The sequence below is a fragment of the Streptococcus sp. sy018 genome (assembly GCF_007859185.1).
Taxonomy (GTDB): domain Bacteria; phylum Bacillota; class Bacilli; order Lactobacillales; family Streptococcaceae; genus Streptococcus.
This window is the reverse complement of the sequence record NZ_VOHN01000001.1, coordinates 288,358-403,700: the sequence shown is the minus strand read 5'-3', so window position 1 is coordinate 403,700 and position 115,343 is coordinate 288,358. Positions and strand designations below refer to the sequence as shown.

At 36.9% G+C, this 115,343-nt stretch carries 106 protein-coding genes, 1 CRISPR repeat array and 1 other annotated feature (2 of these 108 only partly in view); of the genes, 18 read left to right on the top strand and 88 right to left on the bottom strand.

Annotation, left to right across the window (positions count from 1 at the left end; translation table 11 throughout):
• Together FRX52_RS01945 and FRX52_RS01940 are read left to right on the top strand one after the other, a co-directional pair.
• Positions 1–768, top strand: the 3' portion of a protein-coding gene (locus FRX52_RS01945) for a nucleoid-associated protein (protein WP_146538373.1). The gene continues 207 nt to the left of window position 1, outside the view; 768 of the gene's 975 nt are visible here — the last part of the coding sequence; its start codon lies off the left edge, out of view; it ends in the stop codon at positions 766–768.
• On the top strand, positions 765–1,379 hold the full coding sequence (locus tag FRX52_RS01940) for a lysozyme family protein (RefSeq protein WP_146495387.1): 615 nt from the start codon (positions 765–767) through the stop codon (positions 1,377–1,379). The genes FRX52_RS01945 and FRX52_RS01940 overlap by 4 nt, the downstream gene beginning before the upstream one ends.
• Positions 1,380–1,405: 26 nt before the next feature.
• Here the strand turns inward: FRX52_RS01940 and FRX52_RS01935 are convergent, their stop codons facing one another.
• From FRX52_RS01935 to FRX52_RS01920, 4 genes are all read right to left on the bottom strand, one after another.
• Positions 1,406–3,124 carry a phospho-sugar mutase gene (locus tag FRX52_RS01935; RefSeq protein ID WP_146538310.1) on the bottom strand — a complete coding sequence of 573 codons (1,719 nt, stop codon included), beginning with the start codon at positions 3,122–3,124 and terminating at the stop codon, positions 1,406–1,408.
• An 88-nt stretch (positions 3,125–3,212) separates the two neighbouring features.
• The gene (locus FRX52_RS01930) at positions 3,213–3,779 is read right to left on the bottom strand and encodes an ECF transporter S component (RefSeq protein WP_146538309.1); all 567 of its coding nucleotides are present in this window, start codon (positions 3,777–3,779) and stop codon (positions 3,213–3,215) included.
• Positions 3,772–4,317 (bottom strand): phosphopantothenoylcysteine decarboxylase, encoded by a 546-nt coding sequence (gene coaC / locus FRX52_RS01925; protein WP_146538308.1) that lies wholly within the window; start codon positions 4,315–4,317, stop codon positions 3,772–3,774. The genes FRX52_RS01930 and coaC overlap by 8 nt, the downstream gene beginning before the upstream one ends.
• Positions 4,310–4,999 (bottom strand): phosphopantothenate--cysteine ligase, encoded by a 690-nt coding sequence (locus tag FRX52_RS01920; protein ID WP_146538307.1) that lies wholly within the window; start codon positions 4,997–4,999, stop codon positions 4,310–4,312. Before FRX52_RS01920 ends, coaC begins: the two co-directional genes overlap by 8 nt.
• 129 nt (positions 5,000–5,128) lie before the next feature.
• On the opposite strand from FRX52_RS01920, the gene FRX52_RS01915 reads away from it, so the two are divergent.
• From FRX52_RS01915 to FRX52_RS01900, 4 genes are all read left to right on the top strand, one after another.
• Entirely contained in the window at positions 5,129–6,799 is a 1,671-nt protein-coding gene (locus FRX52_RS01915) for a formate--tetrahydrofolate ligase (RefSeq protein WP_146538306.1), read from the top strand.
• A gap of 444 nt (positions 6,800–7,243) precedes the next feature.
• Positions 7,244–8,842: a cardiolipin synthase gene (gene cls, locus FRX52_RS01910; RefSeq protein WP_146538372.1), complete on the top strand. Its 1,599-nt coding sequence runs from the start codon at positions 7,244–7,246 to the stop codon at positions 8,840–8,842.
• Between the two features lie 378 nt (positions 8,843–9,220).
• Positions 9,221–10,291, top strand: coding sequence for a tyrosine recombinase XerS (xerS, locus tag FRX52_RS01905; RefSeq protein ID WP_146538305.1), 1,071 nt, complete (start codon positions 9,221–9,223; stop codon positions 10,289–10,291).
• A gap of 125 nt (positions 10,292–10,416) precedes the next feature.
• On the top strand, positions 10,417–11,136 hold the full coding sequence (locus FRX52_RS01900) for a PASTA domain-containing protein (RefSeq protein ID WP_146538304.1): 720 nt from the start codon (positions 10,417–10,419) through the stop codon (positions 11,134–11,136).
• 55 nt (positions 11,137–11,191) lie between these two features.
• Here FRX52_RS01900 and trmFO read toward each other — a convergent pair whose 3' ends face one another.
• Positions 11,192–12,526: a methylenetetrahydrofolate--tRNA-(uracil(54)-C(5))-methyltransferase (FADH(2)-oxidizing) TrmFO gene (gene trmFO, locus FRX52_RS01895; RefSeq protein ID WP_146538303.1), complete on the bottom strand. Its 1,335-nt coding sequence runs from the start codon at positions 12,524–12,526 to the stop codon at positions 11,192–11,194.
• A gap of 156 nt (positions 12,527–12,682) precedes the next feature.
• Here trmFO and FRX52_RS01890 point away from each other — a divergent pair, with 156 nt between their 5' ends.
• Positions 12,683–13,582 carry a transporter substrate-binding domain-containing protein gene (locus tag FRX52_RS01890; RefSeq protein ID WP_146538302.1) on the top strand — a complete coding sequence of 300 codons (900 nt, stop codon included), beginning with the start codon at positions 12,683–12,685 and terminating at the stop codon, positions 13,580–13,582.
• Positions 13,583–13,661: 79 nt separating this feature from the next.
• On the opposite strand, the gene topA is transcribed toward FRX52_RS01890, so the two are convergent.
• The 5 genes from topA to FRX52_RS01865 all read right to left on the bottom strand — a co-directional run bounded on the left by topA (position 13,662) and on the right by FRX52_RS01865 (position 19,355).
• Entirely contained in the window at positions 13,662–15,779 is a 2,118-nt protein-coding gene (gene topA, locus FRX52_RS01885; protein WP_146538301.1) for a type I DNA topoisomerase, read from the bottom strand.
• 180 nt (positions 15,780–15,959) lie between these two features.
• On the bottom strand, positions 15,960–16,814 hold the full coding sequence (dprA, locus tag FRX52_RS01880; RefSeq protein ID WP_146538300.1) for a DNA-processing protein DprA: 855 nt from the start codon (positions 16,812–16,814) through the stop codon (positions 15,960–15,962).
• 82 nt (positions 16,815–16,896) lie between these two features.
• Positions 16,897–17,655, bottom strand: a complete 759-nt coding sequence (locus tag FRX52_RS01875; RefSeq protein ID WP_146538299.1) for a ribonuclease HII — start codon at positions 17,653–17,655, stop codon at positions 16,897–16,899.
• Positions 17,645–18,499, bottom strand: coding sequence for a ribosome biogenesis GTPase YlqF (gene ylqF, locus FRX52_RS01870; RefSeq protein ID WP_146538298.1), 855 nt, complete (start codon positions 18,497–18,499; stop codon positions 17,645–17,647). The genes FRX52_RS01875 and ylqF overlap by 11 nt, the downstream gene beginning before the upstream one ends.
• A 145-nt stretch (positions 18,500–18,644) precedes the next feature.
• Positions 18,645–19,355 carry a CPBP family intramembrane glutamic endopeptidase gene (locus tag FRX52_RS01865; protein WP_146538297.1) on the bottom strand — a complete coding sequence of 237 codons (711 nt, stop codon included), beginning with the start codon at positions 19,353–19,355 and terminating at the stop codon, positions 18,645–18,647.
• Between the two features lie 130 nt (positions 19,356–19,485).
• On the opposite strand from FRX52_RS01865, the gene pepF reads away from it, so the two are divergent.
• Positions 19,486–21,279 carry an oligoendopeptidase F gene (gene pepF / locus FRX52_RS01860; protein WP_146538296.1) on the top strand — a complete coding sequence of 598 codons (1,794 nt, stop codon included), beginning with the start codon at positions 19,486–19,488 and terminating at the stop codon, positions 21,277–21,279.
• Between the two features lie 42 nt (positions 21,280–21,321).
• Here the strand turns inward: pepF and FRX52_RS01855 are convergent, their stop codons facing one another.
• From FRX52_RS01855 to FRX52_RS01840, 4 genes are all read right to left on the bottom strand, one after another.
• Positions 21,322–21,660 carry an ATP cone domain-containing protein gene (locus FRX52_RS01855; protein WP_146460474.1) on the bottom strand — a complete coding sequence of 113 codons (339 nt, stop codon included), beginning with the start codon at positions 21,658–21,660 and terminating at the stop codon, positions 21,322–21,324.
• 172 nt (positions 21,661–21,832) lie between these two features.
• Positions 21,833–23,395 (bottom strand): signal recognition particle protein, encoded by a 1,563-nt coding sequence (gene ffh / locus FRX52_RS01850; protein WP_146538295.1) that lies wholly within the window; start codon positions 23,393–23,395, stop codon positions 21,833–21,835.
• 9 nt (positions 23,396–23,404) lie between these two features.
• Positions 23,405–23,737, bottom strand: a complete 333-nt coding sequence (locus FRX52_RS01845; protein WP_146460478.1) for a putative DNA-binding protein — start codon at positions 23,735–23,737, stop codon at positions 23,405–23,407.
• A 54-nt stretch (positions 23,738–23,791) separates the two neighbouring features.
• The gene (locus FRX52_RS01840; RefSeq protein ID WP_146538294.1) at positions 23,792–24,490 is read right to left on the bottom strand and encodes a GntR family transcriptional regulator; all 699 of its coding nucleotides are present in this window, start codon (positions 24,488–24,490) and stop codon (positions 23,792–23,794) included.
• A 163-nt stretch (positions 24,491–24,653) separates the two neighbouring features.
• Here FRX52_RS01840 and guaA point away from each other — a divergent pair, with 163 nt between their 5' ends.
• Complete coding sequence (gene guaA, locus FRX52_RS01835; protein ID WP_146538293.1) at positions 24,654–26,216, top strand: glutamine-hydrolyzing GMP synthase; 1,563 nt, start codon at positions 24,654–24,656, stop codon at positions 26,214–26,216.
• A gap of 125 nt (positions 26,217–26,341) precedes the next feature.
• On the opposite strand, the gene FRX52_RS01830 is transcribed toward guaA, so the two are convergent.
• From FRX52_RS01830 to FRX52_RS01740, 19 genes are all read right to left on the bottom strand, one after another.
• A complete protein-coding gene (locus FRX52_RS01830; RefSeq protein WP_146538292.1) occupies positions 26,342–27,742 on the bottom strand; it encodes a hypothetical protein in 1,401 nt (466 codons plus the stop codon).
• Positions 27,743–27,758: 16 nt separating this feature from the next.
• Positions 27,759–28,019, bottom strand: coding sequence for a CRISPR-associated endonuclease Cas2 (gene cas2 / locus FRX52_RS01825; RefSeq protein ID WP_146538291.1), 261 nt, complete (start codon positions 28,017–28,019; stop codon positions 27,759–27,761).
• Between the two features lie 48 nt (positions 28,020–28,067).
• A CRISPR array of direct repeats spans positions 28,068–29,049; the repeat unit is 29 nt; unit sequence GTCTCAATTCCTTATAGGTAAGGTAATAC.
• Between the two features lie 326 nt (positions 29,050–29,375).
• The gene (cas1, locus tag FRX52_RS01820) at positions 29,376–31,298 is read right to left on the bottom strand and encodes a CRISPR-associated endonuclease Cas1 (RefSeq protein WP_146538290.1); all 1,923 of its coding nucleotides are present in this window, start codon (positions 31,296–31,298) and stop codon (positions 29,376–29,378) included.
• Positions 31,299–31,307: 9 nt separating this feature from the next.
• A complete protein-coding gene (locus FRX52_RS01815; protein ID WP_146538289.1) occupies positions 31,308–31,814 on the bottom strand; it encodes a hypothetical protein in 507 nt (168 codons plus the stop codon).
• A gap of 1 nt (position 31,815) precedes the next feature.
• Positions 31,816–33,981: a hypothetical protein gene (locus tag FRX52_RS01810; protein WP_146538288.1), complete on the bottom strand. Its 2,166-nt coding sequence runs from the start codon at positions 33,979–33,981 to the stop codon at positions 31,816–31,818.
• Positions 33,978–34,778 carry a type III-B CRISPR module RAMP protein Cmr6 gene (gene cmr6 / locus FRX52_RS01805; RefSeq protein ID WP_146538287.1) on the bottom strand — a complete coding sequence of 267 codons (801 nt, stop codon included), beginning with the start codon at positions 34,776–34,778 and terminating at the stop codon, positions 33,978–33,980. Before cmr6 ends, FRX52_RS01810 begins: the two co-directional genes overlap by 4 nt.
• Positions 34,768–35,154 carry a type III-B CRISPR module-associated protein Cmr5 gene (locus FRX52_RS01800; RefSeq protein WP_146538286.1) on the bottom strand — a complete coding sequence of 129 codons (387 nt, stop codon included), beginning with the start codon at positions 35,152–35,154 and terminating at the stop codon, positions 34,768–34,770. The genes cmr6 and FRX52_RS01800 overlap by 11 nt, the downstream gene beginning before the upstream one ends.
• 9 nt (positions 35,155–35,163) lie before the next feature.
• Positions 35,164–35,835, bottom strand: a complete 672-nt coding sequence (locus tag FRX52_RS01795) for an RAMP superfamily CRISPR-associated protein (protein WP_146538285.1) — start codon at positions 35,833–35,835, stop codon at positions 35,164–35,166.
• 1 nt (position 35,836) lies between these two features.
• Complete coding sequence (locus FRX52_RS01790) at positions 35,837–36,871, bottom strand: hypothetical protein (protein WP_146538284.1); 1,035 nt, start codon at positions 36,869–36,871, stop codon at positions 35,837–35,839.
• A 5-nt stretch (positions 36,872–36,876) separates the two neighbouring features.
• On the bottom strand, positions 36,877–38,385 hold the full coding sequence (gene cas10, locus FRX52_RS01785; RefSeq protein WP_146538283.1) for a type III-B CRISPR-associated protein Cas10/Cmr2: 1,509 nt from the start codon (positions 38,383–38,385) through the stop codon (positions 36,877–36,879).
• Complete coding sequence (locus FRX52_RS01780) at positions 38,382–39,467, bottom strand: hypothetical protein (protein WP_146538282.1); 1,086 nt, start codon at positions 39,465–39,467, stop codon at positions 38,382–38,384. The genes cas10 and FRX52_RS01780 overlap by 4 nt, the downstream gene beginning before the upstream one ends.
• Position 39,468: 1 nt before the next feature.
• Positions 39,469–40,203: a CRISPR-associated endoribonuclease Cas6 gene (gene cas6 / locus FRX52_RS01775; RefSeq protein WP_146538281.1), complete on the bottom strand. Its 735-nt coding sequence runs from the start codon at positions 40,201–40,203 to the stop codon at positions 39,469–39,471.
• A 456-nt stretch (positions 40,204–40,659) separates the two neighbouring features.
• A complete protein-coding gene (gene rplL, locus FRX52_RS01770; RefSeq protein WP_146460436.1) occupies positions 40,660–41,028 on the bottom strand; it encodes a 50S ribosomal protein L7/L12 in 369 nt (122 codons plus the stop codon).
• Between the two features lie 71 nt (positions 41,029–41,099).
• A complete protein-coding gene (rplJ, locus tag FRX52_RS01765; protein WP_146460434.1) occupies positions 41,100–41,600 on the bottom strand; it encodes a 50S ribosomal protein L10 in 501 nt (166 codons plus the stop codon).
• Positions 41,601–41,626: 26 nt separating this feature from the next.
• Positions 41,627–41,755, bottom strand: a sequence feature (ribosomal protein L10 leader region).
• An 85-nt stretch (positions 41,756–41,840) separates the two neighbouring features.
• Positions 41,841–42,437 (bottom strand): ribosome biogenesis GTP-binding protein YihA/YsxC, encoded by a 597-nt coding sequence (gene yihA / locus FRX52_RS01760; RefSeq protein ID WP_146495335.1) that lies wholly within the window; start codon positions 42,435–42,437, stop codon positions 41,841–41,843.
• Positions 42,438–42,446: 9 nt separating this feature from the next.
• Entirely contained in the window at positions 42,447–43,658 is a 1,212-nt protein-coding gene (clpX, locus tag FRX52_RS01755) for an ATP-dependent Clp protease ATP-binding subunit ClpX (protein ID WP_398586610.1), read from the bottom strand.
• A gap of 26 nt (positions 43,659–43,684) precedes the next feature.
• Positions 43,685–43,858, bottom strand: a complete 174-nt coding sequence (locus tag FRX52_RS01750; protein ID WP_146460428.1) for a hypothetical protein — start codon at positions 43,856–43,858, stop codon at positions 43,685–43,687.
• Positions 43,859–43,866: 8 nt separating this feature from the next.
• The gene (locus FRX52_RS01745) at positions 43,867–44,370 is read right to left on the bottom strand and encodes a dihydrofolate reductase (RefSeq protein ID WP_146538280.1); all 504 of its coding nucleotides are present in this window, start codon (positions 44,368–44,370) and stop codon (positions 43,867–43,869) included.
• Between the two features lie 13 nt (positions 44,371–44,383).
• Entirely contained in the window at positions 44,384–45,223 is an 840-nt protein-coding gene (locus FRX52_RS01740) for a thymidylate synthase (protein ID WP_146538279.1), read from the bottom strand.
• 186 nt (positions 45,224–45,409) lie between these two features.
• Between FRX52_RS01740 and FRX52_RS01735 the strand changes: the two genes are divergently transcribed.
• Complete coding sequence (locus FRX52_RS01735) at positions 45,410–46,579, top strand: hydroxymethylglutaryl-CoA synthase (protein ID WP_146538278.1); 1,170 nt, start codon at positions 45,410–45,412, stop codon at positions 46,577–46,579.
• A 1-nt stretch (position 46,580) separates the two neighbouring features.
• Positions 46,581–47,858 carry a hydroxymethylglutaryl-CoA reductase, degradative gene (locus FRX52_RS01730; protein ID WP_146538277.1) on the top strand — a complete coding sequence of 426 codons (1,278 nt, stop codon included), beginning with the start codon at positions 46,581–46,583 and terminating at the stop codon, positions 47,856–47,858.
• Between the two features lie 82 nt (positions 47,859–47,940).
• On the opposite strand, the gene FRX52_RS01725 is transcribed toward FRX52_RS01730, so the two are convergent.
• The 31 genes from FRX52_RS01725 to udk all read right to left on the bottom strand — a co-directional run bounded on the left by FRX52_RS01725 (position 47,941) and on the right by udk (position 78,266).
• Positions 47,941–48,399 carry a hypothetical protein gene (locus FRX52_RS01725; protein WP_146538276.1) on the bottom strand — a complete coding sequence of 153 codons (459 nt, stop codon included), beginning with the start codon at positions 48,397–48,399 and terminating at the stop codon, positions 47,941–47,943.
• An 86-nt stretch (positions 48,400–48,485) separates the two neighbouring features.
• Positions 48,486–48,944 carry a hypothetical protein gene (locus FRX52_RS01720; protein ID WP_146538275.1) on the bottom strand — a complete coding sequence of 153 codons (459 nt, stop codon included), beginning with the start codon at positions 48,942–48,944 and terminating at the stop codon, positions 48,486–48,488.
• Positions 48,945–49,037: 93 nt separating this feature from the next.
• A complete protein-coding gene (locus FRX52_RS01715; RefSeq protein WP_146538274.1) occupies positions 49,038–49,496 on the bottom strand; it encodes a hypothetical protein in 459 nt (152 codons plus the stop codon).
• Positions 49,497–49,513: 17 nt separating this feature from the next.
• On the bottom strand, positions 49,514–50,524 hold the full coding sequence (gene fni / locus FRX52_RS01710) for a type 2 isopentenyl-diphosphate Delta-isomerase (RefSeq protein WP_146538273.1): 1,011 nt from the start codon (positions 50,522–50,524) through the stop codon (positions 49,514–49,516).
• Positions 50,521–51,522 carry a phosphomevalonate kinase gene (locus FRX52_RS01705; protein ID WP_146538272.1) on the bottom strand — a complete coding sequence of 334 codons (1,002 nt, stop codon included), beginning with the start codon at positions 51,520–51,522 and terminating at the stop codon, positions 50,521–50,523. Before FRX52_RS01705 ends, fni begins: the two co-directional genes overlap by 4 nt.
• Positions 51,515–52,459 (bottom strand): diphosphomevalonate decarboxylase, encoded by a 945-nt coding sequence (mvaD, locus tag FRX52_RS01700; protein WP_146538271.1) that lies wholly within the window; start codon positions 52,457–52,459, stop codon positions 51,515–51,517. Before mvaD ends, FRX52_RS01705 begins: the two co-directional genes overlap by 8 nt.
• Positions 52,441–53,316 carry a mevalonate kinase gene (gene mvk, locus FRX52_RS01695; RefSeq protein ID WP_146538270.1) on the bottom strand — a complete coding sequence of 292 codons (876 nt, stop codon included), beginning with the start codon at positions 53,314–53,316 and terminating at the stop codon, positions 52,441–52,443. Before mvk ends, mvaD begins: the two co-directional genes overlap by 19 nt.
• A 149-nt stretch (positions 53,317–53,465) precedes the next feature.
• On the bottom strand, positions 53,466–55,874 hold the full coding sequence (gene pheT, locus FRX52_RS01690; RefSeq protein WP_146538269.1) for a phenylalanine--tRNA ligase subunit beta: 2,409 nt from the start codon (positions 55,872–55,874) through the stop codon (positions 53,466–53,468).
• Positions 55,875–55,897: 23 nt separating this feature from the next.
• Complete coding sequence (locus FRX52_RS01685) at positions 55,898–56,407, bottom strand: N-acetyltransferase (protein ID WP_146538268.1); 510 nt, start codon at positions 56,405–56,407, stop codon at positions 55,898–55,900.
• Positions 56,408–56,415: 8 nt separating this feature from the next.
• On the bottom strand, positions 56,416–57,456 hold the full coding sequence (pheS, locus tag FRX52_RS01680) for a phenylalanine--tRNA ligase subunit alpha (protein ID WP_146538267.1): 1,041 nt from the start codon (positions 57,454–57,456) through the stop codon (positions 56,416–56,418).
• A gap of 304 nt (positions 57,457–57,760) precedes the next feature.
• Complete coding sequence (locus tag FRX52_RS01675) at positions 57,761–58,636, bottom strand: DNA/RNA non-specific endonuclease (RefSeq protein WP_146538266.1); 876 nt, start codon at positions 58,634–58,636, stop codon at positions 57,761–57,763.
• Between the two features lie 5 nt (positions 58,637–58,641).
• Positions 58,642–58,827 carry a DNA-directed RNA polymerase subunit beta gene (locus tag FRX52_RS01670; RefSeq protein WP_146460396.1) on the bottom strand — a complete coding sequence of 62 codons (186 nt, stop codon included), beginning with the start codon at positions 58,825–58,827 and terminating at the stop codon, positions 58,642–58,644.
• Positions 58,820–60,100, bottom strand: a complete 1,281-nt coding sequence (murA, locus tag FRX52_RS01665) for a UDP-N-acetylglucosamine 1-carboxyvinyltransferase (RefSeq protein WP_146538265.1) — start codon at positions 60,098–60,100, stop codon at positions 58,820–58,822. The genes FRX52_RS01670 and murA overlap by 8 nt, the downstream gene beginning before the upstream one ends.
• A 26-nt stretch (positions 60,101–60,126) precedes the next feature.
• Positions 60,127–60,360 (bottom strand): DUF1146 family protein, encoded by a 234-nt coding sequence (locus FRX52_RS01660; RefSeq protein ID WP_146538264.1) that lies wholly within the window; start codon positions 60,358–60,360, stop codon positions 60,127–60,129.
• 84 nt (positions 60,361–60,444) lie between these two features.
• Positions 60,445–60,864, bottom strand: a complete 420-nt coding sequence (locus tag FRX52_RS01655; protein ID WP_146538263.1) for a F0F1 ATP synthase subunit epsilon — start codon at positions 60,862–60,864, stop codon at positions 60,445–60,447.
• Positions 60,865–60,876: 12 nt separating this feature from the next.
• The gene (gene atpD / locus FRX52_RS01650; RefSeq protein WP_146538262.1) at positions 60,877–62,283 is read right to left on the bottom strand and encodes a F0F1 ATP synthase subunit beta; all 1,407 of its coding nucleotides are present in this window, start codon (positions 62,281–62,283) and stop codon (positions 60,877–60,879) included.
• 25 nt (positions 62,284–62,308) lie between these two features.
• Positions 62,309–63,190, bottom strand: a complete 882-nt coding sequence (locus tag FRX52_RS01645) for a F0F1 ATP synthase subunit gamma (protein ID WP_146538261.1) — start codon at positions 63,188–63,190, stop codon at positions 62,309–62,311.
• Positions 63,191–63,201: 11 nt separating this feature from the next.
• Positions 63,202–64,707: a F0F1 ATP synthase subunit alpha gene (gene atpA / locus FRX52_RS01640; RefSeq protein WP_146538260.1), complete on the bottom strand. Its 1,506-nt coding sequence runs from the start codon at positions 64,705–64,707 to the stop codon at positions 63,202–63,204.
• Between the two features lie 15 nt (positions 64,708–64,722).
• On the bottom strand, positions 64,723–65,247 hold the full coding sequence (locus tag FRX52_RS01635) for a F0F1 ATP synthase subunit delta (RefSeq protein ID WP_146495291.1): 525 nt from the start codon (positions 65,245–65,247) through the stop codon (positions 64,723–64,725).
• 3 nt (positions 65,248–65,250) lie between these two features.
• Entirely contained in the window at positions 65,251–65,745 is a 495-nt protein-coding gene (gene atpF, locus FRX52_RS01630) for a F0F1 ATP synthase subunit B (protein WP_146495289.1), read from the bottom strand.
• 14 nt (positions 65,746–65,759) lie between these two features.
• Positions 65,760–66,473 (bottom strand): F0F1 ATP synthase subunit A, encoded by a 714-nt coding sequence (atpB, locus tag FRX52_RS01625; RefSeq protein WP_146495287.1) that lies wholly within the window; start codon positions 66,471–66,473, stop codon positions 65,760–65,762.
• Between the two features lie 33 nt (positions 66,474–66,506).
• Positions 66,507–66,707: a F0F1 ATP synthase subunit C gene (locus FRX52_RS01620; protein WP_146495285.1), complete on the bottom strand. Its 201-nt coding sequence runs from the start codon at positions 66,705–66,707 to the stop codon at positions 66,507–66,509.
• Positions 66,708–66,898: 191 nt separating this feature from the next.
• Positions 66,899–67,915: a diacylglycerol kinase family lipid kinase gene (locus tag FRX52_RS01615; protein WP_146495537.1), complete on the bottom strand. Its 1,017-nt coding sequence runs from the start codon at positions 67,913–67,915 to the stop codon at positions 66,899–66,901.
• 4 nt (positions 67,916–67,919) lie between these two features.
• The gene (ligA, locus tag FRX52_RS01610) at positions 67,920–69,878 is read right to left on the bottom strand and encodes an NAD-dependent DNA ligase LigA (RefSeq protein WP_146538259.1); all 1,959 of its coding nucleotides are present in this window, start codon (positions 69,876–69,878) and stop codon (positions 67,920–67,922) included.
• A gap of 106 nt (positions 69,879–69,984) precedes the next feature.
• Positions 69,985–71,130 (bottom strand): mannitol-1-phosphate 5-dehydrogenase, encoded by a 1,146-nt coding sequence (locus tag FRX52_RS01605; protein ID WP_146538258.1) that lies wholly within the window; start codon positions 71,128–71,130, stop codon positions 69,985–69,987.
• A gap of 27 nt (positions 71,131–71,157) precedes the next feature.
• Entirely contained in the window at positions 71,158–71,595 is a 438-nt protein-coding gene (locus FRX52_RS01600; protein ID WP_146538257.1) for a PTS sugar transporter subunit IIA, read from the bottom strand.
• 1 nt (position 71,596) lies between these two features.
• Positions 71,597–73,558, bottom strand: a complete 1,962-nt coding sequence (locus FRX52_RS01595) for a BglG family transcription antiterminator (protein ID WP_261378948.1) — start codon at positions 73,556–73,558, stop codon at positions 71,597–71,599.
• A gap of 18 nt (positions 73,559–73,576) precedes the next feature.
• Entirely contained in the window at positions 73,577–75,319 is a 1,743-nt protein-coding gene (locus FRX52_RS01590) for a PTS mannitol-specific transporter subunit IIBC (protein WP_146538255.1), read from the bottom strand.
• A 148-nt stretch (positions 75,320–75,467) separates the two neighbouring features.
• The gene (gene dnaX / locus FRX52_RS01585; protein ID WP_146538254.1) at positions 75,468–77,132 is read right to left on the bottom strand and encodes a DNA polymerase III subunit gamma/tau; all 1,665 of its coding nucleotides are present in this window, start codon (positions 77,130–77,132) and stop codon (positions 75,468–75,470) included.
• Positions 77,132–77,629, bottom strand: coding sequence for a GAF domain-containing protein (locus FRX52_RS01580; RefSeq protein WP_146538253.1), 498 nt, complete (start codon positions 77,627–77,629; stop codon positions 77,132–77,134). The genes dnaX and FRX52_RS01580 overlap by 1 nt, the downstream gene beginning before the upstream one ends.
• A gap of 13 nt (positions 77,630–77,642) precedes the next feature.
• On the bottom strand, positions 77,643–78,266 hold the full coding sequence (gene udk / locus FRX52_RS01575; RefSeq protein ID WP_146495269.1) for a uridine kinase: 624 nt from the start codon (positions 78,264–78,266) through the stop codon (positions 77,643–77,645).
• A gap of 94 nt (positions 78,267–78,360) precedes the next feature.
• Between udk and FRX52_RS01570 the strand changes: the two genes are divergently transcribed.
• Positions 78,361–79,443: a DEAD/DEAH box helicase gene (locus FRX52_RS01570; protein ID WP_146538252.1), complete on the top strand. Its 1,083-nt coding sequence runs from the start codon at positions 78,361–78,363 to the stop codon at positions 79,441–79,443.
• Positions 79,444–79,478: 35 nt separating this feature from the next.
• On the opposite strand, the gene FRX52_RS01565 is transcribed toward FRX52_RS01570, so the two are convergent.
• The 4 genes from FRX52_RS01565 to FRX52_RS01550 form a co-directional block, all read right to left on the bottom strand.
• Positions 79,479–80,732 carry a polysaccharide deacetylase family protein gene (locus FRX52_RS01565; RefSeq protein WP_146538251.1) on the bottom strand — a complete coding sequence of 418 codons (1,254 nt, stop codon included), beginning with the start codon at positions 80,730–80,732 and terminating at the stop codon, positions 79,479–79,481.
• A gap of 70 nt (positions 80,733–80,802) precedes the next feature.
• Positions 80,803–82,230, bottom strand: coding sequence for an NADP-dependent glyceraldehyde-3-phosphate dehydrogenase (locus FRX52_RS01560; protein ID WP_146538250.1), 1,428 nt, complete (start codon positions 82,228–82,230; stop codon positions 80,803–80,805).
• Between the two features lie 135 nt (positions 82,231–82,365).
• The gene (gene ptsP, locus FRX52_RS01555; protein WP_146460339.1) at positions 82,366–84,099 is read right to left on the bottom strand and encodes a phosphoenolpyruvate--protein phosphotransferase; all 1,734 of its coding nucleotides are present in this window, start codon (positions 84,097–84,099) and stop codon (positions 82,366–82,368) included.
• Positions 84,100–84,104: 5 nt separating this feature from the next.
• Positions 84,105–84,368: a phosphocarrier protein HPr gene (locus tag FRX52_RS01550; protein WP_146460337.1), complete on the bottom strand. Its 264-nt coding sequence runs from the start codon at positions 84,366–84,368 to the stop codon at positions 84,105–84,107.
• Between the two features lie 332 nt (positions 84,369–84,700).
• Between FRX52_RS01550 and nrdH the strand changes: the two genes are divergently transcribed.
• The 4 genes from nrdH to nrdF are packed head-to-tail and all read left to right on the top strand — an operon-like array spanning position 84,701 to position 88,412.
• Entirely contained in the window at positions 84,701–84,925 is a 225-nt protein-coding gene (gene nrdH, locus FRX52_RS01545; protein WP_146495259.1) for a glutaredoxin-like protein NrdH, read from the top strand.
• On the top strand, positions 84,922–85,290 hold the full coding sequence (gene nrdI, locus FRX52_RS01540; RefSeq protein ID WP_261378943.1) for a class Ib ribonucleoside-diphosphate reductase assembly flavoprotein NrdI: 369 nt from the start codon (positions 84,922–84,924) through the stop codon (positions 85,288–85,290). The genes nrdH and nrdI overlap by 4 nt, the downstream gene beginning before the upstream one ends.
• Complete coding sequence (gene nrdE, locus FRX52_RS01535; RefSeq protein ID WP_146538249.1) at positions 85,280–87,439, top strand: class 1b ribonucleoside-diphosphate reductase subunit alpha; 2,160 nt, start codon at positions 85,280–85,282, stop codon at positions 87,437–87,439. The genes nrdI and nrdE overlap by 11 nt, the downstream gene beginning before the upstream one ends.
• Before the next feature lie 13 nt (positions 87,440–87,452).
• Positions 87,453–88,412 carry a class 1b ribonucleoside-diphosphate reductase subunit beta gene (gene nrdF, locus FRX52_RS01530; protein WP_146495252.1) on the top strand — a complete coding sequence of 320 codons (960 nt, stop codon included), beginning with the start codon at positions 87,453–87,455 and terminating at the stop codon, positions 88,410–88,412.
• A gap of 74 nt (positions 88,413–88,486) precedes the next feature.
• Here nrdF and ftsY read toward each other — a convergent pair whose 3' ends face one another.
• The 19 genes from ftsY to cdaA form a co-directional block, all read right to left on the bottom strand.
• On the bottom strand, positions 88,487–89,776 hold the full coding sequence (ftsY, locus tag FRX52_RS01525) for a signal recognition particle-docking protein FtsY (protein WP_146538248.1): 1,290 nt from the start codon (positions 89,774–89,776) through the stop codon (positions 88,487–88,489).
• A complete protein-coding gene (locus tag FRX52_RS01520; RefSeq protein WP_146538247.1) occupies positions 89,776–90,600 on the bottom strand; it encodes a Cof-type HAD-IIB family hydrolase in 825 nt (274 codons plus the stop codon). The genes ftsY and FRX52_RS01520 overlap by 1 nt, the downstream gene beginning before the upstream one ends.
• A 13-nt stretch (positions 90,601–90,613) precedes the next feature.
• Positions 90,614–94,156, bottom strand: coding sequence for a chromosome segregation protein SMC (gene smc / locus FRX52_RS01515; RefSeq protein WP_146538246.1), 3,543 nt, complete (start codon positions 94,154–94,156; stop codon positions 90,614–90,616).
• A 2-nt stretch (positions 94,157–94,158) separates the two neighbouring features.
• A complete protein-coding gene (gene rnc, locus FRX52_RS01510) occupies positions 94,159–94,851 on the bottom strand; it encodes a ribonuclease III (RefSeq protein ID WP_146495244.1) in 693 nt (230 codons plus the stop codon).
• A 122-nt stretch (positions 94,852–94,973) separates the two neighbouring features.
• Positions 94,974–95,783: an MBL fold metallo-hydrolase gene (locus FRX52_RS01505; RefSeq protein ID WP_146538245.1), complete on the bottom strand. Its 810-nt coding sequence runs from the start codon at positions 95,781–95,783 to the stop codon at positions 94,974–94,976.
• Positions 95,783–97,147: a cell wall metabolism sensor histidine kinase VicK gene (gene vicK, locus FRX52_RS01500; protein WP_146460317.1), complete on the bottom strand. Its 1,365-nt coding sequence runs from the start codon at positions 97,145–97,147 to the stop codon at positions 95,783–95,785. The genes FRX52_RS01505 and vicK overlap by 1 nt, the downstream gene beginning before the upstream one ends.
• Complete coding sequence (gene yycF, locus FRX52_RS01495; RefSeq protein ID WP_146460315.1) at positions 97,140–97,850, bottom strand: response regulator YycF; 711 nt, start codon at positions 97,848–97,850, stop codon at positions 97,140–97,142. Before yycF ends, vicK begins: the two co-directional genes overlap by 8 nt.
• A gap of 81 nt (positions 97,851–97,931) precedes the next feature.
• Positions 97,932–98,948, bottom strand: a complete 1,017-nt coding sequence (locus tag FRX52_RS01490; protein ID WP_146538244.1) for a DUF3114 domain-containing protein — start codon at positions 98,946–98,948, stop codon at positions 97,932–97,934.
• Between the two features lie 68 nt (positions 98,949–99,016).
• On the bottom strand, positions 99,017–100,960 hold the full coding sequence (gene thrS, locus FRX52_RS01485) for a threonine--tRNA ligase (protein WP_146538243.1): 1,944 nt from the start codon (positions 100,958–100,960) through the stop codon (positions 99,017–99,019).
• Between the two features lie 14 nt (positions 100,961–100,974).
• Positions 100,975–101,295, bottom strand: coding sequence for a MazG-like protein (locus FRX52_RS01480; protein ID WP_146460312.1), 321 nt, complete (start codon positions 101,293–101,295; stop codon positions 100,975–100,977).
• Between the two features lie 267 nt (positions 101,296–101,562).
• Positions 101,563–102,894: a glycosyltransferase family 4 protein gene (locus tag FRX52_RS01475; protein WP_146538242.1), complete on the bottom strand. Its 1,332-nt coding sequence runs from the start codon at positions 102,892–102,894 to the stop codon at positions 101,563–101,565.
• A 127-nt stretch (positions 102,895–103,021) separates the two neighbouring features.
• On the bottom strand, positions 103,022–104,851 hold the full coding sequence (gene lepA, locus FRX52_RS01470) for a translation elongation factor 4 (protein ID WP_146538241.1): 1,830 nt from the start codon (positions 104,849–104,851) through the stop codon (positions 103,022–103,024).
• 82 nt (positions 104,852–104,933) lie between these two features.
• Positions 104,934–105,554, bottom strand: a complete 621-nt coding sequence (locus FRX52_RS01465; RefSeq protein WP_261378942.1) for a TIGR01906 family membrane protein — start codon at positions 105,552–105,554, stop codon at positions 104,934–104,936.
• Positions 105,541–106,317 carry a TIGR01457 family HAD-type hydrolase gene (locus FRX52_RS01460; RefSeq protein ID WP_146538240.1) on the bottom strand — a complete coding sequence of 259 codons (777 nt, stop codon included), beginning with the start codon at positions 106,315–106,317 and terminating at the stop codon, positions 105,541–105,543. Before FRX52_RS01460 ends, FRX52_RS01465 begins: the two co-directional genes overlap by 14 nt.
• A complete protein-coding gene (locus FRX52_RS01455) occupies positions 106,307–107,041 on the bottom strand; it encodes an acyl-ACP thioesterase domain-containing protein (RefSeq protein WP_146538239.1) in 735 nt (244 codons plus the stop codon). Before FRX52_RS01455 ends, FRX52_RS01460 begins: the two co-directional genes overlap by 11 nt.
• A 6-nt stretch (positions 107,042–107,047) precedes the next feature.
• On the bottom strand, positions 107,048–108,181 hold the full coding sequence (hemW, locus tag FRX52_RS01450) for a radical SAM family heme chaperone HemW (RefSeq protein ID WP_146495225.1): 1,134 nt from the start codon (positions 108,179–108,181) through the stop codon (positions 107,048–107,050).
• A gap of 527 nt (positions 108,182–108,708) precedes the next feature.
• Complete coding sequence (gene glmM / locus FRX52_RS01445) at positions 108,709–110,058, bottom strand: phosphoglucosamine mutase (protein WP_146538238.1); 1,350 nt, start codon at positions 110,056–110,058, stop codon at positions 108,709–108,711.
• 50 nt (positions 110,059–110,108) lie between these two features.
• The gene (locus FRX52_RS01440) at positions 110,109–111,071 is read right to left on the bottom strand and encodes a YbbR-like domain-containing protein (protein ID WP_146538237.1); all 963 of its coding nucleotides are present in this window, start codon (positions 111,069–111,071) and stop codon (positions 110,109–110,111) included.
• Positions 111,064–111,915 (bottom strand): diadenylate cyclase CdaA, encoded by an 852-nt coding sequence (gene cdaA / locus FRX52_RS01435; RefSeq protein ID WP_146538236.1) that lies wholly within the window; start codon positions 111,913–111,915, stop codon positions 111,064–111,066. Before cdaA ends, FRX52_RS01440 begins: the two co-directional genes overlap by 8 nt.
• 105 nt (positions 111,916–112,020) lie before the next feature.
• Here cdaA and murT point away from each other — a divergent pair, with 105 nt between their 5' ends.
• Both murT and gatD read left to right on the top strand, forming a co-directional pair.
• On the top strand, positions 112,021–113,364 hold the full coding sequence (gene murT / locus FRX52_RS01430; protein WP_146538235.1) for a lipid II isoglutaminyl synthase subunit MurT: 1,344 nt from the start codon (positions 112,021–112,023) through the stop codon (positions 113,362–113,364).
• Entirely contained in the window at positions 113,365–114,153 is a 789-nt protein-coding gene (gene gatD / locus FRX52_RS01425; protein WP_146538234.1) for a lipid II isoglutaminyl synthase subunit GatD, read from the top strand.
• A 44-nt stretch (positions 114,154–114,197) separates the two neighbouring features.
• On the opposite strand, the gene FRX52_RS01420 is transcribed toward gatD, so the two are convergent.
• On the bottom strand, positions 114,198–115,343 hold the 3' portion of the coding sequence (locus tag FRX52_RS01420; protein WP_186603310.1) for a DUF2142 domain-containing protein. It continues 240 nt past the right edge of the window; only the last 1,146 of its 1,386 coding nucleotides appear in the window; its start codon lies beyond the right edge, outside the window; the stop codon is at positions 114,198–114,200.

Sequence of the window (115,343 nt, the reverse complement as noted above, 5' to 3'; positions counted from 1 at the left end):
CTGTTGACTTCCATTAAGATTAGTCAGATATGGAAAGAAGAATTTGTCATTAGTGAAGATCAAAAGGTCAACGACTTAATCTTTATTCAATTTGATCGTGAAGGCCAAGCTTATTTTGCCTTTTTACGTCTGGCACTTCGTGAACAATTAGCACATATTGGTCAAGAAGATCGACCAATAAAACTTAGTCAAAATAATCTACCTAGTCCTAGTCAAACGCCAGATGAAGCTCTAGTTATTAACTTGGATAATTTAACTTATTATCTGATTGAAAAACGTGTCAAGCATAATGGTTCATTTGCCAATTATTTTTCTGAAAACCTGTTACAAACAACTCCACAAGAGTCCGTTAAAAAATCAATCAAGGTGCTAGAACAAGCAGCACAAAAGGTAGCCAACCAATTTCACCAAGATGATTTTACTTTTCAATCTAAGATGAAATCAAGCATTTATGACCAATTAGAAGAAAAAGCAGAATTATCACCAGAAGACTTGGCTAATCAATTGTTTGATGATAATTTGACAGCTCGCTTAACTTTTGTTGATCAAGTTAAGGAAAAAATTCCAGAGCCAATTAAACTAGCGGATATTGATCATTCACGTCAGATTAAGAAATTGGAAAATCAAAAATTATCCTTATCTAATGGCATTGAGTTAATTGTGCCCAATAAGGTTTACCAAGATGCAGAAGTAGTGGAATTTATCCAAAATGATAATGGAACCTACTCAATTCTAATTAAAAATATTGAGGATATTAGTAATAAATGAAAAAATGGCTTGGCCGATTTATCTCCTTTTTTATATTGCTTGCGATTTCGATAGCTTTTTGGTTAATTTATCAAGATAGTCAGCGAGTATTGTCTTATAGACCTTTGGTTAAACAAGTGTTGAACACGCGTCAGAGTAACCTAAGTGAAGAACTAATTTTAGCTATGATTTACACGGAAAGTAAGGGAAAAGGACAAGACATCTTACAAGCTAGTGAGAGTTTGACTGGTCAAGTCGGTCAGATTAGTAGCTCTAAATCTAGTTTGGAAGTTGGTATTGACTTATTTGAGCAAAATGTAAGTTTAGCGACTAAGAAAAAGACAGATAGTTGGACAGCTGTTCAGGCTTATAATATGGGTACAACTTATATTGATTATGTAGCTGAAAATGGTGGAAAAAGTAACATAAATTTAGCAAGAAGATTTTCACGAGATGTTGTTGCTCCTAGTTTAGGCAATACTAATGGCGCAACCTATACTTACTATCATCCTTTGGCTATCATGTATGGTCAGCCTAGTCTGTATCAAGATGGTGGCAATAGTTATTATGCTGAACAGGTTAAACTTAATCGTTTTATTTTGAAAATCATGTCGTGGCTAATCAAAAACTAGAAGAGTTGAAAACTCTTCTAGTTTTTTTATTTGATAAAATCATTGATTTCTTGTTCAATATTAGCGATTTTTTCTTCAGCTTGAGCAAGACTCTCACCCACCGTAGCAATATAGAATTTAATCTTTGGTTCTGTTCCAGATGGACGAACTGCAAACCAAGAATCGTCAGCTAGAGTGTATTTGAGAACATCACTTGGTGGCGTTGTAAGTTTTGTTACTGAGCCATCTTCATAAATGGCTGTTTGTTGATCAAAATCTTCAAATAAACGAATAGCCGTTTGATTGAACTGACTTGGTGCTTGTTCACGGAATTTAGTCATAATGGATTTGATTTGAGCCGAACCGTCAACACCAGATAATTCAATTGAAATTGTTTTTTCAGCAAAGTAACCATATTCTTGATAAATTTGTTCAATACCATCAGCTAAGGTCAAGCCTTTTGAACGATAGTAGGCAGCAATCTCAGCAACGAGTAGAACAGCTTGGATCGCATCTTTATCACGAACGAAAGGTTTAATGAGATAGCCAAAACTCTCTTCAAAACCAAACATGTAGGTATGATTATGTTTCTCCTCAAATTCTTGAATTTTTTCAGCAATAAATTTGAAACCAGTCAAAACATTGAACATGGTTGCCCCATAGCTTTGAGCAATCTTAGTTACCAAATCTGTTGACACAATTGATTTTGCCAAGGCAGCATTTTCAGGTAGAGTACCTGCTTGCTTATGGGCTTCTAAGATATATTTGGCAATGATGGCTCCAATTTGGTTTCCAGAAAGGTTTTTATAAGAGCCATCAGCTTGACGAATTTCAACGCCTAGACGATCTGCATCAGGATCAGTTGCTACTAATACATCAGCATTGACTTGACGACCTAATTCTTCAGCTAGGGTAAAGGCTGCTTGACTTTCTGGATTTGGTGATTTAACTGTTGAAAAATCTGGATCTGGCATGGCTTGTTCAGATACGATTTCAATGGATTCAAAGCCAGCTTGTGCCAATGCACGACGAGTCAACATCTCCCCTGTTCCATGCAGTGGGGTATAGACAATTTTCATGTCTTTACCATATTGTTCAATGAGATTTTTGTTAATGTTAACCGATTTGACTTCCTTGAGGTATTCAGCGTCAATGGCTTCACCAAGTATGTCAATCAGTCCTTGAGCTTTGGATGTTTCAAAATCAGCGATTTCAATGGTAAATGGATCGTCAATAGAACGGATAAAATCAGTTAAGGCCGCTGCATCTGTTGGTGGCATTTGTCCCCCATCTTCACCATAAACCTTGTAACCATTAAAAGCCGCAGGGTTATGACTAGCTGTAATCATGATACCCGCAAAGGTTTTTAGGTGACGAACTGCAAAAGATAATTCGGGTGTTGGACGTAGGCTTTCAAAAACATAAGATTTGATACCATGTTGAGCCAAAACACGTGCTGAATCTTGAGCAAATTCTGGTGAGAAGTGGCGTGAATCATAAGCAATGGCAACACCACGTTCTTTAGCTTCTTGCCCCTTGCTCTCAATCAATTTTGCCAATCCCTCAGTCGCTTGACGAACAACATAAGTATTGATACGATTAGTTCCAGCTCCGATATAGCCACGCATACCAGCCGTTCCAAATTCTAGGTTGGTATAAAAGGCATCTTCTTTGGTTTTTTCATCCATAGCTAAGAGTTCTTCTCTAAGATAGCTTGGTAGGTTGGTCACAGTTAACCATTTGTCGTATTGTTCTTGATAAGACATGGATTTCTCCTCTATTTTATATTGTAAATCGCTTTCATTATATCACATTTAAGCAAAAAAATCATGAATTTAGTCATGATTTTTTGATTTATTTGAATTTTATTAGGCGAGGAACGATAGTAGCTGTGAAAAAACTAGCGAGTAACATTTCAGCCAAAGAATTGGTTGTTAAGATACTTGCCAAGAGAAGTTTGACATCACCATTATAACGTTCTGCAAAAAAGAGAAATATCCCAGATAGAACAAAAACGGTATTGGTCAATGAGCCAAGAGCACCAGCTAAGATTAGTCCAACTTTATTTTTCATTAGACAATAGACTAAATAAGGACTAAGGCCGATAAGGAATCTAGGAATAATGGCAATGAGTACAGAATAAAGATTGCCACCTTCGACAAAAGGAGAAAAGAGATAGCTAGCAGGAGAAATAGCGAGACTATTTGTGATTAAGCTAAGTAAGCCCATGAGACCGCCAAGTAAGACTCCTGTACGCCAACCATAAGCAATAGAGGCAATGATGACTGGAATATGAACCAAAGTTGGCTTAATAGGTAGTGGCAAAATACTAAAAACAGTCGTGGTTAAATACTGGATAACAAGCATCAATCCAAAGAAAATAGCAATTCTAGCAATTTGAGATGATTTTTTTTTATTCACTAAGTGTATCTTCAACTTTCTGTAAAATAATGTCAAGGTCAGCTAAAGCTCCCTGACCAATCTCTCCACAGGCTAATAAACTATGGCGTGGAGTGATTTCCTTATAACCAATTTCTTGTAGGATTTTAAGATTTTTTTGGGTAAGGGGATGGCAATACATCTTGGTATTCATGGCTGGAGCAATTAGTTTAGGAGTATCTGCTGGTAAGGCCAAGGCAGTCGCTGTCAACATATTACCAGACAGACCTTGAGCCAGTTGTGCAATCGTGTTGGCGGTTGCTGGAGCGATTAAGAAAAGATCTGCCTCCTTACCAAGATCAATATGATTGATTCGATTAGCCAATTTTTCTTCCATGATATCCAAATGAACAGGTTGTTTGGATAGGACTTGTAGAGTTAAGGGAGTGATAAACTGAGTGGCTGCTTTGGTCATGATGACATGAACCTCATAACCTTTCTTGGTTAGTTGACTGACTAAATCAGCCCCCTTATAAGCTGAAATACTGCCACTTAAAGCGAGAACAATGGTTTTAGCCATTTTGTTTCACCACTCTTTCGTAAATTGCTTGAGCAATCTCTTGTTTAGAATGAACTTCTTGATAACCAGTTTTATCTAGCAAGTAGGCCTTGTGCTGATCACCTGTAATCTGACTAAGATCATTAGCCACAATCAATTCTGCTTGATTGATTTTCAGACTTTTTTGGGCTATTTGGAGTAACTCTTCTTGAGAAACATTGACCAAGAGCTTAAAACCAATCAGACGAATGGTAGGATTCCACTCTTTGACTTTCTTGATGAGCTTTGGTGTTTTTTTCAAAAAAAGAACTTGGTAGTCAGCAGCAGAAGAAATCTTATCTTGAGTATTTTTCTTGCTTAGTAATCGAGCGACATCCGTATTTTGTTTTAGCTCGTCAAGGTCAGTCATATAAATAGGGCTATAATCAGACACTGCCATACTATGAATTAAGACCTCATGTTTAGCAACCTGTTCTTGTAAACAAACTTGCAAATCAGCGACTGTTTTCACTTCAATTAGTTGTAAGTTAGAATGAGGTTGGGGGCGATGACTATTTGGGCTAGTGATTAAGGTTACCTCATGATCATGGTCTAGAAAGGTTTGGGCAATGAGTTGTCCTAAACGACCAGTTGCATGATTAGTGAGGCTGCGCACTTGATCAATAGGTTCGCTAGTGCCACCAGATGTTATCAAAATTTTCATATTCCATATTATACAAGAAAAAGCGAGTTTCGTAAATGTAAAACATAGAAAGCAAGATATTATCTAGGCATTTAACTGAGGATATGATAAAATGACAATATTAAATTGAAGGAAAAGGATGGGTTAGACATGAAAACAGATATTGAGATTGCACAAGAAAGTCGTCTAAAGCCTATTAGCCAAATTGCTCATCAAATAGGCTTAACGGAAGCGGATTTAGAACTTTATGGATCTTATAAGGCCAAATTATCTTTTGATAAAATCAAGACTTTGGAACATCAAGCCTTGGGTAAATTGATTTTGGTGACTGCTATCAATCCAACACCAGCAGGGGAAGGCAAATCAACGGTGACCATTGGCTTGGCAGATGCCTTAAACCATCAAGGTCATCAAGCTATGATTGCCCTTCGTGAGCCGTCTTTGGGGCCTGTTATGGGCGTAAAAGGTGGTGCAGCAGGTGGAGGCTATGCACAGGTCTTGCCTATGGAGGACATCAATCTTCATTTTACTGGAGATATGCACGCTATTACAACTGCTAATAATGCCTTGTCTGCCTTGATTGACAATCATCTTCATCAAGGCAATTCCTTGAATATTGATCCTAGACGGATTATTTGGAAACGTGTTCTGGATTTGAATGATCGAGCTTTGCGTCAAGTGACTGTTGGCTTGGGTGGGCATTTGAATGGTATTCCTAGAGAAGATGGTTTTGACATTACGGTTGCTAGTGAAATGATGGCGATTCTTTGTTTAGCGACGGATTTGGCGGATTTGAAAAAGCGTTTGGGTCAGATTCTTATTGCTTATCGTTATGATCAGACCCCTGTATATGTTAAGGATTTAGCTGTTGAAGGTGCCTTGACTCTAATTTTGAAAGATGCGCTTAAACCCAATTTGGTTCAGACAATTTATGGCACACCAGCTCTTGTTCACGGAGGCCCTTTTGCCAATATTGCTCATGGTTGTAATTCCGTTTTAGCAACTAAAACAGCCTTACAACTGGCAGACTACACGGTTACTGAAGCTGGTTTTGGGGCGGATTTAGGAGCTGAAAAATTTCTTGATATTAAAGTCCCCAATCTTCCCAAGGCACCAGATGTTATTGTCATTGTAGCAACGATTAGAGCCTTAAAAATGCATGGTGGTTTGAATAAATCTGACTTGACTAAGGAAGACCTAATTGCTCTTGAAAAAGGATGTGCCAATTTGGAACGTCATATTAAAAACATGCAGTCTTACGGTATTCCAGTAGTGGTCGCCATCAATCAATTTGTTTCAGATACTCAAGCTGAACTAGTTTGTTTGAAAACATTTTGTCAAAAACAAGGTGTCGCAGTTGCCTTAACTAAAGTTTGGGAACAAGGTGCTAAGGGTGGTGTTGAACTAGCTGATCTGGTTGTTCAAACGATAGAACAAGAAAGTAGTTCTTACCAAGCAATTTATCAAGCAGAAGATAGTTTGACTGAAAAAGCTAGAAAAATTGTAACCAAAATTTATGGTGGTCGTTCGGTACAGTTTTCAGCTAAGGCTCAAAAACAACTGGTTCAGTTTGAAACAGATGGTTTAAGTCATCTCCCACTTTGCATGGCAAAAACCCAGTATAGTTTTTCAGACAATCCCCAACTTCTAGGAGCACCAGTTGATTTTGACATCACTATTCGTGAGTTTGTTCCTAAAACAGGTGCAGGATTTATTGTTGCCTTGACTGGTGACGTTTTAACCATGCCAGGTTTACCCAAAGAACCAGCCGCCTTAAACATGGATGTCACAGTTGATGGTAAAGCACTTGGATTATTTTAAGTGACAGTTTAGACAAAACAATATATAATAAAGAAGAATAGAAGTAGAAAAATATCGGGAACTACGCACCCTCAGGGTATCTGAAAAGTGGGGAAATCCCGTCCCACCTATTCCTAAGCACTTAGAATACTAAGTGCTTTTTTATCTATCCAAATTGTGCTGAAGATATTGTATCATTGATTGAAATGTAATGTCGTTTGGAGCAAGGATGATAAGTAAGGTACAACTTATTGGTTAATGGAAAGATGTCCTGGATATTCTGGTAGAAAAATTGAAAAGAGAATGCTATTGAGTTGTACATGCGTTATTGTGATTGTTTTAATAGGCATGATATTATTAGTTACTCTATTTTTGGATTATTTTAATTTTTGCCAGCCTCTTCTTTCAAAAAATTACTCAATTATGATAAAATATGATGAAGCATAAAAGATGGAAAGGATTAGAATGAGCACCAAGAAAAATCAAAAAAACAAGAACAAACTAAAGACTAGGTATTTATTAGATAAGGGACGACGTAGTTTATTAAGAGGAATTTTTAGTCGAACAACGGTGATTGCCATTCTCTTAATTATTCAAGTTCTTTTTCTTATGGCAACATTTTCTTGGTTTAATCAATATCAAGCTTATTTCCGAGCCTTAGAAATTGTCTTAGGTTTGGCAGCTATTTTATACTTAATCAATAGTGAGATGGATGCCCTTTCTCGTCTGACTTGGTCGTTATTGATTATGTTGACGCCACTTTTAGGCGTTTTATTCCTGATTTATACCAAAGTTGATTGGGGTTATCGTGGTTTAAAAACTCGATTGGCTGAATTAACGACCATGAGTCAGCCTTATTTATCTGATAATATTAAAGTAACCAATCAATTAAAAAAAGAAAAATCGACTACCTATAATCTTGTCAAGTATTTTCAACGAACTCGAGATGGTTTTCCAGTCTATCAAGGGACTAAAGTGACTTATTTCCCTAGTGGTGAAGCTAAATTTGCTGAACTCAAACGTCAGCTCTTGCAGGCTAAAAAGTATATCTTTTTAGAATACTTTATTATTGATGAAGGTCTGATGTGGGGGGAAATCTTAGCGATTTTGGAAAAAAAAGCTAGCGAAGGAGTAGAGGTCAGAGTGATGTATGATGGCATGATTGAGTTTTCAACGCTATCATTTGATTATACAAAACGTTTGGAGACCTTGGGAATCAAGGCTAAGGCCTTTCTAGGTATCTCTCCTTTTATTTCGACCTATTATAATTATCGTGATCATCGAAAAATTGTTGTGATTGATGGTAAGGTTGCGTTCACAGGCGGTGTCAATCTAGCCGATGAATACATTAACCATATTGAACGTTTTGGTCATTGGAAAGACAGTGCCATCATGTTAGAAGGTAAAGCTGTTGATACTTTTACAGTTTTATTCTTGCAAATGTGGTCAATCACAGATAGTAATCCTGATTTTTCTGCTTATCTGCCTAGGCATCAAGAAGCAAGTAAAAAAGAAGATGGCTATGTGATTCCGTATGGTGATTCCCCTCTTGACTCTGATAAGATAGGGGAAAATGTCTATATTGACCTGCTTAATCATGCTCGTGACTATGTTTATATCATGACCCCTTATTTAATCTTAAATAGTGAGCTTGAGCATGCCATTAAGTTTGCCGCTGAACGTGGTGTAGATGTTCGTTTGATTTTACCTGGTATTCCTGATAAGCAAGTACCTTATGCCTTGGCTAAGACTTATTATAAAACCTTGTTAAAATCTGGTGTTAAAATCTATGAATACACCCCTGGTTTTGTTCATGCTAAAGTGTTTGTTAGTGATCATATTAAAGCTGTTGTTGGAACTATTAACCTAGATTATCGTAGTTTGTACCACCATTTTGAGTGTGCAACCTATCTTTATAAAGTCCCAGCAATCAAGCAAATTGAACAAGACGTTCAGCAAACCTTAAGTCACTGTCGTCAAGTCAGCTTAGAAAACTTAAAAGAAGAACCGTTAGCAACAAAACTAACTGGTTATGTCGTTAAAACTATTGCACCTTTACTTTAAATATGATATGATAAATAACATGCGATGAGTCGATACATGATTTAGTTAATAAATCATTATTGAGCATGGGACGTCATAAGGCAGGAGCCGACGTTGATAGGTTGTGTGAACCTTCCTATCACATCATGATTTGATGCCCTATCCCCTCTATATCAGAGGGGATTTTTTTATTTTTCTTCATGGGGGACTTGTTACTTGCAAATGAGTTAATAGACAACGAGACTTATTTCAAAAGTATCTAGTAATATTTATAAGGAGAAGTTGGCTAGTATTGTTCAGAGTGAGTTTTTTCCATAACGTCTTTCCGAAAAACTATAATTTTCTTGAAAGATGATAAAGTATATGTTATACTAGCTATATAAATATGGAGGATATCTTATGCGTCGTGAACTACTACTCGAAAAAATTGATGACTTGAAACAGATGATGCCTTGGTATGTTTTGGAGTACTATCAGTCAAAATTGGCAATTCCTTATAGCTTGACAACCCTCTATGAATATTTGAAAGAATACCGACGTTTTTTTGCTTGGATTTTAGATTCTGGTTTAAGTCAGGTAGCGACCATTTCTGATATTCCTTTAGAGATTTTGGAGCATTTGACTAAAAAAGATATGGAGGCTTTCATCCTTTATTTGCGTGAACGTCCTTTATTAAATGCCAATACCCACAAAAATGGTCTATCTCAAACGACAATCAACCGTAGCTTATCAGCCTTATCTAGCTTGTACAAGTATTTGACCGAAGAGGTTGAAAATCAAAATGGTGAACCTTATTTTTATCGCAATGTCATGAAGAAAGTTTCAACAAAGAAAAAAAAAGAAACCTTAGCAGCTAGGGCTGAACAAATTAAACAAAAATTATTTTTAGGGGATGAAACCACGGCGTTTTTGGACTATGTTGACCACACTTACGCTACCAAGTTATCCCCACGAGCCCTCTCCTCCTTTCAAAAAAACAAGGAACGTGACCTAGCAATTTTAGCACTACTGCTTGCTTCAGGTGTTCGTCTGTCTGAAGCTGTTAATCTTGATTTGCGGGACCTTAACATGAATCTAATGATTATTGATGTGATTAGAAAAGGTGGGAAACGTGATTCTGTTAATATTGCTGCTTTTGCTAAGCCTTACTTGGAAAATTACCTAGCGATTCGCCAAGTACGTTATAAGGCTGATAAAACTGACTTAGCTCTCTTTTTATCAGAATATGCAGGCAAGGTGAACCGCATGGATGCTTCAAGCATTGAAAAAATGGTGGCTAAATACTCTGCTGACTTTAAGGTTCGTGTTACCCCACATAAATTGCGTCACACGCTAGCTACCCGACTGTATGATGCGACAAAATCTCAAGTTTTGGTTAGTCATCAATTAGGTCATGCCAATACTCAAGTCACAGATCTTTATACTCATATTGTTGATGATGAGCAAAAAAATGCCTTGGACAACTTGTAAACATAATAAAATTTATGTAAAATAACTATCTACTGCTTAGGACGGATTTTCTTAAAAGTGGGGCACAAGAAAAGACAAAAAGACTGATATTTTGTATAATCAAGGCATAGAAAGAGGAGAATGAGATGAAAAAAACAGGAAATTTAACAAAAACCTCAGGTAAATTATTGGGAAATGTTAGTAAGGTTTTTGGGCTCTTAGATACGGTTGATATTGTGAGCAAGGTGACTGATAGTACCATTCCCTTAATTGATAAAGCCTTAGATCGTCATCATGAACATCGTCGTAGCCTAGTTCGTTTGGATAATCTAGTTCACATGGATCTCTTTGAAGCCAAGGCGCACTTAGAACAACAAGGTTTTATTGTAAGTACTATTTTAGCCAAACCTAGTAAAAAATATCAACAAGCAAAAATCAATGAAGTGGTTGAGATGTCGCCCAAATCTGGTAAATTACCAATTGGGTCTTTAGTTAAACTATACTATTTGGATCACAGTCTTATGAATCAAATCAAGGAAATGATTAGTTTACCAGATTTAGTTGGTTTACCCATTAGTCAAGCTCAGGACATTCTTGACGAACTAGGTTTAAAGCCTGTTCCACTTCTATTGCCAGCCAGTAAGGAATATGCTAAATATCAGCCTAATCAAGTCATTAACATGTCACCCAAACCAAACTTGGTTAAAAATCAAATCAAAAAAGGAAGCTTGGTTAAACTGAATTATTTAAATGAAGAGAATTTACTAGCCAGTCAAGCATTGGCACAAGCTTGGGCAGAAAAACAGGCAAACCGTCAGGAAAAAGTATTAAAGACTCTTAAACAAACAGGGAAAATCTTTAAGTAGTCTAATTTTGAAGATAATAAAAAGGAGTTGTTCATACAACTCCTTTTAAATTTGTTTAATAAGTTAAATAAGCGTCTAGGTCAGTCAAGGCACGTTTGGCAATGGCTTCATAACGTTCTTTTTTATCGCGGATGCGTGGGCCATCTAATTCTTTGATGATGCCAAAGTTAACATTCATGGGTTGGAAATGTTTGCTTTCTGTATGAGTGATGTAATAAGGCAAGCTACCGATAGCCGTTGTTCGTGGAAAGACAACTTCTGCTTCTGATTTGAATAGACGAGCCGCGTTGATTCCTGCAACTAAGCCACTTGCAGCAGATTCGACATAACCTTCAACCCCTGTCATTTGTCCAGCAAAAAAGAGATTATCTTGACGTTTTGAACGGAATGTCTGAGTTAAGAGATTTGGTGAATCCATGTAAGAATTGCGATGCATCACACCATAACGAACAAAATCTGCATTTTCTAATCCAGGAATCATTGAAAAGACTCGTTTTTGCTCTCCCCATTTCAGATGGGTTTGGAATCCAACAATATTATAAAGGCTACCTGCAGCATTATCTTGACGTAGTTGGACAACAGCATAAGGCGTTTTATAGTCTCCGTCACGTTTGCCAGTATAGTCTTCTGGGTATTCCAAACCAACAGGTTTCATTGGGCCATAAAGCATGGTTTTAATGCCACGCTTTGCCATAACCTCAATTGGCATACAACCTTCAAAATATTTCTCTTTTTCAAAGGAATTAAGTGGTGCCTCTTCAGCATTAACCAAGGCCTCATGGAAAGCCATAAATTCTTCCTTAGTCATCGGACAATTTAGATAGGCTGCTTCTCCTTTATCATAGCGAGATTTCAAATAAACCTTGTTCATATCAATGCTTGATTTATCAATGATTGGAGCTGCTGCGTCATAAAAATAAAAACCAGTGCCACCATTTAAGGCATGAATTTTTTCAGCTAAACGATCACTAGTTAAAGGCCCTGTGGCAATAACGGTAATGGCATCGGTTGGTAAATCTGTAATTTCCTCACGCATTACCTCAATTAAAGGATGTTGATGAAGCTCTTCAGTAACCATTTGTGAAAACTGATCACGATCAACTGCTAAAGCTCCACCAGCCGGGACACGATGAGTTTCTGCTGCTTTCAAAATAAGAGAATCTAACCGTCTCATCTCTTCTTTTAAAAGACCAACAGCATTGGTTAAGGCATCTCCTCGTAAAGAATTTGAGCAGACTAATTCGGCAAACTGATCAGTCTTATGCTGAGGTGTTGCTTTAACCCCACGCATTTCATAGAGTTTGACTGGAATACCACGTTTAGCAATTTGATAAGCTGCTTCACTACCAGCAAGACCAGCTCCAATAACATTAATATAAGTTGCAGTCACAATTTTTCCTCCTAGTTTTTACTTGGCTTATTATAGCAAAATTGAGGATAAAAGACCATTACTTTGTAGTTTTTTGCTAAGAGTTTACCTAAAAAACTTGTAAGCGATTAAATTTTTAGATATAATGACATTATCTTACTTTTGAAAGGACTTATTATGAAAAAACGACATTTTTTGGCAATTTTGGGAGCAACTGCATTACTAGCAGCATGCTCTAGCCAAAGCTCAAGCAACCAGTCAACAACTTCGACTGCTTCAGAGAGTAAAACGACTTGGCAACTTATCCAAGAAAAAGGAGAGTTGACAGTAGCAACGCCTATGACTTACCAGCCAACTTCTTATTATAATGATAAAAAAGAATTAGTTGGTTATGAAGTTGATCTGATGAAAGAGATTGCTCAACGTCTAAAAGTCAAGGTTAAATTTGTTGAAACTGGCTTTGATCAAGCATTCTCAGCTGTTGACAGTGGGCGTGTTGATGTATCACTTAACAACCTTGATATCACACCAGATCGTCTAGAAAAATATAATATCAGCGAAGCCTATAAATACAGTGTTAGTGGCATGATTGTTCGTGCGGATGACTCTTCTGGTATTTCAGCTAAAGATTTAAGCGACTGGAAAGGTAAGAAAGCAGCGGGTGCTGCTGGAACAAACTTCATGAAGATTGCTAAAAAACAAGGGGCAGAGCTAGTGACTTATGACAACGTTGCTGGTGATGTTTATCTCAACGATGTGGCTAATGGTCGTACGGATTTTATTCCAAACGATTACATTTCTCAAAAGTTATTTGTTGAAGCTATGAAAAAAGAGAACCCGGATCTAAATGTTAAGGTTAGTGATGTTCTCTATAATCCAAGTCAACAAGGGATTGTGATGAGTAATAAAGATGACAGCCTAGTTGATGAAATTGATCGTGTCTTGCATGATATGAAAGCAGATGGTAGCCTTAAAAAACTAGCTGAACAGTATTATGGCGAAGATGTTAGCAAGCCTTACGAATCAGATCAAGAAATTCCAACCATTGACATCAGTGATGTTGATAGTGCAGAGTAAAAAATAGAGCCTAGAATGGCTCTATTTTTTATTTATTAACATAAATAAAATTATGTAACATTAAAATAGGGGATAAGACCTATTTTATTTTTGCTTCTTGATAGTCGCAGTTTTCCGTATTACTACAAATAATTTGCTTACCACCACGGATTTTCTTTTCGATTAGATAAGATTGGCATTTAGGACAAGAACGGTCAATCGGACTATCCCAAGATGTAAACTTACACTCTGGAAAATGATCGCAACCATAGAAAATACGATTTTTCTTACTCTTTCGCTCGATAACCTGTCCTTTTTGACAAGTTGGACAAGTTACACCAATCTCCTTGGTAATAGCTTTGGTATTTCGACAGTCAGGGAAATTACTACAAGCATAGAATTTACCGTAGCGACCGAGTTTGATGACCATGTCATGTCCACAATTATCACAACTAAAGCCAGCAGGTTCATCCTTAATTTGAATTTTTTCGATTTCTTCTTCTGCCTTAGAAAGCTCCTTAGCAAAAGGATGATAGAATTGATCAATGACTTTTTGCCACTGAGCTTCTCCTAGCTCTACCTTGTCTAATTTTCCTTCCATATCGGCAGTGAATGCCACATTAACAATATCTGGGAAAAACTCGACAATCAGGTTATTAACAATCTCACCTAATTCAGTCGGTTCAAAACGCTTGGCTACTAACTTAACGTAATAACGTCTTTGAATGGTTTCCAGAGTCGGTGCATAGGTCGAAGGACGACCAACCCCATTTTCTTCCAAGGTTTTAATCAAGGTTGCTTCTGAGTAGCGAGCTGGGGGTTGAGTAAAGTGTTGTTCAGGATTAAGTGATAATTTATGAACAACTTCTCCTTCTTCCATCTCAGGTAACATCTTATTTTTATCTGAATCATTGTAAACGGCTAAATAGCCGTCAAATTTAATTTGACTACCATTAGCAGTAAAGATAACTTGATTTTGAGTTAAAGTGACTTTAACCGTATCAAAGATAGCCGCTGTCATTTGACTAGCTACAAAACGATTCCAAATTAATGTATAAAGTTTTAATTGATCTTTATCAAGGTATTTTGCGATTGATTCTGGCGTTTGATAAACATTTGATGGACGAATGGCTTCGTGGGCATCTTGAGCACCAGAAGTGTTTTTAGTTGGGTTAGTATTTTTACTATAATGTTTACCAAATTTTTCAGTAATAAATTTAGCAGCGTCAGCTTTAGCCAATGGACTGATACGAGTAGAGTCTGTACGCATATAGGTAATCAGACCTTGTTGGCCACTACTTCCAAGGTTAATTCCTTCATAAAGTTGTTGAGCAACCATCATGGTTTTACGTGTTCGGAAGTTGATTTTGTTAGCGGCATCTTGTTGCAATGAAGAGGTTGTATAAGGAAGAGGAGCATGACGTCGTCTTTCTTTCTTTTCAACCTTTTCGACTAAAAATTCATCAGAAGTCAGACGTGCTAAAACTAGCTTAACATCTTCATTTGTTGCTAATTTGAACTTTTTCCCATCTAGACCATAAAAATTAGCCTTGAATTTCTTAGTTCCTTTTTTGAAAATCCCATCAATAGACCAGTATTCTTCAGGTTTGAATTGTCGGATTTCTGCTTCGCGATCGATAATGAGTTTCAGAGCAACGGATTGAACTCGGCCGGCTGAAAGTCCTTTTTTAACTTTCTTCCATAATAAAGGCGAAATCGAATAACCAACAATACGGTCAAGCACGCGGCGAGCCTGTTGAGCATCGACTAGATCCATATCAATCTCTCTGGGAGCAACAAAGGCATTTTTGACGGCATCTTTGGTAATTTCATTGAAAACCACTCGGTTTTTATCGGATTTATCTAGCTCTAAAATATGGGCCAAATGCCAAGAAATCGCTTCTCCTTCACGATCCGGGTCACTTGCCAAATAGACTTGTTTGGCATTTTTAGCTTCTTTTTTTAGAGAATTGATGAGTGGTCCTTTACCACGGATATTGATATATTCTGGTTCATAATTATTATCAAAATCAATCGACATGGTTGATTTTTTCAAATCACGAATATGGCCAACACTAGCTACAACTTTATATTGACGGCCAAGATATTTTTCAATGGTTTTTGCCTTGGCTGGTGATTCGACAATAACTAAATTTTTTTTAGGTGTGGTCTTTTTACGACCGGTGCTTTTCTTTTTTGTTGCAAGGGTACTTGCCATAGAGTATGATTACACTTTCTTTGAAAATTAAAACTTATAGTATAATATACCACTTTTATTAAACTGTCAAGACTTACCCTAATATAGAAGAAGTCTGTTAAAAAGTGTGGACTACTATTGAATATAAAAGTGCAATCAATCGGTTTTCTTTATTGAAATCAATTACCTTTTCGCTACCAGCTATAGTGATGTTCCTACTTGTAGTTCTGCTAAAATATCGCTAGCTGAGGTGGTACACTTGGCCCCTTCTTGTATGAGATGATGGCAACCGTCTGAATAGCCACTTAAAACATCACCTGGAACAGCAAAGACTTCTCGCCCTTCTTCCAAGGCACGTTCGCAAGTGATTAGACTACCAGAACGTTTCTTGGCTTCTACCACTACTAAACCTCTTGCTAGTCCTGCAATAATGCGATTTCTTTCAGGGAAATGATGGCGTAAAGGTTGGGTATTAACGGGATATTCAGATAAAATCAAATGATTTTTGCCAATATAATCCTGTAGGCTGCGATTTTCCTTTGGATAATAGACATCAAGTCCTGTTCCGATGACTGCAATGGTTGCCCCGCCATTTTTCAAACAAGCTAGATGAGCTGCAGTATCAATACCACGCGCTAAACCACTCACAATAACAAACTGATTGGCAAGTTCACTGACCAGCTTTTTGACAATTTGAGTGCCTGATTTTGAACAGTTTCTAGCACCGACCATAGCTAATTTAGGTTTCTGTAACAGCTCTAAGTTGCCTTGATAAAAGAGTAAGACAGGTGGATTGTAGATTTCTTGCAATTCATCTGGATACTCCTTGTCTAAAATAGAGATACAAGGAAATTGATTAAATTCCTGGCGAAGTGTCTTACTATCTAATTTTTTATAAGTTTCGATGAATTGAATGGGATGTTTGCATTTAGACACAACTGCTATGTCACGCAAGGCTAGAGATGATTTAACATTTTTTTGATAAGTTAAGATGTTGAGAAGATTTAGATTGGTTAGTCCAGCTTTTTTAAATTTATACAGTTCAAAATTATTCATGTCTGACCTCCTTATTTTTCTATTCGTAAGAAGCTAATATAAAAAAGACTTTCTAAAACAATTCTTAGAAAGTCTTTTTTGTTTATTTTAGCCTACTTTTAATTGGTTCAAAGCTATAACGATGAATAGGACTGATACCATGTTGGGAGAGGGCTTTTAGATGGTCAGGTGTTCCATATCCGGCATTTGTTTCAAAATGGTAATTTGGATAAAGCTCCGCATAGCTTGCCATAATTTGATCACGAGTGACCTTAGCCACAATAGATGCTGCGGCAATTGACAAGGAGTTAGCATCTCCTTTAATAATAGCTTTTTGTGGTAAATCAACAGGCAATTCCATGGCATCAATCAAAAGGGCATCAGGTTGAGAAACCGAATTAAGTGCATCGAGCATCGCTAGTTTAGTCGCTTCATAAATATTGATTTGATCAATGACCTGATGATCTCGAATACCAAGACCTACTGAGATAGCCTTGTCCATAATTTCTTGATAGAGAGCTTGATGTTTCTTTTTAGCAATCTTTTTGCTATCATTTAAGCCTGTAATATTGCAGTCCTTGGGTAAAATAACACAGGCAGCAACTACAGGACCAGCTAGTGGGCCACGTCCCACTTCGTCAATCCCAGCAACTAGCTCATAGCCTTTAACCCAATAAGATTTTTCATAGCTAAGCATGGCCTCTAAACGTTCTAGTTCTTTGATTTCTTTGATAATAGCTTTTTTACGTTGACTGATAGCAGCTTGGACTCCCTTACGTTCATCTGCTTCAAATTTTTTCCAACGTTTATCAGTCAATGATGTGATTTTTTTAAGTTCTTCTTTAATTTCTTTAATTGTCATCCTTATTAAAATCTCCAATTCTATCTAGGGTATAATAGCCTAGTTTTCCATCTCGAACATCTTTGATAAATAATTGGTAAAAGCGATCGTAATCATCTCGAAAGCCTAACTTTCGCGTTAAATCCATAATAATTTCAGGAGCTTCTGTTTCTAAATTGACTTGCTTAAAGCGTTGAATCAGTCGTTCTGGATAATGCTCTTTAAAATAATTAAGACCAAAAATGGTGACCTCATCTAGAGGTAGCAAATTATCTTTTATTGCTCCTGTTAACGCTAATTTTAAACCAACCAGTTGATCCTCAAACTTCGGCCACAAAATACCAGGTGTGTCTAAAATTTCTAATTCCTTGTTTGATTTTAACCATTGTTGCCCCTTGGTTACACCAGGTTTATTGCCCACAACAGCAATCTTTTTACCGGCTAAGCGATTCATCAAGGTTGATTTTCCTGCATTGGGAATACCAATAATCATGGTTCTAAGCGTTTCTTTTTTGATGCCACGTTCTTGCAACTTATGCAATTTATCAGCCATTAAACTTTTGGCAGCTTCTGTAACTTTTTTAACTGTGGCTTGTTCTTTGGAGTTAATGGCTAAAGTGGTAATTCCTTGTTTTTCAAAATAGTGTCGCCATTCTTTTGTCTGTGCTTTATCTGCCAAATCAGCCTTATTTAAAATTAAGAGTTTAGGCTTATCTCCAACAATCTTAGTCAACATAGGATTTTGACTAGACAAGGGTAGGCGAGCATCTACTAGAATCGTCACAAAATCTACAAATTTTAGATTTTCTTGAACCTGTCGTCTAGCCTTGGACATGTGACCAGGAAACCACTGAATTGTTGCCATAACATTTTTCCTTTCATAACAATAAATAATAATTGAGATAAGTAGGATAAAAATACTTTAATTGTTATACTATTATATCATAAATATCAGATTTTTTAATATTAAGACATAAAAAACTCCCAGTTTTTATGGGAGTTTTAGTATATTATTGCCCTAGTAAGAATAAAATGTAATTGATTACTGATCCGATTACAAAAAGACCGTTATTCAATCCATGGACGACCATAGCATCCTTGATATTTCTTCGACGAGCATAGGCGAGGTAGAAAATAACTCCCAAAGCAAAATAAATAATGAATTCAATGAGGTTAAATGCCCAAAGATGTGGTAATGAAAATAGCGTTGAGCTAACGATTAAAGGGAGTATTATTTGGTTGTCACGGAAGAAATACCGACTGAGGAATCCACGATAAGCTAATTCTTCTAAAATTGGAGCAAAAAGTCCAATAGCTAGATGAAACCCAATAAAATAAAGTGGGAATGTTTCCTTCAATTGTTGGGCTGTGGCCATAATAGCAGCATCATTTGCTGTTATATCATTGCCATTGAGATAGGCATTAAGAAGGCTGCCCAAAATAGCAATTATTCGAGTGGCTAGAAAAAATAGCAAAGCAATTCCAAAATCTTTCCATCCAAAACGTAATTGTTTGACGTGTTCAGATTCCTTAGTGGAATAGTTTTTCCAGACGAATTTAATGATAAAAGTTGCAACGAATAAATACGCCAAGCCAGTTACCCATTGAAGTGGAATTGATAGCTCATTTTGTGCTGCAATTAAAATAAAAGGTGTGCTATTTAAGACCAAAATAAGCAAGAATAATCCAAATTGCTTGGCTAGTTTTTTCATAAAATTCATTGTTTGAGTGACCTTTCTATTTGTGATGAACGGTATGGCGTCTAGTCTTTGACACCTTTGTTATGCTATTATACCACATTATAATTGGGAAAAATATGATATAATGAGAGCAAAATGAGAAAAGGAGACTATTATGAAAGCTATGCTTAAACGTCAAGAAGTTGATACTCAATTAACTTGGGATACCAGTCTTATCTTTGAAACAGATGCAGATTATCAACAAGCACTAAAAGATTATGCTCAAGTAGTTGGTGAGTTTGAAAACAACTATAAAGGAAAGCTAAATCAAGCAGATGCTATTGTTGCGGCTTTGACAGACTTTGAAAACTTATCAATATTGCGTGACCAACTGAGCCATTATGCTTTTCTTCCCTTAGAAGTGGATCGGATGAATACTGAATCAGCAAGTCTGTCTAATGAATTTGATTTGTTAATGGAAGACACCCTGCCTCGTTTAGCCTTTTTAGATATTGAGCTAGGGGCTTTGGAAACAACTTTTTTAGAAGAGTTAATCTCCAAACAACCACAATGGAAGGCTTACTTTCAACAGTTGATTGATTTTAAACCACATCAACTTCCCTCGCTTCAAGAAGAACTATTAGCAAGTCTATCTACTGTTTGGCAACAGCCCTATAATGCTTACAATACGACCAAGTTTGAAGATTTGACTTTTGAGTCATTTGAAGTTAATGGGCAAACCTATGAAAACAGCTATGTTTATTTTGAAAATGACTATGAACTCAGTCATGATCAAGAAATTCGTCGTCAGTCAGCTAAAAGCTTCTATCGCACCTTAAAGAACTATCAGAATACCGCTGCCACAAGTTTACTTGCTCAGATGAAAAATGAACAAATTCAAGCCAAGTTGCGTGGTTTTGACTCTACGATTGATTATTTGTTATTCCAACAACAGGTATCACGAGAGTTGTTTGACCGTCAGATAGATGTTATCATGAAAGAGCTAGCCCCTCACATGCGACGCTATGTTAAGCTAGTTGCTAAGGCCCATGGTTTGAAAGAAATTACCCATGCCGATTTGAAAATCAGTATGCCGTCAAGTTTCAATCAACGCATTACTCCAGAAGAATCTAAAGCATTCTTGTTAGATTGTCTAAGTATTTTGGGTTCAGATTATCAAAAAATGATTGAGCAAGCATTTGATGAACGCTGGATTGACTTTGCACAAAATGAAGGCAAATCAACAGGTGGCTTTTGTGCGACACTTTATAATGGGCCGTCTTATATTTTGCTGTCTTGGACTGGTTTGATGAATGAGGTTTTGGTATTGGCTCATGAACTGGGGCATGCAGGTCATTTCCAACTGGCTAAAAAGCAGAGCATTCTCAGTTATGAGCCGTCACTCTACTTTATTGAAGCCCCATCAACTGCCAATGAGGTGCTAACTTGTAATAGCCTACTGAAGAAAAATCAAGATCCTGATTTCCAAATTTACCTGATTAGTGAATTGATTAGTCGAACTTATTTTCATAATATGGTGACTCATCTGCTTGAGGCAGCCTTTCAACGAGAAGTCTATACCCGTTTGGATAATAATGAGTATCTAAATGGTGACATACTTTGTCAAATCAAATTGGATGTGATAAAGCAATTTTGGGGAGAGGACTTTGCTATTGGTGATGAGGCAGGCTTAATTTGGATGCGTCAGCCACACTATTACATTGGTCTTTATCCTTATACTTACTCAGCAGGTTTGACGATTGGAACAGCCATGGCTAAACAACTGGAAGAAAATCCTGAACAAGTTGTTGCCAAATGGCTAGATACCCTGTCTTTAGGTGCGAGCCTATCAGCTCAAGAGTTGGCACAACATGCAGGAGTTGATGTCACAACTGACCAACCACTTCTAGAAACCATTGCTTATGTGGCTTCTTTGGTTGACCAATTAGAAAATCTACTTGCCTAATCAATAAAAAAAGATTGAGATAGTTTATCTCAATCTTTTTAATTAGCGAATTTGTTCAAAAGTAAGATGAACAATAATCTTATCACCATAGCCATTACGCTCCAAATCACGTTGTAAACGATAAGAAATATAATGTTCAGCGATATTGATATATCCTGCTTCCATCAAACGATTTTCAACCAATGATTGGACCATACTGATGGTCGGACGCTCCACCTGTGCATCTTCTAAGTCAATCACAACTTTTTTAGTCACTTGTGCTAAATCTTTTGCCAATTTATCATCAATCACATAGACGGTTTTAGCTGCTTTTAAAATTGCTTGGTAGATTTTGTCTGGATTAAACTCTACAATTTGTCCATCACGTTTTGTAATTTGCATGTTATTGTCCTCCTTTTATTTCTTTTGTAGTTTATTAGTCTGATTATACCATGTTTTTACTTATAATCAAAGAATTTGTCGAAGGAAAACTAGTCTGCTATCGAAGCAAGCAATATGTTACATAAATTTATTTACGTCACAAATAAAACTCCAGCAATGCTAGAGTTTTTGATTATTTTCGTTTCTTCTTAGCTTTTTTGAGTTTGTTAACTTGGCGTTTCATGGCTTGTTTCATTAGGAAGTTACCTGCCTTACCTTTAAGACCACCACCAAGAAGTTGGCTCATGTCCATATCACCTAAGCCAGATAAGTTTGGCATACCACCTTGTCCCATCATACTTTCAAGAGCTGACAAGTCCATCCCATCCATATTAGGCATGTTTTTTGGCAAATTATTAGGGTTAATTCCCATTTGCTTCATCATCTTGTTCATATCACCAGACATCATCCCTTGCATCATGCCCTTGGCTTGATTGAAATCTTTGATGAATTTATTGACTTCGACAAAACTGTTTCCTGAACCAGCAGCAATCCGACGACGGCGACTTGGGGTTAAGAGTTCAGGATTTTCTCGTTCGGCTGGCGTCATTGATGACACGATAGCTCGTTTACGGGCAATATCTTTTTCATCTACTTTGATGTTGGCAAGGGCAGGATTATTGGCCATTCCAGGTAACATTTTAAGCAAATCTTCCATTGGCCCCATATTTTGCACTTGATCTAATTGTTCAATGAAATCATTGAAATCAAAGGTATTTTCTCGCATTTTTTCAGCTAGTTCCAATGATTTTTTCTCATCATATTCTTGACTGGCTTTTTCGATAAGGGTTAAAAGGTCACCCATTCCCAAAATACGACTGGCCATACGGTCAGGGTGGAAGGTTTCGATGTCTGTAATCTTCTCTCCAGTCCCTGTAAACTTAATCGGCTTACCAGTAATTTCACGAATAGATAGGGCTGCACCACCACGAGTATCCCCGTCAATCTTGGTTAGCACTACCCCTGTAATATCTAGTTGTTGGTTGAATTCAAAAGCAACATTGGCAGCCTCTTGACCAATCATGCTATCGACCACCAGCAAGATTTCATTTGGTTGAGCAAGAGCCTTGACATCTCGCAATTCTTCCATGAGCTTTTCATCAATTTGCAATCGTCCTGCCGTATCAATGATGACATAATCATGGCGTTTTTCTTTGGCAAGGGTCAAGCCTTGGGCAACAATCTCAACAGCTGACACTTCGGTTCCCAAATCAAATACAGGAACATTGATTTGCTGACCTAAAGTTTTTAATTGATCAATGGCGGCTGGACGGTAAATATCCGCTGCAATCATCATCGGTCGAGCATTTTTTTCTTTAATCAGTTTATTGGCTAGTTTAGCAGCAAAGGTAGTCTTACCTGCCCCTTGTAGCCCGACCATCATGATAATGGTTGGAATTTTATCTGAGACAGTTAATTCTGCTGTTTCAGCTCCCAAGATGGTGGTCAATTCTTCATTGACAATTTTAACAATTTGTTGGGACGCATCAAGTGTTTCAATAATCTCATGGCCCACGGCACGTTCACGCACACGTTTGATAAACGATTTAACGACTGGTAGGGCAACGTCTGCTTCAAGAAGGGCAAGACGAATTTCCTTGGTCACTTCTTGGACGTCTTTTTCGGATAATTTACCTTTACGGCGTAAGTTTTTGAAAACACCTTGTAGGCGTTGGGTTAGATTGTCAAATGCCACGTTTTTCTCCTAATCTCTATTATCAATTTGACTCAAGGTCATAATTTGTTCTTTTAAATACGAATCGTCTGGGTATTTGGCTAACAAATCATCAAAAATCTGACTACGGACGATATAATCCGAATACATGTGCAATTTCATCTCATAGTCTTCTAAAATCTTTTCAGTTCGCTTGATATTATCATACACTGCCTGCCTACTGACCTGAAACTCTTCAGCAATCTCAGTTAAACTGTAATCATCAGCATAGTATAGCTCGATATAGTTCATCTGCTTATCTGTTAATAAGGCAGCGTAAAATTCAAATAAAGCGTTCATTCGATTGGTTTTTTCAATTTCCATAAGCCTTATTTTACCATATTTATCAAGATAATTAAACTCCTATCGTGACTTGGATCAATGGTTTTCAAGATAAAATTCAAAACGCTCGCCAACATATTGGCTACGGACATATTCAAAACAAATGCCGTCGTCCAAGTAAGAGGTTTGAATGAGGCTTAAAATAGCAGACTGTGGTTGAATATTTAGATAATGTGCCATCTCTTTGGAAGCCAATTTGGCTGAAATGGTTTGTTTACTTTTACCAATAACAAAACCTGCTTCCGTTAATGACTGGAAAAAGTGTTCACTAATGGCCTTTTTATCTAATTTTTTAGCAATTTTTTCTGGAATACTGGCAACTTCAAAAACTACAGGCAAGTCATCTGCGTAACGAACACGTTCCATGCGAATGATGTGGGAATTTGGTGGGATGTTAAGGTGTTTTATTTCCTGCTCATTGGGAAGAATACGTTGGTAAGACACCAAATGTGTCGAGGGCGTTTTTCCTTGAGATTTGATGATTTCTGTAAAACTGGTGGTTCCCCTCATGCGCTCTTGTACACGTTGGTTGGCAACATAGGTACCACTGCCGACACGTCTTTCAACAATTCCTTCTTCGACCAAGACGCTAATGGCTTGTCTTAAAGTCATGCGGCTAACAGCAAAACGACTGGCTAAGTCACGTTCACTAGGTAGGCGGCTACCAATTTTCCAAGTTCCTTGATCAATTTCTGATTTTAATTCATCACGAATTTTAATATAGGCTGGTAACATTTGGCTCAAACTCCTTTACTTTCCACTTCTTATTATAGCATGTTATGGTTTGATTTAGAAAAGAGATGAAAGAAAAGCAAAAAAAAGAGCTTTTTAATTGAATGAAATATGTTACAATGAGATAAGACATTTCGTCAAATGATGTAAATAAGAAAGGTTAACCATGACTGAATTTTCTCAATCAGCAGAGCTACAAAAAATTATCGTTTTGGACTATGGTAGTCAATACAACCAGCTCATTACTCGACGTATCCGTGAATTTGGGGTGTTTTCTGAACTCATGAGCCATAAGATTTCAGCTCAGGAAGTTAAGGAGCTAAACCCTATCGGTATCGTCTTGTCTGGGGGGCCAAACTCTGTCTATGCAGATGGTTCGTTTAGTATTGATCCAGATATTTTGGAGCTCGGCATTCCAATTTTAGGTATTTGTTACGGTATGCAGTTAATTACGCATACGCTTGGTGGCCAGGTACTTCCTGCTGGTGATGCGGGAAATCGTGAATATGGTCAATCAACCCTTAGTCAAGATCAAAGCTCTCAGCTCTTTACTGATACACCGGCTGAACAATTAGTCTTGATGAGTCATGGTGATGCCGTGACCGAAATTCCAGATGGTTTTGTCCGTACTGGTCAATCTGTTGACTGTCCTTATGCTGCAATGGAAAATCCTGACAAGAAAATCTATGGTATCCAGTTCCATCCAGAAGTCCGTCATTCTGTTTATGGCAATGATCTTCTCCGCAATTTTGCGATAAATATCTGTGGTGCGCGTGGTGACTGGTCTATGGATAATTTTATTGATATGGAAATTGAAAAAATTCGCCAAACTGTTGGTGATAAAAAAGTTCTGCTTGGATTATCTGGCGGTGTGGATTCGTCTGTTGTTGGGGTACTACTTCAACGTGCCATTGGAGACCAACTGACCTGTATCTTTGTCGATCATGGGTTATTACGAAAAGGCGAAGCCGACCAAGTCATGAACATGCTAGGCGGTAAATTTGGCCTAAATATCATCAAGGCTGACGCAGCTAAACGCTTCTTAGACAAGCTGGCAGGTGTTTCTGATCCAGAACAAAAACGTAAAATCATTGGTAACGAATTTGTCTATGTCTTTGATGATGAAGCAAGCAAGTTAGATGATGTTGCCTTTTTGGCTCAAGGAACCCTTTACACTGATATTATCGAATCAGGTACTGAAACTGCCCAAACCATTAAATCTCACCATAATGTCGGTGGTCTGCCTGAAGACATGCAATTCAAGCTGATTGAACCCTTAAATACCCTTTTCAAAGATGAAGTAAGAGCTTTAGGAACGGCCCTAGGCATGCCAGATGAAATTGTTTGGCGACAACCCTTCCCAGGTCCAGGATTAGCCATTCGTGTTATGGGAGAAATCACCGAAGAAAAATTGGCGACTGTTCGTGAATCTGATGCCATTTTACGTGAAGAAATTGCCGCAGCTGGTCTAGATCGTGATATTTGGCAATACTTCACTGTCAATACAGGCGTGCGCTCAGTCGGTGTTATGGGAGATGGTCGCACCTATGACTATACTCTAGCTATCCGTGCAATTACTTCTGTTGATGGGATGACTGCTGACTTTGCTAAGATTCCTTGGGAAGTGCTGCAAAAAATCTCCGTTCGTATCGTCAATGAAGTTGACCACGTTAACCGTATCGTCTATGACATCACCAGTAAACCTCCAGCAACAGTTGAGTGGGAATAATATCACATTAGAAAAGCCATTGAAATCTAAATTTCAATGGCTTTTTGATTGTCTATTATTATCTCTCTAAAATCACTACCATGATTTTTTTATGATTGCATTTAGACTAAATGTTTTGTTTTTAATCAACGTTTTTTAGATTTTAAAAAATAATAAGCAATAAATAAAACTGCCAAAATCATTAATCTTATTATTAAAGATATATTTAGTTTTCCGTCCCATATAGGAAGAGGAAGAAAAATCGTTGCAATACTATACCACAATAAAATCGAATTGATATTATTCTCTGTTTTTGTTTGGGTAATATCTTTAAGAGAACTAATTTGCTCATTGAGAATGTTATTATATTTTTCAATATATAAGTTATTTTGTAGATAGTAATATAAATCAACAGCCTGTTCTTGTGCACTTACTTCTGGTAACAAAAATTGATTTTTAAAAGTTACAAAAGCTTCTTGTAATTTTAAAATAGATCGGGACTTACTAGAGACCTTTTCACCTGCTTTTTGAGAATATTGAAGTAAACCGACACGTTGTGACAAGGTTATTAAAAGAAGATCTAGGTATTCTGAATTAAAATAATCAATTAAAAAGGAAGGAGTGTTATCCGAGCCAGATAAGTAAAGAAAGGAATGTTGTGTCACTAAATATAAAGAATGATAATCAGACCAACGAGAATATATGGTTTGAGTTAAGGTACTTCTTAGTAATTTTTCACTTTGACAAGTTGGACTGCCTGGATTATCAATAAAAGCTAGATTATACAATGTTTTTAGTTGATCTTTTTCTAATTCTTTTGAATTGCCAGTTTGTTCAATCAGTGGACCTAATTCTTTAGATTCATAAAAGGTATGAACAAACATACGATCGTCAATGATAATATCTAACCAGGTTTGAGCATTTGATATTTTCTTTTCTGGAAAAATTCTATCTTCAGGTAATTGTGTAAAATCTTGTAGAATTTGTAAGGGAGCAGACATGATTTTATAGGTATCTAAGTTTCCAGAATGTTGTGGAAGACTTGTTTTGTCTGTCAATAATTCCAAATCATTGGGAGCTTCAAGAAAATCATAACGCCCGATATCTGAGGTTTGAAAAGGATTATAAATGCGACGACCATATTGATTGATTCGTTGACATTGTTCAATCTCAGCATACTGAGTATTTTTAGCTGAAATGATAAGAAAAGCCGCGTCGAGCTTTGGATGGTGACGTATCAAGAGATAATCCAAATCTAAATCAAAATACTGCAGGTGATTTGAGTCATCATAATAAGAAATACGATAAGTTTGGTAGTTTTCTGGATTTTTATAGACATAATTTTTTACCAGCTCACGGTTATCAATCACAATTTCTAATGATTCTTTATTAAAATAACGCTGATAGGCATAGGCAATAGTGGAATTTTTGATATAAGGCAGCTCTTCAACAGCTCGAACTTCTTGCCAATGCTTGTTGTTAATGTTAAATTTTCCTTTAATGACAAAAGGTAGTATAAAGTGATGATGACTATATATAATACTCATGTTAGCTTGAACTCCTTTATAAAATATTACTCTGATGTTTTATTTTACCAATTTCCTCCTTATTTGTATAACGTGGAGACTCTAAATGATAGATAATAATCGAATCAAGATGATAATCGATAACTGTTGCCAGTTCCCTTTTTAATTGTCGGTAGTTACTGGGAGTTAAACGCCCTTCAAAGACTGATTTTTGAACATGCATTAAATACTTACGGCAGATTTTCATCACCTTGCTCACTCGTTTTTGTCCAATATCATAAACTAAAATGATAAACATCAAAACTCTCCTTTCATCAGAAGAAAAGTCTAGGATTTCCTAGACTTTTTATTTATTCCTTATAGGTAAGGTAATACTGTTATAAAGAAAATAAAAACCCCAAAAAAATAGTAGGTTTAAAGTCTCAATTCCTTATAGGTAAGGTAATACAATAAAATTGATTTTCAAAGTCATATCAAAAAAAGTTGACGTTACTGTCTCAATTCCTTATAGGTAAGGTAATACTTTTAATATAGGAGGAAACAAAATGAATAACATGACTAATAATAAAGTCTCAATTCCTTATAGGTAAGGTAATACGGTTGTGATGTTTATGACAGTGATAAGGTATCGTTAGGTTGGTTTGTGTCTCAATTCCTTATAGGTAAGGTAATACTATCTCATTGAAAATGATTATTGAAAATCCAATGGAAGTTGTCAAGTCTCAATTCCTTATAGGTAAGGTAATACAAAAAAATATCTTTAAGGGCGCAGCTGCTGCCCTATTGTCAATGTCTCAATTCCTTATAGGTAAGGTAATACATGGCGCTTATGGAGAACAAACAAGCAAAAGTCAAAGAACAGTCTGTGTCTCAATTCCTTATAGGTAAGGTAATACAATGATAAGTAAACATCCAAACGATAACTAAAATAAGGTGTCCCTAGAGTCTCAATTCCTTATAGGTAAGGTAATACTTGAGGATATTTTCAAAGATGCTGACTTTGATAAGGTCTCAATTCCTTATAGGTAAGGTAATACTATTGTTAATATATCAAAAAAAAATAAAAAAATCCCGATACTAGGTCTCAATTCCTTATAGGTAAGGTAATACTATTGGAAGAAAAAGTTTTCAGAGTTGCAGACGCTAGAAAGTAGCGGTCTCAATTCCTTATAGGTAAGGTAATACAAAAATGAAATTAAATGGGAATACGTTGTTGACTTTGAGTGAGTGTCTCAATTCCTTATAGGTAAGGTAATACCTGGTATTTATGATAAGGGTTTAGTCATGCTGTTGATAAATGTCTCAATTCCTTATAGGTAAGGTAATACAACAGTATTATTACGGTTGTTGAATACATTATATCCTAATTGAGTTGCCTTTTCAAGCAATTCTTTCCAAAAAGTCGGTCTATCTTTTTTTAGAAACGGTTCATAAAGACTGTAACATCAAAGAAATCTCCTTGATACTTCCTAGTCTCTCAAATAGACCGAGTATAATATGACTCTTGGCAAGAATCTGTTATAAAAACTAAGAGTAATAACATAAAAACAAAACAAATCAATTCCAATAAAACAATAATTAGTAAAAAACAGGATTATAAAAGAACATTTTTTGATAAGTAAAACAAAATCGATCAGAAATAACTGACCGACTTTTAATAATACTTATAAGGCTTGAAGTCCTTAAGAGAAATCTCACCCAAAAGATATTGCTTAAATTGTCTCGTATCTCGACAAATAAGTTGCCAATAAGTGATACTAGAATTTTTAATGACTTGTTTAGTCCCTAGTTTTTCTTCAAAAGCCTTTAAAACAAGTCGTTTCCCCTCAGGGTTTAAGTAGATTCCACCATCTGGAATGACCATAAAGTGTTCTTCAGCATTGATAATATGGCGATTGATTAGACTTAGAATAACACGATCAACAATAACAGGCTTCATATAATCTGCAAAATCCAGTTGTAGAGAATATGGACGATTGGTGGAAGCATGCAAAACAGCAATTTTAGGATCAAGTCCTACTTTCCATAAAGCTCTCATGACTTGACCATATAAAACAGTGTTACAAAAACTAATGAGAGCATTCAAAGGATCCTTTGGTGGACGTTTTGAGCGTTTTGTAAAACTAAAGCCTTCTTGGTTAATGACTTGATTAAAAAATTGATAATAACGTTGCCTTGCTCTTGCTTCTAACAACATTAGTTTGTCAATAGAATCAATAGTTTTTATCTCAGCTAGATACTGGCTTAGTTCTTTCTCGATAGCCAATAAATCAGCATCATTTGGTTTTTTCTTTAAATAATATCGACAATTAGAGCGTAAATTATGAAAATGAGCTGTTTCAAAAGCTTTTGCTACAGTTAAACGTTGCTTCTCATCAAGATAGAGTTGACATTGAGCTAGAATAATTTTAGCCGCACTCTTCATGGTTTCAGGTAAGATATAGGATTGGATATGACCATATTTATCATGAATGATTAGAGGAATACGGCGTTCATAAAGTAGTCTCATTGCTTCAGGTGGGATAATCACATTGGAATAGATATTAATTTGCTCAACATTAGCTATTGGTAGATGATGCTTATGCTTTTCATTTTCAAATAAAAGCGAAAAATCTTTTTTATTTAGAATGCCATCATCCACAATATAATACTGTTGTTGAGCTAGTTTCAATTTAGAACGATGCCAAGACTCATAATAACTTAATCTAACATATTCATGTTTCTTACAAACATAGATACCATCAACCAAAGAAAACTCATAACCTAACATTCGTTTATCATTAGCTTTGAACAGACCACTTTTCTTTTGATTAATTTTAAGATCAAGCTCATCATTTAAAAATTGTTGAATTTTTCCAAAAGCTTCTTCACCTTCTTCTCTAGATTCAAAAAAGAGATAGATATTATCTGCATAACGAATCCAGTCATAGCCGTTATCTTCTAAAAGTAAATCTAATCGATGTAAATAAAGATTACTTAATACAGGACTGATAGCACTCCCTTGAATAACACCTTTTGTAATCTTTGTTAGTTTGTTATTGTTATCAGATACTTGACAATAAATAAATAACTTTAATAATTGAAGAACTTGTTGATCATCTAGGTAAGTTTCTAGATACTGTATTAGTTTTTCTAAATTAATTTCATCAAAATAGTGGTGCAAATCGACCTCTAACAAATAGCTTTTTCCTGTATTAAAATAGTCAGTAGCTTGTTTGACAGCGGCAACGACTCCCTTACCTTCTCTAAATGCAAAGCTATTATCTAAAAATAATGGCTCCAAATATCGATTAAGCTTTTGTGATAATAATCGTAGTAAAAATCGATCAAGACTACCATAATAAGAAATGACACGTTTACCACCTGATTTTTTAACGATTTCCCTTTGCTTGATTAAGCTAGGGATATAAATACCTTCAGCCAATTCTTTTATTAGTTTTTCGTGATTGATTGACCAAAAATCAGCAATCTCATTTAGCCAGATTCCATCTGTGCCCAAACTGTTAGGAAGTTGACTTAAATGCTCAAAAGCTAACCTCTGATTTCTTTTCGACATCAATTCTTCAAATGAAAACATGGCTTCACCTTATAAAATTTTTGTTAAGACAGCATTGGCTAATCTCACATCATCTAAAGCATTATGTAAATGACCACTAAAGCTTGGTACAAGTTCTTGTCTAGAGATTAAAGGATTGTATCCTTTTGCTAATAATAAGCTAGAAATATCTATAATAGGAAATGGAGCTAGAAAAGTACGATTTTCTACATCTAATTGGATAACTTGATGCCAAATGCTAGCTTCAACAGGAATGCCAACATCGACAAAGCAAAGTGTTTCCTGATTGTGATATTTCAACCAAAGTTGCCAAAAAGCATTAAGTAAATCATTTTTACAATCAAATGCCTGATAGTCGTTAACATAAGGAAGAACATGTTCTTTAACCCAATGATTAGTAACCTTGTCTAAGGCGTGAGGTAAGCCAGCATAAAATTCTTCTATGACATTTCCTGAAGTATCACTAATCAAAACAGCGAGAGTTAAAAGTTGACCATATAAACCATCAGTTTCTGCATCTATAATAAAGCGATACATATCAATACCTCCATCTTTGAGAAAAAGCCCACAATTGTTCTGAAAAATCATCTGATTGAGGTAGGCACTTTAGCAAATCCCCCTCCCACTTGTCTAACAATTCCATAGTCTTAATCAAAGATAAGTCTTGCGAACTTTCGATTTGCCCAATTCTAGATTTCAAAGACGTTAAGCGAGAAAATATTTTTTTATAAGAGGCAGCTGTTTTTCCTAATCGAACTTCGACAGAGGCCCTAGCAGCAAGTATTGCAATCATTCTTAATTGTAAGGTGATAGTTGCTTTCTTTTTCTCACAAATGTTTAAAGAACAATCATAAAATGTTAATGCTTCTTTAAAGAGTTCTTTTTTGACATAATAATTAGCAAGATTCCAATAAATAATTTCTTTGGGATGATAATCTGCTACTTTATCTCTTTTAATTAAATAATAATCTTTCTTTGAAGAATCTGGAAAAAGTAAGTGACTAATCTCATGATTGAGTAATTGTTCATATAGTTTATCAGCAAAATTAGGATCGTATTTACTAGAACGATCAATTATGATACTGAAGTACATCAGATAAAATAGTTGACTAATTTCTGTTTCTTGTTGAAGTATCCTGTCCCAAAATTGTTTAATGGTTTCTTCAGAATAATCAGCTGTTAAATCATGATGATATAAAGCAGCCTTTATTAACCAATTAAGAGCAGGAAGTGGCTCTTCCGAAACAGAGGCTTCTAATCGACTACGATATTGATAATGACGCTCTAATTCGCCTTCAAAGTTAGGGTAATGCTTCAAAGCTTCATCAGATAGTAATCTTATCTCTTGTATCCAATTATCATCATTATGATACTGTGGTAATAAGAATAATTTTGCATAAATTTCCATGCAAAGCACATCCCCATAATATTCTGATTTTAAGGTATTAAAATAAGTGGCTATTAAGGGAAAATCTTCTATATTGTTTAATGTATTCTTAAAAATATGACGAACTTCTTCCATTAAACTAGCCGCTTGATGAAATTGGAAACTATCTATGTACAAAACAGAAATTTTTTCCATGACTCTATACAAGATAAAGAGATTTTCTAAAGTAGAGCCAACTTCTTTCAATAATTTTAAAGCTTTCTCTAATATTTGTCTAGCTGGTAATAATTGACCACTTCGTAAATAGATATCGCTTAATTGTAATAAAACTTCGAATTCTAAAACTTCACATGGAAATTCTTTAGTTTTTAAGAAAGGAATTAGTTGGTATTCAAATTCCTCTAGAATTTGAATGTTTTTTTGATAATCATCTTGACGAGCAATAAATGATAAAATTTCAGAACTCAACTGCTTTAATTGAGATTTCAAGATACGATAACTAAGATGCTCCATTCGACTAACAACTAATTGCAAATAATCCTGTTTTTTAGATAAAGTAGGAGAAAGAAAAACTTCCATTAAGGCTTCTGATATATCATTTTGCGCGAGTAAAATTCTGATTTTTACGTCAGACGATAATTCAGACATTGAAAAAGTTAAAACATCTGAAAAAATCTCATCAAATAGACATCGTGAATTAGCATCACGAAAAATTTGTCTTTTATAAATTCGTCTAGTGTTTGAAGCAAAATCTGCAATAATCAATTTTTGAGATTGTGTCGCTCTTTCTAAATGAAAGTGTACTTGACTTCCATGAGTTATAGCAATTTCATTTCGTTCTTTACGTTGTTTCAACACCTCACGGAAAGTTTGAGAATACTCTTCTTCCTTAATATGCACAAAATCTTGTCCATCTTTTTGAGCAACCCGACTAGCAATTGTAATATTAAGATGAACATTTCCATATTTGGCTTCTAATAGTTGAACGAGTTGTAAAAGACCTTCTGCCATAACTTGTAAATAAAGCTCACGATTATCTCCCGTTCCTAGATATTCAATATTTTCAAAATAAACATAACGCGCATTAGTTTGTTTTTTTAATTCAATCAGCTTTGGAAAAACATATTGTTTTTTTTGCTTAGGAGAGAGGGTCATTGCATGATTATACTGACTATTATTTAACAGTAAAGAAAAATCAATATGTTTTATTTGTTCTTTATCGACAAGAACGCCACCTACAAATGAATATAATTCTTTACTATTGCTGGTTTCATCAAATTTACCACTTTCATCCAACCATAATTCAAATTGCTTCATTTTTCTAACCGTCCAAAACCTGTATTAGTTTTTGAGCCGATTCCCATATCTATCAAAATCATTTGAAAGATAGTTAACTTGTCTTTGGCAGTTACAATTTTATCGGATGAGAGGTAAGAATCTTTTAGCATAAATCCAAATTCGAAAAAGACATCATCTTTAACTTTTAGTAGGTTAATAGGAATAGGATTTTTTATAGGTGAACGATGAGGAGTAATATATTCTTGAGCTAATATCTTTTTTTCTTTATTCTTATCAGAAGGAAAAGCTCCTAGAAAAACGTCTTTACCTTCAAAAATTAAATCAACAAGTTCCAAGATTTCTTCTTGATTGAGGCTAGGAAGAGCAGATTTAATATAATCTATTTTTATAGAGTCTGTGTGATGTTTTGGGAAATAATGTCTTAATAATCCTTTTAGAGATGAACCAGGTACATAAGGAAGTCCTGTAACATAATCAAAAGAAAATCCAGCTTTAATAACCCCTTTCTCATTTAAAATATGAGGATAACCAGTACCAATCAATAAGCCAGGATAAACCGTTTTTAGAGTAAGACACAAGTAATGGTCTAATTGTCTCCAAGAAATTACGGGAGAACTGCTATAATCAAATTGATTAAAGTGCTCTAAAGCCTTATTTTTTTGGGTAAAATCTATATCTTTTTTTTCTTCGAAATACTCATGATAAAATATGTAAGACATATTTGATGAGTCAAAACTAAAGAAAGTATTATTGCCTTTTTTCCCTTGCGTTCTGCCGTTTTGCTGATTTCTTACATTAGTTTGGTTATGTGTCATGTGATATTTTCTCCGGTTCTAAAAATAAATTTAGAGCAAGTTTAATGGCGATAGTTGCATGTAAGATAGCATTTTGGATTTCTTTATTTTCTTTATTCTGATTTTTAAATTGATTATTAACATAATCAAACAAAGTTTCTTCTGTTATTGTGTGGTCAACTTCTTTTAGGACACTCAATATCAAATTTGGTAGGACATGACGTCCTTTTGAAGCCCCCTTACTACTGTAAAAAGCTACAGCGGCCAATAGGCTCCCCATTGTAATTGCTGCTCCAAAAGTTGAAATATAACCTCTCAATTCAGGTGAAAGTACTTCTTGTTTTGACAATACATCATAAGCTATGGGGATTAGTTGATCTACTTTTTTCTTATTCATAATCGCCTCCTATTGTAAAACATCAATTACTTTACATAAGCCATATCCAATAGAGGCGTTAGCACCAAACTGAATGACTTTGTCTTTTACTACTAATTCAAAACAATCTAATAAATTCGTGTCATTTATGGTTGAGACAACAGTGAAATAAAATAAACTTTTATGTGGCACGACTTCTTCATACCATAAATTTTTACTAATACCTTGCTCATCTAAAACATTGCGAGCAATAACTGGTAAATCATATTCTAAAAATTCATAGTCTTCTCTTGTCTTTATCTGTTTATAATCTGTAGCTTCTTTTCTATTTTTTATTCCAAAATTTTCTTGAGCCTCAATGAAATCATTATTTGCCGTATTAGGAGAAATCATTTTATAAGCAGGCTCTCCTTTTTTTTCATTTTGAATAGGGCGGGCTAATAGATTAGCACTTAATATTTTTAATTGTCCTTGGCTAGTTTCTTTTCCTTCCTGGCCAAAAATCTGATTGATAATATCCGGTTTAATTTTTTGATCTTCAAAATAGACACGTAGAGCTCCTTTTACTCCTGAAGAATTTATTGTTGGAAACTTAGTAACTGCATCCCTAGCAACTTGATTATCGATAATATTATAATTTACTTCTCCACTACCAACATGTAAATTGGTTAAACATTCTAATACAAAAATTCTAGCTTTCATTTTATTGTTTTCCTTCCACTAATATAATGCAATTGTAACCTGCTTTAGAAGCATATTGACGAGATAATTTAACTTGCCCATAAAAGATGCTACCACTACGATAAAGTAAAGTTTTCTTTTGTTGACGATTGATTGCTTTGACAGTACCTTTTTTAGACCATGATGTTTTAAGATGACGGATTGTTTTCTCTTCAATGATAGAAAAGTCATCGAAATCAATATTTTGGTTGATAATAATATCAGATAAGGCGTAATGAAAGGAAGTTCCTTTAGGGGTATTTTCTTCAAAATGTGCCTTAACTAATGCAGATAAATTATTCTCTTGTTCGATAACATTTAAAGCAAATAAACTACCTTTTTGACCTAATCGAACAAAACCATTTGTTAATTCACCATCATAATCAAGAAAGACAGCAAATTCATACGACTTATTCATAGAATGAACCTGGCGTTTAAATAGCGCATCATCTTCCGCACCTAAATGATTTCCTATCATAACCTTTTCTGAAAAGATAGATGTTTCTAATTGACCAGTACTGATATTATAATAATCACTACCATGCCCATTTTTTATATCAAAATCATTGTGATTAGGTAAAGCTATTCGTCCAAAACTTGTACAAACAGGAGTATCTCTTAACATAGGCGAAAACATTTTTTTATGCTTATTATTAAAAGGAGTAGGCACAATAATTTCTTTGTTGTGTTTTAATATAAAAATTGGAGAAAGTGAAAGAATTTTTCCAAAATCTTGACATTCTTTATTGAGCGATAAACTTTCTTTTCCAACTAATAAACTCATTTTTTCTTGGTCATTTGTCGAGTAGTTAAAATTAGCTTTGATGAGATTTTCTTGATTTAGGACATGGTACCTAAGAGCTCCAAAAATGGTTGATTGTTCTGGAAAAGGATTGGTTTTGATAAAATAAGGAGAATAACTTGTTTGTTCTTGACTACCTTCAAAAACAAACTGTCTCTCACCACCAAATGAATAATTTTCCAAAGGTTTGAACGTAACTAAATAAGTTCTATGCATCTCATTTACTCCTGACTAGCATTCCAAAATTTTATTATAGAAAGAATGGATTGTAAATTATTCACATGGCCTTCTATAAGTTGTTTATCAATTGATTCTCCTAGCTTCATGTCATTTGTTAAATAATAATGATAATACATCAATAAAACATTTTCTAGATATTCCCTAAAATCTAGTTGATCATGATTATCAAAATAATTACAAAATATATTGACAAAGGTTTTATCACTCCACTTTTGTATTAAAGTTTGTTCAAAAATCGTATAAAATAGGGTTGATAAATTATTTATTTTATAAGCAAGAGATTGCAATATCTCATCTGAAAGATGAGAGACATTAATAAATTGTATCAAATGTTTGAGACTATTGTTAGTTATACTTAGAGTGATGGCTTGTCCACTATGTTTCGTAATATTGACTTTTATTTGATTTCCACCATGATTTTTAGCTTTATACATGAGTTGGATAGACTCCTCAATTGCTTCATAGAGTGGAAATTTTTCATAGTGAATACTAATGCCAAAGGAAAGACTAACTTCTAATTCTTTTAATAATTTCTCTGAAAATATTGGGTTGTCAGTAAAAACTGTCCAAAATATCTGTTGTAATTCTTGACATATAGAAAGTACAGGTTTTACAGGAGATAAAAATAGTAAATCATCACCACCCGCATAAATGGTCATACCACCTCTATTATTAATCATTTGAGCTGCTCGTTTAGCATAATTTAAACAAGCCTTAGAAAATTGGCAGATACGATCGACTTGTTGTTCCAAAGGTAATATGTTTTCATCATCTTCTTGGCAGATACGTGTAAGTAATCTTCCAAACTTATCTCCATCAGAATTAACAACTGTAAAATAAGGCAGTGAATGTTCCGTATCACCTCTTGCAATATCAGTGATGGAACGAAAATGTCCCTTGCCTTCTTGCCATAAAAAGTTTTCATTCTTTGCTATTTGTTGATAAAGAAGACTAGATTGAACATAGATATTACGCTTCTTATCTTCACCTACAAACAGACGTTCAAAATAATTGATGTCTTCTGCTATTTTAGAGGTCGCCATCAATTCGAGTGCATCTAAAGATTTATTGAGGGTGAGAATAATGTTTTTACCATCTAATTCTTTTTCATCAAATATACAAAAACTAATTTGTAAATAATCTGATAAAAAATTTTCTATTTGAGCCGTATCTACATCTTTAAAAACAGTTAAATAAGATACCATTTTAGATTTTGTTTTCTCAACTATTTCATCTAAAACAGTTATCTCAATATTAGGAGAAGTGAATAAAATACGATCATGATATTTTCCAATACCGTCATCTTGTGTTTCTACTTCTAAGAAATAAGGTGAAAAAATGATAGCTTTTGGGCAATGATAAACGATATGTTCACAAAGTGTCTTAGTTACTTCTGAAAAAAATTTACTAGCATACCAAAGACCCGTAGGAGATATTGCTTCTTTAATCGTTTTAAAAATAGGTCCCGTAGTTATACCGATATATTTCATTTATAATTCTCCTTTTGTTGAGTGTGTACAGGAACAATTTTATGTGTTTTATCAAATAATCTCTGACAATGTTGATTATATTGTTTCACAGCATAGCTTAAAAAATCATGCAAGTCAAATTCATCTGGAGTTTTTAATGTAATTGACTTCTCTTTATTTTTAAAAATAAAAGACTGTTTTAAAATTAAATGGATTGAATCAGTTCGAGGGATAATATAAATATTATCGCTAATAATTTTAAAGAATAAGGGAGAATTAAAACGTTCAATTTGTTTATTATATTTATTATATTTATTATATTTATTTTTTATAAGCACCACGTCTGACTTAAACCTAATAAAGGCGCCTAGTCCTAATAATGCCCGTACAAATTTAGGATTTTTGTTAGTTTGATATTGAGTTTTTCGATAAGTACCATAAATTTTTACTATTCGTTTTTGTTTTAACTCAGCTTTTTCATTATCAATTCCTTTTTTATGCATGTAGTAAAATAATGAACTACGTTGATAATTTTTATTATTAATACCACTCTTTGTTAATTGATAAAAATTTTTGATATTTTCTAAAGCCTTATCAGTATTTTTCAACTGGTAGATTGTATCTACATGATAAACAGACGTCAACGTTTTAATAATTTTATCTTCTGATGGTTTTCCAATTGTAAAACTACCATGTCCTTTGCCCTGTACAGTTCCAAAATTTGTTGCAATAAAAAAATCTTCTATATAGTCTATAATAAGAGCTTGTAATCCTTTATCAAAACAAATAATTTCCATAACAGGAAAAGTAGTCACTAATTTCATATTTTCTGCTTTTCCATAATACATAGGAGATTTTTCATTTTCCTCTTTATTTTTTTTATTAAGTTTGAAACTTAGTTTATAATTTAAAGATTTGGTGTTTCTTAAAAAATACTCTTTTAATTTATGTTCATTAACTTGTTTAATAATGAATTGATCTAATTTTGGTTTAACCTCACTGGCTCTCAAAGTGATATTACTTGATAATTTTCCTTGAAAATGTAACATCGGAGCATGACAATATAGATTTACAGTTAGTTTAGGACCTTGAAATTCTAACATACTATTTTCCTTTCTTCGATATAATTTTAAACAATCCAAACCCCATCGAATTTTTTTCTCCTAATCCTACTTTGTATAAAAAATTTAAAATATAGGGGTCACCTGTGAGTTCATATTTACCTTTCCAAGCGGTGATATAATAGTTTTTATAAATAGTTACTATCTTATTTTTTAAAGAAAAATCGAGTGGTTTGATTGTAAAGGTATCTTCTATATGCTTATTATAAAAAGCTTTATATTTTCTTCTAAAATTACTATTTAAAGCTTCTTCAAAATCTGTTTCCAAAGGATTAAAAAATTTTGTATGTTTATTTTGAGTAGAATGTACAGTTATTGGTGAAATCATTTGAATATGATAAGAGCTTTGAGCTAGTTGTTCTTTTAAAACACGATAATGATTAATAAAAACTTTATGCATACCTAGTTTAGCTTCTTTAAATAATAATACTCCTGTGAGTAAATTTTGACAAAGGTCACTATCAATTGTACTAATTTCAAGATAAATTGGAGGAGTAAATATAATTTCTTTATTTATAATTTGATATTTGCCATATAATTGTGAAAAAGAAAAAAATTTAAAATTGGGTCGGTCCCTATTAGAATCCTTATCATGTATTCTTTGTGAAAATTCTTTATTATGGCTTAAAAGAGAATAGATAAAACTTTGCAAAATATGATGATGAGCTAATGGTAATCTAATGTTTTGTTGAGATGTTATTGTTAAAACTAGTCTCATATTTTTATCCTTTCTAAATTCATTTTATTATAATATGAATATTTAAATATTAAACGTTAATTATTTTACTGGATAGATTTAGTAATAAGTTTAGGCCTGTTTGCATAGTCTAAATAGTTTATTGATAATCTAGATAGAGGATTTTAGTAAAACTTTAATTCTATCATTATATTTACATCTTATCAAAGTAAATAATAAACCACAAATATAATGATAAAAATAGTAGATTAATAAATCGAATGATGTTCATTACTTAAATTATACAATTATTTTTTAGTTTTTTGAAAGAGAGAATTTGAATTTATTTTTTTAAATTATGAATCTAAAAACCCCCCAACAAGATTTATCTTTGTTGGGGGGGGTAGAGAATAAAAATTATTCCCACGATTTTAATCGCCCTAAGCGACTTGAAAACCTTGATTTACTAGGTTTTCGTAATCAAATTGTGATACTCTATTATTTAAGAGTAACTGAAGCTCCTGCTTCTTCAAGTTTAGCTTTGATTTCTTCAGCTTCAGCTGCAGGAACACCTTCTTTAAGCATAGATGGTGCACCGTCAACGATAGCTTTAGCTTCTTTAAGGCCTTCACCTGTGATTTCACGAACAACTTTGATAACGCCAACTTTTTTGTCGCCAGCAGATGTCAATTCAACGTCGAATGAATCTTTAGCACCAGCATCATCAGCACCACCTGCAGCAGCAACTGCAACAGGAGCAGCAGCTGTTACACCAAATTCTTCTTCGATAGCTTTTACAAGATCGTTAAGCTCAAGGATTGAAGCTTCTTTAATTTCAGCAATAATGTTTTCAATGTTCAATGCCATTGTAATGTCCTCCAAATATGTTTTATAAATATGATAATTGTGGTAACACTAGGCTACCAAACTGCTTATAATTAAGCAGCACCTTCTTTGCTTTCTGCAACCGCTTTGACCGCGTACGCCACATTGCGAACTGGTGCTTGAAGTACAGATAGAAGCATAGAAAGAAGTCCTTCGCGGTTTGGCAATGTCGCAAGGGCAACGATTTCTTCTTTAGAAGCAACAGCACCTTCGATTGCACCACCTTTAATTTCAAGGGCTTCAGCAGTTTTTGAGAAATCGTTAAGGATTTTCGCAGGTGCGATAACATCTTCGTTTGAAAATGCAACTGCAGTTGGTCCTACAAAGACATTTTCCATACCTTCAAGACCAGCTTTTTCAGCAGCACGACGTAGGATTGAGTTTTTAATAACTTTGTACTCAACACCACTCTCACGAAGATTACGACGTAGAACAGTATCTTGATCTACAGTCAATCCACGTGCGTCAACCACAACGATAGACGCTGCTGCTTTCATTTTCTCAGCAACAACTTCAACCAATTCTGCTTTTTTAGCAATACTTGCTTGACTCATTAGTTTTACCTCCGTTTTTATTTTGGCTAGGCACAAAAAAAGTGCCTAAACCCAGACACGAAAGTACAATACGCTCATAAATATCACGTTTTGTGCCTCGGTAGGATTTACGAGCTAGGCTCACCTACTGTCTTAGGTCAGTTTTATTTTAAAACCTCTATTATCATATCATTCTTTGTAAAAGCTGTCAAGGATTTTTATTTATTTTTTGAAAAAACTTCCTAAAAAATTAGGAAGTTTTCATAATTGCTCTAAAATACTATCCCAAGCCTGATCATAACCTTGTTTGGTTTCTGATGAAAAAACGATAAAGGTATCATTTTTATCAAAATCTAATTTTTTCTTGATTTCAGACTCGTGTTTATTCCACTTACCACGGGGAATTTTATCGGCCTTAGTGGCGACGATAATGACTGGAATTTCGTAATATTTTAGAAATTCATACATTTGAACGTCTTCGGTTGTCGGCAAATGGCGAAGATCGACTAAGCTAACCACGGCTCTTAGATTATCTCTTGTGACCAGATATTCTTCAATCATTCTTCCCCATTTGGCACGTTCGGCTTTGGAAACTTTAGCATAGCCATAACCTGGGACATCGACAAAGCGTAGCTTATCATCAATATTATAAAAATTGAGTAACTGAGTTTTTCCAGGTTTACTGGACGTTCTAGCCAGATTTTTCCGACCTAATAAGGTGTTAATAAAACTGGACTTACCGACGTTTGAACGACCAGCCAATGCAATTTCAGGCAAATCATCTTGGGGATAATGAGATTTATTGGCAGCACTGAGTTGGATAGTCGCATTATGGGTATTCAAATAAACTTCATTCATTCAACTCACCTATGCCGTTTCTAAGATAGGACTATCAGTACCTTCAACGGCTGATTTGGTAATTCGTACCGTTGTGACATTTTGTTGACTTGGCACTTCAAACATGATGTCTAGCATGGTTTCTTCAATGATTGAACGTAAACCACGCGCGCCAGTTTTGCGTTCAATAGCCTTTTGAGCGATCGCTTCTAGAGCAGCTTGTTCAAATTCTAGCGTGACACCATCATAAGATAATAAGGTTTGATATTGTTTAACCAAGGCATTACGAGGTTCAGTTAAGATGTTAACCAAGTCATCTACCGTTAATTGCTCTAGAGCTGCTGTTACTGGTAATCGACCGATAAATTCAGGAATCAGTCCAAATTTTTGGATATCTTCAGCGATAATTTCTTGCATATAAGAGGCATCGTCAGCAATCTTGCGATTATTTTGACCAAAGCCAATGACTTTTTCACCTAAACGTTGTTTGACAATATCTTCAATGCCATCAAAAGCTCCACCCACGATGAAGAGAATATTTTTGGTATCAATTTGAATCATTTCTTGTTGAGGGTGTTTGCGCCCACCTTGAGGTGGAACACTGGCAACAGTTCCTTCAATGATTTTCAAAAGAGCTTGTTGCACTCCTTCACCTGATACGTCACGAGTAATTGAAACATTTTCACTTTTTTTGGCAATCTTATCAATTTCATCAACGTAGATAATACCACGTTCCGCACGTTCAACATTATAATCTGCTGCTTGAATGAGTTTTAAGAGAATATTTTCGACATCTTCTCCTACATAGCCTGCTTCTGTTAAGGCCGTTGCATCTGCAATAGCAAAAGGAACATTCAAACTTTTGGCCAAGGTTTGAGCTAAGAAGGTCTTCCCAGAACCAGTTGGGCCAATCATCAGGATATTTGATTTTTGTAAATCGACATCATCGTCTTCCCGGCTTTCTGTAAAGGTGATTCGTTTGTAATGGTTGTAAACGGCAACAGCCAAGGCACGTTTAGCTCGGTCTTGTCCAATAACGTAGTTATTTAGAATCTCTAACAATTCTTTTGGTTTTGGCACTTCTGCCAAGTCGGCTAGAATGTCTTCTGCCAACTCTTCTTTGATAATTTCTTGTGATAAGGCAACACACTCATTACAGATATAAACATGCTTACCTGCAACAATTTTTCTCACTTCATTTTGATTTTTACCACAAAATGAACAATTAACAATTTCAGTCATCGTATCTCCAGACATTTTTCACTTTCCTAATTAAATAATGTGCCATAAAAGGCATGAATGGTGTTGACAAGATTTGTAAAGGCATTTAATAAGAATAAAGTCCCTAATCCATAGCGTTTTTTCTTGATAGCTACTAGGGCGCATAAGACACAAATGCCACACAAAAAGGCGGTAAAGACACCGAAAACACTTCGTTGCATCCTAAAAATTACTCCTTATTTCTCTCTAAAACAACTACATGAAAATCATAAGCGTTTTTTTCATCTTTTTCATAAAATACATCTGATACTTGCTCAAAGGTAGTTAAATCTAGCTTTGGAAAATAGGTATCTCCGTCAAATTCTCCATCTACCTTGGTTACTATCAACCGGTCGTAATAAGGTTCAAACAAGCGATAAATCTCACTGCCCCCAGCAATATAGAGGTTCTTATCTTGTTTGTCAAACCATTCAAGAACTTCTTCTACGGAATGAAGTATCTGTACGCCCTGAGCTTGAAATGTCTTATCTCGGCTAAGAATTAAATTCGTTCGATTGGGTAAGGGACGTCCTCCCAAACCTTCAAACGTAACTCGTCCCATTAGAATAGCCTGTCCACTTGTTATGGCTTTAAAATGAGCTAAGTCTTTAGGAAGATGCCAAGGTAGGCGACCCTCTTTGCCAATTAGTCCCTTGTTGTCTTCTGCCCAAATAGCACTTATTTTTTTTGTCATCAAGGCCTCATTTCTAAATTGCCAAGTCAAATGTTAACTGTGGTTTGATTGGGTCATAGTCCAGCAACTCAAAATCTTCTGGTTTGATCGCGAAAAAGTCGGTTTTATCTGGAACATTAAGTACCAATCTTGGTTGACACTGACTTGGTTGGCGGCGTAATAGTTCTTCTGCTTGCTCAAATTGATTGTCATAGATGTGGAGATTATTAACAAAATAGAAGAATTTTCCTACCTGCCAACCAAAATGTTTGGCAATCATCATTTGCAAAGCCACATACTGCATGGCATTGATGTGATGAGCAACTAACATGTCATTACTTCTTTGAGTAAGCGTGGCATCTAAATAAATGGTATCTTCAACTTGACGCACATCAAACATGGTCTGAAAGGCACAAGGCAAAAGCCCTTCTGATTCTTCAAACGCTTCATAGTCCCAAAGAGAAATCACATTACGGCGATTCCAAGGATTTTCTGCGAGTTGTTTTAGCAGTTTGTTGATAATGTCATGCTTTTTAACGACGGCACCATAACGTTGACCAATAGTACCCGTTTTGCCAACCTCCCAATCATTCCAATACTTGACCCCGTACTTGTCATTTAATAGTGACAGGTCGTTACTCTGATCTTGGTAAATCCAAAAAATTTCCTTGATAGCCGACTTTATCGGAATAGGACGCAAGGTGGTGATGGGAAATTCGCCCTGTGACAAATCATATTGGGCAAAAGCACCTGTGATATATTTAGAATGAGCAACACGTCCATCTTTATATTGGGGACGAGCTTGTTGACTAAAGACACCTGTTGTCATGATTTCTTTGATATTATCTTGAAATATCTGATCTGCTTTTGTCATGATTACCTCGTTTGTATTGATTACTTCTAGTTATTTTACCTAAATTAAATCAAAAAATCCAGTAAAAAAGATAGCTACCAATTAGCTTGACATCTCGAAGTTTTTTCAATGGCAAATGGGCTTTTTTATGTTAGAATTAAGAGCAACTAAATAAAGATAAACCTAAATAAGATAGGAGATAAAATCATGCTAATCGGCATTGATAAAATCGGTTTTGCAACCCCAAAATATCAATTAAAAATGACAGAACTGGCTATGGCTCGAGAGGTTGATCCAGCCAAATATAGCGAAGGCTTGTTGCTAGACGCATTGAGCATTGCTCCAATTAGTGAAGATATTGTGACGTTAGCGGCCAGTGCAGCTCAAAGTATCCTCACTGATGATGATAAAGAAAAAATTGACATGGTGATTGTGGCGACGGAGTCTAGTATTGACCAAAGTAAAGCGGCAGCCGTTTATGTTCATGCGTTGTTAGGCATTCAACCATTTGCTAGAAGTTTTGAGATGAAAGAAGCATGTTATAGTGCCACTGCTGCTCTCAATTATGCTAAATTACACATTGAAAAGTCGCCAACTTCTCGTGTTTTGGTCATTGCTAGTGACATTGCCAAATATGGTATTCAATCAGCAGGCGAGCCAACTCAGGGAGCAGGAAGCCTTGCTATGTTGGTCACTGCCAATCCACGAATACTGGCTTTTGAAGATGATAATGTTGCTCAAACCAGAGATGTCATGGACTTTTGGCGTCCAAATTATTCAGACGTTCCTTTTGTCAATGGCATGTATTCGACCAAGCAATACCTAGATTCTTTGACAACTACTTGGGCAGAGTATCAAAAACGTACTGGTTTGACCATAGCTGATTTTACGGCTTTTTGTTTCCATCTTCCCTTCCCTAAACTAGCACTCAAGGGTTTAAACAAATTGATGACAAAAGACTTAGCTTTACCTCATCAAGAACAATTAAAGGAAAATTTTGAGCATTCGATCGCTTATAGCAAGCAAGTCGGAAACATCTATACCGGTTCACTGTACTTGGGATTACTTTCTCTTTTGGAAAATGCAAAAACACTACAAGCAGGTGACCGTCTTGGCTTTTTCAGCTATGGCAGCGGTGCTGTGTCTGAAATTTTTAGTGGGCTTTTAGTTGAAGGATTTAACAATCAACTCTCATCGACTAGACAAGATGACTTAGATCAACGTACTCCTTTGTCTATCTCTGAGTATGAACAGCTTTTCTTTGAACAGGCTCAGTTAGATGAAAATGGCTCAACTAGTTTTGCAGAGCACCAAACCAATACATTTAGATTAACTGGTATCGAGCAGCACCAAAGACAGTATAGCAAGGTGGACTAAGATGAACTGGACTGGATTTGCTAAAAAAACACCCCAAGAACGACAAGAACTGATGAAGCAGTTGCCTCATCTTTCTGACCAAAGTCGTGATATTTTAACCACTAATCAACAACTGCCACTTACTGTGGCCAATCAAATGGCAGAACACGTTTTTGGTCAATTTAGCCTACCATTTAGTTTGGTGCCAGATGTTATGGTAGATGGTCACGTTTATCAAGTGCCTTTTGTTACAGAAGAACCTTCAGTGGTTGCAGCCGCTAGCTTTGCTAGTAAAATCATTAAGCGTTCGGGGGGCTTTGAAACGACCTTGCACAACCGCCAAATGATTGGACAGGTGATTTTGTATGATGTTCCTGATTTAGCTATTGCCAGTCAGACAATTTTAGCCAATAAATCTGACTTATTAGAGCTTGCTAATCAAGCCTATCCTTCTATTGTCAAACGTGGTGGTGGAGCGTGTGATTTGTCAGTTGAAACCTATCAAGATGAACAATCCTTTTTAGCCGTATTTGTCACCGTTGATACCCAAGAAGCTATGGGAGCTAATATGGTCAATACGATGATGGAAGCCCTGAAACAACCACTAGTAGACCTTAGTCAAGGTCAGTCTTTAATGGCAATTTTGTCTAATTATGCGACAGAATCCTTGGTCACGGCAAAGTGTGCTATTGATTTACGTTTTTTGAATCGTAATAAGGAAAAAGCTAAAGAAATTGCCCAAAAAATCGTTTTAGCGAGTCAGTTTGCTAAGCTCGACCCCTATCGAGCAGCCACTCATAATAAAGGGATTTTTAATGGGATTGATGCTCTGATTATGGCTTTAGGAAATGATTGGCGAGCGATTGAGGCGGCAGGACATGCTTATGCCAGTCATAAGGGGACCTACCAGGGCTTGAGCACTTGGATCTATGAGGCTGAGCTAGAGCAACTCGTGGGAGAAATGACCCTACCTATGCCGACGGCTAGTAAGGGGGGATCCATTGGCTTAAATCCTAGTGTTCAGTTAGCACATGATATACTTGGGCAAGTTGACGCCAAATCATTGGCTAGACTTGTCGTGTCTATTGGTCTAGCTCAAAACTTTGCTGCCTTAAAGGCTTTGGTTGATACAGGTATTCAAGATGGTCACATGAAATTACACGCCAAATCATTAGCCCTATTGGCAGGAGCTGAAGACAAGGAAGTGACGCCTCTTGTCAAACAATTACTAGCAGAAAAACACATGAATCTTGATACGGCTTCTGCTCTTTTAGAAAAACTGCGACAACATTCTAGTTAAAGGATTTAGTAAGAGCATTTAAAAACTAGTTAATAGAAAAAGTCTTATTTTTTAATAAGACTTTTTCTGTGATTATACAAAATTACAATCCTTGTGATTTGGCTTGCTCAAACCACTTCTCTATTTCTTCATATGGTGTCATGTGAACATGATCAGGGCGTGTTTCATAACGAGCTTCATAGCTATAGGTTGTTTGCCATTGCTTGGAGGTATGGTCATAGATAATCCATAACTCTGTTGGATAGGATTGTTCATAGCTCAAACATAATTGTTGTAAATCTTCTCCATACTCAAGACCTTTTGTAAGCATATCAAAGACGGTATCAGAAGAATTATCTATTTGCTTATCTGTATCAAAAAAATGATTTAACTCATGCCTGTCAATATAAGTGTCTTTAATTCGATAAAAAAGATCGAAACTTTGTACATATTTTTCTGTTACACAATAAATATAAACACCATCTACTTGATGATTCGCATAATTTAATGCTAAATCAATCATCTGTTTTTCAATGGATTTGAGTTTTGTTTCTAAAGTCATTGTTTGCTCCTAAGCTATCTCAAAGAAATGATATTTACTAAACTCTCTTGGAATACTATCACAAGAGAGTTTAGATTGATTAGCTTTTACAATCCTTGTGATTTGACTTGATCAAACCATTTGTAAAATTCTTCGTATGGTGTTATTTGGACATGCAATGGAGCTTTTTCATAACGAGCTTCATAGCTATAGGTTGTTTGCCATTGATTTGATGTATGGTCATAGATTACCCATAATTCAGTTAGATAGGGGCTATCGCTTGATTGATGTAAATCAATGATTTTAAAAATTAAATCTAAACCATCTTCTAAAAATTCAAATTGATAATCACTTGATTTATCTATTTGATAGTCTGAACTTAAAAAATCATTTAAAAAATGTCGTTCTACGTAATTATTTTGAATACGGTAAAAAGCATCAAAACTTTGTACTGTTCGTTCTAAAACAGCATAAATATAAATACCATCCACTTGGTGATTTGCAAAATCTAATGCTAAATCAATCATCTGTTTTTCAATGGTTTTGAGTTTTGTTTGTAATGTCATATACTTTCTCCTAAGCTATCTAAAAGAAATTATATCATAATTTACTAAACTCTCTTGGAATACTATCCCAAGAGAGTTTAGATTTATTAGCTTTTACAATCCTTGTGATTTGACTTGATCAAACCATTTATCAAATTCTTCTTCAGGAGTCATATGAATATGATCAGGACGTGTTTCATAGCGAGCGTCATAAATATAGTCTATATCTAGTTTATTATTGTCAACATCATAAATCATGAAACATTCTGTATGAGGAGGTTTTCCCAATTCAGCATAATGCTTCCTTATTTTTTTGATGAGTTCTAAACATGAATCTAATAAAATATTTTGTTTTTCATCAGATTCATCAATAAATTCAATATCTGATAAAACTTGATTGAGTTCCCCTCTTTCAACATATTTGTCATCAATCTTGTAAAAAACATCAAAACTTAACAAATATCTTTCAGAAACATAATAAATATAAATGCAGTTGGCTAAATGATTAACATATCTACTAGAGGCAATAATCATTTGATCATGATAGTCTCTTAATTGTTCATCTAATATCATTTTGATTTAACCTTTGTTTAACGATGTTGATGATTGGGATTGGCTGCTGCTAACTTGCCGTAAAGTAAGTAATCAATGGTTTTTAAGTCTTCAATCGTGCGACAATTTAAGGCACACATGATGCGTTTTAGGTCACCTTGCCATTGTTGGATAATCTCAATCACTTCTGCTACGTCTTTTGTTTCAACAAGTTCTAGGATAGGTCGAGATAGCCCGACTCCTTTAGCTCCTAAGACCAAGGCCTTAATCATATCAAGGGGATGACGAATGCCTCCACTAGCCAATAGCTCCACCTTATCAGACAAGTGATGAGCGTTTAGTAAGGCTTGAACGGTTGATTGTCCCCACTGGTCTAGGTAATGACGCCTTTGACTGCGTTGGTTTTCAATATAGGCAAAACTAGTTCCCCCACGCCCTGAAATATCAACGGTTTTAATGCCTAAATTATAAGCTTGTTGGATTGTTTTAACATCCATGCCAAAACCGACTTCTTTTAAGACTACTGGTACAGGGATATTTTTCACATATTCTGCCAAATGGTTTTTCCAGTGTGAAAATTGTCGCTCGCCTTCAGGCATTAACAATTCTTGCATGACATTGACATGAACTTGCAAAAAGACAGGTTGCAAGGCTTCAACGGCTTGTAAACCGGCTTGATATGATTTATCTAAGCCGATATTAGTTGCTAAGAGTAAATCAGAATTCTCCTTTTTCAATTTAAAAGAAGCATCAGAAGGATTGTTTAAGGCAGCACTGTAAGAGCCTGTCACCAATAAAATCCCACAAGTTTCAGCAATTTGAGCCAATTTTTCATTGATAATTCTTGCTTTTTCGCTGCCACCAGTCATGGCATTGATATAAAATGGATAAGCAAAATCATGGCCTGCAAAATGGGTAGATAAATCAATCTCTGCCAAATCATAATCTGGTAAGGAACAATGAATGAGCTCCATATCATCAAAACTATTATAAGGTGATTGATAAGCGAGTGCGTGACGAATATGGTCATTTTTACGATTATTGGTCATGCTAACACCTCCTGCCATAATAACTCAATTCCAGCTTGCTGCCACTTTTCAATCAAATAGCAACTGCTTTTTGTATCAAAAGTTAGGGCCACGCCACAATCACCTCCACCAGCCCCACTACTTTTAGCAACTGCCGTGAGATTTTTTGTTGCTCCAACCAGATCTTGTAAAGTCTTTGAATAAATAGCAGGGTGAAGTTTTTCCAATAGTTGCCCAGCTATTTTTAGTCCAGCACTAACCAGTTCTTGATCAGCCTTTTTTAAGCCTTGCTCAATCTGTTCAACCGCAATTTGAGTTTGTTCAAGAAAATCTGAACTAATTGACGCTTGAACTAACTCAATCATGTCTTTGGAAATCGCAGGTGTTCCTGTCCAACCAACTAAAAATTCACAAGGAAGTGTTACCTTAATTGGTCTAATCTGATACCCCCAATTTGCCGTCAAAACTGTTAATAATTCGTTTTCAGCAATCAATTCTCTGATTTTCTGACGATTAAAGCTAGTAAAAGCAATGAAATCTTCATAGGCAATACAAGCTAAATCGCCCATAGACCCATTATCTCCACGTTTTAGAAGCACATAGCTGGCCAAACGAAAAAGTAAATCTGCTGAAAGATGGATTTTGTAAAATTCAGCCATAGCTTTGATGGTTAGGATAATCACACTACCGCTAGATCCAATACCAATTTTTTTACCATTTTTTTCAAATTTACCTGAAATTCGAAGACGAAAAGGAGAAAGCGTGTGCCCTAATTTTACCAGGTAATCATTGACAATCGACACGGTTTCTTGTATCAAGGCATACTGTTTATCTGGATATAAATCGACACTATAATCAAATAGATCAGATGACAACTGATAATCTGGATTGGCTTGTATGGTTGCCTCCATCAAAATAGGAATATATTTAATCAAGGCAGTTTGACCAGGTGTTAAAACGGCATACTCACCTGCCAAATATAACTTACCTCCTGTAGTCACATGATAGGTTTTAGTCATTAGGCAAATCCTTTGTTTTAGACACAATAATACGATAGTGTTTTTCAAAGAGTGGCACTAACTGATCAAGGTCTTTTTCTAGACAAAGAACCTTAACATTAGGTCCAGCGTCCATTGTAAAATAACACTCGTGTCCCTCTTGACGTAAATTTTTTACAAAGGCCATAGCCTGATACGATTGCTCAGTTAGGTAAGAAAAAGCTGGCTGGGCAGTTGTAGTCGTTGCGTGCATCGCCAAAGCGTTTTTTTCTGTTAATTGACCAACTTTTGTAAACTCATTGGCTGCCAAAAATTCTAACATCATCTTATAGTCAGTAGTTGATTGCTCAATCCAGTCAGAAAAGTTTGTTGAAGTTTCCATACAGCGTTTCATACCGTCACGACTAGAGACTGATTTTTTCTGATCATTTAACACCAACATAATCATGGCTAATTTCAAATCTGTCTTAACTGGATAAATAGCACCTGTTTCCTTATCCCAAGCTGCCAAAGGGCCAAAAAAACTACGAGCAGATGAACCAGAAGCAAACTTGGCTTCTTGGGCCAATTCGGCTCGACTTAAATCAGTTTTAAAAAAATCATTACAAGCCATAACCAAGGCTGATAACCCACTAGAACTTGATGACAAGCCTGCTGCAGTAGGCATGTTATTACTAGTATCAACACGAACAAAAACAGGTTGATCTTGACGAAAACGGTCAATAATTTGACTGATTTTTTGATGTTCAAGATCATTTTGCAAAATACCATCAATATAAAATTGATCCGCTGAAGCATTGGAATCCAAGGCAGTCAAGCGTGTTTGAGTGTACATGTTTTCAAGCGTTAAAGAAATGCTGCTGGTCGCAGGCACCATATTTTGGGCATCTTCTTTTCCCCAATATTTGATAATGGCAATATTGGCATAAGACTTGACACTTACAGATTTCGAATCCATGTCTGACAAGCTCCTTCTTTTTTGAGATATTGGCTCAATTTTTGAGCGTTTGTTTTATTTTTTATAAGGGCAATGACACAACCACCCAAGCCACCACCACTCATTTTGGCTCCTAAGCTCCCATAGGCTAGAGCTTTTTCAACCAGATAATCCGCAACCTCGCAAGACACACCTAATTGGGCTAGTTGTTTATGAGCTTTCGTCATACTATGACCAAGTTTCTCTAACTCCTTAGCTTTAATGGCTTTTTCAGCAGTTAAGGTTAAATCACCTAATTGCTCTAAGTAAGGACTAGCTTTTTTTCCTAAATCTGCGATTTTTTGTACCGCTTCACTGGTATGACCATGAATACCCGTATCAGCAATAACTAAATAGGCATCTAAATCGATTGATAGTGGTTCAAAACCTTGGTTTTTAATAAATTTAATAGCTTGATGACTCATACAAGTTTTAACATCTAAGCCACTAGGATTGCTATGAGCTATTTTTTCTGCTTGATTTGCTAGATTGCTCAAAACATGGTCTGGTAACTCCTCTTGAAAATAATCAAAAACAGCTCGTATTCCTGCTAAACTAACAGCTGCCGAAGACCCCATACCTCTTTTTTCTGGGACTTGTGACACCAATTCATAACGTAATTGACACTCTGTTTTTCCTAAATAATCCTTGGCTAAAGTGATAGCTCGTGCCAAACTATTTTCTGCTTGAGGAACACTTTGATAAGCTGGTTTGATTTGACAAGTGACGTTAATATCGGTTAGGGGAAGTGCAATAGCTGGATAGCCATAAACAACAGCATGTTCTCCCATTAAAATAATCTTACTGTGGGATTTTCCCACTCCTAGACGTTCTTTCATTGTTACATTCTCTTTATATATGATCTTATCTATTTTAATATAAAAGCTCGAAAAATGCGACTACGAACTATAAAATAGAAATATTCCTTGTTCTTATTATTGTATCACAAAAAACCGAGCGGTTAAGCTCGGTTCAGCAGTTATTTTAACTAGCGGATTTCGGCATCTAGTTCTTCTTTGAGTGACTTAACAATCTTATTCATATAATTGAATACTTCTTCATCTGTCAGACTCACTTCTGGATTTTGGAAAGTTAAGTTATAGGCCATTGATTTTTTATTCAAATCAATATTTTGTCCTGTGTAAACATCAAAGAGTTTAACCGCTGTCAGACGTTTGACTCCCGCTTTTTCAATGGCTTTGATAATGTCACCATGAGTTATTTCACGTTTGACTAAGAGTGCCACATCGCGAGAAATAGCTGGATACTTAGTAATTTCGGTAAAGGTCTTATTGTTAGGTAACAATTGCTCTAACAGGCTAACATTTACTTCAGCCACATAGGTTTCTGGAATATTGTAGGTCTTAGCAGTTTGTGGGTGTACTTGACCTAGGAAACCAACTAATTGATCTTGACAATAAATCAAGGCAGTACGACCTGGATGTAGCTCTGCTAACTCTTGACTAGCTACAAAATCAAATGTTAGATTTAATTTCTCAGCCAAGGCCTCAATCATTCCTTTCGCATAGAAGAAATCAACAGGAACTGCTTGTGTTTGGAAATCTTTATCTTGAACTAGACCTGTTAAAGCCATGGCAAAATGCTCCAACTCAGTTGGTAACTCCTCTTTTACATGACCTGTTTGTTCAAAAACACGACCAAGTTCATAAAGTGACAGATTGGTATTTTTACGAGCGACATTATAAGCTAGTGTTTCTAACATACCAGCAATCATATTTTGACGAAGAACGGAACGTTCAGTAGTCATTGGCCACATTAATTCAGTTAATTGGCTAGGTTGTGGGGTGAAACTAATCGCTTTTTCAGGTGTCGTTAAAGAATAAGTAATGACTTCAGATAAACCTAAGCCTTCTGCCACCGTTTGTACTTGACGACGCAGTTTTTGCATTTGAGTTAATTCTCCAATTGTGCCATCTGTTTCTGGTAATTTAGTTGGCAACTTATCATAGCCATAGATACGAGCAATTTCTTCAACCAAATCAGCTGGAATACTAATATCCCAACGACGTTTTGGGACGGAAACTGTAAACTCTTTTTCATTATTAGCTGTAAAATCAAAGCCTAATTGAGCAAAAATAGCTTTAATGTCATCTATAGCCAAATCTGTTCCTAAGCGCGTGTTGACATAGTCTAAATCAGTTGAAACGTCAACTGGTTCTAAATCGAGTTGACCTGCTTCGACTCGACCAGCCAATACTTGTCCTTGACTTAGTTCTGCTAACAAACTAGCGGCAAAATCTAATGCGTCATAAACATCAGCCTGATTGACACCTTTTTCAAAACGAGCTGAACTTTCTGAGCGTAAGCCCAGACGACTGCTTGTTTTACGAATAGATTGCTTTTCAAAAATTGCGACTTCTAGTACCACTCTTTGAGAGTTATCGTCAATTTCAGTATTAGCTCCTCCCATAACACCAGCTAGGGCAACTGGTTTCTCTGCAACAGTGATGACAATATCTTCACTAACTAATTCACGTTCTTCCCCGTCAAGTGTAACTATTTTTTCACCTGCTTTGGCTTGACGTGGTACAATCGTTTGTCCTTCAAATTTATCAAAATCAAAGGCGTGCATAGGTTGACCAAAATAAAGCAAGCAATAGTTAGTCACATCGACCACATTGTTGATTGGACGAATGCCTTGGTTCATCAAGAGATTTTGCAACCATTGTGGGCTTGGTTGGATCTTGACATTTTCAATAACTCGTGCTGAATAAAATGGCACTTTATCAGTTTCAAGAGCAATTGAAAGGACTTGACTGGCAGATTTTTCACTTTCAGTAACATCTCGTTTTGGAAACTTGACACTTTTACCGTAAATAGCTGCAACTTCATGAGCAACTCCTCGCATAGAAAGAGCATCTGCACGATTAGGCGTGATAGATAATTCGATAATTTCATCATGCAAATCAAGATAGGCAAGGGCATCATCTCCAACCTTGGCTTCAAGTGGCAAATGATAAATACCATCAGCATAAGATTTCGGAACGACAGAATCAGAAATGCCTAACTCACTCAATGAACAAATCATCCCTAATGATTCAAAACCGCGAATTTTTCCTTTTTTGATCTTGTAATTATCTTTAATTCGAGCACCAGGAAGGGCTACGATGACCTTAATTCCTGCTTCAACATTAGGAGCACCACAGATAATTTGACGTGGTTCATCATCTCCTGTGTCCACTTGGCAAAGATGAAGATGAGTATCAGGAATGTCTTCACAAGTAACAACTTGACCGACCACGATTTTTGATAGGCCAGCTCCTGCCTGACTAACTCCCTCAACTTCAATTCCTGTTGTTGACATTTTATCTGCTAAGTCTTGACTTGATACGTCAATATCAACCAAGTTTTTTAACCATTTATAATTTACTAGCATTTTTTTCCTTTCTTTTAATACAGTTATTTGAGAGGTCGGCGTAACAACCAATCAATATCAACGGTTTCTCCTGTGATAAACTCATGTTGGCTAAATTTTTCAAAACCATACTTGGTATAAAAAGCTTGCGCTTTATAATTATGCTCCCAAACCCCTAGCCATACCCAGTCGCAACCAGACGCTTTAGCTAAATCTAAAGCAAATTCAAATAATTTTTTACCCAATCCTAGCCCTTGATAGCCTTTTTTCACATATAAACGTTGAATTTCAAAGGCATTGTCTAACTCTTGTTCCGTTTGGGCAGAACCTTGATTGACTTTGACAAAACCAACAGGTTGATGATCGACAAGTATAAAGTAGTATTGAGATTCTGGGTTTCTTAATTCTAATGATAGGGTGTCTAAAGATAAGTCTGTTGCAAAGTAAGTTTGTAAATCTTCGTCTTTGATTGACTCTCCAAAAGTATCAGCAAAGGTTTCCATTGCCAATTCTCTTAATATTGACACATCTTTTTCTAAAACGTTAACAATCATCTCAACTCCTAAAATTGTTCAGAAAAACGACTATCTCCTTGATAAAAACCACGAATATCATTGATTCCATAACGCAACATAGCAATTCGTTCTAGTCCCATTCCAAAAGCAAAGCCAGAGTATTTGTTACTATCAAGACCACTCATTTCTAAGACGCTTGGATGACTCATCCCTGCACCGAGAATTTCAATCCATCCTGTTTTTTTACAAACTGAACAGCCTTTGCCTTCGCATTTAAAACAAGAAACATCCACTTCAACAGACGGTTCTGTAAATGGGAAGTAAGACGGACGCAGACGAATTTCACGATCTTTACCAAACATTTTTTGACTAATCATCAATAAAGTGCCTTTCAAATCTGCCATTGAAATCTTTTCTCCCACAACAAGCCCTTCAATCTGATGAAACTGGTGGCTATGTGTGGCATCATCGGTATCACGACGGAAAACTCGCCCTGGCGAAATCATTTTCAACGGTCCTTTGCTAAAATCATGTAGATCCATGGCACGAGCTTCCACAGGACTGGTATGTGTACGAAGTAGAATCTCTTCTGTAATATAGAAACTATCTTGCATGTCACGAGCTGGATGATTTTTTGGTAAATTCATTCGCTCAAAGTTGTAGTAATCTTTCTCAACTTCAAAACCATCGATAATTTGATAGCCCATACCAAGAAAAATATCTTCGATTTCTTGACAGGTCTGCGTTAAAACATGACGGTGTCCTAGATTTTGTTTGCGACCTGGCAAGGTCACATCAAGACTTTCTTGCTCTAATTGAGCTTGAATCGCCATTTCTTCAACTAATTTAACACGTTCATCAAAGGCTGTCGTCAAAAGGTCACGCACCTCATTGACTTGTTTACCAACAGCAGGACGCAGCTCATTTGGCAAATCTTTTAAGCCCTTTAAAAGCTCTGTTAAACTACCTTTTTTGCCCAAAACCTGTACGCGTAAGTCTTGCAAATCACGGGCATGTTTATGAGTCATACCAGCTAATTTTTCCTGCGTGCTACGTTTTAACTCTTCTAGTTGTGCTTGTAAATCCATATTTCCTCCAAATATTTAGTGGCTTAAACAAGAAAAACGTGCCAAAACTCCTAAGCGGAGCGTTGACACGCGGTACCATCCGTTTTTATCTAACATAAAGCTAGACCTTACTTGTTTGATCTTTGATGTGAGTGAATTGGCTAAATTTTCCTTGAGTAAGCTTTCAGTCACGGCTTACACTCCCTAACAAGTTCCCTTTAGTTACTAATCTCACAGACCACTATTAAATTCCTTTTTATTCTATCAAAAAATAGCAAAGCTGACAAGTCAAAAAATTCATTAAAATGCCTAAATATGCCCTAAGTTATGAGTTAACACTCACCTGTCCTGTTTGATAGTTAAAGGTCAGACCACTTTGAACATTAGGAATAAAAACATTAAATTCTAAGCTACCATCTGAAGATTTAGCCTCCAAATGACTACCTGAAGCTAAAATGTTGTTGCCATCATAGATAAGAGTTACGCGATAACGAACTCGCTTATTGTTGTCCAAAGCACGACGAATAAGCGTTTCATAATAATTTTGTCCAGTTGAATCGGCTGTATCAGCTTGATTAGCCCAGGCAGCTTGAGTGGCAATATTTTCAGGATTACTAGCCGAAGCATCAAACCCCTTCAAACCACCAGTAATGGCATAGCCTAATAGATGACCACGATCGACCGCATGACTGTATTCACCAGCTAAATCATATAATTGGTTCCAGCCTGCTGGTTTCCAAGAAGTTGACCCATTGCCTGTATCTTCACGATTTTTATACTGACGTGTAGCTCTTGATAAGAGAGCATTAGCGACAGTTGGAACGGTTTTTCCTTGTACTTTTTTGGTTTGGTTAGTCGCATAGGGTAAACTAGCGACATCTGCTTCTAAAGAAGTTTTATTATCGTTAATGATAAATGCACCAGCACCATTGAACTTGATTTTTGTTCCCAGCTGCTTTTTAACGGCTGGAGTTAGAACAGATCGAGCTAGACTTTCTGTCGGGGTACTCTCACTAGCTTTTGATCCATTATTTGTAAGGGATTGATTATTGGTTTGTCCTGTTACTTGGCTGATAATGGCTTGAACAGGATTACTAGCACTGTCCGTATTAACACCTAAATAGCCTAATCCCAAACTAGCTAAAACAGCAATAAGCGATAAGGTTGATTTGGCTTTTTTTCCAGATTTCATTTGAACCATTTAATTTATCTCCCTGCAAATTTATCAAAAATCGCTTGCCATTTATCTGGTGATAGAATGGCTAAAGGATTGCGACCTGTTCCTAAGACAGCATAACCAATCATTAGGCCAATAGCAAAGCATAAAAGACTTAATAAAAACACGAGACCAAGAAGTCGAAATTGTTTTTTGACATACTTTCTTCTAGACATGTTCTACCTCACTAACACGTTCAATTTTAGCTCCAAGAGCCTTTAACTTTTCATGGAATTGGTAGTAACCACGATCTAAATGATTTAACTTAGTGACTTTTGTTTGCCCTTTAGCCACCATCCCTGTCAGAATCAAGGCTGCACTAGCACGCAAATCCGTTGACATCACTGGTGCCCCCTGTAAATCTTGTCCTCCATGAATAATTGCAGTGTCACGCAGAATTTCTGAATGTAGTCCCATACGACGCATTTCTTCTAAATGCTGGAATCGATTTTCAAAAACTGTTTCAATCATGGTTGATTCTCCATTAACCACAGCCATTAAGGCTGTAAACTGAGCCTGCATGTCAGTTGGAAAACCAGGATGTGGTAAGGTCTTAACGGTTACAGGTTTTAATTTAGTTAAATCAGACTTGATTCGAATTCCATCTGCTTCTTCTGTTGCTTCAACGCCCATTTCTGTAAGTTTGGCGAGCAATGGACGATTATGTTCCCAAATGGCATCTTTAATCAATACATCACCAGAAGTCATAGCAGCAGCTATCATAAACGTTCCTGCTTCAATACGATCTTGTACCACATCATGTTCAGCACCATGAAGTCGTTCTACGCCTGTGATGATTAAGGTTTCTGTACCAGCTCCTTTGACATCTGCCCCCATTTTATTGAGTAGAACTGCTAAATCAACAATTTCAGGTTCACGAGCAGCATTTTCAATCACAGTCACACCATCAGCCAAGGTAGCTGCCATCATTAGATTTTGTGTGGCTCCAACACTTGGAAAATCCATATAAATGTTAGCACCCTTTAATTTTTTAGCTGTGGCTGTAATATCACCACCAACTTGGGAAATCTTAGCCCCCATCAATTCCAAACCTTTAAGGTGCAAGTCAATGGGACGACTACCAATACTGCAACCGCCTGGCATCGATACTTTGGCATGTCCTTGACGAGCTAAAATCGGACCTAAAACAACGATGGAAGCTCTCATTTGGCTGACATATTCATAAGGAGCTTCATCAAGAATATCTCCAGTAGCATCTACTAAAATTTCTTTTTTTTCTTGATTAAATTCAAGGGCAATATTTAACCCTTTAACCACATTGTTCATGGTAAAAACATCTGATAAAATAGGGACATTTCGTAATAGTGTTTTACCTTCTTGTGGTAAAATTGTAGCAGCTAGCAAGGGTAAAACAGCATTTTTTGCCCCTTCAATCGTCACTTGGCCTTTGAGACGAGTTGAGCCACCTTCAATAATAATCGTATCCATGATTTCTCCATTCTTTTTTCTTAAAGTTAATTGCGCCACATGATTAAGCGACTAAAACTAAGAACATCTAAAACAAAATTGCTGACTAAATAGCCTAAAGCAATACTTAAAAGCAAAATAAAGAGCCTTAATCTCCAGCCATTATCTAGCTTAACTTTAATCATGCGTGACCAATCAAATAATTGATAAAATAATTGATGAAAAAGGCTAATAAAAATAAAATGACTAAAAAGATTGATGGTATTTTCTATTAGTTCCATGTTTTTATTATAGCAGTTTTAGAGAACTTCTCAAAATTTTTGACATTAAAAAGAGTAGGCAACACTTTGCCTACTCTTTTCTTTTTAAAGATGATTACCAACACGAATACGGTTAATCGCACGTTGAAGAGCAATCTTAGCCCTTTCCATCTCATCCACTCGATGAGCTTTTTCAGCTTCTGCCAATTCTTTTTCGGCTCTGACTTTGGCACGTTCTGCTCGACTTAAGTCAATGTCACAATCACGCTCTGCCGAATCAGCAATAATGGTTACCACGTTATCTTTTACTTCAATAACGCCCTTATTCACGGCTACCCAATCGACATGACTATCATGATCAGTTCGACGGATTTTCATCTCATGCACTTCTAACGGGGCAATTAAATTAACATGATTAGGTAAAATTCCCATCTCACCATCTGGTGTTCTAATGGAAATAAAGCTTGCTTTATGGTTGTAACGAATACCATCTGGTGTGACAATTTGTACTGTCATTTCTGCCATAAGCCTACCTCACTAAAAGCCCATTTTATTGGCTTTTTCAATCACATCTTCAATACGTCCAACATTACGGAAAGCATCTTCTGGAAGGGCATCATGCTTGCCTTCTAAAATTTCCTTGAAGCCACGAACTGTTTCTGCAACAGGCACATAAGACCCTGGTTGACCAGTAAACTGTTCAGCAACATTAAAGTTTTGTGACAGGAAGAATTGAATACGACGTGCACGACCTACCAAGACTTTTTCATCATCAGATAATTCATCCATTCCCAAGATAGCAATAATATCTTGTAATTCACGATAACGCTGTAGCACACGTTGCACTTCTGTTGCCACTTGATAATGTTCTTCCCCAACAATTTCAGGTGATAATGCACGCGAACTTGATGCCAACGGATCTACTGCTGGATAAATTCCCATCTGTGTTAAACGACGTTCCAAATTGGTTGTTGAATCAAGATGGGCAAAGGCTGTTGCCGGTGCAGGATCGGTATAGTCATCTGCTGGAACGTAGATGGCTTGGATTGAGGTAACAGATCCTTTTTTAGTTGATGTAATCCGTTCTTGTAGTTGGCCCATCTCAGTCGCTAAGGTTGGCTGATAACCCACTGCAGAAGGCATACGACCCAATAGGGCTGATACTTCTGAACCTGCCTGAGTAAAGCGGAAGATGTTATCAATAAATAGTAAGACATCTTGGCCTTCAACATCACGGAAATATTCAGCAATAGTCAAACCAGTTAAGGCAACGCGCATACGAGCACCAGGTGGTTCATTCATTTGACCAAAAACCATGGCTGTTTTTTCAATAACACCAGATTCTTTCATTTCCCAGTAAAGATCGTTTCCTTCACGAGTACGTTCACCAACACCAGTAAAGACTGAAATTCCTCCATGTTCTTGTGCGATGTTATGAATTAACTCTTGAATCAAGACGGTCTTACCTACACCGGCTCCACCAAATAGTCCAACTTTTCCACCTTTTAGATAAGGCGCTAAAAGGTCGATAACCTTAATTCCTGTTTCTAAGATTTCTGATGATGCTGATAACTCATCAAAGGTCGGAGCTTTTTTGTGAATCGCATGGCGTTCAACATCTTCACCGAAAGGTTCTTCAAGGTCAATTGTATTCCCCAAAACGTTGAAAACACGTCCCAAGGTTTTAGGACCAACTGGTACACTAATGGCACGGCCAGTATTCAATACTTCCAAACCACGTGTTAATCCATCAGTTGATTCCATGGCGATGGTTCTAACAAGTCCTTCACCTAATTCAAGAGCCACTTCTAAAACAACCTTTTGTGTTTTATCCTTATCTTTATAGACAATTAAGGCATTGTTAATCTCGGGCAATTGATCCCCTGTTTCAAATAAAACATCAACAACAGGACCGACTACCTGAGCAATTTTACCTGAACTCATGTCTTTCTCCTTCTAACTAATACTTCTACTCCAAGGCATTGGCACCTGCTACAATTTCAGTAATTTCTTGAGTGATAGTAGCTTGCCTTGCACGATTATACTGAATGGTTAAATCATTGATAATTTGATGGGCATTATCCGTTGCTGTTTGCATGGCAGTCATACCTGCTGCATGCTCTGCCGTTTTAGCATCAATAATCGCACCATAGATTAAACTTTCTGTATATTGTGGGAGTAATTGTTTCAAAATTGCTTCTCTGCTTGGTTCTAATTCAAAGACAGCTTCTTTACTCTCTCTTGCTTCCTCTGCAATTAAATCAACGATGGGTAACATTTGTTGAACCCTGACTTGACTCGTCAAGCTATTGACATGATGATTATAGCAAACATAGAGTTTATCAAAAATTTCTTCTTGATACATCTCAACAGATTGAGAGATAATTTTTCTGACTTCTTCAAAGCTTGGCTGATCTTCTAAACCACGTAGTTCAAAACTAACATTCATTCCTCTAGCTTTAAAAAAGTCTGAACCAACACTACCAATGGAAATAATGGTATATTCATTAGGATTATTATCATGATAATCTGCAATCATTTCCATAACGGCTTTAAGAATTTTTGAATTATAGCCGCCAACCAATCCCTTGTCAGAAGTAATGACTAAATAAGCCGTCTTCTTAACAGGTCTAGCGACCAACATTGCATTATCAGAACCAAAAATTAACTCGCTTTTTAGCAAATCTGTTGTGATTTGGCGAACTCGACTGGCATAGAGCTGAAAATCTTTAGTCGCCTGCTCTGATTTCACCAATTTAGCAGATGACACCATACGCATAGCACTGGTAATTTTACTGGTTTTTTCAGTAGAAACAATTTTTCCTTTAATTTCGCTAAGAGATCCTGCCATCTGTTACCCCCTTAGTTAAAGTTTGATTGATTCTTAAATTCTTGAATGGCAGCATCCAGCTTGGTTTCTTCAGGCAAATCTTTAGTCTCACGAATTGTCGCTAAAAGATGCTCATAATGAGTATCAAAATAGTCATACAATGCCATTTCAAAAGCTAGAATATCCTGAACAGGAACACTATCTAAGAAACCATGCGTTAAAGCATACAAAATCAAAACTTGTTTCTCAACTGGAAGCGGCTTATGAAGTGGCTGTTTCAAGACTTCAACTGTTCGACGTCCACGATTCAATTTGGCTTGAGTTGCTGAATCTAAGTCTGAACCAAATTGAGTAAAGGCTTCTAATTCACGATAAGATGCCAAGTCCAAACGTAATGTTCCAGCTACTTTTTTCATGGCCTTAATCTGTGCTGAACCACCGACACGAGATACAGAAGATCCGGCATCAATAGCTGGACGAATACCAGAATTAAAGAGATTTTCTTGTAAGAAAATTTGACCGTCAGTGATAGAAATCACGTTAGTTGCAATATAAGCTGAAATGTCACCTGCTTGTGTTTCAATAAATGGCAAAGCAGTAATTGAACCACCACCCAAGGCATCAGATACCTTAGCTGAACGCTCTAACAAGCGACTATGCAAGTAAAAGACATCTCCAGGGTAGGCCTCACGTCCTGGGGGACGACGAAGCAATAATGAGAGTTCACGATAAGCTACCGCTTGTTTTGACAAATCATCATAAACAATTAGAACATGTTGGCCATTATACATAAATTCTTCAGCCATGGCAACACCAGCATAAGGCGCGATGTAGAGCAATGGCGAAGGCTGTGACGCTGAAGCAGTTACAACAATTGTATAATCCATCGCACCGTACTGACGTAGGGTTTCAACTTGTGAACGAACTGTTGATTCTTTTTGACCGATGGCAACATAAATACAAATAATATCTTGCCCTTTTTGATTGATAATGGTATCAATCGCCACAGAAGTCTTACCAGTCTGACGGTCTCCGATAATCAATTCACGTTGCCCACGACCTATTGGTACCAAAGCATCAATCGCTTTAATCCCTGTTTGTAAAGGCTCTGAAACTGATTTACGTTGCATTACTCCAGGAGCCGGGGTTTCAACAGGACGAGTCGCTTGAGTTTGAATAGCTCCCAAACCATCCACTGCTTGCCCTAAAGGATTCACAACACGACCAATTAGTTCTGGGCCAACTGGTACCTCCATGATTTTACCTGTTCGTTTAACCATATCGCCTTCACGAATGGCAGAAAAATCTCCAAGTATAATAATACCAACATCCGTTGATTCCAAATTTTGTGCCATACCATAGGTGCCATTAGCAAATTCTAATAGCTCGCCACTCATGGCATTATCTAAACCACGAGCACGGGCAATACCATCACCCACATAAGTAATGACACCTGTTTCTGTGACATCAAAATTTGGCTTAAAATTCTCTATTTGTTGCTTAATTAAAGCACTAAGTTCTTGTGTGTTAATTGCCAAAAGTCACACCACTTTCTATTTTAAATTTAATTTAAAGTCTTGTAATTGACGACGAATACTAGTATCAAGTACCTTATTGTTAGCTGAAACAAGAAAACCAGCAATTAAGCTTGGATCAATGTGTTCAATCAACTGACGCGGTTCAAGATTAAATTTATTTTTAACCATCTTCAAAAGACGTTGCTTTTGTTCTTCAGATAAAGCTTGAGCACTGGTTAAATGAACATCAAAGCTACCTCTGATTTGACTAATTTTCGCAAGAGCCATTTCAAAAATTGGAAAAAGAAAGGCTTCTCGCTCATTTTGCAAAATTACCTCAAGAAAATTTTTCAGATAAACTGAACTAGACTCTTGAAATAACCTAACAAGTTTAATCTTAGCTTGTCGATCATAAGATTGATTTGCTAACAAGCTCGGTAATTGATGCTCTTGTCCTAGTTGGATAAAGGTCGATAGTTCTTGATCAAGCTGTGACAAGCAATTTTTTTCTGTTGCAACCTCGACGATACTTTTTGCATATTGCTCAATGACCTGTTTCATTCACTATTCTCCCAACTGCTCCAAGTATTGATCAATCAATTGACTTTGTTTTTGTTGATCTAATTGAGTCAACATCATTTTTTCAGCTAAAGCAACGGTTAAATCAGAGATTTCTCCCTTAATATCGGCCAAGGCTTCTGTTTTAGACTGAATAATATCCTGCTCGGCTTGTTCTTTCAGTTGCTTAGCATCTGCTTCTGCTTGCTCAATTATTTTAGCACCTTGAAGTGCACCAGTTTCCTTGGCACTATCAATAATTCGTCCTGCTTCTTGACGTGCAGTAGCTAATTCAGCTTGACGTTTATCTGCAAAAATCTCTGCCTGACGACGTGCCGTTTCCGCACCATCAATATCTTGAGCAATCTTTTCTTCACGTTCTTTAAAAACAGCAGTCAACTGTTGCCAAGAAAATTTCTTGATTAAAACGACTAATAGAAGAATGGAGCCCAGCGTAATGATGATGTTACCAAGACTGGTCGCATTAAACAATAACGACATAGTTTATTCCTTTCTTATTCTTCTTCTGAATTGATTTTATTTCCTAAATAAGTTGACGACAGAATGATAAAGACGTATGCTTGAATGCATGAGATAAAAATCGAAAATCCTGCCCACAGCATATTAAGAATAAAAGCAAAAGGTGCCAAAACAATACTTGCACTTGGCATTTGTAAGATTAGACTGGTCATGACTTCACCAACAAAAATATTACCAAACAAACGTAATGATAGAGACAAAATGCTAGTCACTTCTTCAAGAATATTCATCGGTAACATGGCTGGATGTGGTTGTGTAAAACCAGCTAAATAGCCCTTCAAGCCATTCTTTCGAATCCCTTCCACATGGCAAATTACTGCTATGATACCGGCAAGGGTCAAATCAACTGCAAAAACAGAAGTTGGCGAGGTCCATAAATTAAAATGTTCCGTTTCTAATTTAACTAGTAAGCCTAGATTATTGGCAACAATGAGAAACAAGAACAAGACAAAGAAGAAAAGACTATAATTATCTGTATATTTTCCCAGTTTAGGACTAATGGTTTCACGCACAAAATCATAAAGGTATTCTATGACATTTTGCTTACCCTTGGGTTTGATGGTCAATTTTCTAGTGGACCAAGCAACTAGACCAAAAACGACAAATACTGTCATTAAGGACATCGCAAGAATGGTCAAATCAAACTCAATACCAAACAAGGTCACACTGGGATTGGCTAATGTTTCCAATTGTTTCCCTCCTTGTTAATCTAAAAACTTGGTTTATTTGACCAAGAAAGTGAAGACAAAGAGAATGAAGAATGTTCCCTCGATAAAAGCAACGCCTAAAAACATTAAAGCACGAAGTTTGTCAAACATTTCAGGTTGACGAGCAGCGGCTTTGGCAACATTGGATACCAACAAGCCTTCACCGATACTAACACCAAGTACTGCAAGCCCTAAGGCTAAAATCGCTAGATTCATTATGAATCCTCCTTTAGATATAATATTTTTTACTCTTTAAGTCTAGTCCTATTTTTTAAAAATGTCAATCAAAATAGAGGAATAATTTCTTTTTTTCTTTGATATATTAAACCTTTACTGACCTTTGGAATCTCATTATTTTGATTATATAAATAGGAAAAGAACTGGAAATCTTCCAGTTCTTTTCCTATTTAATTGGACTCATTATTTATTTCTAAATCTTCTACTTCATGAGCAAATCTTTCAGCAATTTCTTTTAATTCTGGATCAAAGCTAAGTGCTGCATCAGAAATCTCGTCAGTATTAGCAAAAAAGCTGATATGATTTTTTAAATTTTTTAAGGTAATTGGTGCATCACCGCCATATTCACCATCTAAGTTAATCATCATCCGTCGTTCACTTTGAGGTTCAATTGTTAATTGACTGGTTTTGATATACTCCACTCGAGGATCTTCGATGTGTTTGCCACCTTGAATAACTAAACTAATCAATCGACTAATCTCTAAAAAATTATCTGTCTTAACCAAAATCAAGGTGAAATTGCCATCATCTAACTTGGCATCTGGAGCAATTTGTTCAAAACCACCAACTGAATTGGTTAGTGCAACAAAAATCATCGACACATCTCCTTCGAAGATGCCATCATCATAAGTGATTTTGACAGGAGCGTTGCTAATCTGTGGCAGCAGTTCTACTCCCTTTGCCAAATAGGCAAGATAGCCAAACATGGTTTTCATGTTACTCGGCACACTATAGGTTAATTCTGTTAAACTACCCGCAGCAGCAATATTGATAAAATAACTATCTTGATAAGCCAAGCCAATGTCTTGATAAACCAGTTGTTGTTTGCCAATAATTTTGGCAGCCTCAATTGGATTACTCCGAGGAATTTTAAGGGCACGCGCAAAATCATTAGTTGTCCCTGTAGGAATGATCGCCATTTGAGGTCGTTTATCCAGAGGGGCGATACCATTAACGACTTCATTGATCGTACCGTCTCCCCCTGCTGCAATAATCAAATCAAAGCCAGCTAGGGCTGCTCTGGTGGCTTCATCCATGGCTGAGTTGGCTTCTGCTGTCGTTTGAAAAGCGGATGCTTCATAACCAAAACTCTCTAAAATATGTAAAACATCTGCTACATGTTTTTTCATCATTTCCTGTCCCGAAACAGGATTGTAAATTAAACGTGCTCGCTTGGTTTCTTTTATCATATTATAAATCCTCTAACCATAATTCATCTTTAATGACTAGTCCTAACTCTTGCGCCTTGGTTAACTTACTACCAGCATCTTCTCCAGCTATGACTAGATTGGTTTTTTTAGAAACACTCCCTGTAACTTTGGCACCCAAGGCTTGTAGCTTATCTTTTGCTTCTTGTCGTGTTAAATTTTTGAGTTTACCTGTTAAAACAACTGTTTGACCAGATAATAACGCATCTTTGACAATACCTTGTCCTTTGAATTGAAGATTAACTCCAGCTTGTTCTAGTTCCATCAATAATTGTTTAGCTCCTTGTCTTTCAAAATAAGAAACAAGAGCCTGTCCTACCGTTTGCCCTAATCCATCAATCTTCGCAATAGTGTCTTGGTCAGCACGACTAAGGCTTAATAGGTCACCAAAAACTTCTAGTAACTGATAGCTAACTTTACTACCAACATGTCTAATGCCTAAACCAAACAATAGCTTCTCTGCTGAATTCGTTTTAGAAACTTGAATAGCCTGATAAAGTTTTTCAGCTGACTTTTCCTTGATTCCCTCTAAACTCATCAAGTCAGCCACGGTTAAGCGATAAAGATCAGCCACATCGTGAACCAATTCAGCTTGAAAGAGTTTGTTAATCACAGATGGTCCCATCCCTGCAATATTCATGGCTTGGCGACTAGCAAAATGAATGAGACGTTCCTTGATTTGACTGGGACAAAGAGGGTTGATACAACGTAGAGCAACCTCATCTTCATAATGAATCAATCGACTTTCACAAGATGGACAGCAATCAGGAATAACTAATGGAGTTTGAGTCGTTCGCTTACTCATCACAACTTGTAAAACCGCAGGAATAATGTCACCTGCTTTATAAACCAAAACAGTATCGCCTAGACGAATATCTTTTTCTTTAATGTAATCAACGTTATGTAAGGTCGCTCGACTAACTTTAGTTCCTGCCAAAGAAACTGGACTTAAATTAGCAGTCGGTGTCACAACCCCTGTGCGCCCAACAGTCCAATCGACACTTTCTAAAACAGCTTCTTTTTCTTCTGCTGGAAACTTATAGGCAACTGCCCAGCGAGGAGCCTTGACGGTAAAGCCCAGTTCTTCTTGTATCGTTAAGTCATTGACTTTAATCACAATGCCATCAATCTCATAGGGAAGTTGATCACGCTTTTGACCAATCTCTTGAATAAACTGCCAAATCTCATCCATAGAGTAAGACACTAAATAGTTTTGATTGACGGAAAAGCCATATTGAGCTAGTTTGGTTAAAACTGCTTCTTGACTTGATTGCTGACTTGGGCTAGCTTCTTGATACAAAAAACTAGCTAGTTGACGTTGAGCGACAATACTAGTATCCAACTGACGTAAGGTTCCTGCTGCTGCATTTCTAGGATTAGCAAATTCCTGTTCCCCTTGTTCACGTCGCTTAGCATTTAAGTTTTCAAAAGAAACCTTAGGAAGATAGGCTTCCCCACGAACTGTTAAATTAACCGGTTGAGGAAGTTTGAGAGGAATATCTTGGATACGACGTAAATTTTCCGTGATATTTTCCCCAATAGTACCATCTCCTCGAGTTGCCCCAACTTGTAACACCCCCTCAACATAGGTTAGCGAAATGGACAAACCGTCAATTTTTAATTCAGCCAAATAAACAACTTCAGGAAACTCCTTTTTGATCCGTTGATCAAAAGCATCTAATTCTTCTCTTGAAAAAGCATCTTGTAAGCTATACAAAGGGTATTCATGAGAATATTTTTCAAAGCCCGTCAAAATAGGCCCACCTACTCGATGAGTCGGGCTGTCTGAGCGTTGGTATTGAGGGTAAGCTGCTTCGAGTTCCACTAATTGACGATAAAGTTGATCATATTCATGATCTGAAATACTGGGCTTATCATCAGTGTAATATTCTTTAGCGTAGCGATTTAGTTGAGCTACCAAGTTTGCTATTTTTTTTTCCATAATGTTATTTTAACATAGAAAAAACTGGCAATCAAAAAACAAACGTTAGTTTATCGTCATAAAAGACAAACCATCGCCCTTCTATACGAAAGGACGATGATTAACGTTAATTAGCTTCTATTTTAGCAACAATTTCATCAAGTAACTCTTGATCGGCTAAATGAGTGACTTCCTTAACCACTTCTTTTAATGGCTTTTGAACAAGAAGATTTTGCAATTGAACAGCTTGTTCATCAGTAGGATCAGTGTAAGTAAAGGTATAAGCCACCGTCTGTAATAATTGTTGATAAGACAATCCTCGTTCCTTGAGTTCGCGAATTGGACGAATAAAACGTTCATCAAATCCAAGTTTTCGAATAGGAGTACGAGCCACTCGACTAATATCATCTACAATAAAAGGATTTTCGAACCGAGTTAGGATAACCTTGTGGTAGTCTGCTAAATCAGCTTCGTCAAACGCCCACTTAGCTACAAGTAAACTACGAATTTCTGACAAAACAGTTTCCACATTCGTTCTAACCATTTCATTTTTTAGGGCTTCTAAGATTGTCTTTGCTCCATAATAGGCACCTGTATAGGCTGCAGTTGCGTGGCCTGAATTAACAGAAAAAAGTTTTCGTTCAATAAATGGCTCTAAATCTGTCACATAATGAACATTCTCTAATTTTAAATCAGGATTTTTCATGTGATTGGTTTCTACTACCCATTCATTAAAAGGTTCTACAATCACAAATAATGGATCATCGTGGCTCTGAGCTGGAACGATGCGATCCACTGCTGAATTAGGAAAACCAATATAGTCTTTTGCAAAAGCCAACCCATCTTTTGATAAGTGTTTTTGCACTTCTTGATTTAGAAAATCAGACCCACCAATCATATTTTCACAAGCTAAAATATCTAAAGGTGTCGTATTTCCTATTGCTTGACGAGCCTCAATACCTTGTGCAATCAATTCAGCAATAAATGGTAAAATATTGGGGCCAATAGCTGTTGTGACAATTGATGCCTCTGCAATGGCAGCGACAACCTTTTCTGGATGTTTCGCATTATTGATACCACGCACACCAGACACTATAATATGGCGTTGCCCTTCTTCAGCAACTTCAATCTCATAAGTTCCACGCGCATTCAAGGCATCAATAATCTGTTCATTAACATCAACAAAAGCGATTTCAAAGCCGTTTTCAAACAAAATTTCACCAATAAAACCACGGCCAATATTACCTGCACCAAAATGAACTGCTTTTTTCATGTACTCCTCCTTTTTCTCAGCTATCCATTAAACAACACTATTAAGCAACGCAATAACTTCATCTGCTGATTGTGCATCAGCTAATTTTACGACATTATCGACATCTGCACAGAAAATAGAAATTTTTTGAATAATTTCCAAATGTTCATCTCCAAGTCCTGCAATACCAAAAAGAATAGTGGCAACTTGGGGATCATCTTCGGTACCAAAATCAACACCTGCTGGAACTTGAACAATCGTAATTCCTGATGAACGCACGTCTTTTTTAGCCGCATCAGTTCCGTGAGGAATGGCAATAAAATTCCCCATATACACCGATAAGTCTTTATCACGCTGAATCATGGCTTCAATATAAGATTCATTAACATGACCGGCTTCAAAAAGTTGACGACCACAGTAACGAATAGCTTCTTCTTTTGTTGTAAAGGCTTGATTTAATTTAACTAGTTGTTTTTGAAATTCCATTTTAATTCTCCAATTTCTTAATTTTTTCAGTAAATATCGTATTGAGTAACTGATAGATAATTTCTTGATTACCGGTACGGTAAATTTCTGTATAAAGATTACTTTCTATTATAGATTGACTGATTGCAGTCATTAACTCTCGAATTTCTTCTTTTTCTCCCATTTTTGTTAACATGACTAAAATTCGTCGAACACTCTCATTTTGATAGTTCATCGAAACTGCAGGTACTGAGTCAGTTAAATCCGCAATCAGAAACTGACTTTCTGTCACCGTATGAGATTGGGTATGAATTAGAGCTAGATTGGTATTTGGAATAGCCATTGGACTTAATTTAAAACGAGATAAAAGTTTATCAACGAGGTACTGACGATCGCCAACAAAATCCAAATCTTGCACAATTCTTTTAACAGATGATTCAAAATCTTTTGGGCTATCTAAAACAAACAGTTTGAAATGCTGTAATAGTTGACTAGAGGCTTCTAAGTATTTTTGTAAATCATAGGCCTGTTGTGGAATAAGATCGTGACGTCTAGAAATTGTCCGATGTTCCTGAATATCTTGAAGTGTTTTTTGTAAAGAGAGAATTTCTTGAGTATTGGGAAATGTAGAAATTAACTCAATGTCATGATTTGGAAGTGGCTTTGTCGTCAACCAATAATCATACTGGTTTCTGTCGATTTGAGATAAACTTGTTGTGCTTTTGACATCAATCAATTCAACGAAAGGGGCAATATTTTTGATTTTGGAAACCAAGACACTGACTGTCAAGGGACGTTCGTCGGTTACAAGTAAAAGCCGAATAGGATAAATATCTGGACTTCTTCTTAAACTGGAAGTAAAATGTAAGGTCACCAACTCATATTCAAATTCATTTTGCAGAAAGTGTGGAAAAATATCCTGCATAATCAAGCTGATCATATGATGTAAAAATTGATTTTGTTGGGTTTCTAAATAAGCGATAGGTAATCTCACTTGTTCAGGAAATAATATAGGAACAGCTAAACTTAGCCTTAGATGATTAAACAGTAATTTGAATAAAAGTTTATCTCGAAAAAAATCAATCTTTGTAAAACGTGAGACGGCATCAATTAGTTGAGACACACTATAGTAAAACTCACTATCAAATTTTTCTCTAAATAAAGGTACCTCTTGACGTTTAATAATTAACTCGTCAAGTAAATTTGCAAAATAAATAATCTCTTGTAAATTGTAAAACTTCTTGGTAGCTTTAGCCAAATCAGCAAAAATTTTCTGTGAAAAATCCAGAGCTTCCTTAGACACATTGACAGCTGTCAACAGTTCTTTTTGATTATCTGCTAAGCCTAATAGAATAATCAAAAATTGTTTCAACTTAGGATCAATCTCCCCTAGAGCCTGCTGATGTGTTTCAAAAGTAAGACGTGCCTGCTGAATTTGATGACAATCCAAGATTGAAAATCGACTATAGTTATCTTGCCAAAAATCCTGAATAGAAATCGCATTACTAAGGAGAATGGCTAAACAACGCCGTTTTTGAATAGTTGCCCCTTCAATTTGATAGCCTTTTTTCCGATGGATAGAAAGTTCAAACTCTTTAAGTCGCTTTTCAATTTCTGATATATCTTGAATCACTGTCACATTAGAAACACCAAAAAAATCTTGAAGTTCTTCATTGATAATAGGAGCTGAACTTGTCAGCAAACGATAAGTGGTTAAGATTAACCGTTCATGGCTATCATAAACGTCTATCGCTTGTAAATCAGATAACCGACTAACGTCTCCTATCAGATGATATTTTTTTCCTTCCTTGACAATTTTAATCTCTTGACTGGCTAAGGTGTCAGTTAGCTCCGATAGCGTTCGATAAACGGTTCTTGAGGAAACGTGTAAAATATCTGAGATTTCTTTCAATGAAAGCTTCCCTACTTGGAGGAAAGCTTTCACTAGTTGTTCTTCTCTTTTGGTTAGTAACATATTGTTTATTATACTATTTTTATCAAATTATTTGTGCATTCGCTCAACAATTTTATCATATTCTGGTGTTGTTACTAAACTATCTACAACTAAAAGTTGAGCATTTGGGGCAGCGGCTTGTACTTCTGACTGTTTAGCAATCGTTGTGACCACTAGAATATTTTTAGCATTATGCTCGTTTAATTCTCCATAAGGTACCGTAGCTACTGGAATTTGAATGCCTTTATTTTTGAAAATCGCTCGAAGAATTTCTTGTCCCATTGTGGCAGAACCTTGAGCCTTACCGTAAGCAAATACTACTTCATCGATATAATTTAAATCAACCTCTGATACTGACTCTACAGTGGTCACTTCATCTGTCATAAGATGCTGACCGGATAATTTTGCGATGATTTCATCATATTTTGGTGACGTTAGGAAGTTATCTACTGCCACATGAGCAGCACTTGGAGTTCGTTGTGCTGCACGAGCCGCCAATTCTTCTTGGGTAACGATGAGGACATTAGCTTCATCTGTTAAATTTGAAATAGCTTTATTGGTAACAGGAATCGTCAAGCCGGCTTTTTTGACTTTATCACGCAAGAGTGACGCTCCCATAGCTGAACTACCCATACCTGCATCGCAAGCAAAGATAATTTGTTTAACATTATCTGTTGAAATATCTGCTGAAATTGGTACTACTTGACCTTTAGCTTGAGCCTTAGCTGATTTTGTTGCTGCCTGAGCTTCAGCAAGTTTGTCATCATCTGATTTATCTGTTTTCAAAATAATTGAAGCAACTAAGAATGCCACAACTGCACCAACCAATACACCGGAAATAACTGAAAGATAGCTACCTTTTGCTGTCATTCCCAGAATGGCAATAATTGAACCTGGCGATGCAGCACCTGTCAAACCTGAACCTAATAGTTGATTCACAAAGGTACCAGACACCCCACCAGCAATAACAGCTAAAAACATCAAAGGTTTCATCATGACATAAGGGAAATAGATTTCATGAATCCCACCTAAGAAATGAATCACACTTGCTCCCCAAGATGATGATTTAGCAGATCCTTTACCAAATAGACCATAGGCAAGTAAGATACCTAAACCAGGACCAGGATTAGCCTCAATCAAAAAGAGAATAGATTTACCAGTTTTAGCTACTTGTTCTGCTCCCAATGGAGTGAAAATACCGTGGTTAATCGCATTATTCAAGAAGAGAATTTTTGCTGGCTCAACCAAAACATTAGCCAATGGTAGTAATTTTGCGTCAACAATAGCTTGTACGCCATTACCAATCCATTCAGTCAAGCTTGACACAATTGGCCCAACACCAAGATAAGCCAAAATAATTAAGACAAACCCAATCAAACCTGCTGAGAAATTGTTAACCAACATTTCAAATCCAGCACGAACTTTATGTTGGAAGCTCTCATCAAATTTTTTGATGCACCAACCACCAAGAGGTCCCATAATCATAGCACCAATAAACATTGGTACAGAAGCTCCTGCAATCGCTCCAAAAGTGGCAATGGCCCCTACAACTGCTCCACGTTGACCATGTACCATGTGGCCACCTGTATAACCAATTAAAAGTGGCAATAAATAAGTAATTGCTGGACCAACCATTGCACCAAGTTGTTCATTTGGTACCCAACCTGTTGGAATGAACAGTGAAGTCAAAACACCCCAAGCAATAAAGGCCCCGATATTTGGCATCACCATGTTTGATAAGGACGTACCGAGTTTTTGAACTCGAACTTTAAAAGAAGATTGTGTTTCCATGTCTTCTCCTTTCTTTTTTCTTGATAATCTTATTATACCGAACCCTTGATGACAAGCAAACTCAAATCTTGTCACTTTTTTTATGACAAATTAAAAAGAAATAGTATCATACACTATTTCTTTCATTTTATTAAAGCGAATCTTCTATCTAATCATCAGTCAGGGTAATCTTATCCTTTAGAAAGGCAAATTCATCTGGAACCGTAGGCGTTTCGTCAACTGATTCTGATTGGTCGTTCATTTTTTCTTGTCGGTGTTTCTGAGCAAATTCCTGTCGAATTTGATTAAATTCTGATCGAGGAACCGCTAAAATTTGGGGAGAAAAGCCTGCCGCTTGACTCATAATATTACCAAACATCAAATTTAAGTCATTTCTTTTCATCACCTGTTCAGCATTGAAAGCCGCGTCAAATGCTAAAATCGCATGGTCTGCATTGGCTAAAACAGGTTCAGAACCTAATAACAGGGCACGTTCTTGAGCCGATAGACTCTCTAATATTTCCTGCCAAGCTCCCTTCAACGCTTCCAAATATTGACGCGATTGCTGACTATTTTCTACCGTTTCAGTCATAATCGTTATGATTTTAGTCTTATCAACCTTGAAAGTTGATAAAGGCAGTTTTTGTGGCGAAGGTGTACTAGTTTTCACTTGTCCTTTAACAATGTCAACTTTCAACTGAGCTAGCTCTCGACGTAATTGTGCGACTTCTTCTTGAAGTTTTGAGAAGACTTCTTTTTTTTCTACACTAGGCAGTTCTTGAGCCAAACGAATGGTCATCATTTCAGCATAAATTTTAGGATGAGAGCTGGTTTTTATCTGTTGCAAACTGTCAGTTACTTGTTCAATCATGGCAAAAAGACGGGAATTGCTCAATTGCAAATTAGCTTGAAAACGTTCACTAACCATGCCTAAATCCTGACCTTGCTTAACCAAGAGTAAATCCCTAAGATAACCTAATAAATCAGTTGCCAATCTTGTCATACTCTTTCCTTGATCAAAAATGGCTTCTAGTTTTGATAGAGCTGTTAGGCCATCACCTTTAGCTAGATTGGCGACATAGTCATCTAAGGCCAAAAGAGAAATGCTACCTGTTATCTCCTCTGCTACAGATAAGGTCAAGCCCTGACTATCACTCAAACTCAAGGCTTGATCCAAAATAGACAAGGCATCCCTCATACCACCTTCTGCTCTTTTAGCAATCATTTCAAGTGCCAAGGGGTCATACTCAAGGTTTTCCTTAGCCAAAATCATAGCCAAATGCTGGCTGATGTCCTGACTTTTGATTGACTTAAATTCAAAACGTTGAACACGCGATAAAATCGTCGCAGGAATCTTATGCAATTCAGTTGTTGCTAAAATAAACACCACTTGTTCAGTCGGCTCTTCCAAGGTTTTCAAAAGTGCATTGAAAGCACCTGTTGACAGCATGTGGACTTCATCAATGATATAAACCTTGTAACTAGCTCGACTAGGAGCATAGGTTGATTTATCTCGAATGTCACGAATTTCATCGACACCATTGTTTGAAGCAGCGTCAATTTCAATAACATCTTCCAAATTCCCTTTTGTAATATCTCGGCAAATATCACATTGATTACATGGCTCTCCCTCAATCTGATTTGGACAGTTCATCGCCTTGGCAAAAATCTTCGCAGCACTAGTTTTACCTGTTCCTCTTGGGCCAGAAAATAGATAGGCATGGCTGATTTTTCCAGTAGCAACAGCTTGCTTTAAGGCTGTTGATACAACTTCTTGCCCCACCATTTCAGCAAAGGTTTGGCTACGATATTTGCGATAAAGGGCTTGATACATTAAGCTTTTTCTCCAAACATTGCAAAATTCCACTCCGTTTTAGCCAAGAGAATATCGATAAATTTTGCCAAATATTCTTGATCTACTTGATCATAATCTGCAATTTCGTGAGAATCTAAATCTAAAACACCTAATAATTGACCATCTTTGACCATAGGTAAAACAATCTCACTCATAGCCGCTGAATCACAAGCGATATAATTTTCGTGTTCTTTAACATTATCAACAATAAGTGTCTCTCGTTTCTCTGCCGACTCCCCACAAACTCCCTTGCCCATCGCAATACGAGTACAAGATACTTTGCCTTGGAAAGGTCCTAAAATCAATTCTTTGCCATCGTAAAGATAAAAACCAGTAAAAACAGAGTTAGGTAAAGTTTGCATTAACATAGCAGACGCATTTGATAAATTAGCAAGGACATTATTTTCTGTATCAAATAATAGGTTAGCTTGAGCTAAAAACAGATCGTAATTTTCTTTTTTAACTTGATTTTCCATGTTCTCTCCTTTTTTATTCTGCGAGAATACTTGCAATTTTCGTATTGATCACATCAATAGCTACCACATTTGACACTCCTTCTGGAATGACAATATCTGCGTAACGTTTGGTTGGCTCAATAAATTGATGATACATTGGTTTAACCACACCAGTATATTGCTCAATAATACTATCTAGACTTCTTCCACGTTCTTGCATGTCTCTCTTGATACGACGAATAATACGAATATCATCATCGGTATCAACAAATAGTTTAATGTCCATTAAATCACGCAGACGCTTATCTTCAAGTACTAGAATCCCTTCAACAATCAAGACATCTCTAGGTTCTTGACAATAGGTTTCTTCACTCCGAGTATGCTTGGTATAATCATAAATTGGAATATCTACTGATTCTCCCTGAGATAAAGCTGCTAAATGATCAATTAACAAATCCGTATCAAAAGCTAAAGGATGATCGTAATTCGTTTTAATTCTTTCTTCAAAGGTTAAATGACTTTGATCTTTATAATAAGAATCATGTTGAATCATAGCCACTTTAGCATCTGGAAAATTCTCTAAAATAGCATTAGAAACACTGGTTTTACCACCACCTGAACCGCCTGTCACACCAATGATAATTGTCTTTTTTTTCATGTCTTCTCCATCTCTACACTAAAATCTTTCTCTCTATTTTATCAAAAATCATGATATAATAAAAGAAACAAAATAGAAAAATAAGGATTTTTACATGATTGATACTTTCCCACCTAGTTGGCAAAAGCAAATCCATTCACTCGGTTTCACTCAACTTACTCCTATCCAAGAACAAGCTTTTTCCCCTATCCAAGAAGGACAAAATTTGTTGTTAGTTAGCCCGACTGGTACTGGCAAAACCTTGGCTTATTTATTGCCTAGTTTACTTAAATTACAGCCTAAAAAAAGCCAACAATTGTTGATTTTGGCTCCTAATACAGAACTGGCTGGACAGATTTTTGACGTGACTAAAACTTGGGCGGAACATCTCAACTTAACAACTCAACTCTTTATTTCAGGCTCTAGCCAAAAACGGCAGATTGAACGATTAAAAAAAGGACCAGAAATTCTTATTGGTACCCCTGGTCGCATTTTTGAGTTGATTAAATTGAAAAAGATTAAAATGATGTCAGTGGATACTATTATCTTAGATGAGTTTGACCAATTATTAGGCGATTCCCAAGAACATTTTGTTCAAAAAATTACGCATTATGTTCCGAAAACACACCAATTAGTTTATGTTAGTGCCACACAAGCTATTGAAGAAAGTAAGTTGATTGAAAACACACTTACCTTAGATTTATCTCAACAAAAACTTAATACGATTGAGCACTATTATTTGACAGTAGATAAACGGCAACGTTTAGATACCCTCCGAAAATTTGCCAATATTCCTAATCTTCGTGGTTTAGTTTTTTTCAATAACCTAGCAGATTTAGGAGCAGCTGAAGAACGTTTGCAATTCTCTGGAGCTAGTGTGGTATCACTTGCAAGTGACATCAACGTCAAATTCCGTAAGACCATTCTTGAAAAATTCAAAAATAGCGAGCTTTCTTTATTACTTGCTACCGACTTGGTTAGTCGAGGAATTGATATTGACGCATTAGAATTAGTGATTAACTATGACGTTCCTAGACAAAGAGAAGATTATACCCATCGAGCAGGTCGAACAGGACGCATGGGGAAAAAAGGGATGGTCATTACCTTAATTAGTCATCCAGAAGACTTGAAAAAACTGAAGAAATTTACAAGGGTTCAAGAAGTGATTCTAAAAAATCAAGAATTACACATTAAATAAAAAAACAATCATGACATGAAGTCATGATTGTTTTTTTAATAACCATATAAATCACTTATGGTGACAAATTTATAACCTTGCTCCGTTAAATAATCTAAAACGGCAGGCAATGCTTCAATGGTCGTTTGGTGAATGTCATGCATCAGAATCACACTACCAGGCTCTAAACCATTTTTTACATTTTCTAAAATCATGCTCGGATTTCGATTTTGCCAATCGTAAGTATCGATTGTCCACATCACTGGTGGAAGTTTCAAGGCTGCCTTAACCAGATCATTATCAGCCCCATAAGGCGGGCGGACGAGTTTAGTGCCCTCTCCGACAATATCTTTTACGGCATTACTGGTTTCATCTACAGAAGCCTTGATTTGCTCAAAGGTCATTTGGCTAAGATTGCTATGATCCCAACTGTGATTACCAATCTCATTGCCTAATTTTTTCATTCGTTTGAGAAGCTGTTCATTTCCAGCGATATTTTTACCAACAAGGAAAAAGGTCGCCTTAGCCTTGTATTTTTCTAAAAGGTCTAAAGTTTTAGCTGTCAATTCAGCATTTGGTCCATCATCAAAGGTTAAAGCAACAATTTTTTCAGTAAATACTCTATTTTCTTTTTGATATTGTTGATAAGCTGCTAAATCTTTTTCATTTAGGTAATTACTATTGATGACATCATAGAGATTTTTCAAAGGAATTTTAGTATCATTTGTCAAAATCAAATGCCCTTGCTGATAAGAAAATTCTTCTGTTTCCGAAATCTGCATGTCTTTTTCTGGATACAAAGTCGCTAATTCTTCATTTAAGCGCTCTAGTCCTTTATTACTATCTGTAAACAGTTGACCAATCTGGAACATCTCATGTTCACTATTTATTTGATAAGTTTCCAAGTCTTGTTCTTGACGATTTTTAACACCAAAAGCACCTATATCATAGCTCACCTGTTTAATAGTTAACTCTTTAACATTTTTTAATTGAGTCTCTTTAGCGACTGGGTAAACCAAGGTTAACTTAGGATTTTTCTTGTCATTTGGTAAAGTTTTTTGATCAAGCAAAAGAGTTTGATAAACAGAGGTTCCTTTTTTTGTCGGACTGAGATAATAAACTGGATTAATTTTGTCTTTATTTTGTTCAACAAGTTGAATGGGTAAACTTTTACTTGCTTCAGCTTTTTCCGTGTTAACGGCTTGGTTAATGGAATAATTAACTGTCCAAGTAAAAACAGCGTTCCATATTAGCAAACCAGCTAATAAACCTAAAGAACTCACAAGAGCCATATCCAAATATTTTTTCATCTACTTTTCCTTCTAAATATCCTCTTTATTCTTTTATTCGTCAAACTCCTTCCTTATGATAAACATTAGTTTATTGAATATCAAAAACGACTGATTTGACTTGAGTCATTGCTTCAATGGAATACTTGACTCCTTGTACACCTGCACCAGATTTTTTCGCCCCAAGGAATGGAAAATTATCTGTTCCACGTTGTGTTTTATTGTTAATATGAACTGTACCAACCTCAAGTTGTTCAGCAATTGCAAAGGCTTGAGGGTAGTTTTGAGTAAAGACAGAAGCTTGTAGCCCATATTCTGATTCATTTGATAAAGCAATAGCCTCTTCAACAGTTGATACACGAATGATTGGTAATACTGGTCCAAAAGGCTCTTCCCAAGCCAAACGCATTTCTCTTGTAACGTTATCAAACAAAACTGGCGTAATCAAATTACCTTCACGTTTAAATTCAGTGAGAGCCTTAGCTCCTTTATTGGCTGCATCTTCAACTAAACCTTGAATAAAGTCAGCAGAAGCCGTATCAATCAATGGTGTGATGTCTGCATCTTCTTCTGGCATCCCCACACTTAATTGTTCCACTTCTGTTTTAATTAGAAAAGCTAATTGGTCAGCCACACTGTCTATAACCATAACACGTTTAACTGCCGTACAACGTTGACCAGAATAACCAAAAGCACCTGAAACAATGTGTTTAGCTGCTAATTCCAAATCGGCATCTTCTAAAACAATGGCAGAGTCTTTACCACCCAATTCAAGCATGATTGGGCGCATACCTGCCAAACGACCAATTCGCTCACCAACTGGGGTAGATCCTGTAAAGTTAATAAAATTAACTGCTGGGTGTTCAACAATATAATCACCTATTTCTGACCCACGACCTGTGATGGTGTTAAATACACCTGCTGGTAAACCAGCTTCAACAAATGCTTCAGCTAGAAGAAGACCTGAAATAGAGCCTTGTGTTGGTGGTTTGAACATTACAACATTTCCAGCAATCAAAGCCGGTGCAATTTTGGAACCAGCCAAATTAACAGGATAATTAAACGGTGAGATGGCTAAGACAAGACCAACTGGTTCACGACGAACCATAGCAATTTTTTTCTTACTTGCTGCTTCAAAACTACCGCCTTCCAAGACTTCGCCAGATAGACGAACTCCTTCTTCTGCGGCATAACGAATAATATCAGCCGTACGTACTACCTCACTGATAGCTGCCTTGTAGCCTTTAGCAACTTCTTTAGATAAGATTGCACCAATCTTTTCTTGATCACGAACCAAAATATCTGCAACTTTATGAAGATAGGCTGCTCGTTCAACATAAGATAAACTACGCCAAGCTGGTAGTGCTTCACGAGCTTTGGCCATAGCTTGATCTACTTCTGTCTGGCTCATAGCAGGAACTGTACCTAGAGATTCATTGGTTGCTGGAGCAAAAATCTCAATTTCATTTTCAGAAAGTTTCCACTCGCCATTGACATAATTTTTATATTGTTTTGACATCATTGTCTCCTTTTAGTCATACTACTACCATTATAAAACTTTTTTGATTTGTTTTCAAAAAATAAAATTATGTTTCCTATTTAATGTAAAAAAGTTTAGTTCTAAATTGAGAACTAAACTTTTATAAATTTAAGACTAGTCAAAATTGACATATTCTTTTTCCAAAGCAAGTACTTCTTCTGCTGTTGAACATTCAGTCAAAGCACGACGAGCATATTCTTGCATTTTGCTTGTATCAAGTTTCTTCATCAAGCTACGTGTGCGAAGAACAGAAGTTGCACTCATCGAGAACTCATCTAATCCCATACCAACAAGAAGTGGAACAGCTTGTTGATCACCTGCCATCTCACCACACATACCTGCCCATTTACCTTCAGCGTGAGCTGCCTTGATGACATTGTCAATCAAACGAAGAATTGATGGGTTGTAAGGTTGGTATAGATAAGATACTTGTTCATTCATACGGTCAGCAGCCATAGTGTATTGAATCAAGTCGTTTGTTCCGATTGAGAAGAAATCAACTTCTTTAGCAAATTGATCAGCTAACATCGCTGCCGCTGGAATCTCAATCATGATACCAACTTGAATATCATCAGCAACTGCCACACCTTCTGCTAGCAAGTTAGCTTTTTCTTCATCAAATACTGCTTTAGCTGCACGGAATTCTTTCAGTAAAGCAACCATTGGGAACATGATGCGTAATTGACCATGAACTGAGGCACGAAGAAGGGCACGAATTTGCGTACGGAACATAGCATCGCCCGTTTCAGAAATTGAGATACGAAGAGCACGAAAACCAAGGAATGGGTTCATTTCTTTTGGTAGGTCAAAGTAAGGTAATTCCTTATCACCACCAATATCCATGGTACGAACAACGACAGGTTTACCATTCATGCCTTCAAGTACAGCCTTATAGGCTTCGTACTGCTCATCTTCTGATGGGAAATCTTGAGAATCCATATATAAGAATTCTGTACGGTAAAGCCCAACTGCTTCTGCACCATTATCATTGACACCTTCAACATCTTTTGGTGTACCGATATTTGCTGCCAACTCAAAGTGCTTACCATCTGCAGTAACAGTCTGAGCGTCTTTCAAAAGAGCCCACTCTGCTTTTTGTTTAGCATAGGCTTCACCAGCCGCCTTAAAGTCAGCGATTTCTTGTTCACTTGGATTGATAACCACTTCACCAGTGATACCATTAACCGCCAAAACATCACCATCTTTAACAAGTTCAGTAATATTGTTAGTTCCTAGTACCGCTGCAATTTCAAGTGTACGAGCCATAATCGCAGAGTGACTTGTACGTCCACCAATATTGGTTACAAAAGCTTTAACGAATTTCTTATCAAGCTGAGCTGTATCTGATGGCGTCAAATCATGAGCGATAACAATCGATTCTTCAGCAATTGTTGCTGGATTTGGTAATTTAACACCAAGAAGATGTGAAAGAACACGTTTTGCCACATCACGAATATCTGCAGCACGTTCTTGCATGTATGGGTTGTCTTCCATACCTTCAAAAATCATGATGAACATGTCCGTCACTTCTTTTAGACCTGCTTCTGCATTAACTTGCTTAGCACGAATCGTTTCTTTAATCTGACCAATCATTTCTGGGTCAGCAAGAACCATCAGGTGAGCATCGAAAACTGCTGCCGCTTCTTCTCCTAGGCTATCTACTGCTTTTTCACGGATAAGAGAAAGCTCGTTTTGTGAAGCTTCAAGAGCTGCATCTAAACGAGCCTCCTCTGCACTTGTATCTGAAACAGTTACTGTTTCAAATGATAAATCCGGTTGAACCAGTAAATATGCCTTAGCAACAGCAACACCATCAGAGGCAGCAATTCCTTTTAGCATATTTGTCATTTTGATTATACCAAACCTTCTTTTGTCATTGTTTCTTCGATAGCAACAAGAGCTTCATCAGCATCTGCACCTTCAGCTGAAATTGTTACATCTGCACCTTGACCAACACCAAGACTCATAACACCCATGATTGATTTAAGGTTTACTGCTTTACCTTTGTAATCAAGTGTAATATCTGAAGCAAATTTGCTAGCTGCTTGAACAAGCAAAGTTGCTGGACGAGCGTGAATACCTGTTTCTGCCACAATGTGGAAATCTTTTGAAGCCATAATGGTTCTCCTTTAATTATTACTAAAATTTCAGATTATCTATGATAACCCTTACAAAAAAATTATAGCACATTGCTATTTTTTTATCAAGTAGAAAAAGCAAATTATCACCTTAAAATGAAATATTTTCCATTCTTTTACAAGGTATTTTTTCAAAAATCATAACCTTTGCTAGCAATAAGCATAGCAACGAGAAAACACTATATCTTGTGCCTGTTTATCTCTCCAACCACAAGATAAGCCAAAAACATCAATTTTCCTAGTTGATTTTTATTTTTTTTTTAGGTATGATATTAAAGTGCTATTACACCTAACAGAAAGGAATCAATAACATGGCTAAAATTACTGTTTTTTCTAAAAATAATTGCATGCAATGTAAAATGACCAAACGTTTTCTTGAAGAAGCTGGAGCTGATTTTGAAGAAATCAATATTGAAGAACATCCTGAGAAAGTTGACTATGTCAAAAGTCTAGGTTTTACTGCTGCTCCTGTAATCGAATCTGGAGATGTTGTTTTTTCTGGTTTCCAACCTGAAAAATTAAAAACTCTACTATGATGCAGTTAGTCTTTTATTCACTGACAGGCCAGTGCCAACGTTTCGTCAAAAAGCTAGGCTTGGAGCAAGTTGCTCTTGAATTAAGTGTAACCACTCCTCTTCCTACTGTTGATACTCCCTTTATTCTTTTAGTTCCTAGTTATGACCAGGGAGATGTTGAAGTGGTTGATGAGTTTTTAGCTGACAACTATCTTCATTGTAAAGGAGTTATTGGTTCTGGTAATCGTAATTTCGGTCCCGATTTTTGTAAAACAGCCCGACGCTATGCTCAAACCTATCAACTACCGCTTTTATACGAATTTGAATTTAATGGTACCGAGCAAGATGTCGATTATGTAAAAGGAATATTATCCCATGAGTCTTAAAAACCTTACTGATGTTTCTTATTTTCGATTAAATAATGAAATCAATCGTCCCATCAACGGACAAATCCCCCTCCACAAAGATAAGGAAGCCTTGAAAGCATTTTTCAAGGAAAATGTTCTACCAAATACCATGACTTTTGCAAGCATGACTGAGAAAATTACTTATCTTTTAGCACATGATTATCTTGAAGAAGGCTTTATCAAAAAATATCAGCCTGAGTTTATTGAAAAGCTCGCTCAAGAATTGAAAGAACAAAACTTCCGCTTCCAGTCCTTTATGGCAGCCTATAAGTTTTATCAACAGTATGCTTTAAAAACAAATGATGGTGATTATTATTTAGAAAGCATTGAAGACCGTGTGCTGTTCAATGCCCTTTATTTTGCTGATGGACAAGAAGAGTTAGCTCGTGACTTGGCGATGGAAATGATTCATCAACGTTATCAACCGGCAACACCAAGTTTTTTGAATGCTGGTCGTAGTCGCCGTGGTGAATTGGTGTCTTGTTTCTTGATTCAAGTCACGGATGACATGAACTCAATTGGACGTTCAATCAACTCGGCTTTGCAACTTTCTCGTATTGGTGGTGGGGTTGGAATTTCTCTTAGCAATCTTCGTGAAGCTGGTGCGCCGATCAAAGGATTTGCTGGTGCAGCTAGTGGTGTCGTGCCTGTCATGAAATTGTTTGAAGATAGTTTTTCTTACTCTAATCAACTTGGTCAACGACAAGGAGCTGGTGTTGTCTATCTCGATGTCTTTCATCCAGATATTCTTAACTTCCTTTCAACCAAAAAGGAAAATGCTGACGAAAAAATTCGTGTCAAAACATTATCTTTGGGCATTACTGTCCCAGATAAATTTTACGAATTAGCTCGTAAAAATGAAGAGATGTATCTATTTAGTCCTTATTCTATTGAACGTGAATATGGGGTGCCATATAGCTACATTGACATCACAGAAAAGTATGATGAATTAGTTGCCAATCCTAAGATTAACAAGACGAAAATCAAGGCGCGTGATTTGGAAACTGAGATTTCTAAACTACAACAAGAATCTGGCTATCCTTATATCATCAATATTGATACTGCCAACAAGACCAGTGCCATTGACGGTAAAATCATTATGAGCAATCTCTGTTCGGAGATTTTACAAGTACAAACACCGAGCGAAATTAACGATTCCCAAGAATTTGTCAAAATGGGAACTGATATTTCATGTAACCTTGGTTCAACCAATGTCTTAAATCTAATGACATCTTCTGATTTTGGTCGCTCAGTGCGTACTATGACTCGAGCCTTGACTTTTGTCACTGACGCATCAAGTATCGAAGCCGTGCCAACTATTAAACATGGTAATGAACAAGCCCATACTATTGGTTTAGGTGCAATGGGGCTACATAGTTATTTTGCCCAACACCACATGGAATATGGTAGCCCAGAATCAATTGAATTTACCCATATTTATTTCATGTTATTGAATTATTGGACCTTGGTTGAGTCTAATGCCATTGCCAAGGAACGTGATCTTACTTTCAATAATTTTGAGCAATCGGCTTACGCTGACGGTAGTTATTTTGATAAATATATCACTGGTCAATTTGTGCCAAAATCTGACCAAGTTAAAGAACTCTTTTCTGGTCACTTTATCCCACAGGCTGAAGATTGGCAGGCACTGAAAAAAGCGATTATGGCTGACGGTCTCTATCATCAAAATCGTTTAGCTGTGGCTCCTAACGGCTCAATCAGCTATATCAATGATTGTTCTGCGTCTATTCATCCGATTACGCAACGTATTGAAGAACGTCAAGAAAAGAAAATTGGTAAAATCTACTACCCTGCTAGCGGGCTTTCAACCGATACCATTCCTTATTACACGTCTGCTTACGATATGGACATGCGTAAAGTGATTGATGTCTATGCTGCTGCTACAGAGCATGTGGACCAAGGTCTTTCGATGACACTCTTTATGCGGAGCGAAATTCCACTTGACCTTTATGAATGGAAAACAGAAACCAAACAGACCACTCGTGATCTTTCTATTCTCCGTCATTACGCGTTCAATAAGGGAATTAAATCGATTTACTATATTAGAACCTTCACAGACGATGGCGAAGAAGTCGGATCAAACCAATGTGAAAGTTGTGTCATTTAAAAAGGAGTTTGTCATGAGCTATTATAATGCAATTAACTGGAATGAGATTGAAGATTCGGTTGATAAATCAACTTGGGAGAAATTGACCGAGCAATTTTGGTTGGATACACGAATTCCTTTATCAAATGACCTGGATGATTGGCGTAAACTGTCAGCGGTTGAAAAAGATTTAGTTGGAAAAGTCTTTGGTGGCTTGACCCTTCTTGATACGGTTCAATCTGAAAGCGGCATGTCTGCTCTAAAAAAAGATGTCAGAACCCCACATGAAGAGGCTGTGCTTAATAACATTGAATTTATGGAATCTGTCCATGCCAAGTCCTACTCATCTATCTTCTCGACCCTTAACACCAAGTCAGAAATTGAAGAAATCTTTGCTTGGGTAGCTGAAAATCCCTTCTTACAGAAAAAGGCTGAGATTGTCAATGAGATTTACAAAAATGGCAGTCCTTTGGAGAAAAAAGTTGCCAGTGTTTTCCTAGAAACCTTCCTTTTCTACTCAGGATTTTTCACTCCCCTTTACTATCTTGGAAATAATAAATTACCCAATGTGGCTGAGATTATCAAGCTGATTATCCGTGATGAATCTGTTCACGGAACTTACATCGGTTATAAATTCCAACTTGGTTTCAATGAACTAAGCGAATCAGAACAAGAAAATCTGAAAAATTGGATGTATGACCTGCTTTATACCCTTTATGAAAATGAGGCAAATTATACCGAGTACCTTTACGATGCTGTTGGCTGGACTGAAGAAGTTAAAACGTTCTTGCGTTACAATGCCAATAAAGCTCTCATGAATCTGGGACAAGAACCACTCTTTCCAGACACAGCTAATGATGTCAATCCGATTGTCATGAATGGTATCTCAACAGGAACCAGTAACCATGATTTCTTTAGTCAAGTCGGCAATGGCTATCTGCTAGGAACGGTGGAAGCTATGAAAGATGAAGATTATTTGATTGGATTAGATTAAAATTAAAAAGAGCCAACAAAGGCTCTTTTCTTCTCTAAACAACAAAACTCCTTGAATGATTCAAGGAGTTTTGTTTATACTAAGCCTGCAAGCAGACCTCTCACAAATTCTTCTGAATTAAATTGCCCAATATCATCAATTTTTTCGCCAAAACCAATAAATTTAACTGGAATGTCTAATTCTTCGCGAATAGCCAAGACCACACCCCCTCGGGCTGTTCCATCTAACTTGGTTAAAATCAAACCAGTCAAAGGTGTCATTTTTGAAAATTCCTTGGCTTGACTCAGGGCATTTTGACCTGTTGACGCATCCAGTGCTAAAAGGGTTTCATGTGGGGCATCTGGAAGAACACGTTTAATAATTCGTCCCATTTTTTCCAATTCTGCCATCAGATTATCCTTGTTTTGTAAACGTCCTGCAGTATCAATCAATAAAATATCAACGTCTTGGTCAATGGCTTGTTCCATACCATCATAAACCACACTAGCTGGATCTGATTTTTCTTTTCCTGTCACCACTGGAACATTAACACGTTTCCCCCATTCTACTAGTTGGGCAACTGCACCTGCACGGAAAGTATCGGCTGCCACCAACATGACTTTTTTACCTTCTTCCTGGTATTTGTAAGCTAATTTACCTATCGAGGTAGTTTTTCCGACCCCATTCACCCCAACAAACATCATGACGGTTAAGCCTTCTTGCAAGTTGATTTTTTCCTTAAATTGCCCATCTTTTTCATAGATGTCAACCAACTTTTCAATAATGACACGTCGTAGAGCTTCTGGTTTCTTGGCCTTTTCCAATTTAGCTTCAAAGCGTAGCTCCTCTACTAAATTGGTCGCTACTTTTACCCCAACATCTGAAAGAATTAAGAGTTCTTCTAGTTCCTCAAAAAATTCCTCATCTACCTGACGAAATTGAGCAAAAAAACTATTTAATTTTGCTCCAAAACCAGTCCTAGTCTTAGCCAGAGTACGCTCATACTTTTGACTTTCTGTCTCAGATTCGGTCACTATCAATGACGGCTTTTCTTCACTAGGTTGATCCTCTTCTACTACATCAAGTGCTGTCTGATTATCCGTAGCTTTGCTTGAGCTTAGCTCATCGTCAACCACTTCTGTTGCTTCTTGAGATGAATTTTCTTGCTTAGATGATGTACTTACTTCTGTTACTAGACTATTGGTATCATCTTGAATTTGTTCTTGCTCTTTTTCTGCAAATTCTTGACGTAGACGGGCCAACTTGGCCATCACATCTTCTGTTTCCGCTGGTGTTTCTGCTACAACATCCTCTTGGATAGTTTCATCCATGTTTGGCACGTCTTCTTGATAATTGCTACCAAATAATCGATCAAATAATCCCATTATTGTTTTCCTTTCAAAATATAGGTTTCAACAGCTTCAGCCACCCCTGATTCTTCATTAGTCTTGGTTGTGACATGATTGGCTTTAACCTTAACTACTTGACTAGCATTGGCCATGGCAATTCCTAGACCTGCCCAGGTTAGCATGGTCAAATCATTTTCTTCATCCCCCATAGCCATCACTTGATCGGAACTTAAACCTAAATGTTTAGTTAAATGTTCCAAACCAATTGCTTTATGGATGCCTTTTGGCATGATTTCAAAAACAATATCGCGTGACTTAAAGAGTTCAAATCGTTCTGACAAATCTGCTGGCAAGTGCTTAATCTGCTGATCCAAGACACTTTGCTCACAAACAGACACGACTTTATTAATGACAACATCTTCTGGTAGATCAGCAAGGCTTTCAATTGAAATAAATTCCAACATTGGATTTGCCGTAGGATAAAGTGTCTGACGTGTGGCACTAGATAAACTATAGACAGTGCCACCACTTAAAATATCCATAGGTAAATCTAAGTCCATCAAGGCTTGATAGATAACGGGTAAATCATTTCTTGTTAAGCCACTCTTTGCTAAAATTTTCCCTGTATTGCTTTGAACCAAACCACCATTAAAGGTAATGCTATACTCATTTTCCCCCAATAAATCAAGTTCAGTCAAGAGATGTTCGATGGCCTTTAAGGGACGCCCTGTCGTGATAACAACCTTGACTCCTAACTCTCTTGCTGCCTTTAGGGCTTCGTGATTAGCTTGAGTGACTTCTTTCTTACTGGTCAAAAGAGTGCCATCTAAATCCAAAGCTAATAATTTAATGTTTGTCATCTTCTCTTCCTTTCTACTTGCTCATCATCGTTTCTGCTTCAGTTAGTTTGACAGAAACTAACTTGGAAACACCCGATTCCTGCATGGTAACCCCATAAATACTATCTGCTGCAGCCATGGTGCCTTTACGATGAGTAACAACAATAAACTGACTTGATTTGTCAAAACGGTTAAGGTAGTCACCAAAACGTTTAACGTTAGCCTCATCCAAGGCTGCTTCCACTTCATCTAAGATAACAAAAGGAATGGTTTTGACTCGAATAATCGCAAAAAGCAGAGCTAGGGCGGTGAGTGCTTTCTCACCACCACTCATCAGGTTCAGTGATTGGATTTTTTTTCCAGGTGGTTGAACCGAAATATCAATACCAGCCGTCAGCAAATCGTCTTCCGTCAGTAATAAATCACTACGACCACCACCAAACATCTGCTTAAAGGTTTGGTGAAAACTATGGCGAATAGCCTCAAATGTCTCTCTGAATCGCTCTTTCACCTCGTCATTCATTTCCTTAATCGTATCAGTTAATAGGGTTTTAGCTTCCATTAAATCAGCTTTTTGTTCTGAAAGAAAAGCCAATCGTTGAGAAATCTCTTCAAATTGTTGAATGGCTTCTAGATTGATTGGGCCTAACTGTTTGATTTGTCGTATCAAATCAGCCAATATCTGCCTTGCCTCAACCACATTATCGAGAGGCTGACTAATTTTTTGAGCTTCTTCAAAACTGATTTGATAATCTTCTGCCAAACTCTTGGCTAGTTGACGTAACTTATCAGAGTAATGTTCAATGGTTAATTCCAATTGCGTCTGTTGGCGAATTAGCCCTTCATGTTGTTGATTGATCTTGGTTAATTGTACGGCCACTTCTTCTAAACTAGCTTCACAATCTTCTAAATTTAACTTTAAGCGAATAATTGCTTGTTCTGTTTCTTCTTTTCGATGACAAGCCTGATCTAAATCTGTTCTTAACTGCTCTAGTTTCTCTGGATTGAGTTTTTGTGTTTTACCACTAAGTTGTCCTTGAAGTTTCAATAATTCAGTGGTCACTTGCTCCAAATCAGCTAACAATCGTTTATAATCCTCTTGTTCAAATCTCAAAGTATTGAGCAAATCACGTTCAGCCAGTCTTGCTGCTGCCACTTGTTCAGTCAGATCATCTAATTGTTTTTGCACATGATTTCGATTTTCTTTAATCTGTTCTAATTGTCTAGAAAGGGCTTGCTTGCTCTCAGCTAGCTCTGATAAATCAGTTTTTAATAATGATTCTTTTTCTTCTAAAGATACTAAATAATCTTGATTCGTAATGGCATCGACATCACCCACAATTTGAGTCAGTTCTTGATGGCGTTTAATGAACTGCTCTAACTCCAATTGAGCTTTTTGATGCCCCAAGCGTGCTTGTTCTCCCTCTTCTTTAATCAGTTGAAGTTCTTCAGTTAAGGTTGACAAGTTCTCCTTAGCTTGTTTCAATTGTTCTTCTTTAAGAACGAGTTCTTCTTTTTGCTGCTTGATTTTTTGGGCTAATTGTTCTAATTCTGGTTTGATAAAAGTCATATTATTTTGACGCTGCGCCCCCCCAGCAAAAGAACCGCCAGATCTTAATTCTGTGCCATCCAATGTTACTAGACGCACTTGATAATGGGTAAGTCTGGCTGCTTGATTGGCTTGAACAATCGTTTCAAAAATAGCAGTTGCCCCTAAAAGATTTGCAAAAATATTGGCTAGATTGGACTCATAGACCACTAAATCATTAGCAAAACCTAAAAATCCTGGGCTTTGACGTAAGGTTTGTTCATGTTGTGGAGCAGGCTTTCTCCCCTTAATCGTTGTTAAAGGCAAAAAGGTAGCTCGTCCTTGACGACTTGTTTTCAAGGCTTCAATAGAGCGTTTTGCAGCTTGTTCATCAGCCACAATAATATGCTGGCTACTAGCTCCCAAGGCAACTTCTATGGCAGTTTGATAAGTTAACTCAAAACTAACATGCTCACTAACTGCTCCAATAATTCCACCTAAACGATCTGCCTGCTGCAAGACATACTTAACTCCTGCATAAAAATTACTATGATTTTTTAAGATACTAGTCAAACTTGATTGACGAGCTTCCTTAGCTTTAAGTTGGTCTAAGAGAGCAAAAAAGCTAGTTTGCTCTTTTTCATAACATACTTTTTTTTGATCCAACTCTTGAGTTAAGACTTGATAACGATTACGAAGCTCTGTTAAATGGTGCTCTTGTTTCGTTAACTTAGTTTGAGCATTAGTTTTCGCAATTTCTACTTCCTTTAATTCCTGACTTAATTTATCTAATTCAGCTGATTTTTGTTGAGAAATTTGAGTTTGACTAGCCCTTTCAGCTTGCAATGCTGTTAAATCATTAGACAAGTCTGCTTCTTTCTCTAGTAAACCAACAAACTCTTCCCGCAGATTTTCTATCAATTGATCTGGACTTATCGCATATTGTTCCTGTTGGTTAACTAGCTTATGCAATTCAGCTTGCTTAATTGTTAAGTTTTGTTTTAATTTGGTAATTAAGGCTCGTTTGTCATCAATCTGTTCTTGTAGCTGACCTTGTTGTTTCGTTAATTTGTCTGTTTGTTCTTGAAGTTGTTCTTTTTGTATGGTTTGCTGACTCTGTTCTAATTGAGCCAAATCAAGTTGACCTTCTAAATGTGAAGTCAGACGTGTCAATTCTACCAAATTATCTTGAAGCTGGTCTTGCTTTCTTGAAAGGGACTGACGCTTGTCTTTCTTTGTCGAATAATCAGCCTCTAGTTCTTCTCTTTCTTGATAATAAACGGCTAACTGATTTTGAACCTTTTCTAACTCACTTTGGGTATGAGTTAAATCCTGCTTGTAAGTAGAAACATCAGCAACCAATAAATCTAATTGAACTTGTTTACGCTTTTCATCCAGACCTAAGAATGCTTTGGCCACCTCAGCTTGCTTACCTAGTGGTTTGACTTGCAAGTCTAATTCATAAATAATATCATCCAAGCGATCCAAATTATCTTGAGTTTGGTTAAGTTTTTGCTCGGTTTCTTTTTTCCGTGTTTTATATTTCAAAACACCTGCAGCTTCTTCAAAAATGGCACGACGTTCTTCGGGCTTGCTATTAAAAATAGCTTCCACTCGTCCTTGTGAGATAATGGAAAAAGAATCACGTCCAAGACCTGTATCCATAAACAGATCATGAATATCACGCAGACGAACCTTTTTACCATCAATGAGATAGTCACTATCACCATTACGATAAAGCTGACGCTCAATGCGGATTTCTTGACCAGCATCAGCAATAAAACCATCTTGGTTATCTAAAATCACAGCGACTTGAGCATAATTTAAGGCATGACGATTCTCTGTTCCTGCAAAAATCACATCGGGCATCTTGCCACCACGCAAACTTTTAGCACTCGATTCACCTAAGGCCCATCGCAAACTTTCTGTAATGTTACTTTTACCCGAACCATTTGGTCCGACAATAGCAGTAACACCTTGGTCAAATTCAATCTTGGTCTTGTCAGCAAAAGACTTAAAGCCTTGCATTTCAATTGCTTTTAAAAACATGCTCACCCTCGTCCCAAGATAGCTAGAGCCTGTTTTGCGGCTGCCTGCTCAGCTAATTTTTTAGATTTCCCAGAACCACTACTAATCTGTTCTTCATTAACCCAAACCGTCACCTCAAAGGTCTTGGCATGGGCTGGTCCTGTTTCTGAAACCACTTGATAATCAATGGATACTTCTCCTTTGGCTTGTAGGAACTCTTGTAAACTGGTTTTATAATCCTTAACCTGTTCAAAATTACCACGTTCAATTTCTGGAATCATCACTTGATTGATAAAACGGGCAACGGCATCCACTCCCTTATCCAATAACACAGCTCCTAAAAAGGCTTCGAATAAGTCCCCTAAAATCGTCGCACGATCGCGTCCGCCAGAACGTTCTTCTCCTTTTCCGAGTTTAATGTAATCCGCAAAACCCAGCTGACGAGAAAAGCCTGCCAAACTCTCTTCACGAACAATCATTGAACGCAATTTGGACAAGTCCCCTTCAGGTTTTTTGGGATATTTACTGAAAAGGTACTGGGAAATCATTAACTGTAAAACAGCGTCTCCTAAAAATTCCAAACGTTCATTATGTGAAATCTTTAGGAGGCGGTGCTCATTGGCGTAGCTAGTATGAGTAAAGGCTGTTTCTAGTAAGGTTAAATCCGAAAAAACAATACCAAAATCATCTGCAATTTTTTGTTCAAGTGCTTTCATAGCTTATCCTTTCTAAATACCCTATTATTTCCATTATAGCAAAAATCATATAAAATTACTTCTTCTAATTGATTTATTCGTCAGAAAAAACTAGGATAAGTCCTAGTTTTTTTAGTCTTTTATTAAATTCTGGTCAATGGACTGGCTGAATCAGGTGACGTGTCATAGATTTTAACATCTTGACCAACTGCAATATCTGCTTGTAGCAGTGCCGTTTTCATGGTCATGTGAGCCAATTCTTTAATATTATTTTCCTTACTCAAATGTCCCAGATAAATCTTTTTAGTCTGTTGTCCCATGGTACGCAAAATACTATCTGCCCCATCTTCATTTGACAAATGGCCCTTGTCTGACAAGATTCTTTGTTTGGTTCGCCAAGGATAAGAACCTGCACGCAAAATTTCAACATCATGATTAGACTCAATCAGATAAGCATCTGCATTGGTTAGTAAATCTGCCATCCGATCACTAACATAACCTGTATCGGTTAACATGACAAAGGATTTATTGTCCTTCATAAAGCGATAAAATTGTGGGGCTACTGCATCATGGCTGACGCCAAAACTTTCAATGTCCAAATCACCAAACGTGATCACCTGTCCTTGTTCAAAGACGTGTTTTTGAGCTAGGTCAATCTTACCCAGCATATTATTTTCATCCATAATTTGCCAAGTTTTTTGATTGGCATAAATATCTAAATGATATTTACGAGCCAATACCCCTACACCATGAATGTGATCACTATGCTCATGTGTAATAAAAATAGCATCTAAATCTTCTGGCTTGCGATCGATTTCTGCCAATAATTGACTAATTTTCTTACCTGACAAACCCGCATCTACAAGGATTTTTTTTTGAGAACTTTCCAAATAAAAAGAATTGCCACTGGAGCCAGAAGCTAAGATACTGTAACGAAATCCTTTTTCTTCCATTAGTCTAATTCTACATCCTCCCATTCCTCAAAACTTGTCTGTGCTTTTTCATAAGGTAGAATAATATTAAACGTAGAGCCCTTTCCTTCTTGACTTTTAGCCCAAATAAAGCCCTTATGTTGTTTGATAATTTCTTTAGCAATTGATAAACCAAGCCCTGTCCCACCTTGAGCACGACTGCGTGCCTTATCAACACGATAAAAGCGATCAAAAATCAATGGTAAATCTTTCTTGGGAATGCCCAGGCCTTGATCGGTAATTGATAGCATCAGACGATTTTCACTGGTTGCCATAGTGACAATAATCTGACCACCATCTGGTGAATACTTAATGGCATTATTTAGCAAATTATCCAAAACCTGCGTCATCTTATCTGTATCAATTTCCAACCAAGCAGGATTTAAGGGGTAATCCCTGATGATTTCAAATCGTTTGCCATCACTATTATTTTGATTTTTTATCTGCTCAAAACGGTTAAGAATAGCTGTCACAAAAGCTGTGAAATTGGTCATTTCCACATTTAATTGATTGGCCTTATTATCAATTCGTGACAAGTTTAGCAAATCTGAAATCATTCGCATCATCCGATTGGTTTCATCTAAGGAAACCTTGATAAATTCTGGGGCAACAGGTTCATTTAAGGCGCCATCATCTAGGGCTTCTAAGTAAGATTTAACAGAGGTTAAAGGGGTTCGTAACTCATGACTAACATTAGAAACAAACATGCGACGCTCTCGTTCTTCTTTTTCCAAATTGGTGGTATCATGTAGTACCGCAATTAAGCCTGACACAAAGCCATTTTCCTTACGATTGAGGGCAAAACGAATCCGTAAAGTAATAAATTCGCCATTTTCATCTCGACTATTTAAAACCACTTCTGGTGTTTTTGTGATTAGATCTTGATAACTATAAGGATTATCACGACCTAAAATATCTAAAATCGACAAATCAAATGCCTTTTCACGAGAAATATTCAGGTATTTTTCGGCTGTGGCATTGATCATGATAATACGACCAGTACGATTCGTGGCTAAAACACCATCTGTCATATAGGCTAAAACACTGGCTAAACGATTACGTTCTTGAGCCAGACTGTCATGGGTATAACTCAAAACATTAGACAAATCATTGAGATGATTGGCTAAATCTACCATTTCATGATCACCCTTAATTTTAGGCAAAGTATCACTGTAATCTCCAGAAATCATTTGCTTGACTTTAATATTTAGACTCTTAACATTTTGAGCATGGCGATAATCCCTAATAGCCAACCAAATAAAATAGAAGGCTACAAAACTCAGTAAAAATAGTAAGGCTAGTTCAAACTGCGTTAAATTATTAATAACAAGATTTGTATCATTCATGAATTCTCATATAATAGCCTACACCCCGTCTCGTCATAATATAGTCAGGACGGCTAGGCGTATCCTCCAATTTTTCTCTCAAACGACGAATGGTCACATCAACGGTTCTGACATCTCCAAAATAATCATAGCCCCAAACAGTTTCTAAAAGATGTTCACGCGTCATCACTTGACCAATATGGTTGGCTAAGTGATGCAACAATTCAAACTCACGATGCGTCAATTCTAAATCTTCTCCACGCTTTTGTGCAAGAAAGGCATTAGGAATAATCTCTAACTCGCCTATAGTAATCTTGTCAACGCCAAGTTCACCTTGTTCTTCACTAAGCGCTGTTTCAATATTTTCTGTACGACGCAAATGTGCCTTGATACGAGCAAGTAACTCACGGTTAGAGAAAGGTTTGGTGACATAATCATCTGCACCAATTTCCAGTCCAATCACCTTATCAAATTCACTATCTTTAGCTGATAGCATGATAATTGGCACATGGCTTGTTTTTCTAACTTCTTTAGCAACTTCCAAGCCGTCCAATTCTGGCAACATCAAATCCAACACAATCAAGTCAGGTTCTTCAGCTGCAAAAATCTCTAAGGCTTCTCGACCATCAAAGGCCGTCAGTGTGTCATAACCTTCCTTGGTTAAATTAAACTTAATAATATCCGAAATCGGTTTTTCATCATCAACGATTAGAATCTTTTTCATCTAAATCCTCATTTCTACTGGATTTTATTTTTTTACATTATATCAAAAATACCACAAGAAACCTATTATTTAACTAAGTAGTCAATTACTTCTGCGTAAGAGCTTGGCAAAATGGCGAGTCGCCTGTTTCACTAATTGATAATTAGAACATCCATTTTCTGCATAAAATCCCTGGGGATTAAAGTAACTATGGCTGTAATTTGCTTGTCGCTTACGACTACGATTAGGGGCTTTGAAACCTTTCTTCATTTGCCTACGAAAGTTTGGGTCATGTGGACTGACAGGGTTAACATCGAGTTCCCAATGCCGTTTATTTGGCCTGCCATAATTAAAACTAGCCCCATTAACCACACCATTTTCAGTGATTGCTTGCGTATCCACTTCATTGAGAAAATTGCCCTGACTATCAAGGATAAACTCCGTATGAAAGTTAATTAGTATCTTAATATTGACTGAGGGATAGCCAGATGGGTACTGCTTCTTACCATCACTCAACTTAATTTTATTATGTAAGCGAGCTGAATAAGACAAGCGATAACTGAATCGTCGCCACCAAGGAAAAGTCGTCTTGAGATAGCTCGCCAAAGCCTCGGCATCTGTTCTTTGAGATTGACCAAAATGGTGACGAATATACTGGGCCTGTTGACTGGAAATAACATAGCGAAGCTGATGAATCTGCCTGGCCAACAAACCTTTTTGAACTAGCTCCTGATTTGGAAAGGCTTGATTGACCAAATTAGCCAAGTCCCACCAGAACGCATCATGGGGAGCTAGATTTATCGAAAAAAGATTGACTAACGTCTGATTTTCTAAGATAGTTCCTGACAATTCTGCTGGAAAACGAAGATGTCGAACCAGCAAGACCAACAGTTCCTTGGCTGACAGATTTTCTTTTTCTATCTGCCACATCGTCATAAAATCAACTGTTCCCACCCTTAAATCCAACAACTCATTTTTAGATGAAAGAAGAGCTTTTAGGCTACTTTCAGACCAGCCCATATCCAAGAGTTCCAATAACTGTTGAGCCAAGACATAACGCTTTTTCAGATGATTTTGATTAAACTCGTTAAGTCCAGTTTCTGATAGTAAACGCCACATAAACTTCTCCTTTCTATCTTATCTATTATACCATAGAAAAAGGAGCTGATAAATCAGCTCCTTCAAGTCTAGTCAACCACACGAGAATAGTTAGCAATATCTGCCAAAATATTATCAACAAAAGCAGCCAATTCTTCTGTATGGGTTTCCTTGCTACCATAGCGACGAACATTAACTGCTTGATCCGCCATTTCCTTATCACCAACAATCAACTGGTAAGGAATCTTCTTGGTTTGACTTTGACGAATCTTATACTGCATTTTTTCATTACGCTCATCAACAACCGCACGAATACCACGATCTTGCAGTGTCTTAGCCACTTGCCAAGCATAGTCAGCATGAGCTTCATTAGAAATTGGAATCACAGTCACTTGCGTTGGTGCCAACCAAGTTGGGAAAGCGCCTTTATAAGTTTCAATCAAGTAAGCTGTAAAACGTTCCATGGTCGATACAACACCACGGTGAATCATAACTGGACGATGTTCTTCACCATCAGCTCCAACATAAGATAGTTCAAATTTCTCAGGTAACAAGAAATCTAGCTGAATTGTTGATAGGGTCTCATCATTACCAAGAGCGGTTTTAACCTGAATATCTAATTTTGGTCCATAGAAAGCCGCTTCACCTTCTGCTTCATAATAGTCTAACGCCATATCATCCATCGCTGCTTTCAACATGGCTTGAGCATTTTCCCACATTTCATCATTATCAAAATATTTTTCCTTATCTTCCGGATCACGATAAGACAAACGGAATGAATAATCAGTCAAGTTGAAGTCTGCATAAACATCAATGATTAGTTGCAAAGTACGCTTAAATTCCTCACGAATTTGCTCTGGTGTGACAAAGATGTGACCATCATTAAGGGTCATTTCACGCACACGTTGCAAACCAGATAGCGAACCTGATTTTTCATAACGGTGCATCATCCCAAGTTCAGCAATACGAATCGGCAACTCACGGTAAGAATGAACATGGTTTTTATAAACTTGAATATGGTGTGGGCAGTTCATTGGACGCAAAACGAGATGTTCCCCTTCACCCATATCCATTGGTGGAAACATATCGTCACGGTAATGATCCCAGTGACCAGAAGTTTTATAAAGATTAACGTTCGCTAACGGTGGCGTATAGACATGTTGGTAACCAGACGCAATTTCCTTATCTGTGATATAACGCTCAACTGTACGACGAATCGTCGCCCCATCTGGTAACCAGAATGGCAGACCTTGTCCAACTTCTGGATTAACCATGAACAAATCCAATTCTTTACCGAGTTTACGATGATCACGTTCCTTGGCTTCTTCACGCATTTGAATATATTTCTTCAAATCTTTCTTATCAAACCAAGCTGTACCATAAACACGTTGCATCATTGGATTTTCACTCTTACCACGCCAGTAAGCCCCAGCAACATTTAACAGTTGGAATACTTGAATATGACCTGTCGTTGGCACATGTGGGCCACGGCAAAGATCAGTGTATTCTCCTTGGCTGTAAATGGTCAAGCCACCCTTATCTTCTGAATGTTCTTCAATCAATTCGAGCTTATAAGGGTCATTTTTGAAGATTTCACGCGCTTCTTCTTTAGACACTTCCTTACGGATACTTGGGAAGTTTTCTTTGACGATTTTACGCATTTCTTCCTCAATCATCGGTAAGTCTTCATTAGAAATTTGCCCTGCTGCATTATCCGTATCGTAGTAGAAACCGTCTTGAATAGCTGGTCCAACCCCTAAGTGAATATCTGGGAAGTGACGACGTGCCGCTTGAGCAAACAAGTGAGCTGCTGAATGACGCAAGAGATCAAATGCGTCTTCATGATCTGGCGTCACAATTTCCAAGCTACCATCTTCTGTAATGGCACGAGTGGTATCAATCAACTTACCATTAAATTTACCTGCAAGAGCTTTTTTAGCGAGAGAATTACTAATTGATTGAGCAATCTCAAACGTTGTTACACCAGATTGAAACTCACGAACCGCTCCATCTGGAAAAGTAATTTGTACCATTTATAGATACCTCCTTAATCTTTTTTAATTTGTAGTAACTGTTCCTTATCGTTCAAAAATGTTTCCATTTCTGTTTGAACATCAATATCTAATCGATCAGCCAAGGTGATCAACCACCAAATATTTTCAACCAGTTTTTGTTCTAGTTGATAAGGCGTTTCATCATAATATCGCCCTTGATGTGTCATAACCAAACGATTTAAGTTTCCAATATCATTCCCCAATGCCAGTAAATCTTCTTCTATCGACCATTCCTGACCATGATGACGTATTTCTAATTGCCGATAGGCTTGACGAATAGCTTGACAACGCTTAATCCAATCATCTGATACCATATCGTCTCCTTTATTTTTATAAAATAAAAACGTCCTTACAAAAAGGACGTCGTAACGTGGTTCCACCTTAATTTGTGTGAACTTAGTCCACACCTCATTAACGGTTATAAGGTGACCACCCTTTTATGTTTGCATAAAATCAAGGGAAGAGTATTTACTCGCTAAGGTTTACGTCACTCTCAGCAAACGGACGCTCTCTTAGAAACCTAACACAAGAAACATGTTTCCACTTACATTATAGCACACCAATCAAAAAAATGGCAAGAACTAATCTAAAAAATCTTTGATTGAACGAATCATGTGTCTTGGAACTTTGACAACCTTAACAGATGTTCTAGCAGTTTTCTTCACCGCTTTCTTGGGTAAGCTCATGGCTGAACGAACTAATTTTACTGACTTCTCTGTTCGACTGCTTTCAATGGTCAATGAAATCGGAGTTGTTTTTTGCGACTTAGAAATCAAGACATCCAAATAGAACTGATAGACGGATTGACCAAAATGTTGTGCTGAAATCTGATAGAGTTTTTCATCCCACTGGGTCATATCCTTTTCTGGTTTAACCAATAAGGCCTCTAAAATAGCACCTGCCAAGTCGTCTGGATCGGCATACAAGACACCAAACATTGAATCACTAATCAAGTCATCTAAGTAGGGATTAGTTTGGGCAATAATCGGCGTCCCACTGGCTAGACTTTCTGTATAGGTCAGTCCTTGGGTTTCACTGGTTGACGCACTGATAAAAAAGTCAGCAGCCTTATAATAAAGAGCCGTTTTTTCATGAGATATCATGCCAGTAAAGACTACATGCTCCGTAATACCTAGCTCCTTAGCCTGAGCTTTCAGCGTTTCAAGATAAGGTCCATCGCCCACAACGACTAATTTAACAGTTTGAATTTGGGAAAGTACATCAGGCAGACTTGATAAAATCGCTTGGATATTTTTCTCATAAGACACTCTTGATAGGCTAAGCAACATCTTTTCATCGGCTCTTAGATTAAGCTCCGCTCTCAAATCAGCAATCATCTGTGGAGAAATATCATCACGACGATAGTTTTCTAGATAAATCCCTGTCGGAATAATACGTTTTGGCACCTTAATCTCATAATTGTTCATCAGATTAAGCACAATACGACTAGGACAAATCAAACCATCAAGATCCTTCAAATAGCCACGCATAATATACTTAACCATGCTCGGTCTGATAATCATCCCTTTAGCAATATAGTTAACATAATCTTCATACTGGGTATGGTAGGTATGGACTACAGGGATTTTTAAGGCTCTGCCCAATATTTTTCCTAAAACACCCACATTAAACTCAGTCTGTGTATGGATAATATCAAGTCGATACTTTTTAGCAATCTTATACGATGACAAGAGCCCACGATAAGCCACTCGCCGATCGGTAAATGAAATAAAAGGAACGCTTGGTAAACGGATAATGGTTGGGTCATTATACGAACCTAAATTTTTATCTGTTGTGGTAAAAATATAAACCTGATGACCTGCTTCTTCCAAAACTTGTTTCAAAGTTTGAATACTGGTCGCAACACCCGACACCTGTGGAAAATAAGTGTCCGTAAATAAACCAATTCTCATCTGTCGCTCCTTTCCATTATGTTTATCTTATCATAAAATAGTTTAAATTAAAAGCCAAGTAAAACCCTCTCAAATCAAAGTCAAGAGGGTTAAAAGTTATATCAAAATTAGCTTAGTCTAAAGCGTTTTACTTACTATCATCATCCATACTAAGCACACTCAAGAAAGCTTCTTGTGGGACTTCTACTGAACCGATTGATTTCATGCGTTTTTTACCAGCTTTTTGTTTTTCTAGAAGTTTACGTTTACGAGAAACATCTCCGCCGTAACATTTAGCCAAGACATTCTTGCGAAGGGCCTTAATGTCTGTTCTCGCCACAATTTTATGACCAATAGCTGCCTGAATTGGTACTTCAAATTGCTGACGAGGGATGATTTTTTTCAGTTTTTCAACGATAATTTTACCACGTTCGTAGGCAAAATCACGATGGACAATAAAGCTAAGGGCATCAACCTTATCACCATTTAGGAGAATATCCATCTTAACTAAGCGAGAGGTACGATATTCAGAGATTTCATAGTCAAAGCTGGCATAGCCACGCGTTGATGACTTGAGCTTATCAAAGAAATCAAAGACAATCTCAGCCAGTGGAATTTGATAAATGACATTGACACGATTATCATCAATGTATTCCATGGTCACAAAGTCACCACGTTTACGTTGAGCAAGTTCCATAACGGCACCAACAAACTCCTGTGGCACCATAATTTGTGCCTTAACGTAAGGTTCTTCAATGCTATCAACCTTGGTTGGATCTGGAAACTCACTTGGGTTGGATACTTCAAGCTGATTACCATCTGTGGTATTGACATGATAAACCACTGACGGTGCAGTCATGATTAAGTCAATGTTAAATTCACGCTCCAACCGCTCTTGAATAACGTCCATGTGAAGTAAGCCCAAGAAACCACAACGGAAACCAAAACCAAGAGCTTGAGATGTTTCTGGTTCAAATTGCAGACTGGCATCATTGAGTTGTAATTTTTCTAAGGCTTCTCGCAAATCATTGTATTTATTAGACTCGATTGGATAAATCCCTGCAAACACCATTGGATTCATCTGCTTGTAGCCTGCAAGAGCTTCTTGGGCTGGATTGTTGGCTAGGGTAACTGTGTCACCCACTCGAGTATCAGCAACTGTCTTGATAGACGCTGCAATGTAACCAACATCTCCTGTTGCCAGAAAATCACGTCCCATAGCCTTAGGAGTAAAAATCCCAACTTCAGTCACATCAAAGGTCTTGCCATTAGACATCATTTGAATCTTATCGCCTGGCTTGACCATGCCATCCATGATACGAACTTGAAGAATAACCCCACGATAAGCGTCATAAACCGAGTCAAAAATCAAGGCTTTCAGGGGAGCTTCCACATCACCAGTTGGGGCTGGTACCTTTTCAACAATCTGCTCTAAAATGTCTTCAATCCCAATTCCTGCCTTGGCAGACGCCAAAACTGCTTCACTGGCATCTAAACCAATCACATCTTCAACCTCAGCTCGAACACGCTCAGGGTCAGCGGCAGGCAAATCAATCTTATTGATAACTGGCAAGATTTCCAAATCATTATCCAAGGCCAAGTAAACGTTGGCCAAGGTTTGTGCTTCAATCCCTTGAGCCGCATCAACAACCAAAATTGCTCCCTCACAGGCAGCCAAACTGCGTGATACTTCATAGGTAAAGTCAACGTGACCTGGTGTGTCAATCAAGTGGAAAATATAGGTTTCGCCATCTTTAGCCGTGTAATTCAACTCAATCGCATTGAGTTTAATGGTAATCCCACGCTCACGCTCCAAATCCATGCTATCAAGGAGTTGATCTTGCATCTCACGACTTGATACCGTTTCTGTTTTTTCTAAGATACGGTCAGCCAAGGTTGACTTCCCATGGTCAATATGGGCAATGATGGAAAAATTACGAATTTTTTCCTGCCGTTTTTTCAAATCATTACTATTCATTTCTTATCCTTTACTATATCTTATCAATTCATTTTATTATATCAAAAAAGTTACCTAATGACACTCCTTTACACAGTAAAGTCTATCTTTTTCGCCCCCCAAAATACAGTCCCCAAAAGACTAATTCATACAAGACGAAAAAAATGACAAAACAATGTAAGAAAAAGGTTTCTGGCAAAATTAGAATCACTGGATCTGTAAAAGGATTAAATAGCCAGTTGCTCTTGCCTGCAAAAAAGATTTGATGGAAAAGATAAAAGAAGGTTTCAAACCCAACTAACATCACAACAACTGCGATACCCAAAGGCAAAAGTGCCAAGCCTTTTATGGTCAGACGATAGGATTCAAAACTGGTTTGACGCCAATCTTGCCCAAAAAAGCGTATGGCTGGCCAAAGGGTTAACAAAAAAATGCCTTGAGTTAGTAAAAACAAGCCTTTCACATCTGCAAAATGCTTTAAGCCTGCTTCTGACGATGGAAAATCCGTCATGCTTAACCTAGGCGACCAAAATTGAGTGAGATAGGTCATCAGTTGATTAAAATTACTTAAAATTACTGATGGACTAAGCGACACTTGCTTAGGCAAATCTAGCCAACCAATCTCTAACGGAAATACCAGCCAAGCCAAATAAATGGTCGCTAGAACAAGACTTGCCAGTAAACATAGCAAGGTCAGATAAAATCGCCACTTACTCGTCATCATCAATAGACCATTCTGAAAGACTAGCAACCACATGGCTAGGTGCTTGTGGTAGGTTTGGCACTTCTTCTGGCTTAGTAAATCCTGTCGTCACTAAAAGGGTAGGAAAGCCATTATCCAAACCTGCTCGAATATCCGTCAAATAATTGTCACCCACCATGACCGTTTCTTCTTTTGGTGTGCCTAAGCGTTGCAAGGCTTTTTCCATAATAATAGCATTGGGTTTTCCAATCACCGTTGGGACAACTCCTGTTGCTGCTTCAAGTAAGGCAAGCAATGACCCACCACCTGGTAAAAGTCCTTGTTCTGTTGGGATATTAAGATCTGGATTGGTTCCAATAAATCTAGCACCTTTTTGAATGGCTAGGGTGGCAAGAGCCAATTTGTCATAGGTGACTTGACGATCTAGCCCAACCACAACATAGGCTGGATTGTCCTTATCCTCTTGATAGCCTGCCTCAAAAATGGCAGACTTTAGCCCGTCTTCGCCAATGATATAGACTGTTTTAGCTAGATTAAGGTCATCCATATAATCCACTGTCGCCAAGGTTGCTGTATAAATCTGACCTAAATCCGTGTCAATCGCAAAGGTCTTGTTTAGCAATTCTTGGACTTGCTTCGGAGTTCGTGTGGTGTTATTAGTTAAAAATAAATGCGGTAGTTGTTTTTCTTGTAAACGATAGACAAAGTCACGACCGGCTTCAATCACTTGATTGCCTGTGTAAATCGTACCATCTAAATCAATTAAATAACCCTTATAGTTCATCTTTTTTCCATTCTATGATTGCTTTGGCGTGAGTGCCTTGATGAGAGGTGATGACATGATGACTGGTTAGCCCATCTTGCTGATAGTGAGTGGTTAGCTCTGTCTGTGCCTGTATTTCCTTTAGATAACTCAAACGAATACGACTTGGGTAATGATGTGTCAGAAAATCAAATGGCAGCTCATCATAGAACCAATCCAAGTAGCGTGTGTTATTAACATGCCCATTCAAGTCCAAGTCAGAATACACCACTTGAACCAAGCGTGAATGAGCTTTGGTTAAGTCTGGATAGGTATAGGTTGGCAAACGCTTTTGCCATTTTTCTGAGCCAAACGGGCTGATGATGTCCTCTGACACACGATGAGGACGGCGACTTTGGTAATTTAACAAGACAAAGGTCGCCTGAATACTGACCAATAACTCGTCTGATTCTGATAAGATGTGAAAATCACGGTAACAAGTATAGGTTGTATAAGCCGTCGGCTCCGTCTTTATCTTTAACCGTTCATGATAAGACGGCAAACGATTGATTACCACATCATAAGCTGTCACTACCCAGACTAGACCATGTTCTTGAAATAACCACTGGTCGCTAATTCCCAGTGCTTCTGATTGTTGAGCAGATACTTGCAAGGCTAAAGAAATCAGATGAGCTAGGCGCATTCTCCCATGACAATCCATCTGATAAAAAGGCACTTGCAACTGATATTCAAATAGTTTTCCCATATCTTCTTACTCCAAAATAAATTTTTCAGCAACAGTATCTCCCAGAAAGAGACCCTTTTTCGTCATGCGGATAAACTCTCTGTCTGCTGACAATAGACCATCTGCTCGCAATTCTTCAACAATCTGACCATATTGTGCGTCAAAGGATACGCCAAACTTTTCCTCAAATCGCTTGATGGATACACCAGATTTTTTACGCAAGCCAAGGAAAAATTCTTCTTCCATTTGTTCATTTTTGGTCAAAAACTCTTCGGACAGGCGTGAATGTTTTTCTTCACGAATGGCCTTCAAATAGTGTTGAATTGGCCCGCGGTTGCGATAACGCATACCATTGATGTAGCCAGACGCCCCCGCTCCACAGGCAAAGTACTCAGCATTATCCCAATAAACAAGATTATGACGACTCTCAAAACCTGGCTTGGTGAAGTTAGAAATCTCATAATGCTCAAAACCATTAAGTTCTAACTGCTCGATGATATATTCAAACATCTCGGCTTCTAAATCTTCCGTTGGGAGATTGAGTTTGCCCCGACGCATCTTGTTCATAAAGACCGTGTGATGTTCTAAAATCAAACTATAAAGACTAAGATGAGGAATATCCAAGGCCAAGGCTTTTTTTACATTTTCCTTGACATCTTCCATGGTCTGACGTGGCAGAGCATAGATTAAATCAATGGAAATGTTATTAAAACCAGCTTGTTTAAGGCTGTCAATGGTGCTATAAATCTGAGCTTCGTTATGACTACGACCAATCTGTTTCAAATGCTTGTCATTAAAGGTCTGAACACCAAGAGATACTCGATTGACTGCCGAATTTTGCATAACTGCAATCTTGTCAGGTGTCAAATCACCAGGATTGGCTTCAATGGTAAATTCTTCGAGCATGTCAAGATTAAGCTCTTTGGTTAAATTGCTCAACAGATAGTCTAATTGTTCGGCAGAGATTGCTGTTGGGGTTCCCCCACCGATATAAAGGGTTCTTAAATCATGAATATCATAAGTCCTAAACTCAGTCATCAAGGCTTCCAAGTAGTCATCAACTGGCTGATTTTTGATAAATACCTTAGAAAAATCACAGTAATAACAAATCTGAGTACAAAAAGGAATATGGACATAAGCTGATGTTGGTTTGTTTAACATAGTTCTATTTTATCATTTTTAGAGCTAAATGCTAAGGAATTGTTTGAGTTAATCTCCTTTTTGCCTAAGTTAAGTTCCTAGACTGTCAAAAATAGCTTGAGTTGACAAACTTGTGCTATTGACCTTATCCCAATCACAAGTCTAGACAGTTAAAAAACTTTAGGATTGTTCGGGAATTACTGCTTGAACTGCTCTGCCCTTTTTGGGCAAACACCATCACACTTTTAGACAGCAAAAAACCTTTAGAATTGTTCGGAAATTACTGTTTGAACTGCTCTGCCCTTTTTGGGCAAACACCGTCACACTTTTAGACAGTAAAAAACCTTTGGAAATACTCAAGAATTACTGTTTGAGCTGCTCTGCCAAAAAAAGGCAGACCTCAGCACACCTACTGAGTAAGCAAGTTCTTATCAAAAACTCTAGCCAGTAACCAGTTTACTCACCTATCTTTTTAAGATGGTTCAATCTCTCTTTTATCTAGTGACTAACAAAAAATAGCCCACTAGATTTCTCTAGTCGGGCTATGCTTATTTTCCAATTTCAGCTTGAACAACTTGGGCAATGGTATCCACGTAATAGTTGACTTCGTCATCTGTTGGTGCTTCTGCCATGACACGCAAGAGTGGCTCTGTTCCACTTGGACGTACCAAAATGCGACCGTTACCTGCCATCTCAGTTTCCATTTTTTCAATAATGGCTGCAATAGCTGGCACTTCCATTGCTCGGTGCTTCATTTGATTATCAACAGGAATGTTGACTAATTTTTGTGGGTAAATCGTCACCTCGGCTGCTAACTCTGATAAGGACTTACCTGTTTCTTTCATAATCTTGGTTAGTTGAATGGCTGTCAGTTGACCATCGCCAGTCGTATTATAATCCATGATAATCACATGACCTGATTGTTCGCCACCAAAATTATAGCCAGAGCGACGCATTTCTTCAACGACATAACGATCACCAACTGCTGTAACAGCCTTGTTGATACCTTGACTATCCAAGGCCTTGTGGAAACCTAAATTTGACATAACTGTTGTCACAATGGTATTTTTAGCCAGTTGCCCTTTTTCAGACAGGTACTTACCGATGATAAACATAATCTTATCACCATCCACCAACTGTCCTTTTTCATCAACGGCAATCAAACGGTCACTATCCCCATCAAAAGCTAGACCAACTGCTGCTTGCTCTGCAAGTACCAATTCTTGCAATTGTTCTGGATGAGTTGAGCCAACCTGTTCATTAATGTTAAGACCATTTGGTGTTTCACCAATCATGCTAAGGTCTGCTCCTAGATCCAAAAAGACATTACGAGCAGAAGCGACTGCTGCACCATTAGCAGCGTCAATTACCACTTTCATACCATCAAGTGCAATCCCTGTCGAAGTTAGGAATTTTTCATACTTACGAATCCCTTCAGGATAAGCGACCAAACGACCCAAACCTTGGGCACTTGGACGTGGCAAGTCATCTTGTTCGGCATCTAGGAGGGCTTCGATTTCAAGTTCCACGTCATCATTGAGCTTGAAACCATCACTACCAAAGAACTTAATCCCATTATCCCTAGCTGGATTGTGACTGGCTGAAATCATGACACCTGCACTTGCATTTTCAGTGCGTACAAGATAAGACACGCCTGGTGTAGCTAAAACGCCTAATTGATACACTTCAATACCAACTGATAACAGCCCTGCAATCAAAGCCGACTCTAACATCTGACCTGAAATGCGTGTATCTCGTGCGACAAAGACACGTGGTTGATTCACTTCATGTTGACTTAAAATATAACCGCCAAAACGTCCCAACTTAAAAGCTAACTCTGGTGTTAACTCCAGATTTGCTTCACCACGAACACCGTCTGTTCCAAAATATTTACCCATAATTGTTTACTGTGCGACTTGCACTTCCTCAACTTTCTATCTTACTAAATTTATTTTTTGACCGGTGATAACTTCACTTCAACTTGACTAATAGATGCCGTTATCCCTTCTGGTACTTGTAAAGATGTCATCTGAATAACTTCTTTATTCACACCTGTAATATCCACCTTGGTTGTGATCTCGTTAATCGTATCCAACTGTTCTTGACTACCTTGAATGGTTACCTGTTCCTCTGTTAGTTTATAAAGCACATTGGATAGACTTTCTTCCATTTTTCCAGATAACTCAACCTTGATTGGTACTGTCTTTGTGATAGCTTCTACATTGACGGTCAATTTTGATTTTGACGGCTCAATGATGCTTGGTAAAACCGTGCCATCAGCTGCCACTGCCTGCAAGGTCACTGCACCGCTATATTTTTCTGATAGAGTCACATCTTCTGGTAGTTTAGCAATGACTCGACTGACTTGATCGATTGTATTTTCATCGCTAGTCACTTCTACCTTTTTATCAGCTATATCAACATCTAACAGACGATAACCCTGAGCTAGATTTATGCTATCCATATCAACTTCAACATTGAAGGTTTTGGTTTTCTTCAATCCTAAGGTGACACTCATGCTGGCTGGTATGACCTTTGCTGTCATTCCACTAGGTAGATTTCTAACTTTTAATTCCACCTTACTCGTGCCTTCTTTAACATTGGTTAAATCAGCCACCACCTTAAACTTCCTCGTATCACTGTTGATTTCTGAATCCAATTTCACACGATTGGTCGCTGTTAAATAGACTTCTGCATCATAAGAATAACCCACGATAAAGTACTTACTATTGTCATATTGAATATCAATAGGAACATGTTCAATGGTATAAGTATAGGTTTCTGCTGATTCTTTGGTTGTATTGACCTTATTGCTATAACGTACCGACGTCGCTGTTAAAAAGAGCAAGAAGCTCAAGACTAGCGATAACAGAACCATACTAAATTTGGTTTGAAAAAATCGTCTAAGCATGAGAACCTCCTAACAAACGAGACAACCAACTTATCTTTTTAGGCTTATCTGTTTTAAAGGTTTCTCGTAAGAGATCTTCAAACTGTGTCAGAGTTAAATCATGGTAAAACTGACTCATGTGGGTCACTGAAATGTCACCCGTTTCCTCAGACACAACAATAGTAAAGGCATCAGATAGTTCTGACAACCCAATAGCCGCTCGATGTCTCGTTCCAAATGTTTTTGAGATGTCCATAGATTCTGACAAAGGAAGGTAAGAACAGGCTGTGACAATCTCTTTTCCCCTAATGATTACTGCTCCATCATGTAAAGGAGTATTCGGAATGAAAATATTGATTAAGAGCTGGCTGGAAATCTCAGCGTTAAGTGCAATACCAGAGGCAATGTATTCTTGTAGAGTTTGAGTTTGTTCAACTGCGATTAAAGCACCTATCTTACGTGGACTCAGATAGGCCACTGATTTCACAAAAGCCTCAATCATTTGATCCTCATCATTATCTACTTTTTGTTTCATCAAGATATTGGTTGTTCGTCCAAAACGCTCTAATCCAGCTCGAATTTCTGGAGCAAAAATGATTACAAGGGCAATAACCCCATAGGTTAAGACCTGATTCATTAGCCAAGCTAGTGTGGGAAACCCAATAATTTCAATGACAAAACGTAACATGACAAAAAGAATAATTCCTTGAATCAAGGACATCAATTTTGTTCCAGCTAGGCTTTTGATAAAACGATAAATCAGCCAGGTTACGATTACAATATCAAATAAGTTTACTAAAATTGTCCATGGATCAGTAACCAAATCAGCCCAGAATCTAGCATCTAGTGCTAATATACTATTCATGCAACCCTTCCTTTCTCTTTTCAATCTATACTATTATGCTTATTATATCATTTTCTATGGAGTTTTTCCTTATCTTAATTCAAGATTTTGTGATAAAATAATGTCATGACAATAAAATCAACCTTTGCAAAATTAGCTGGGCAATCTGCCCATTTTATTCTTAATAAACTCGGTCGTGGTTCGACTTTACCAGGTAAAATTGCTCTGAAGATTGACAAGCATCTCTTGGATGACTTAGCCAAAGACTATGAAATCGTCGTCATCACTGGTTCAAATGGTAAAACCTTGACGACTGCTCTGACTGTTGGCATTTTACAAGAGGCTTATGGTCAAGTCTTGACCAATCCTAGTGGGGCTAACATGATTACAGGGATTACGTCAACTTTCTTGACTGCAAAAACAGGTGCTTCTGGCAAAAAAATTGCCGTCTTGGAAATTGATGAGGCTAGTCTGCCTAAAATTACTCAATATATCAAACCAAGTCTGTTTGTCTTCACCAATATTTTTAAGGATCAGATGGATCGTTACGGTGAAATTTATACCACCTATCGCTTTATCTTAGACGGAGCAAAAAATGCACCGGAAGCAACCATTTTAGCTAATGGGGATAGCCCACTCTTTCACCCTAGTAGCATGACAAATCCTGTCAAATATTATGGTTTTGATACTGAAAAGACGGCTGCTCATCTCCCTCATTACAACACCGAAGGAATTGTCTGCCCAGACTGTCATCAGATTTTGACTTATCAACTCAATACCTATGCTAATCTTGGGGATTATATCTGTCAAAATTGTGGTTTCAAGCGTCCACAACTTGACTATCGCTTGACCCAGTTAACAGAATTAACTCATGTGTCGTCACAATTTATCATTGATGGTCAAGAATATAAAATCAATGTTGGTGGGCTTTACAATATCTATAATGCCCTAGCTAGTGTTGCTGTTGCTGAACAGTTGGGAGTTTCTCCTGAAAAAATCAAGGCTGGATTTGAAAAGAGTAAGGCAGTCTTTGGGCGTCAAGAAACCTTCAAGATTGGCAATACCAATTGTACACTTATCCTAATTAAAAATCCTGTCGGTGCCAGTCAAGCTCTTGAAATGATTAAACTAGCTCCTTATCCGTTTACGCTATCTGTTCTATTAAACGCCAACTATGCTGATGGGATTGACACTAGCTGGATTTGGGATGCTGATTTTGAAAGTATTACCGAAATGAACATCACGCAAGTCTTTGCAGGAGGGGTTCGTCAGGCAGAAATTGCTCGTCGCTTACGTGTCACTGGCTATGATTCAGAAAAAATCCAAGCAACAGACAGTCTAGAAGACTTGGTTAACTTGATTAGTCAACAAGAAACACCAAATGCCTATATCCTTGCGACTTATACGGCCATGTTAGAATTGCGTGAGCTATTGACCAAGAAAAATGCTATCAGAAAGGAGGGGAACTAAATGACTTATACTTCTTTGCAATCACCAACAGACCGTGATTACTCCTACCAACTCAATTTAGCCCACCTTTATGGCAATCTCATGAATACCTATGGTGACAATGGCAATGTTTTGATGATGAAATACGTTGGTGAAAAATTAGGGGCTTCAGTAACGGTTGATATTGTTTCTATTGATGACCGTTTTGACCCAGACCACTATGACCTTGCCTTTTTTGGTGGTGGACAGGACTATGAACAAACTCTTGTTGCCAAAGATTTACCAAGCAAACGTCATGATGTTGCTCAGTTTATTGAAAACAACAAGGTCATTTTAGCTATCTGTGGTGGTTTTCAACTACTCGGCCAGTATTATATTCAAGCTAATGGGGTTAGGATTGAAGGAATTGGTGTCATGGGGCACTATACCCTTAATCAGCAAAATAATCGTTTTATCGGTGACATTAAAATTCATAACGAAGAATTTAATGAAACCTACTACGGTTTTGAAAATCATCAAGGCCGAACCTTTCTTTCTGATGATGAAAAACCACTAGGTAAAGTTGTTTATGGCTGTGGCAACAACAAGGAAGACGGCACTGAGGGCGTTCACTATAAAAACGTCTATGGTAGTTACTTCCACGGCCCAATCTTAGCTCGTAATCCTCGCTTGGCCTATCGCCTAGTCACTACTGCTCTGCGTAATAAATATGGTCAAGATCTTCAGTTACCATCTTATGACGACATTCTTAAAGATGAAGTTGCTCAAGAATACGCTGATGTCAAACAAAAAGCTGATTTTGAAGATTAGACAAAAACCTTCTTCTAGATATACTAGAAGAAGGTTTTTGTTTTTTATAAAATACCATAAGATTTTAATAACATAGTACTGGTATAAAGTAATATTATTAAAATACCAATAAGTAAAAACCCTGATAGATAATCTTTTTTCATTGTTTTATTTGGTACAAAAGCCAATAAAACGGCTGAACTAATAGGAATAAAATATCTTCCTTGTAAACCAAAGATAACATCCGATCCTACTGGCGTCCAGATTTGATACAAAGCTAAAAACGATAACAATACATAAGTAATAAAAAATATCAAAATAATTACTCTGTTTGCTAGCGATAGACCCATCTTCCTCTTGTTTGGAATAAACAAAGATAAGAAAAGCAAGCCATAATATAACTTAACCAAATCAAATGGTATATTACGATTTAATAAAGCAAACTGCCCTGCCGATGAATGAATTAAAAATCTATAATGTTTAATTAATGTGTTTTTGATAACTAATACAAAGCTAAAAGGATCCTGTAAAATATAACTTAACTGCTTACTCGGTTGTCCAAAATCCTGATACAAAAAATCTTGATTTGGAAATAACTTCCCCCACATATAATAACTAATAATTGATACAGCAAACACAATACTGCCCCATTTTAACTTATTTAAAACACTAAAGTGTTGATTGGGAATCAAGAAAAATAATAAACCAAATACAATTAAAGTAGGTTTCATTTGAACTAAAGCAATCATGACTACAAATGATATGTACAGTATCTTTTTATTTAAATGATTTTCAAATATTAGCTTAGACAACAAAGCAACAAATAAAAAACTTATCGCGTCTGTAAAAGCATCACCACTAGTTGAAGTTGCCAACTCCAATAATAATGGATTTAATCCTAACAAAGCGAAGCCCCATTTTGCAAATTTTGTTATTTTTATTGCTAATACGATCACAATAATATAAGCAATAAAATTAAATAATTTTGCTAAAAAGTATATGCTCAAGATAGAGGTGGTAAATTTTTTAGCAATACCAATCCCTAAAATTTGAGGAATATATTGAATAAAAGAATAACTAACCTGTCCACCTAAAGGAATAAATACTTTGTTTTGATTAGTATAATTATCTAATTTAAGTAAAGAATAATCATAAGTGCTATCTGGGTTATAATCAACTTCTATTGAATTTGTATTTAAATCTATAATTGA

Excerpts from the sequence above, each read along its gene's own strand:
- FRX52_RS01940 (WP_146495387.1), top strand. The coding sequence starts at position 765 with ATGAAAAAATGGCTTGGCCGATTTATCTCCTTTTTTATATTGCTTGCG.
- FRX52_RS01935 (WP_146538310.1), bottom strand. The coding sequence starts at position 3,124 with ATGTCTTATCAAGAACAATACGACAAATGGTTAACTGTGACCAACCTA.
- coaC (WP_146538308.1), bottom strand. The coding sequence starts at position 4,317 with ATGGCTAAAACCATTGTTCTCGCTTTAAGTGGCAGTATTTCAGCTTAT.
- FRX52_RS01920 (WP_146538307.1), bottom strand. The coding sequence starts at position 4,999 with ATGAAAATTTTGATAACATCTGGTGGCACTAGCGAACCTATTGATCAA.
- FRX52_RS01915 (WP_146538306.1), top strand. The coding sequence starts at position 5,129 with ATGAAAACAGATATTGAGATTGCACAAGAAAGTCGTCTAAAGCCTATT.
- cls (WP_146538372.1), top strand. The coding sequence starts at position 7,244 with ATGAGCACCAAGAAAAATCAAAAAAACAAGAACAAACTAAAGACTAGG.
- xerS (WP_146538305.1), top strand. The coding sequence starts at position 9,221 with ATGCGTCGTGAACTACTACTCGAAAAAATTGATGACTTGAAACAGATG.
- FRX52_RS01900 (WP_146538304.1), top strand. The coding sequence starts at position 10,417 with ATGAAAAAAACAGGAAATTTAACAAAAACCTCAGGTAAATTATTGGGA.
- FRX52_RS01890 (WP_146538302.1), top strand. The coding sequence starts at position 12,683 with ATGAAAAAACGACATTTTTTGGCAATTTTGGGAGCAACTGCATTACTA.
- topA (WP_146538301.1), bottom strand. The coding sequence starts at position 15,779 with ATGGCAAGTACCCTTGCAACAAAAAAGAAAAGCACCGGTCGTAAAAAG.
- dprA (WP_146538300.1), bottom strand. The coding sequence starts at position 16,814 with ATGAATAATTTTGAACTGTATAAATTTAAAAAAGCTGGACTAACCAAT.
- FRX52_RS01875 (WP_146538299.1), bottom strand. The coding sequence starts at position 17,655 with ATGACAATTAAAGAAATTAAAGAAGAACTTAAAAAAATCACATCATTG.
- ylqF (WP_146538298.1), bottom strand. The coding sequence starts at position 18,499 with ATGGCAACAATTCAGTGGTTTCCTGGTCACATGTCCAAGGCTAGACGA.
- FRX52_RS01865 (WP_146538297.1), bottom strand. The coding sequence starts at position 19,355 with ATGAATTTTATGAAAAAACTAGCCAAGCAATTTGGATTATTCTTGCTT.
- FRX52_RS01855 (WP_146460474.1), bottom strand. The coding sequence starts at position 21,660 with ATGCAAATTACAAAACGTGATGGACAAATTGTAGAGTTTAATCCAGAC.
- FRX52_RS01845 (WP_146460478.1), bottom strand. The coding sequence starts at position 23,737 with ATGGAAATTGAAAAAACCAATCGAATGAACGCTTTATTTGAATTTTAC.
- FRX52_RS01840 (WP_146538294.1), bottom strand. The coding sequence starts at position 24,490 with ATGTTACCAGCCTATATTAAAATTCGTGATGAATTAAAATCAGAAATT.
- guaA (WP_146538293.1), top strand. The coding sequence starts at position 24,654 with ATGACTGAATTTTCTCAATCAGCAGAGCTACAAAAAATTATCGTTTTG.
- FRX52_RS01830 (WP_146538292.1), bottom strand. The coding sequence starts at position 27,742 with ATGAGTATTATATATAGTCATCATCACTTTATACTACCTTTTGTCATT.
- cas2 (WP_146538291.1), bottom strand. The coding sequence starts at position 28,019 with ATGTTTATCATTTTAGTTTATGATATTGGACAAAAACGAGTGAGCAAG.
- cas1 (WP_146538290.1), bottom strand. The coding sequence starts at position 31,298 with ATGTTTTCATTTGAAGAATTGATGTCGAAAAGAAATCAGAGGTTAGCT.
- FRX52_RS01815 (WP_146538289.1), bottom strand. The coding sequence starts at position 31,814 with ATGTATCGCTTTATTATAGATGCAGAAACTGATGGTTTATATGGTCAA.
- FRX52_RS01810 (WP_146538288.1), bottom strand. The coding sequence starts at position 33,981 with ATGAAGCAATTTGAATTATGGTTGGATGAAAGTGGTAAATTTGATGAA.
- cmr6 (WP_146538287.1), bottom strand. The coding sequence starts at position 34,778 with ATGACACATAACCAAACTAATGTAAGAAATCAGCAAAACGGCAGAACG.
- FRX52_RS01800 (WP_146538286.1), bottom strand. The coding sequence starts at position 35,154 with ATGAATAAGAAAAAAGTAGATCAACTAATCCCCATAGCTTATGATGTA.
- FRX52_RS01795 (WP_146538285.1), bottom strand. The coding sequence starts at position 35,835 with ATGAAAGCTAGAATTTTTGTATTAGAATGTTTAACCAATTTACATGTT.
- FRX52_RS01790 (WP_146538284.1), bottom strand. The coding sequence starts at position 36,871 with ATGCATAGAACTTATTTAGTTACGTTCAAACCTTTGGAAAATTATTCA.
- cas10 (WP_146538283.1), bottom strand. The coding sequence starts at position 38,385 with ATGAAATATATCGGTATAACTACGGGACCTATTTTTAAAACGATTAAA.
- FRX52_RS01780 (WP_146538282.1), bottom strand. The coding sequence starts at position 39,467 with ATGTTAGAATTTCAAGGTCCTAAACTAACTGTAAATCTATATTGTCAT.
- cas6 (WP_146538281.1), bottom strand. The coding sequence starts at position 40,203 with ATGAGACTAGTTTTAACAATAACATCTCAACAAAACATTAGATTACCA.
- rplL (WP_146460436.1), bottom strand. The coding sequence starts at position 41,028 with ATGGCATTGAACATTGAAAACATTATTGCTGAAATTAAAGAAGCTTCA.
- rplJ (WP_146460434.1), bottom strand. The coding sequence starts at position 41,600 with ATGAGTCAAGCAAGTATTGCTAAAAAAGCAGAATTGGTTGAAGTTGTT.
- yihA (WP_146495335.1), bottom strand. The coding sequence starts at position 42,437 with ATGAATGAAGTTTATTTGAATACCCATAATGCGACTATCCAACTCAGT.
- clpX (WP_398586610.1), bottom strand. The coding sequence starts at position 43,658 with ATGACTGAAATTGTTAATTGTTCATTTTGTGGTAAAAATCAAAATGAA.
- FRX52_RS01750 (WP_146460428.1), bottom strand. The coding sequence starts at position 43,858 with ATGCAACGAAGTGTTTTCGGTGTCTTTACCGCCTTTTTGTGTGGCATT.
- FRX52_RS01745 (WP_146538280.1), bottom strand. The coding sequence starts at position 44,370 with ATGACAAAAAAAATAAGTGCTATTTGGGCAGAAGACAACAAGGGACTA.
- FRX52_RS01740 (WP_146538279.1), bottom strand. The coding sequence starts at position 45,223 with ATGACAAAAGCAGATCAGATATTTCAAGATAATATCAAAGAAATCATG.
- FRX52_RS01735 (WP_146538278.1), top strand. The coding sequence starts at position 45,410 with ATGCTAATCGGCATTGATAAAATCGGTTTTGCAACCCCAAAATATCAA.
- FRX52_RS01730 (WP_146538277.1), top strand. The coding sequence starts at position 46,581 with ATGAACTGGACTGGATTTGCTAAAAAAACACCCCAAGAACGACAAGAA.
- FRX52_RS01725 (WP_146538276.1), bottom strand. The coding sequence starts at position 48,399 with ATGACTTTAGAAACAAAACTCAAATCCATTGAAAAACAGATGATTGAT.
- FRX52_RS01720 (WP_146538275.1), bottom strand. The coding sequence starts at position 48,944 with ATGACATTACAAACAAAACTCAAAACCATTGAAAAACAGATGATTGAT.
- FRX52_RS01715 (WP_146538274.1), bottom strand. The coding sequence starts at position 49,496 with ATGATATTAGATGAACAATTAAGAGACTATCATGATCAAATGATTATT.
- fni (WP_146538273.1), bottom strand. The coding sequence starts at position 50,524 with ATGACCAATAATCGTAAAAATGACCATATTCGTCACGCACTCGCTTAT.
- FRX52_RS01705 (WP_146538272.1), bottom strand. The coding sequence starts at position 51,522 with ATGACTAAAACCTATCATGTGACTACAGGAGGTAAGTTATATTTGGCA.
- mvaD (WP_146538271.1), bottom strand. The coding sequence starts at position 52,459 with ATGGATTCGAAATCTGTAAGTGTCAAGTCTTATGCCAATATTGCCATT.
- mvk (WP_146538270.1), bottom strand. The coding sequence starts at position 53,316 with ATGAAAGAACGTCTAGGAGTGGGAAAATCCCACAGTAAGATTATTTTA.
- pheT (WP_146538269.1), bottom strand. The coding sequence starts at position 55,874 with ATGCTAGTAAATTATAAATGGTTAAAAAACTTGGTTGATATTGACGTA.
- FRX52_RS01685 (WP_146538268.1), bottom strand. The coding sequence starts at position 56,407 with ATGATTGTTAACGTTTTAGAAAAAGATGTGTCAATATTAAGAGAATTG.
- pheS (WP_146538267.1), bottom strand. The coding sequence starts at position 57,456 with ATGGATTTACAAGCACAACTAGAAGAGTTAAAACGTAGCACGCAGGAA.
- FRX52_RS01675 (WP_146538266.1), bottom strand. The coding sequence starts at position 58,636 with ATGGTTCAAATGAAATCTGGAAAAAAAGCCAAATCAACCTTATCGCTT.
- FRX52_RS01670 (WP_146460396.1), bottom strand. The coding sequence starts at position 58,827 with ATGTCTAGAAGAAAGTATGTCAAAAAACAATTTCGACTTCTTGGTCTC.
- murA (WP_146538265.1), bottom strand. The coding sequence starts at position 60,100 with ATGGATACGATTATTATTGAAGGTGGCTCAACTCGTCTCAAAGGCCAA.
- FRX52_RS01660 (WP_146538264.1), bottom strand. The coding sequence starts at position 60,360 with ATGGAACTAATAGAAAATACCATCAATCTTTTTAGTCATTTTATTTTT.
- FRX52_RS01655 (WP_146538263.1), bottom strand. The coding sequence starts at position 60,864 with ATGGCAGAAATGACAGTACAAATTGTCACACCAGATGGTATTCGTTAC.
- atpD (WP_146538262.1), bottom strand. The coding sequence starts at position 62,283 with ATGAGTTCAGGTAAAATTGCTCAGGTAGTCGGTCCTGTTGTTGATGTT.
- FRX52_RS01645 (WP_146538261.1), bottom strand. The coding sequence starts at position 63,190 with ATGGCAGGATCTCTTAGCGAAATTAAAGGAAAAATTGTTTCTACTGAA.
- FRX52_RS01635 (WP_146495291.1), bottom strand. The coding sequence starts at position 65,247 with ATGAAACAGGTCATTGAGCAATATGCAAAAAGTATCGTCGAGGTTGCA.
- atpF (WP_146495289.1), bottom strand. The coding sequence starts at position 65,745 with ATGTCGTTATTGTTTAATGCGACCAGTCTTGGTAACATCATCATTACG.
- FRX52_RS01620 (WP_146495285.1), bottom strand. The coding sequence starts at position 66,707 with ATGAATCTAGCGATTTTAGCCTTAGGGCTTGCAGTACTTGGTGTTAGT.
- ligA (WP_146538259.1), bottom strand. The coding sequence starts at position 69,878 with ATGGAAAAAAAAATAGCAAACTTGGTAGCTCAACTAAATCGCTACGCT.
- FRX52_RS01605 (WP_146538258.1), bottom strand. The coding sequence starts at position 71,130 with ATGAAAAAAGCAGTTCATTTTGGTGCAGGTAATATTGGCCGTGGTTTT.
- FRX52_RS01600 (WP_146538257.1), bottom strand. The coding sequence starts at position 71,595 with ATGGAATTTCAAAAACAACTAGTTAAATTAAATCAAGCCTTTACAACA.
- FRX52_RS01590 (WP_146538255.1), bottom strand. The coding sequence starts at position 75,319 with ATGGAAACACAATCTTCTTTTAAAGTTCGAGTTCAAAAACTCGGTACG.
- dnaX (WP_146538254.1), bottom strand. The coding sequence starts at position 77,132 with ATGTATCAAGCCCTTTATCGCAAATATCGTAGCCAAACCTTTGCTGAA.
- FRX52_RS01580 (WP_146538253.1), bottom strand. The coding sequence starts at position 77,629 with ATGGAAAATCAAGTTAAAAAAGAAAATTACGATCTGTTTTTAGCTCAA.
- udk (WP_146495269.1), bottom strand. The coding sequence starts at position 78,266 with ATGAAAAAAAAGACAATTATCATTGGTGTGACAGGCGGTTCAGGTGGT.
- FRX52_RS01570 (WP_146538252.1), top strand. The coding sequence starts at position 78,361 with ATGATTGATACTTTCCCACCTAGTTGGCAAAAGCAAATCCATTCACTC.
- FRX52_RS01565 (WP_146538251.1), bottom strand. The coding sequence starts at position 80,732 with ATGAAAAAATATTTGGATATGGCTCTTGTGAGTTCTTTAGGTTTATTA.
- FRX52_RS01560 (WP_146538250.1), bottom strand. The coding sequence starts at position 82,230 with ATGTCAAAACAATATAAAAATTATGTCAATGGCGAGTGGAAACTTTCT.
- ptsP (WP_146460339.1), bottom strand. The coding sequence starts at position 84,099 with ATGACAAATATGCTAAAAGGAATTGCTGCCTCTGATGGTGTTGCTGTT.
- FRX52_RS01550 (WP_146460337.1), bottom strand. The coding sequence starts at position 84,368 with ATGGCTTCAAAAGATTTCCACATTGTGGCAGAAACAGGTATTCACGCT.
- nrdH (WP_146495259.1), top strand. The coding sequence starts at position 84,701 with ATGGCTAAAATTACTGTTTTTTCTAAAAATAATTGCATGCAATGTAAA.
- nrdI (WP_261378943.1), top strand. The coding sequence starts at position 84,922 with ATGATGCAGTTAGTCTTTTATTCACTGACAGGCCAGTGCCAACGTTTC.
- nrdE (WP_146538249.1), top strand. The coding sequence starts at position 85,280 with ATGAGTCTTAAAAACCTTACTGATGTTTCTTATTTTCGATTAAATAAT.
- nrdF (WP_146495252.1), top strand. The coding sequence starts at position 87,453 with ATGAGCTATTATAATGCAATTAACTGGAATGAGATTGAAGATTCGGTT.
- ftsY (WP_146538248.1), bottom strand. The coding sequence starts at position 89,776 with ATGGGATTATTTGATCGATTATTTGGTAGCAATTATCAAGAAGACGTG.
- FRX52_RS01520 (WP_146538247.1), bottom strand. The coding sequence starts at position 90,600 with ATGACAAACATTAAATTATTAGCTTTGGATTTAGATGGCACTCTTTTG.
- smc (WP_146538246.1), bottom strand. The coding sequence starts at position 94,156 with ATGTTTTTAAAAGCAATTGAAATGCAAGGCTTTAAGTCTTTTGCTGAC.
- rnc (WP_146495244.1), bottom strand. The coding sequence starts at position 94,851 with ATGAAAGCACTTGAACAAAAAATTGCAGATGATTTTGGTATTGTTTTT.
- FRX52_RS01505 (WP_146538245.1), bottom strand. The coding sequence starts at position 95,783 with ATGGAAGAAAAAGGATTTCGTTACAGTATCTTAGCTTCTGGCTCCAGT.
- vicK (WP_146460317.1), bottom strand. The coding sequence starts at position 97,147 with ATGAATGATACAAATCTTGTTATTAATAATTTAACGCAGTTTGAACTA.
- yycF (WP_146460315.1), bottom strand. The coding sequence starts at position 97,850 with ATGAAAAAGATTCTAATCGTTGATGATGAAAAACCGATTTCGGATATT.
- FRX52_RS01490 (WP_146538244.1), bottom strand. The coding sequence starts at position 98,948 with ATGTGGCGTTTACTATCAGAAACTGGACTTAACGAGTTTAATCAAAAT.
- thrS (WP_146538243.1), bottom strand. The coding sequence starts at position 100,960 with ATGGTACAAATTACTTTTCCAGATGGAGCGGTTCGTGAGTTTCAATCT.
- FRX52_RS01480 (WP_146460312.1), bottom strand. The coding sequence starts at position 101,295 with ATGGTATCAGATGATTGGATTAAGCGTTGTCAAGCTATTCGTCAAGCC.
- FRX52_RS01475 (WP_146538242.1), bottom strand. The coding sequence starts at position 102,894 with ATGAGAATTGGTTTATTTACGGACACTTATTTTCCACAGGTGTCGGGT.
- lepA (WP_146538241.1), bottom strand. The coding sequence starts at position 104,851 with ATGAATAGTAATGATTTGAAAAAACGGCAGGAAAAAATTCGTAATTTT.
- FRX52_RS01465 (WP_261378942.1), bottom strand. The coding sequence starts at position 105,554 with ATGATGACGAGTAAGTGGCGATTTTATCTGACCTTGCTATGTTTACTG.
- FRX52_RS01460 (WP_146538240.1), bottom strand. The coding sequence starts at position 106,317 with ATGAACTATAAGGGTTATTTAATTGATTTAGATGGTACGATTTACACA.
- FRX52_RS01455 (WP_146538239.1), bottom strand. The coding sequence starts at position 107,041 with ATGGGAAAACTATTTGAATATCAGTTGCAAGTGCCTTTTTATCAGATG.
- hemW (WP_146495225.1), bottom strand. The coding sequence starts at position 108,181 with ATGTTAAACAAACCAACATCAGCTTATGTCCATATTCCTTTTTGTACT.
- glmM (WP_146538238.1), bottom strand. The coding sequence starts at position 110,058 with ATGGGTAAATATTTTGGAACAGACGGTGTTCGTGGTGAAGCAAATCTG.
- FRX52_RS01440 (WP_146538237.1), bottom strand. The coding sequence starts at position 111,071 with ATGCTTAGACGATTTTTTCAAACCAAATTTAGTATGGTTCTGTTATCG.
- cdaA (WP_146538236.1), bottom strand. The coding sequence starts at position 111,915 with ATGAATAGTATATTAGCACTAGATGCTAGATTCTGGGCTGATTTGGTT.
- murT (WP_146538235.1), top strand. The coding sequence starts at position 112,021 with ATGACAATAAAATCAACCTTTGCAAAATTAGCTGGGCAATCTGCCCAT.
- gatD (WP_146538234.1), top strand. The coding sequence starts at position 113,365 with ATGACTTATACTTCTTTGCAATCACCAACAGACCGTGATTACTCCTAC.